This window comes from Stagnihabitans sp. (genome assembly GCF_964946895.1).
On sequence record NZ_CBBQHX010000018.1, the window covers coordinates 1 to 82,273 of the forward strand.

The 82,273-nt window shown below is 63.8% G+C and carries 78 protein-coding genes and 1 tRNA gene; 41 read left to right on the forward strand and 38 right to left on the reverse strand.

Annotation, left to right across the window (positions count from 1 at the left end; translation table 11 throughout):
- Nucleotides 1-3: 3 nt before the first annotated feature.
- Nucleotides 4-80: transfer RNA gene (locus AC1Y2B_RS12930), tRNA-Arg, on the reverse strand.
- 59 nt (nucleotides 81-139) lie between these two features.
- Between AC1Y2B_RS12930 and AC1Y2B_RS12935 the strand changes: the two genes are divergently transcribed.
- Nucleotides 140-865: a hypothetical protein gene (locus AC1Y2B_RS12935; RefSeq protein WP_482253511.1), complete on the forward strand. Its 726-nt coding sequence runs from the start codon at nucleotides 140-142 to the stop codon at nucleotides 863-865.
- On the opposite strand, the gene AC1Y2B_RS12940 is transcribed toward AC1Y2B_RS12935, so the two are convergent.
- The 10 genes from AC1Y2B_RS12940 to iscR all read right to left on the reverse strand — a co-directional run bounded on the left by AC1Y2B_RS12940 (nucleotide 862) and on the right by iscR (nucleotide 9,620).
- Nucleotides 862-2,079: a cysteine desulfurase gene (locus AC1Y2B_RS12940; RefSeq protein ID WP_482253512.1), complete on the reverse strand. Its 1,218-nt coding sequence runs from the start codon at nucleotides 2,077-2,079 to the stop codon at nucleotides 862-864. The two genes, AC1Y2B_RS12935 and AC1Y2B_RS12940, sit on opposite strands and share 4 nt — an antisense overlap.
- A complete protein-coding gene (locus tag AC1Y2B_RS12945; RefSeq protein ID WP_482253513.1) occupies nucleotides 2,072-2,659 on the reverse strand; it encodes a YIP1 family protein in 588 nt (195 codons plus the stop codon). The genes AC1Y2B_RS12940 and AC1Y2B_RS12945 overlap by 8 nt, the downstream gene beginning before the upstream one ends.
- Nucleotides 2,656-3,135 carry a YIP1 family protein gene (locus AC1Y2B_RS12950; protein WP_482253514.1) on the reverse strand — a complete coding sequence of 160 codons (480 nt, stop codon included), beginning with the start codon at nucleotides 3,133-3,135 and terminating at the stop codon, nucleotides 2,656-2,658. The genes AC1Y2B_RS12945 and AC1Y2B_RS12950 overlap by 4 nt, the downstream gene beginning before the upstream one ends.
- The gene (gene sufD, locus AC1Y2B_RS12955) at nucleotides 3,135-4,409 is read right to left on the reverse strand and encodes a Fe-S cluster assembly protein SufD (protein WP_482253515.1); all 1,275 of its coding nucleotides are present in this window, start codon (nucleotides 4,407-4,409) and stop codon (nucleotides 3,135-3,137) included. The genes AC1Y2B_RS12950 and sufD overlap by 1 nt, the downstream gene beginning before the upstream one ends.
- Nucleotides 4,406-5,179: a Fe-S cluster assembly ATPase SufC gene (gene sufC, locus AC1Y2B_RS12960; RefSeq protein WP_482253516.1), complete on the reverse strand. Its 774-nt coding sequence runs from the start codon at nucleotides 5,177-5,179 to the stop codon at nucleotides 4,406-4,408. Before sufC ends, sufD begins: the two co-directional genes overlap by 4 nt.
- Before the next feature lie 16 nt (nucleotides 5,180-5,195).
- Nucleotides 5,196-5,780, reverse strand: coding sequence for a hypothetical protein (locus tag AC1Y2B_RS12965; RefSeq protein WP_482253517.1), 585 nt, complete (start codon nucleotides 5,778-5,780; stop codon nucleotides 5,196-5,198).
- A gap of 9 nt (nucleotides 5,781-5,789) precedes the next feature.
- Nucleotides 5,790-6,326: a hypothetical protein gene (locus tag AC1Y2B_RS12970; RefSeq protein WP_482253518.1), complete on the reverse strand. Its 537-nt coding sequence runs from the start codon at nucleotides 6,324-6,326 to the stop codon at nucleotides 5,790-5,792.
- 91 nt (nucleotides 6,327-6,417) lie between these two features.
- Entirely contained in the window at nucleotides 6,418-7,953 is a 1,536-nt protein-coding gene (gene sufB, locus AC1Y2B_RS12975) for a Fe-S cluster assembly protein SufB (RefSeq protein WP_482253519.1), read from the reverse strand.
- Nucleotides 7,954-7,992: 39 nt separating this feature from the next.
- Nucleotides 7,993-9,036: a cysteine desulfurase family protein gene (locus AC1Y2B_RS12980; RefSeq protein ID WP_482253520.1), complete on the reverse strand. Its 1,044-nt coding sequence runs from the start codon at nucleotides 9,034-9,036 to the stop codon at nucleotides 7,993-7,995.
- Nucleotides 9,037-9,143: 107 nt separating this feature from the next.
- The gene (iscR, locus tag AC1Y2B_RS12985; protein WP_482253521.1) at nucleotides 9,144-9,620 is read right to left on the reverse strand and encodes a Fe-S cluster assembly transcriptional regulator IscR; all 477 of its coding nucleotides are present in this window, start codon (nucleotides 9,618-9,620) and stop codon (nucleotides 9,144-9,146) included.
- A gap of 155 nt (nucleotides 9,621-9,775) precedes the next feature.
- On the opposite strand from iscR, the gene AC1Y2B_RS12990 reads away from it, so the two are divergent.
- The 8 genes from AC1Y2B_RS12990 to typA all read left to right on the forward strand — a co-directional run bounded on the left by AC1Y2B_RS12990 (nucleotide 9,776) and on the right by typA (nucleotide 17,317).
- Nucleotides 9,776-10,435 carry an alpha/beta hydrolase gene (locus AC1Y2B_RS12990; protein WP_482253522.1) on the forward strand — a complete coding sequence of 220 codons (660 nt, stop codon included), beginning with the start codon at nucleotides 9,776-9,778 and terminating at the stop codon, nucleotides 10,433-10,435.
- The gene (locus tag AC1Y2B_RS12995; protein WP_482253523.1) at nucleotides 10,435-10,683 is read left to right on the forward strand and encodes a hypothetical protein; all 249 of its coding nucleotides are present in this window, start codon (nucleotides 10,435-10,437) and stop codon (nucleotides 10,681-10,683) included. The genes AC1Y2B_RS12990 and AC1Y2B_RS12995 overlap by 1 nt, the downstream gene beginning before the upstream one ends.
- Before the next feature lie 4 nt (nucleotides 10,684-10,687).
- Complete coding sequence (locus tag AC1Y2B_RS13000; RefSeq protein WP_482253524.1) at nucleotides 10,688-11,272, forward strand: HD domain-containing protein; 585 nt, start codon at nucleotides 10,688-10,690, stop codon at nucleotides 11,270-11,272.
- Between the two features lie 223 nt (nucleotides 11,273-11,495).
- Nucleotides 11,496-12,602 (forward strand): hypothetical protein, encoded by a 1,107-nt coding sequence (locus AC1Y2B_RS13005; RefSeq protein WP_482253525.1) that lies wholly within the window; start codon nucleotides 11,496-11,498, stop codon nucleotides 12,600-12,602.
- A gap of 126 nt (nucleotides 12,603-12,728) precedes the next feature.
- The gene (locus tag AC1Y2B_RS13010) at nucleotides 12,729-13,943 is read left to right on the forward strand and encodes an NADP-dependent isocitrate dehydrogenase (RefSeq protein WP_482253526.1); all 1,215 of its coding nucleotides are present in this window, start codon (nucleotides 12,729-12,731) and stop codon (nucleotides 13,941-13,943) included.
- A 46-nt stretch (nucleotides 13,944-13,989) separates the two neighbouring features.
- The gene (locus AC1Y2B_RS13015) at nucleotides 13,990-14,568 is read left to right on the forward strand and encodes a hypothetical protein (protein WP_482253527.1); all 579 of its coding nucleotides are present in this window, start codon (nucleotides 13,990-13,992) and stop codon (nucleotides 14,566-14,568) included.
- Nucleotides 14,569-14,582: 14 nt separating this feature from the next.
- Entirely contained in the window at nucleotides 14,583-15,401 is an 819-nt protein-coding gene (locus AC1Y2B_RS13020; RefSeq protein WP_482253528.1) for a glycosyltransferase, read from the forward strand.
- Nucleotides 15,402-15,496: 95 nt separating this feature from the next.
- Nucleotides 15,497-17,317, forward strand: a complete 1,821-nt coding sequence (typA, locus tag AC1Y2B_RS13025; RefSeq protein ID WP_482253584.1) for a translational GTPase TypA — start codon at nucleotides 15,497-15,499, stop codon at nucleotides 17,315-17,317.
- An 80-nt stretch (nucleotides 17,318-17,397) separates the two neighbouring features.
- On the opposite strand, the gene AC1Y2B_RS13030 is transcribed toward typA, so the two are convergent.
- The 6 genes from AC1Y2B_RS13030 to guaB form a co-directional block, all read right to left on the reverse strand.
- Nucleotides 17,398-17,688, reverse strand: a complete 291-nt coding sequence (locus AC1Y2B_RS13030) for a DUF1330 domain-containing protein (RefSeq protein ID WP_482253529.1) — start codon at nucleotides 17,686-17,688, stop codon at nucleotides 17,398-17,400.
- Nucleotides 17,689-20,343: an alanine--tRNA ligase gene (gene alaS, locus AC1Y2B_RS13035; RefSeq protein ID WP_482253530.1), complete on the reverse strand. Its 2,655-nt coding sequence runs from the start codon at nucleotides 20,341-20,343 to the stop codon at nucleotides 17,689-17,691.
- Nucleotides 20,344-20,487: 144 nt separating this feature from the next.
- The gene (gene recA / locus AC1Y2B_RS13040; protein WP_482253531.1) at nucleotides 20,488-21,585 is read right to left on the reverse strand and encodes a recombinase RecA; all 1,098 of its coding nucleotides are present in this window, start codon (nucleotides 21,583-21,585) and stop codon (nucleotides 20,488-20,490) included.
- A 242-nt stretch (nucleotides 21,586-21,827) separates the two neighbouring features.
- A complete protein-coding gene (locus AC1Y2B_RS13045) occupies nucleotides 21,828-24,122 on the reverse strand; it encodes a hybrid sensor histidine kinase/response regulator (protein ID WP_482253532.1) in 2,295 nt (764 codons plus the stop codon).
- 121 nt (nucleotides 24,123-24,243) lie between these two features.
- Complete coding sequence (locus tag AC1Y2B_RS13050; RefSeq protein WP_482253533.1) at nucleotides 24,244-25,389, reverse strand: RsmB/NOP family class I SAM-dependent RNA methyltransferase; 1,146 nt, start codon at nucleotides 25,387-25,389, stop codon at nucleotides 24,244-24,246.
- Nucleotides 25,390-25,438: 49 nt separating this feature from the next.
- A complete protein-coding gene (gene guaB / locus AC1Y2B_RS13055) occupies nucleotides 25,439-26,887 on the reverse strand; it encodes an IMP dehydrogenase (protein WP_482253534.1) in 1,449 nt (482 codons plus the stop codon).
- Nucleotides 26,888-27,036: 149 nt separating this feature from the next.
- On the opposite strand from guaB, the gene AC1Y2B_RS13060 reads away from it, so the two are divergent.
- Entirely contained in the window at nucleotides 27,037-27,738 is a 702-nt protein-coding gene (locus AC1Y2B_RS13060; protein ID WP_482253535.1) for a type 1 glutamine amidotransferase, read from the forward strand.
- 80 nt (nucleotides 27,739-27,818) lie between these two features.
- Here AC1Y2B_RS13060 and AC1Y2B_RS13065 read toward each other — a convergent pair whose 3' ends face one another.
- Together AC1Y2B_RS13065 and AC1Y2B_RS13070 are read right to left on the reverse strand one after the other, a co-directional pair.
- Nucleotides 27,819-28,808 (reverse strand): SLAC1 family transporter, encoded by a 990-nt coding sequence (locus AC1Y2B_RS13065; protein ID WP_482253536.1) that lies wholly within the window; start codon nucleotides 28,806-28,808, stop codon nucleotides 27,819-27,821.
- Nucleotides 28,809-28,982: 174 nt separating this feature from the next.
- Nucleotides 28,983-29,771, reverse strand: coding sequence for a phytanoyl-CoA dioxygenase family protein (locus AC1Y2B_RS13070; protein ID WP_482253537.1), 789 nt, complete (start codon nucleotides 29,769-29,771; stop codon nucleotides 28,983-28,985).
- A gap of 86 nt (nucleotides 29,772-29,857) precedes the next feature.
- Between AC1Y2B_RS13070 and AC1Y2B_RS13075 the strand changes: the two genes are divergently transcribed.
- The 4 genes from AC1Y2B_RS13075 (at nucleotide 29,858) to AC1Y2B_RS13090 (ending at nucleotide 34,318) form a co-directional block, all read left to right on the forward strand.
- Nucleotides 29,858-30,757 (forward strand): LysR family transcriptional regulator, encoded by a 900-nt coding sequence (locus AC1Y2B_RS13075; RefSeq protein WP_482253538.1) that lies wholly within the window; start codon nucleotides 29,858-29,860, stop codon nucleotides 30,755-30,757.
- Between the two features lie 176 nt (nucleotides 30,758-30,933).
- Nucleotides 30,934-31,962, forward strand: a complete 1,029-nt coding sequence (locus tag AC1Y2B_RS13080) for a LacI family DNA-binding transcriptional regulator (RefSeq protein WP_482253539.1) — start codon at nucleotides 30,934-30,936, stop codon at nucleotides 31,960-31,962.
- A 12-nt stretch (nucleotides 31,963-31,974) separates the two neighbouring features.
- Entirely contained in the window at nucleotides 31,975-33,321 is a 1,347-nt protein-coding gene (locus AC1Y2B_RS13085; RefSeq protein ID WP_482253540.1) for a GH1 family beta-glucosidase, read from the forward strand.
- Between the two features lie 34 nt (nucleotides 33,322-33,355).
- The gene (locus AC1Y2B_RS13090; RefSeq protein ID WP_482253541.1) at nucleotides 33,356-34,318 is read left to right on the forward strand and encodes a glucokinase; all 963 of its coding nucleotides are present in this window, start codon (nucleotides 33,356-33,358) and stop codon (nucleotides 34,316-34,318) included.
- Nucleotides 34,319-34,451: 133 nt separating this feature from the next.
- Here AC1Y2B_RS13090 and AC1Y2B_RS13095 read toward each other — a convergent pair whose 3' ends face one another.
- Both AC1Y2B_RS13095 and AC1Y2B_RS13100 read right to left on the reverse strand, forming a co-directional pair.
- A complete protein-coding gene (locus AC1Y2B_RS13095) occupies nucleotides 34,452-35,114 on the reverse strand; it encodes an alpha/beta hydrolase (protein WP_482253542.1) in 663 nt (220 codons plus the stop codon).
- Entirely contained in the window at nucleotides 35,111-35,752 is a 642-nt protein-coding gene (locus AC1Y2B_RS13100) for a DNA-3-methyladenine glycosylase family protein (protein ID WP_482253543.1), read from the reverse strand. The genes AC1Y2B_RS13095 and AC1Y2B_RS13100 overlap by 4 nt, the downstream gene beginning before the upstream one ends.
- A gap of 87 nt (nucleotides 35,753-35,839) precedes the next feature.
- Here AC1Y2B_RS13100 and AC1Y2B_RS13105 point away from each other — a divergent pair, with 87 nt between their 5' ends.
- The 3 genes from AC1Y2B_RS13105 to AC1Y2B_RS13115 all read left to right on the forward strand — a co-directional run bounded on the left by AC1Y2B_RS13105 (nucleotide 35,840) and on the right by AC1Y2B_RS13115 (nucleotide 39,001).
- Nucleotides 35,840-37,066: an MFS transporter gene (locus tag AC1Y2B_RS13105; RefSeq protein ID WP_482253544.1), complete on the forward strand. Its 1,227-nt coding sequence runs from the start codon at nucleotides 35,840-35,842 to the stop codon at nucleotides 37,064-37,066.
- A 95-nt stretch (nucleotides 37,067-37,161) separates the two neighbouring features.
- Nucleotides 37,162-37,812 (forward strand): DsbA family oxidoreductase, encoded by a 651-nt coding sequence (locus AC1Y2B_RS13110; RefSeq protein WP_482253585.1) that lies wholly within the window; start codon nucleotides 37,162-37,164, stop codon nucleotides 37,810-37,812.
- Nucleotides 37,805-39,001 carry a multidrug effflux MFS transporter gene (locus tag AC1Y2B_RS13115; protein ID WP_482253545.1) on the forward strand — a complete coding sequence of 399 codons (1,197 nt, stop codon included), beginning with the start codon at nucleotides 37,805-37,807 and terminating at the stop codon, nucleotides 38,999-39,001. Before AC1Y2B_RS13110 ends, AC1Y2B_RS13115 begins: the two co-directional genes overlap by 8 nt.
- An 84-nt stretch (nucleotides 39,002-39,085) precedes the next feature.
- Here the strand turns inward: AC1Y2B_RS13115 and mfd are convergent, their stop codons facing one another.
- Complete coding sequence (gene mfd / locus AC1Y2B_RS13120) at nucleotides 39,086-42,529, reverse strand: transcription-repair coupling factor (RefSeq protein WP_482253546.1); 3,444 nt, start codon at nucleotides 42,527-42,529, stop codon at nucleotides 39,086-39,088.
- A gap of 3 nt (nucleotides 42,530-42,532) precedes the next feature.
- Nucleotides 42,533-43,057 carry a component of SufBCD complex gene (locus AC1Y2B_RS13125; protein WP_482253547.1) on the reverse strand — a complete coding sequence of 175 codons (525 nt, stop codon included), beginning with the start codon at nucleotides 43,055-43,057 and terminating at the stop codon, nucleotides 42,533-42,535.
- Between the two features lie 84 nt (nucleotides 43,058-43,141).
- Between AC1Y2B_RS13125 and hemB the strand changes: the two genes are divergently transcribed.
- Complete coding sequence (gene hemB / locus AC1Y2B_RS13130) at nucleotides 43,142-44,149, forward strand: porphobilinogen synthase (RefSeq protein WP_482253548.1); 1,008 nt, start codon at nucleotides 43,142-43,144, stop codon at nucleotides 44,147-44,149.
- Nucleotides 44,150-44,324: 175 nt separating this feature from the next.
- On the forward strand, nucleotides 44,325-44,894 hold the full coding sequence (locus AC1Y2B_RS13135; RefSeq protein WP_482253549.1) for a lipid-binding SYLF domain-containing protein: 570 nt from the start codon (nucleotides 44,325-44,327) through the stop codon (nucleotides 44,892-44,894).
- 78 nt (nucleotides 44,895-44,972) lie between these two features.
- Here AC1Y2B_RS13135 and AC1Y2B_RS13140 read toward each other — a convergent pair whose 3' ends face one another.
- Complete coding sequence (locus AC1Y2B_RS13140; protein WP_482253550.1) at nucleotides 44,973-45,836, reverse strand: NAD(P)-dependent oxidoreductase; 864 nt, start codon at nucleotides 45,834-45,836, stop codon at nucleotides 44,973-44,975.
- Between the two features lie 82 nt (nucleotides 45,837-45,918).
- Here AC1Y2B_RS13140 and AC1Y2B_RS13145 point away from each other — a divergent pair, with 82 nt between their 5' ends.
- Complete coding sequence (locus AC1Y2B_RS13145) at nucleotides 45,919-48,384, forward strand: penicillin acylase family protein (RefSeq protein ID WP_482253551.1); 2,466 nt, start codon at nucleotides 45,919-45,921, stop codon at nucleotides 48,382-48,384.
- On the forward strand, nucleotides 48,381-48,902 hold the full coding sequence (locus tag AC1Y2B_RS13150) for a GNAT family N-acetyltransferase (protein ID WP_482253552.1): 522 nt from the start codon (nucleotides 48,381-48,383) through the stop codon (nucleotides 48,900-48,902). The genes AC1Y2B_RS13145 and AC1Y2B_RS13150 overlap by 4 nt, the downstream gene beginning before the upstream one ends.
- 3 nt (nucleotides 48,903-48,905) lie before the next feature.
- On the opposite strand, the gene hflX is transcribed toward AC1Y2B_RS13150, so the two are convergent.
- The 7 genes from hflX to dusB form a co-directional block, all read right to left on the reverse strand.
- Nucleotides 48,906-50,129: a GTPase HflX gene (hflX, locus tag AC1Y2B_RS13155; protein WP_482253586.1), complete on the reverse strand. Its 1,224-nt coding sequence runs from the start codon at nucleotides 50,127-50,129 to the stop codon at nucleotides 48,906-48,908.
- 110 nt (nucleotides 50,130-50,239) lie between these two features.
- Complete coding sequence (gene hfq, locus AC1Y2B_RS13160; RefSeq protein ID WP_478002439.1) at nucleotides 50,240-50,473, reverse strand: RNA chaperone Hfq; 234 nt, start codon at nucleotides 50,471-50,473, stop codon at nucleotides 50,240-50,242.
- A 119-nt stretch (nucleotides 50,474-50,592) separates the two neighbouring features.
- Entirely contained in the window at nucleotides 50,593-51,987 is a 1,395-nt protein-coding gene (gene ntrX / locus AC1Y2B_RS13165) for a nitrogen assimilation response regulator NtrX (RefSeq protein WP_482253553.1), read from the reverse strand.
- Nucleotides 51,984-54,179, reverse strand: a complete 2,196-nt coding sequence (locus AC1Y2B_RS13170; RefSeq protein WP_482253554.1) for a sensor histidine kinase NtrY-like — start codon at nucleotides 54,177-54,179, stop codon at nucleotides 51,984-51,986. Before AC1Y2B_RS13170 ends, ntrX begins: the two co-directional genes overlap by 4 nt.
- A gap of 160 nt (nucleotides 54,180-54,339) precedes the next feature.
- Complete coding sequence (locus AC1Y2B_RS13175) at nucleotides 54,340-55,710, reverse strand: response regulator (RefSeq protein WP_482253555.1); 1,371 nt, start codon at nucleotides 55,708-55,710, stop codon at nucleotides 54,340-54,342.
- Between the two features lies 1 nt (nucleotide 55,711).
- Nucleotides 55,712-56,797, reverse strand: coding sequence for a two-component system sensor histidine kinase NtrB (locus tag AC1Y2B_RS13180; RefSeq protein WP_482253556.1), 1,086 nt, complete (start codon nucleotides 56,795-56,797; stop codon nucleotides 55,712-55,714).
- A complete protein-coding gene (dusB, locus tag AC1Y2B_RS13185; RefSeq protein ID WP_482253557.1) occupies nucleotides 56,794-57,786 on the reverse strand; it encodes a tRNA dihydrouridine synthase DusB in 993 nt (330 codons plus the stop codon). Before dusB ends, AC1Y2B_RS13180 begins: the two co-directional genes overlap by 4 nt.
- A gap of 334 nt (nucleotides 57,787-58,120) precedes the next feature.
- On the opposite strand from dusB, the gene AC1Y2B_RS13190 reads away from it, so the two are divergent.
- Genes AC1Y2B_RS13190 through AC1Y2B_RS13200 form a run of 3 tightly spaced genes read left to right on the forward strand, consistent with a single transcriptional unit; the run spans nucleotide 58,121 to nucleotide 60,305 of the window.
- Nucleotides 58,121-59,269: a bifunctional 2-C-methyl-D-erythritol 4-phosphate cytidylyltransferase/2-C-methyl-D-erythritol 2,4-cyclodiphosphate synthase gene (locus tag AC1Y2B_RS13190; protein ID WP_482253558.1), complete on the forward strand. Its 1,149-nt coding sequence runs from the start codon at nucleotides 58,121-58,123 to the stop codon at nucleotides 59,267-59,269.
- Nucleotides 59,266-59,787, forward strand: coding sequence for a phosphatidylglycerophosphatase A family protein (locus AC1Y2B_RS13195; protein WP_482253559.1), 522 nt, complete (start codon nucleotides 59,266-59,268; stop codon nucleotides 59,785-59,787). The genes AC1Y2B_RS13190 and AC1Y2B_RS13195 overlap by 4 nt, the downstream gene beginning before the upstream one ends.
- Nucleotides 59,784-60,305, forward strand: a complete 522-nt coding sequence (locus tag AC1Y2B_RS13200; RefSeq protein ID WP_482253560.1) for a CinA family protein — start codon at nucleotides 59,784-59,786, stop codon at nucleotides 60,303-60,305. The genes AC1Y2B_RS13195 and AC1Y2B_RS13200 overlap by 4 nt, the downstream gene beginning before the upstream one ends.
- A 139-nt stretch (nucleotides 60,306-60,444) precedes the next feature.
- Here the strand turns inward: AC1Y2B_RS13200 and AC1Y2B_RS13205 are convergent, their stop codons facing one another.
- Nucleotides 60,445-60,918, reverse strand: a complete 474-nt coding sequence (locus tag AC1Y2B_RS13205) for a type II toxin-antitoxin system RatA family toxin (RefSeq protein WP_482253561.1) — start codon at nucleotides 60,916-60,918, stop codon at nucleotides 60,445-60,447.
- A gap of 149 nt (nucleotides 60,919-61,067) precedes the next feature.
- On the opposite strand from AC1Y2B_RS13205, the gene hpt reads away from it, so the two are divergent.
- The 8 genes from hpt (at nucleotide 61,068) to AC1Y2B_RS13245 (ending at nucleotide 66,767) form a co-directional block, all read left to right on the forward strand.
- Complete coding sequence (gene hpt, locus AC1Y2B_RS13210; RefSeq protein WP_482253562.1) at nucleotides 61,068-61,607, forward strand: hypoxanthine phosphoribosyltransferase; 540 nt, start codon at nucleotides 61,068-61,070, stop codon at nucleotides 61,605-61,607.
- Nucleotides 61,608-61,638: 31 nt separating this feature from the next.
- Nucleotides 61,639-61,797, forward strand: a complete 159-nt coding sequence (locus AC1Y2B_RS13215; RefSeq protein ID WP_482253563.1) for a hypothetical protein — start codon at nucleotides 61,639-61,641, stop codon at nucleotides 61,795-61,797.
- A gap of 147 nt (nucleotides 61,798-61,944) precedes the next feature.
- Entirely contained in the window at nucleotides 61,945-62,835 is an 891-nt protein-coding gene (locus tag AC1Y2B_RS13220) for a c-type cytochrome (protein ID WP_482253564.1), read from the forward strand.
- 67 nt (nucleotides 62,836-62,902) lie between these two features.
- Entirely contained in the window at nucleotides 62,903-63,523 is a 621-nt protein-coding gene (locus AC1Y2B_RS13225) for a glutathione S-transferase family protein (RefSeq protein WP_482253565.1), read from the forward strand.
- Between the two features lie 167 nt (nucleotides 63,524-63,690).
- Entirely contained in the window at nucleotides 63,691-64,161 is a 471-nt protein-coding gene (locus AC1Y2B_RS13230; RefSeq protein WP_482253566.1) for a c-type cytochrome, read from the forward strand.
- A 142-nt stretch (nucleotides 64,162-64,303) separates the two neighbouring features.
- Entirely contained in the window at nucleotides 64,304-65,317 is a 1,014-nt protein-coding gene (locus AC1Y2B_RS13235) for a hypothetical protein (RefSeq protein WP_482253567.1), read from the forward strand.
- A gap of 106 nt (nucleotides 65,318-65,423) precedes the next feature.
- Entirely contained in the window at nucleotides 65,424-65,612 is a 189-nt protein-coding gene (locus AC1Y2B_RS13240; protein WP_482253568.1) for a hypothetical protein, read from the forward strand.
- 240 nt (nucleotides 65,613-65,852) lie between these two features.
- Entirely contained in the window at nucleotides 65,853-66,767 is a 915-nt protein-coding gene (locus AC1Y2B_RS13245) for a hypothetical protein (RefSeq protein WP_482253569.1), read from the forward strand.
- An 87-nt stretch (nucleotides 66,768-66,854) separates the two neighbouring features.
- Here the strand turns inward: AC1Y2B_RS13245 and lipA are convergent, their stop codons facing one another.
- On the reverse strand, nucleotides 66,855-67,811 hold the full coding sequence (gene lipA, locus AC1Y2B_RS13250) for a lipoyl synthase (protein WP_482253570.1): 957 nt from the start codon (nucleotides 67,809-67,811) through the stop codon (nucleotides 66,855-66,857).
- A gap of 105 nt (nucleotides 67,812-67,916) precedes the next feature.
- On the opposite strand from lipA, the gene AC1Y2B_RS13255 reads away from it, so the two are divergent.
- Entirely contained in the window at nucleotides 67,917-68,858 is a 942-nt protein-coding gene (locus AC1Y2B_RS13255) for a hypothetical protein (protein ID WP_482253571.1), read from the forward strand.
- A gap of 68 nt (nucleotides 68,859-68,926) precedes the next feature.
- On the opposite strand, the gene AC1Y2B_RS13260 is transcribed toward AC1Y2B_RS13255, so the two are convergent.
- Nucleotides 68,927-70,054 carry a DUF6456 domain-containing protein gene (locus AC1Y2B_RS13260; protein ID WP_482253572.1) on the reverse strand — a complete coding sequence of 376 codons (1,128 nt, stop codon included), beginning with the start codon at nucleotides 70,052-70,054 and terminating at the stop codon, nucleotides 68,927-68,929.
- Nucleotides 70,055-70,282: 228 nt separating this feature from the next.
- On the opposite strand from AC1Y2B_RS13260, the gene AC1Y2B_RS13265 reads away from it, so the two are divergent.
- A complete protein-coding gene (locus tag AC1Y2B_RS13265; protein ID WP_482253573.1) occupies nucleotides 70,283-70,573 on the forward strand; it encodes a DUF6477 family protein in 291 nt (96 codons plus the stop codon).
- A gap of 94 nt (nucleotides 70,574-70,667) precedes the next feature.
- Here AC1Y2B_RS13265 and AC1Y2B_RS13270 read toward each other — a convergent pair whose 3' ends face one another.
- Entirely contained in the window at nucleotides 70,668-72,212 is a 1,545-nt protein-coding gene (locus tag AC1Y2B_RS13270; protein WP_482253574.1) for a trimethylamine methyltransferase family protein, read from the reverse strand.
- Between the two features lie 156 nt (nucleotides 72,213-72,368).
- Between AC1Y2B_RS13270 and AC1Y2B_RS13275 the strand changes: the two genes are divergently transcribed.
- The 3 genes from AC1Y2B_RS13275 (at nucleotide 72,369) to AC1Y2B_RS13285 (ending at nucleotide 75,137) form a co-directional block, all read left to right on the forward strand.
- On the forward strand, nucleotides 72,369-73,175 hold the full coding sequence (locus AC1Y2B_RS13275) for an arylamine N-acetyltransferase family protein (protein ID WP_482253575.1): 807 nt from the start codon (nucleotides 72,369-72,371) through the stop codon (nucleotides 73,173-73,175).
- Nucleotides 73,176-73,232: 57 nt separating this feature from the next.
- Entirely contained in the window at nucleotides 73,233-74,807 is a 1,575-nt protein-coding gene (gene guaA, locus AC1Y2B_RS13280) for a glutamine-hydrolyzing GMP synthase (protein ID WP_482253576.1), read from the forward strand.
- A gap of 108 nt (nucleotides 74,808-74,915) precedes the next feature.
- Complete coding sequence (locus AC1Y2B_RS13285) at nucleotides 74,916-75,137, forward strand: putative quinol monooxygenase (RefSeq protein WP_482253577.1); 222 nt, start codon at nucleotides 74,916-74,918, stop codon at nucleotides 75,135-75,137.
- 130 nt (nucleotides 75,138-75,267) lie between these two features.
- Here the strand turns inward: AC1Y2B_RS13285 and AC1Y2B_RS13290 are convergent, their stop codons facing one another.
- The gene (locus tag AC1Y2B_RS13290) at nucleotides 75,268-75,858 is read right to left on the reverse strand and encodes a nitroreductase family protein (protein ID WP_482253578.1); all 591 of its coding nucleotides are present in this window, start codon (nucleotides 75,856-75,858) and stop codon (nucleotides 75,268-75,270) included.
- Between the two features lie 141 nt (nucleotides 75,859-75,999).
- On the opposite strand from AC1Y2B_RS13290, the gene AC1Y2B_RS13295 reads away from it, so the two are divergent.
- A complete protein-coding gene (locus AC1Y2B_RS13295; RefSeq protein ID WP_482253579.1) occupies nucleotides 76,000-76,989 on the forward strand; it encodes a zinc-dependent alcohol dehydrogenase family protein in 990 nt (329 codons plus the stop codon).
- A gap of 174 nt (nucleotides 76,990-77,163) precedes the next feature.
- Nucleotides 77,164-79,017, forward strand: a complete 1,854-nt coding sequence (locus AC1Y2B_RS13300) for an ABC-F family ATP-binding cassette domain-containing protein (protein ID WP_482253580.1) — start codon at nucleotides 77,164-77,166, stop codon at nucleotides 79,015-79,017.
- Here AC1Y2B_RS13300 and AC1Y2B_RS13305 read toward each other — a convergent pair.
- Nucleotides 79,014-80,135, reverse strand: coding sequence for a lysozyme inhibitor LprI family protein (locus AC1Y2B_RS13305; RefSeq protein ID WP_482253581.1), 1,122 nt, complete (start codon nucleotides 80,133-80,135; stop codon nucleotides 79,014-79,016). The genes AC1Y2B_RS13300 and AC1Y2B_RS13305 overlap by 4 nt on opposite strands.
- Before the next feature lie 171 nt (nucleotides 80,136-80,306).
- Between AC1Y2B_RS13305 and AC1Y2B_RS13310 the strand changes: the two genes are divergently transcribed.
- A complete protein-coding gene (locus AC1Y2B_RS13310; RefSeq protein WP_482253582.1) occupies nucleotides 80,307-80,948 on the forward strand; it encodes a MarC family protein in 642 nt (213 codons plus the stop codon).
- A 4-nt stretch (nucleotides 80,949-80,952) separates the two neighbouring features.
- Nucleotides 80,953-81,507 (forward strand): retropepsin-like aspartic protease family protein, encoded by a 555-nt coding sequence (locus AC1Y2B_RS13315; RefSeq protein WP_482253583.1) that lies wholly within the window; start codon nucleotides 80,953-80,955, stop codon nucleotides 81,505-81,507.
- Here AC1Y2B_RS13315 and AC1Y2B_RS13320 read toward each other — a convergent pair.
- Complete coding sequence (locus AC1Y2B_RS13320) at nucleotides 81,504-82,238, reverse strand: hypothetical protein (protein ID WP_482253587.1); 735 nt, start codon at nucleotides 82,236-82,238, stop codon at nucleotides 81,504-81,506. The genes AC1Y2B_RS13315 and AC1Y2B_RS13320 overlap by 4 nt on opposite strands.
- Between the last annotated feature and the right edge of the window lie 35 nt (nucleotides 82,239-82,273).

Here is an 82,273-nt window from a genome sequence, read left to right on the forward strand (position 1 = left end):
TTTTGGTGCACCCAGCACGATTCGAACGTGCGACCTTTGCCTTCGGAGGGCAACACTCTATCCAGCTGAGCTATGGGTGCCTGCGCGTGCTATACCCTGCCCCGCGCGACCGTGCAACGCGAAACACGCGGGAAAAGCGATGGCAATGCAAGGCTCTGATCTGTTTGACATCGTGCCACGACGGGTGATCGGGCCAGTGGCGATCTCGACCGTGGTGTTCACCACGGCGATGGTGATGCTCACCGGGCAGGGCCAGGGGCTTTATCATATGCTGATGCTGGGGATCGCGGCGGCGGCGTGGCGCTGGCGCCTGCCTTTGGCGGCGGCGCTGCGACTCCTGCCCCTGCCGGGGCTGCTGCGGATGGTGGTGCTGGGCTATCTGGCGGTCATGGCGGAGGAGGCCTTGGTCGGCACGCTTTACGCCCTGTCCGACGGCGCTGCGGTGGGGGTGCGGGTGGCGCAGTTCATCCGTTTCAATCTGTTCGCCTTCTCCGGCCTGATCTGCAGCCTTGCCTTGGCGCGGGGCCGGTTGGCCATGGCGCGGACCGATCTGTTCCTGATCGCCGGCGGCTGGGGGCTTTATGCCGAAGGCGCCTACCGCTGGGTTCTGGTGCAGCCGGTGATGGGCGGAGTGCTGATCCTGCCAACGATGATGGTCTACAGCCTGATCCTGTGGCCGGCCCAGATCAGTGTCATGCCACCGCCCGAACCTCTGTGGCATTGGCCCCTGCCCCTGCGGCTGGCTTTCGTCTGGGCGCTGGCTTTCGCGCTGTCCCTGCCGCCGATGGCCATTCTGATCCCGTTGCGCATCGCAGGGCCAAACGCGTTTCCGCCCTGCGCCTATATCGCCTGCGACGTGCCCTAGCCGAACAGATCGCGGCAGAGTTCAAGGGCCGAGATCAGCGCATCGACCTCACCTTCCGTATTGTACAGCCCGAAGGAGGCGCGGCAGGTGGCCGAGACCCCCATATGCGCCATCAGGGGCATGGCGCAGTGGGTTCCGGCGCGCACCGCGATGCCACGCTTGTCCAGCACGGTCGAGATGTCATGCGCATGGGCCGCCCCCTCCAGCGTGAACGAGAAGATCGCCCCCTTGCTGGCCGAATTGCCCTGCACCTGCAACCAGTTCAGACCGTTGATCTTGCTTTGCGCACAGTCGCGCAATTGGCGTTCGTGGGCGGCGATGTTGTGCATGCCAAGCCCGGTCATGTAATCCAGCGCCACGCCCAATCCGATCTGCTGCACGATGCCGGGGGTGCCCGCTTCAAACTTCATCGGCGGGTCGTTCCAGGTGATCGCATCGCGGCTGACCTCGCGGATCATGTCGCCGCCCCCCAGGAAGGGGCGCATTTCGGCCTGTCGATCCGCCTTGATGAAGATCGCCCCGGAACCGCTTGGACCGTAAAGCTTATGTCCGGTGATGGCGTAGAAGTCACAGCCCAAGGCCTTGACGTCCACCGGCATATGCACGGCGGCTTGCGAGCCATCGACCAGCACCGGCACGCCCTTCTCTTGCGCACCCTTGCAGATCGCGGCCACATCGACGACGGTGCCAAGCACGTTCGACATGTGGGTCACGGCGACCAGTCTGGTGCGCGGACCTATGGCATCCAGCACCGCTTGCGGGTCAAGATCGCCGTTCTGGTCACAATCCACCCATTTCAGCACCACGCCCTGCCGTTCGCGCAGGAAATGCCAGGGCACGATATTGGCGTGATGTTCCATGATCGACAGCACGATCTCGTCCCCGGCCTGGAACCGAGGGGCAGCCCAGCCGTAAGAGACAAGGTTGATGCCCTCGGTGGCACCGGTGGTGAAGACAACCTCCTCCTCAGCGGCGTTCAGGAAGCGGGCGATCTTGCCACGCACCCCCTCGTAATGTTCCGTCGCAAGGTTGGACAGGTAGTGCAAACCGCGGTGAACATTGGCGTATTCGTGGGAATACGCCCGCGTCATCGCATCAATCACCACCTGCGGCTTTTGCGCCGAAGCCCCGTTGTCCAGATAGACCAAAGGCTTGCCGTTCACCTGACGGCTCAGGATCGGGAAGTCGGCACGGATCGCGTTGATGTCAAACATTGGGCACCGGAATGATGAACATGAGAACGAAGCTGCTGACCAGCAGCAGAAGGATCGAGGTGCCAAGGATGCCGAAGAAGGTCTTGGTCAGCGAGGTATAGCCGTTCAGCGCCGCCGTGAAATGCGTCAGCAGGTAGAAGAACGCGAACAGCGAGGCGGCGCGGACCGGCAGCGAGAACATCGGCAAGGCCAACAGAACCAGAACCTCGGCCATCTGCAGCAGGATCAACACCACCTCCAGCCAGGCCACAAGCGACAGGGCTTGGGCAAAGCTGCCGGTGCCGCCGAAGGCCTTGCCAACCCGCCACATCAGAAACGCACCCACCAGCATCAGGCTGAACTGGCTCGCGGCAACTACAAAGGGCCGGTCGAACAGCTGTTGCATGGCGGGGTCGCCCCCCGGGCCCAGAAAGCCCTGCATCACGGCCGTCAGCAGCGTGGCGACAGCGGCGGTCAAGGCCAGCGCCATCACCGCCTCTGACGAGGTCAGCCGCAAGACCATCACCTGCCGGGCGGCGGCAGCGGGATTGGCCAGCGTGTCGCGGGCCGCCAGAAGCAGGGCTTTCGGAGACAGGTTCATTGACCTTCCACCTCTCTCAACATCACGCTGTAAAGCACCATGAACCCAAAGAAAATCGCCATGCCAATGCCGGTGACGGCAGGCCCGTCCCCCAGGAGCGACCGCACCAACCCCAACAGCAGAACCGCCGGCGCTATGCAGACCAAGGCCCAGAACAGCGCCAGCCGACCGTCATAATAGCTGCCCGTGCCCCCCATCAGCCGCGCCACCAGATGGCCCAAGGCGGCCAGCAGATAGAACAGCGGGATCGTTGCCAAAAGCCCAAGCGCTGATCCGAACAGGCTTGGCAGCAAGACCACCTCGGGGTTCAGCGTCGCCTGACGCGAGACATAGGGCGCGTTGGCGACAAAGGCCAAAAGCAGAAAGACGAACAGGAAGGTGAAGACAAACGGCTCGGACTTGCCCGCGCCGCGCAGGCGGCGGATCACGCGGGCCGGGTGCCGCCAGCTTGCGACGATGTCAGCGGTCAGGGCCATCAGTCTTCATGCCTGTGCAGCCAGCCTTCCAGCCGTTCGCGGATATCCTCGGCAATCGCCGCGTCGTCGATTTCCGCAATCGTGTCGGCCAGGAAGGCCAGGATCAGCAGACTTTGCGCCTGCCGCTTGGGAACGCCACGCGACCGCAGGTAGAACAAGGCGGTTTCATCAATCGCCCCCGAGGTCGAGCCGTGCGAACATTTCACATCGTCGGCGTAGATCTCAAGTTCGGGCTTGGCAAGGAACTGGCTGTCGTCATCCAGCAGCAAGGCTTGGGAAATCTGATAGCCGTCCGTCTTTTGCGCGCCTTGCTTCACAAGGATCTTGCCTTGGAAGACGCCGACCGCGCCGTGCTTCAGCACCTTCTTGAAGACCTGACGGCTTTCACAACCCTCTGCCCCATGCGTGATGAACACGGTGTCATCGTGGTGGAAGGCCCCGTCGCCCATCGCGGCGCCGGCGACATGGGCCTTGGCCGCTTCGCCGGTGAAGTCGATCACCGCCTCGTTGCGGGTCAGGACACCATTGGCGGTCAGGGTGAAGGATTTGAACAGCGACTTTGCCCCCAGCCGCGCAAAGACATGACTGACGGCACGGCGTTCGGGATCGCGGCCTTGGGCGCGGATGTGGTGGAACTGCGCGCCATCGGCAACCTCAACCTCCAGCACCGCGTTGAGGCGGGAGGCGGCAGGGCCGTTTTCAAGCAGGGTCAGTTCAGCGCCCGGGGCAAGCTTCACAAAGTGATGCAGGATCGCGTCAGAAGTGTCTGATGTACGCAGATAAATCACAGAAATAGGCTTGGCGGCCCGGCCCGTCACATGGATCAGCAGTCCATCCCGGGCGTAAACGGAATTGAACGCCGCCAAGGGCCGGGCGACCGGGCTTTGGCCAGCGGCTTCCAGCGTGCCATAAGCGGTCTCGGCCCAATGACCGGCGGGGGCCTGGGCCAGTTGGGTGATTTCGACCCCGGCCAGCGTCAGGTCATCAGAAGCGGCCGTATCAAAGACGCCGTCCACGAAGACCAGCTTCAGGCGATCGACGCCGTGAAACAGCGGCAGTTCATCGGCGTTGTCAAACAGCGCCGCCGGCAGCGGTTGGGCGACGGTCAGCGGTGCCGGATCGGTGTAGCGCCAGTATTCGTCGCGCTTGGTGGGCAGGCCCATCGCAGCCAGCCGGGCCGCAGCCGAGGTCCGCGCCGCCGCCAGACCCTGCGGCACGCTCAGGTCCGCCAACCGCAGCGCCAAAGCGGCGCCCTTGGGGGAAACCGCGCTCATCCCTTGACCTCGGCCAGATTGTGGGCGGCGAGGATGTCGGCATAGCCGTTGTGTTCCACCTCCAACGCCAGTTCCGGGCCGCCGGTCTTGATGATGCGGCCAGCGGCCATGATGTGGACGACATCGGGTTTGATATGGTCCAGCAGGCGCTGGTAGTGGGTGATCACAAGGAACGACCGCCCCTCGGACCGCAGGGCGTTGACCCCTTCGGACACCAGCTTCATGGCATCGACGTCCAGGCCCGAATCCGTCTCGTCCAGGATGCACATCTTGGGTTCCAGGATGGCCATCTGCAGGATTTCATTGCGCTTCTTCTCACCGCCCGAGAAGCCCACGTTGACCGGGCGCTTCAGCATGTCAGCGTCGATCTTCAGGCTTTTGGCCTTTTCGCGCACCAGTTTCAGGAAATCACCAGCCGAAACCTCGGCCTCGCCGCGCGTCTTGCGTTGCGCGTTCAGCGCGGTGCGCAGGAAGGTCATGTTGCCCACGCCGGGGATTTCCACCGGGTATTGGAACGCCAGGAACAGGCCATGCGCGGCGCGCACCTCGGGTTCCATCGCCAGAAGGTCTTCACCTTCCAGCGCGGCGGTGCCCTCGGTCACCTGATAACCGTCCCGGCCCGACAGCACGTAAGACAGCGTCGATTTGCCAGAGCCGTTCGGCCCCATGATGGCATGCACCTCTCCCGCGCCGACGGACAGGGTGACACCCTTGAGGATCTGTTTGTCCTCGTCCTCAAGTTTCACGTGCAGGTTGTTGATTTCAAGCATCTTTTTGTCCTTGGTCTCAGGTCGGGTCGGCAAAGGCTGCGATGATCCAGCCCATCTGCGCCACCGGGAAACTGTGCGGGGTGAAGGTGAAGGCCGCCATCCGGCCGGTCATGACAGGCGGGCCGACCAGAGGTTCAATCCGGTGATAGTCCGCACGGTCCAGATAATCGTCGCACAGCACCCGCACCGGGCGAGTGATGCGCAACAGCGTGGTCAGCAGGCAGGCCAGCCGAAAGCGGCCATCGACCAGCACCACATCGGGATGCTGGAAATCCGAACGGTCCCAGACCGACAGCGCATAGCCAGACCAGCGCCCGGCCTTCTGGGTGTTGGCCGGAAAGCCCCATTTCTTGGTCGGGCCGATGTTGCCATGATGCAGGGTGACGGGCACCGGGGCCGGGTTGTCCTTGAACCAGTCGCGCATCCGCAACAACCAGGCCCGGTCGCTTTCCACGCAGATGACGGCCGCAGACGCCGCTTCTGCCGCCACCAGTGTCGAACCCCCGGCGCCATATTCCAGAATGACGCCCGCGCCCGCATAGGTCGCCCTCAGCAGCTCAGCCTCGGCGTCGGGCATGGTCAGGCGGGGGGCCTCAGCCATGACGGCCCCCTACAGCGGGAAGCTGATCCCCATCCACAACAGCGAATGCGCCTTGGTGGCCCCCAGTATGTGGCTGACCCACAGTTCTGACGTCAGTTTGGCGAAGATGGCTGGATAGAGATGCACGGCGTTGTGGAAGAACAAGACGCCCAAGGCCGCACCTGTCAGCTTCAGCGGCGTGTGCGTGCCCGAACGCAGTCCGATCAGATAGCCCACGATCATCGCGATGCCAAATCCGATGAACAGTTGCGCCAGCATGTCGATATCGGGCTTGTCCGACCAGCCTTTCAGCGCGTGCACATAAAAGCGCAGCAGCATGCCTACCGCATGGCCCAGAATGCCGATCGCCACCGCCAAGATCATCGAGACCGGATAGAAGGCATTGCCCAGAACGCCCAGCATCCCGCTGCGCTTGGCCTTCCAGTCGCGGCGCGGCAGCTGATAGACCTCGTCCTCGCCCACAAAGACGGTCTGGGTCGTGCCCCGTTTCGCAATGCGCTGCAGGCGCATCTGAAACTCGCGCTGTTGCTCCGAATCGGACGTCATGCCCCTCAGGTCCCACCAAGGCCTCTGCGACCCGCAGTGTCGCAGAAATCCGGCGGAATTGAGGATGATATGGCAACAATTTGCGCAAAACTTAACCCACGGAGCCTTCGAGAGAGATGGCGACCAGCGATTGCGCCTCCATCGCGAATTCCATCGGCAGGGCTTGCAGCACCTCGCGGCAGAAGCCGTTGACGACCAGCGCCACCGCTTCTTCTTCGTCCATCCCGCGCGAGCGGCAGTAGAACAGTTGATCCTCATCGACTTTCGAGGTGGTGGCCTCATGCTCGACGCGGGAAGAAGAGTTCTTCACCTCGATATAAGGCACAGTATGTGCACCGCACTTGTCGCCGATCAGCAGGCTGTCGCATTGCGTGTAGTTGCGGCTGTCAGTGGCCTTGGGGTGCATCGAGACCAGCCCGCGATAGGTGTTCTGCGCCCGGCCCGCGCTGATACCCTTGGATACGATGCGGGACTTGGTCCGCTTGCCCAGATGGATCATCTTGGTGCCGGTATCAGCCTGCTGGGCATTGTTGGCGATGGCGATGGAATAGAACTCACCTTGGGAGTCATCCCCGCGCAGGATGCAGGACGGATATTTCCACGTGATGGCGCTTCCGGTTTCCACCTGCGTCCACATCACCTTGGCCCGCGCCTCGCGGCAGTCCGCCCGCTTGGTGACGAAGTTGTAGATGCCGCCCTTGCCGTTCTCATCGCCCGGATACCAGTTTTGCACGGTCGAGTATTTGACCTCTGCATCCTCCAGAATGACCAGTTCGACGACAGCGGCATGGAGTTGGTGCGTGTCGCGCTTGGGTGCCGTGCAGCCTTCCAAGTAGGAGACATAGGCCCCCCGGTCGCAGATGATCAGCGTGCGTTCGAACTGCCCGGTGTTTTCCGCATTGATGCGGAAATAGGTCGACAGTTCCATCGGGCAGCGGGTGCCCGGAGGGATGTAGACGAAGGACCCATCCGAAAAGACCGCCGAATTCAGCGTCGCAAAGAAGTTGTCCGTGGGGGGAACAACCGAGCCCAGATACTTGCGCACCAGCTCCGGATGTTCCTTCACGGCTTCACTGATCGAGCAGAAGATCACCCCCGCCTTGGCCAGTTCCGCCTTGAAGGTCGTGCCCACCGAAACGCTGTCAAACACCGCATCCACCGCCACGCGCCGTTCGCCTTCCGGCGCCTCGACGCCGGCCAGCAAAGCCTGCTCTTTCAAGGGGATGCCCAGCTTCTTGTAGGTGGCCAACAGCTTGGGGTCGACCTCTTCCAGTGACTTGGGCTTGACGGCCATGCTCTTGGGCGTCGCGTAGTAGTACTGGTCCTGATAGTCGATCACCGGATAGTGCAGCATCGCCCAATGCGGCTCTTCCATGCCCAGCCAGCGCCGATAGGCGGCCAGACGCCACTCCAGCAGCCATTCCGGCTCACCGTTCTTCGAGGAAATCAGCCGGACGATCTCTTCCGACAGGCCCTTGGGCGCATAGTCGGTCTCGATCTCGGTCGCCCAGCCGTATTTGTAGGCGCCCATCGAGGCGACGGTTTCGATCGTTTCACGGTCCACGCCATCCCGAACTTCAAGAGCCGGGGCTTCCAGAACCGGAGCTTCCAATTCGATATCGCCCATGATCTTATCCTTCACCTTCAGGGCTTTGCCAGCCGTTCCTCAGAGACGCGACAGGATGCGCCGATATTCCCGGGCCCACACTTCGACAAAGCGCAGAACCTCGTCTTCCGTGTTGTCCGGCCCCAGCGAGATGCGTATCGCCTGCCCCGCCAAACCCTCGTCAAACCCCATCGCCTTCAACGTGCGGCTGGCCTTCACCTTGCCCGAGGAACAGGCCGACCCTGCCGAGACGGCAAAGCCAGCAAGATCCATCGCCATGACCTGCGTTTCCCCTTTCCAATGGGGCGCAATCAGGCACAAGGTGTTCGGCAGCGTTCGCGCGCTATTCCCGACAGAAATAGTATTAAATCCCAGCGAGGACAACGCCTGATTTAGAGTATTTCTAAGTTCACGGACCCGGTCCCAGACCCCATCGGCCAAATCCCGCGCCGCAGCCTCCGCCGCAGCCCCAAATCCCGCCATGCCGATCAGGTTCTCGGTGCCAGCCCGCCGCCCCATCTCCTGCCCGCCGCCTTTCAGCACCGGGTCAAAATCGAGGCCTCGCCGCAACACCAAGGCGCCTATCCCCTTCGGCCCGCCCAGCTTGTGTGCCGACACGAGGCCCATCTGGCAGCCCAGCCAGTTGAACGCCAAGGGCACCTTGCCAAAGGCCTGCGTTAGGTCAGACACTGCCAGCCCCTCCGGCAGGTCCTGCATCACCCCGGTCTCGGAATTGGCCAGTTGCACCGCAGCCCTTGCAGGCTCCGGCACCAGAACCCGCCCCGAACCCTCAACCGCCAAGTCCCCCACACACCAGGCCGCCACCGCATCATGCTCCACCCCCGCACAATGCAGCCCCCGCCCCGCGCAAGCCATCGCCGCCGCCTCAGTCGCACCCGAGGTGAACACGATATCCGCCCCATCGGCCCCCAAAGCCGCCGAAACCTGCGCCCTTGCCCGCTCCATCAAAGCCTTGGCCGCCCGCCCCTCGCCATGCACCGAGGAAGGATTGCCCACCACATCCATCGCCGCAATCATCGCCGCCCGCGCCTGAGCCCGCAGCGGCGTCGTGGCGTTCCAATCGAAGTAGATTCTCTTACCCATTCATCCAGGCCCAAATATCCTCGGGGGGGTCCAGGGGGGCTGAAAGCCCCCCGGCCTTGTCGCACCGGGAGCGCCACCCCCCGGATTTTTCGTCGAAAAATCGGGTTTCAGTCCTCGTCGACGACGGCAAAAAGTGCCGGAACCGCCGGACAGGGCTGCATCTCATTCCGGATCACGTCCGACAGCCGTGTCTGGTGCAGGAAGACATAGACATGCGCCGAAAGCCCCTCCCAGAGGCGATTGGTCAGGCTTTGTGCCTTGGTGCCCGACACCCCGCCGCTCGCCCCTGCCCCGGTGTGCAGCGCGTCGACATTCTCTTCCACCGCCGTCAGGATCTCGCTCACCCGGATTTCCGCCGGCACCTTGGCCAGCTTGTAGCCGCCGCCCGGCCCGCGCACCGCCTCCACCAGCCCGGCCCGGCGCAGCTTGACGAACAACTGTTCCAAATAGGGCAACGAGATGTCCTGTCGCTTGGCAATCTCGGCCAGTGACATCAATTCCTCGCCCTTCACCGGCTTTGCCTCGGCCAAAGCCAGATCGGCCAAAGCCACCATCGCATAACGGCCTTTGGTGGACAGCTTCATATGTTTGCATTCCCATTGACGTGAGCCGCCCCGGCCATTACCTGAAACCCGGACATAAGGCGGCACTGGGCCGTCTTTGGAATGGTTCTAAGTTATCTGACCGATTTTGTCAACAATCGGACAGGGACGCAGGCCCGAAGACTGGACGTTGGACAATGCCCGAAGTGATTTTCGCAGGCCCCGAGGGGCGTCTTGAAGGCCGCTACCACCCGCAAAAGGACCGCGACGCGCCGATCGCCATCGTTTTGCATCCGCACCCGAATTACGGGGGCACGATGAACAACAAGGTGGTCTACAACCTGCACTACGCCTTCTACAATCTGGGCTTCTCGGTGCTTCGCTTCAACTTCAGGGGCGTCGGGCGAAGCCAGGGCGAATATGATCTGGGCATTGGCGAGTTGTCGGATGCGGCCTCGGCCTTGGATTACCTGCAAAGCATGAACCAGAACGCCAAGCATTGCTGGGTGGCAGGCTTCTCGTTCGGCGCCTGGATCGGCATGCAGCTGCTGATGCGCCGGCCCGAGATTACCGGCTTCATCTCGGTCGCCCCGCCGGCCAACCTTTACGACTTCACCTTCCTCGCGCCCTGCCCGGCGTCGGGTCTGATCATCAACGGTTCGGCCGACAAGGTCGCCCCGCCGAAGGACACCGTGACGCTGGTCAACAAGCTGCACGAACAGAAGGGCATCACCATCACCCATGAGGTGATCGAAGGGGCAGATCACTTCTTCAAGGACGATGTCGCCCATATGAAGCCGATGATCCAGTCGGTCTCGACCTATGTCAAACGCCGCTTGGGAGAGGTGAGCCGCTGATGTCCGCCGTCGAGGAATTGGGCGACGCCCTCGCCCGTGACGTGATCGCCGCCGCCGAAGAGATCGGCGATGAGAAGTTCTTCGACAAGGTGGCCAAGGTGGTGGGTGATGCCTCTCCCACCCTGCTGGAGGCCTATACCACCGCCTACCGCGTCCGCATGGCCGATGCCCGCGCCCGCCGCTTTCTGGATGCCACGCTGAAGGCGCGGCGCAGTGGCGACATGACCCCCGTCTCGCCCCGCGGGTGATGGCGTGACCGACCGGCTGGACGCGCAATTCGCCTTCCTGAACGAGGCCGACCGCCTGAAGCAGGTCTTGCGCGCCACCACGCTGGTCGACGGTTCGCGCCGCGAGAATTCGGGCGAACATTCGTGGCATCTGGCGCTTTACGCCATGGTTCTGGCCGATCAGGCCGCACCGGGGGTCAACCTTGACCGCGTGATCCGCATGCTGATCCTGCACGACCTGGTGGAAATCGACGTGGGCGACGTGCCGATCCATTCGGCCAATGGTCAGGCCCATGGCTCCACCGCCACACAAGACGCCGAGGCGGCGGCAGCCAAGCGGATTTTCGGCTTGCTGCCGCCGGATTTGGGCGACAGCTTTCATGCGCTGTGGCAAGAGTTTGAAGCCGCGCAAAGCCCCGACGCGGTCTTTGCCAAATCGCTCGATCGGGTGCAGCCCGTGATGGCCAACCTGATGTCGGGCGGTGGGACCTGGGTGGACTACAACGTCACCTCGGATCAACTGGATCAAAGGGTCGGCTCCAAGATCGCCCGGGGCGCCCCGCGTCTGTGGGATTGGGTGCGCGCCAAGACACGCAGCTATTTCGGCTGAGGCTGCTGCCCGATCTTGCAGACCATGGGGCAAATCGGCATCGCACCGTGGTTTTCTTAGGGATCTGTTTACCTCAATTCCCTAGACAGGGATCGCGCGGATATGCCACCTGCAAGACCATCTGAAGAATGCAATTCGCCCGTCTGGCGGTGGGCGATATTGCTCTTCTCCAGAATTGCCCTGATATCTTCTTAACCTATTGTTACGACCTGACAGGACGCCCATGAAAGTTTCCTTCTTCATCGGTCACCACAAGACCGGTTCCACCTCGCTGCAGAATTACCTCGCCAACAATTATCTGGCGCTTTTGCGGCAAGGCATTCTTTATCCGGCGGTGGAATCAGAAGGCATTTCCCTCAACCTCGCCGCCGCGCTGAGCGGAGAGAACCCCAAGATCGACATCGGCCAATTCAACGTGCGCGAACCGCACAACGCCCTCGCCTTCCGGATGCTGCACGAAGCCACCGATGGCCCCGTGCCGGCCTGGCATCCCAATCTGCCGCATGGTTTTCAGATGCTGCACCTGATCGAGCAGCAGATCATGGCCCTGCAGCCCAAGGATGTGGTGATCTGCTCGGAGGTCATGTCCCGCTTTGCCGACCGGGGCGCCCGCAAGATCATGCCGCGCATGGCGTTCCGCTTTGCCCCCTATGACTGCACCATCATCCTCAACCTGCGGCGGATTGACGACTATCTGTCGTCCTGGCATCTGCAGCGGCTGAAGTTCGGTGCCACGGTCAAGCCGCTGCGCGAAGGCGCTTACGAGCTTTACTATCCCAACGTCCATTTCCGCTATGACCGCATCGTCGAACAGTGGCGCAGCACCTTCCCGGCGGCGCGGATCGTGGCGCGCACCTATGATGACGTATTGAAGGCCGGCGGTTCGGTGGTGGATTTCTTCGCCCAGGCCGGCATCGACCACGTCCCCGCCGCCGAAGAAGACCGCCTGAACACCTCGATCCCCTTCGCCTTGGCCGAGATTGTGCGGCTGGGCAATATCCGCCTGCCCCAGCACCGCAATGCCCTTCAGGCCTATGTGCAAGAGGCCGCCGGCCGCATTGCCCTGCCGCGCAATGCCGATGTCGAACTGTTCGGCAGCGCGCACCGCGCCGCCCTGCTGGCCGCCTTTGAACCGGTCCACGCCGCCTTGTCCGCCCAATTGGGGTTGGACAGTTTCTTCCCCGACCTCGACTGTGCCGCAAAATGCCGCGACATCCCCGAGATGGAGGCCGCGCACGCCGCCCTTGACGCCCTGCGCAAGGACGCCCCCGACCACGCCCGGACGGACGTGCTGCGTGACTTCATCGCCAATTTCGAGTTTGAAAGTTAGGGCGCGTCCCAACCGCGCCGCTGCGGCGTCGGGACGCGGTATACAATCGCATACCGTCTTTCCAAACGGCCCGTTTTGCACTAAAGCCAAGCCAAGCCGAATCCGCATTAGCCAAGGGGCACGCGCATGACCAAGATCAAGGTGGCCAACCCCGTCGTCGAACTCGACGGCGATGAGATGACCCGGATCATCTGGGATTTCATCAAGCAGAAGCTGATCCTTCCCTACCTCGACATTGATCTGAAGTATTACGACCTCGGCATCGAGGAGCGTGATCGCACCAATGACCAGATCACCATCGACTCCGCCGAAGCGATCAAGAAATACGGTGTCGGCGTCAAATGCGCGACGATCACCCCGGACGAGCAGCGGGTTGAAGAATTCGGCCTGAAGCAGATGTGGAAGTCGCCCAACGGCACGATCCGCAACATCCTGGGCGGCGTGATCTTCCGCGAGCCGATCATCTGCAAGAACGTGCCGCGTCTGGTGCCGGGCTGGACCAAGCCGATCGTCATCGGCCGCCATGCCTTTGGCGACCAATACCGCGCGACCGACTTCCACTTTCCGGGGGCCGGCAAGCTGACGATGAAGTTCGTGGGCGACGACGGCACCGTGATCGAAAAGGCGGTCTATTCCGCACCCTCCGCTGGCGTCTACATGGGCATGTACAACCTTGATGACAGCATCATCGACTTTGCACGCTCCTCGATGAACTATGGCCTGTTGAAGGGCTGGCCGGTGTACCTGTCGACCAAGAACACGATCCTGAAAGCCTATGACGGCCGCTTCAAGGACCTGTTCGCCAAGGTCTATGCCGAAGAATTCGAAGACAAGTTCAAGGCCGCGGGCATCCATTACGAACACCGCCTGATCGACGACATGGTGGCTTCAGCGATGAAATGGTCGGGCGGTTATGTCTGGGCCTGCAAGAACTACGACGGCGATGTGCAGTCGGATACCGTGGCGCAGGGCTTCGGCTCACTCGGCCTGATGACCTCGGTCCTGATGACGCCCGATGGCAAGATTGTGGAAGCGGAAGCGGCACACGGCACCGTGACCCGCCACTATCGCCAGCACCAGAAGGGTCAGCAGACCTCGACCAACTCGGTCGCATCCATCTTCGCCTGGACCGGCGGGTTGAAGCACCGCGCCAAGCTGGACGACAACGCGCAACTGATGCGCTTTGCCCAGACGCTGGAGAAGGTCACTGTCGATGCGGTCGAAGACGGCTGGATGACCAAGGACCTGGCCCTGCTGGTCGGTCCGGATCAGAAATGGCTGACCACGATCGGCTATCTGGAAAAGGTCGACGAATATCTGAACAAGGCCCTGGTGGGCTGACATCAGGGGCGCTCCTTCGGGGGCGCCCTTTGAGTTTGAGGGTGCCATGGATCGCTGGACGCTGCTGCAGACCTGTGCAGCGCAAGCCTGGAACCCGGTCTGGGGTGATCCTGACGGGCTTGGCATCCTGTTGACGCTGCTGTACGCCAGCGCCGCCCTGATCACCTGTCATGTCGCAGCACAGCTGTGGCGCCACCCAAGCCCGCGCGCCGGTCGCGGACTGTGGAGCCTTGCCGCCGTCGGTCTGGTTGCGCTGGCCATCAACAAGCAATTGGATTTGCAAACCTTTCTGATCCATGCCGGTCGCTGCATGGCGCGGGCCGACGGCTGGTATGACCAACGCCGCGGCCTGCAACGGCTGGCCAGCTATGCGATCTTCGCGGCCATGGCGCTTGGCATGGTGGCCCTCGTGCGGCTGGCCAACCGGGCCTGGCACGGCAACCGGCTGCTGATCGCGGGCCTTGGCCTGCTGACGATCTACGTCGCCCTGCGCATCCTGTCGTTGCACCACATGGCAGCGGGTCTCGGCTCGCCGCTTTTTGGCCTCGCGCTGGCCAGAATGATCGAGCTAGTCTCGCTTTTGATGATCAACTGCGCCGCTTTCGCCAAAACCCGGGCGGCGTGACGAAGGAGCGCTGCGTGTCGAACAACCCCGGAAACCTGCCCAACCTGATCATCACGCGGTTTTCCTTTCTGGGAAACTCTGGCTGGAAAATCCCTGAGGCGGACCGCGAGGCCATCTTGTTCGACTCCACCCGGCTGGAGATGCGGCTGTGGCTGTTTGAACGCATCACGCTGGCCTCTTTGCTGGCACAAACGGACCAAAGCTTTCACCACTATATCCTGACCAGTGACCGCCTGCCGGATTGGGCGCTGAAGCGGCTGCGCGCCATCCTGAAAGCCGCCTACCCCGAAGACCGCTACACCATTGCCCGCAAACCCATCGGCCCGGCCCGCAAATTCCTGCGCGAGTTCATGGAGCACCGGAAGTACCAAGGCCCGGTGGTGCAGATCGTGCTGGATGACGACGACGGGCTATCCTGCGATTTCATCGCCACGGTGGCGGAAAAGCTGGCCCTGGCCGCAGCAGAGGGCCGGCTGGCCGCCGGGCGCTATCCCTGTTTCCTGTCCTTCAGCCGGGGCTATGGTCTGGTCTTTCCCGAAGCCAGCCGCACCCCGCAGGTGTTCCAGCACCGCTATCCCTATATCAATCTGGGCCTGACCATGGTCGACAGCCCGGATCAGGCCAATATCCTTGCCATCGACCATCTGGCCGCACCCAAGAAAGCCGGCTGCCTGCCGATTGCCGAGGCCCTGATGTTTGTCCGCTCGGTCCACGGCTTCAACGATTCCCGCGTCGCCCAGACCGAGGCGTGGAAACCCGTGGCCGAGGGTCTGGACGATGCCGAGATGTCTGCGCGATTCGGTTACCTGCGTGCGCTTCAGGCAGAGGCCTGACAAGCGGCTGCAGACCTGTCGATTGCACTGGCAAATCGGGCATGTCTCCTGTATCGGCAGGGCAACTTATGACCAACCTGAAAGAGATGCCCACGATGGAGCTTCGCAACATCGCCATTATCGCACACGTCGACCATGGCAAGACCACGCTCGTTGATGAGCTTCTGAAACAGTCTGGCTCTTTCCGCGAGGGACAGCAAGTGTCCGAACGCGCGATGGACAGCAATGACATTGAACGTGAACGCGGCATTACGATTCTGGCCAAGTGTACGTCCGTTGAACACTCTGGCGTGCGGATCAACATCGTCGACACCCCCGGCCACGCCGACTTCGGTGGCGAAGTTGAACGCATCCTGTCGATGGTCGACGGCGTTTGCCTGTTGGTCGATGCTGCCGAAGGCCCGATGCCGCAGACCAAGTTCGTGCTGGCCAAGGCGCTGCGTCTGGGCCTGCGCCCGATCGTCGTGCTGAACAAGGTCGACAAGCCCGACGCCGAACCCGAACGCGCCTTGAACGAGGTGTTCGACCTGTTCGCCAACCTTGGCGCTTCGGACGAACAGCTTGATTTCCCGCATATCTACGCCTCGGGCCGCAATGGCTGGGCGGACGAAAGCCTGGACGGGCCGCGCAAGAACCTTGAAGCGCTGTTCGACATGATCATCCGCCACGTGCCTGCGCCCGCGCAAATCAGCCGTGTGGACGAGCCGTTCCAGATGCTGGCAACCACCCTGTCGGCTGACCCGTTCATCGGCCGCATCCTGACCGGCCGCATCGAAGCCGGTCGCCTGACCGTCGGCACCCAGCTGAAAGCTTTGACCCGCACGGGCGAGCGCATCGAAGCCTTCCGCGTCACCAAGGTTCTGGCCTTCCGTGGCCTGAACATGACGGCGGTGGACGAGGCTTTGGCCGGTGACATCGTTACCGTGGCCGGCATGACCAAGGCCACCGTGGCCGATACGCTGTGCGATCCGTCGATTGACGTGGCGCTGCCCTCCCAGCCGATTGACCCGCCGACCATCACCGTGACCTTCGGCATCAACGACTCGCCCCTTGCCGGCAAAGATGGCAACAAGGTGCAGTCCCGCGTGATCCGCGAACGCCTGATGAAGGAAGCCGAGATCAACGTGGCCATCAAGGTTGCCGACACCCCCGGCGGCGACGCCTTCGAGGTTTCGGGCCGTGGCGAATTGCAGATGGGCGTGCTGATCGAAAACATGCGCCGTGAAGGCTTCGAACTGTCGATCTCGCGTCCGCGCGTGATCTTCCAAGAGATCGACGGCGTGCGCAACGAACCGGTCGAGGAAGTCACAATCGACGTCGATGACGAATACACCGGCCCCGTGATCGAAAAGCTGACCGGTCCCCGCAAGGGCGATCTGGTGGAAATGAAACCGGCGGGCGTCGGCAAGACCCGGATCATCGCGCATGTCCCCTCGCGCGGTCTGATCGGCTATCACGGCCAGTTCATGACCGACACCCGCGGCACCGGCGTGCTGAATCGCGTGTTCCACGGCTGGACCCCGCACAAGGGGGCCATCGAAGGCCGTCGTCAGGGCGTGCTGATCTCGATGGAAACCGGGGTTTCGGTGGCTTACGCGATGTGGAAGCTGGAAGACCGCGGCCACTTCTTCATCGGCGTGCAGGAACAGATCTACGGCGGCATGATCATCGGCGAGCATAACCGCGATAACGATCTGGAAGTGAACGCGCTGCGCGGCAAGCAGTTGACCAACGTCCGGGCGTCCGGCACAGACGAGGCCGTGCGCCTGACCACCCCGGTCAAGCTGTCACTGGAACAGTCGATTGCCTATATCGACGACGATGAACTGGTCGAAGTGACACCGAAGAACATCCGGATGCGCAAGCGCTACCTGGACCCGAACGACCGCAAACGGAACAGCCGCAAAGAGGGTTGACATGACAAAGGCCGCCCGGTTGGGCGGCCTTTCTGTTTGCCTGTTGACGTTTGGGAGGATGGAGGCACCGCCCATCCGACCTATTCAGCTTCTTCGACCACCATCAACTCACGCTCTGCCGCGCCCTTTGCGTAGCTGAGCGCCTCTTGATACGCGGGCGAGTGATAGCACTCCACCGCGCGTTCAAGACTGGGGAACCGGGCCACGACATTGCGCGGCCGGTCCTTGCCCTCCAGCTGCACATAGCGACCGGCGCGGGCGAGGAAGACCCCGTCATGCGCCGCAATCGCCACCGTGGCCCGCTTGGCATATTCGCCGTAAGCCACCGGATCGGTGACTGTGACATGGGCGATCCACAGCGCCTTCGGCATTTACGCCTCCAGCGCGGCTTCCACCGCTTTCAGTGCCGCATCGGCCAACGCGATATCCGCGCCACCGCCTTGCGCCATGTCCGGACGGCCACCGCCGCCCTTGCCGCCCAAGGCTTCAACCGCCGCCTTGGCCAGCGTCACGGCGCTGATCCGCGAAGTGAGGTCCGCCGTGACACCCGCCGCCACGGCGGGCTTCGCCCCGGTGTCGGCAATCAGCACCACCGCGCCAGAGCCAAGCTTGACCTTCAACTCGTCAATCAGCGCCGGAAGATCCTTGCCCGAGACGCCCGAAAGCACCTGAGCAATCAGCTTCACGCCGTTGATTTCCTTGACCTCTGGCCCGCCAGACTTGCCGCCCATCGCCATTTCGCGACGCAGCGTCGCCACTTCGTTCTGCAAGGCGCGGCGTTCGTCGGCCAGTTGCTTGACCCGATCGGCCAGTTCCGCCGGAGAGGCCTTCAGGATCCCCGCCACGTCCATCAGCTTGGCGTCCTGCGCCCGCAGATGGTCCAGCGCCGCTTGCCCCGTCAAGGCCTCGAACCGCCGCACGCCCGCCGAGGAGGCGCTTTCCGACAGCACCACGAAGGCCCCGATGTCACCGGTGCGCGCCACATGGGTGCCGCCGCACAGTTCCAGCGAATAGGTCTTGCCATCCGCCCCCTTGCCAGAGCCATCCAGCGTGCCCATCGACACGACGCGGACCTCTTCGCCATATTTCTCGCCGAACAGGGCCTGCGCGCCAAGACCGCGCGCCGCGTCGGGTGTCATGATCCGGGTTTCAACCGGCGTGTTCTGCCGGATGAACGCGTTCACCTCCGCCTCGACCGTGGCGAGTTCCTGGGCCGACATGCCCTGGCCATGGCTGAAGTCGAAGCGCAGCCGATCCGGCGCGTTCAAGGACCCGCGTTGGGCCACATGGTCACCCAAGGCGCGCCGCAGGGCTTCGTGCAGCAGGTGAGTGGCCGAGTGGTTGGCGCGGATTTGCGAACGCCGCCCGTGACTTACGTCAAGTTTCGCAGGTTGCCCCTTCAGGATCGAGCCCTCAACAACCTTGGCCACATGGATGAACACCCCCGCCGCCTTCTTGGTATCGGTCACCTCCGCCAGACCGGTCTGCGTGCGGATGAAGCCTTGATCGCCGACCTGACCGCCGCTTTCGCCGTAGAACGGCGTCTGGTTGACCACGATCTGCACGGTGCTGCCGACCTCTGCCGCGCCAATTTGCGCGCCGTCGCGGACCAGCGCGTTGATCTGGCCTTCTGCACTTTCGGTGTCGTACCCGAGGAATTCCGACACACCATGCGCTTCGGCCAGTTCGTACCAGATGTTGGCATCCTTGGCATCGCCCGAACCGCTCCACGCGGCGCGGGCCTTCTTGCGCTGCTCGTCCATCGCGGATTCAAAACCCTGGACATCCACCTCGCGGCCTTTTTCGCGCAAGGCATCCTGCGTCAGGTCCAGCGGGAAGCCATAGGTGTCGTACAGCTTGAAGGCCGCAGCGCCGGGAAGCGCGGAATTGTCGGGCAAGCGCGACAGTTCGTCATCCAGCAAGCGCAGACCGCGATCCAGCGTGGTGCGGAACCGGGATTCCTCCAGCCGCAGGGTCTCCTCGATCAGGCTTTGGGCGCGGGTCAGTTCCGGATAGGCACCGCCCATCTGGCGGACCAGCGCGGGGACCAGACGGAACATCACCGGATCCTGTGCGCCCAGCATATGGGCGTGGCGCATGGCGCGGCGCATGATGCGGCGCAGAACATAGCCGCGGCCCTCGTTCGACGGCATCACGCCATCGGCAATCAGGAACGAGGTCGACCGCAGGTGGTCGGCGATCACGCGGTGATGCACCTTGCCCGCCCCATCGGGGTCAGAGTTGGTCGCATGGGCGCTGGCCTCGATCAGGCTGCGCATCAGGTCGGTGTCGTAGTTGTCATGCTTACCCTGCAACAGGGCGCCGATCCGCTCCAACCCCATGCCGGTGTCGATCGACTGCATCTCCAGCGGAACCAGACGTCCATCGGCGAACTGCTCGTTCTGCATGAAGACGTTGTTCCAGATTTCGATGAAACGGTCGCCATCCTGCTCGGCGCTGCCCGGAGGGCCGCCCCAGATATGCTCGCCATGGTCGTAGAAGATTTCCGTGCAAGGCCCGCAAGGCCCCGTCGGACCCATGCGCCAGAAGTTGTCGTCGGACGCGATGCGAATGATCTTGTGATCCGCAATCCCCGCCACCTTCTTCCAGATGCCCGCCGCCTCGTCATCGGTGTGGTAGACCGTGACGCACAGCTTGTCCTTGTTCAGGCCGAAGTCCTTGGTCAGCAACTCCCAGGCGAAGGTGATCGCCTGTTCCTTGAAGTAGTCGCCGAAACTGAAATTCCCCAGCATTTCGAAGAAGGTATGGTGGCGCGCCGTGTAGCCCACATTGTCGAGGTCATTGTGCTTGCCGCCGGCACGCACGCATTTCTGCGCCGTGGTGGCGCGCTTGTAGTCCCGCGTTTCCACCCCGGTGAAGCAGTTCTTGAACTGCACCATGCCAGAGTTGGTGAACATAAGCGTCGGGTCATTGCGCGGCACAAGGGGGGAGCTTTCGACAACCTTGTGGCCGTTGCGGGCGAAGAAGTCGAGGAAGGTCGAGCGGATGTCGTTCAGCGATTGCATGTGGCTCTGCGGTCCTTTGCGAAAGGCACTTGGGGTCGGCCCCCCGTTTAGCCCCAAGGGGCGCGGCTGTCCATTATGAATGCAAAGCGGGCCGCCCCTGAAAGGCGGCCCGCTTTGTTGGTTTTTGACTGTACGGTAAAGGACTTACTCGTCCACCACCGCTTCCCGTTCTGCCGCCGACATCGAGAAGTCGAGGCCTGAGGCCGAGCGGATCTTTTCCTCGATATCGGCCGCGATGGCGGGGTTGGCGCGCAGGAAGACCTTGGCGTTTTCCCGGCCCTGCCCGATGCGTTCATCCTTGTAGGAATACCAGCTGCCCGACTTTTCCACGACGCCACATTTCACGCCCAAGTCGACGATTTCACCGACCTTCGAGATGCCCTCACCGAACATGATGTCGAACTCGACTTCCTTGAACGGCGGCGAGACCTTGTTCTTGACGACCTTCACCCGGGTTGAGTTGCCGATCACGGTGTCACGATCCTTGATCGATCCGGTGCGGCGGATGTCCAGCCGGACCGAAGCATAGAACTTCAGCGCATTGCCGCCGGTGGTGGTTTCGGGGCTGCCGAACATGACGCCGATCTTCATGATGATCTTGTTGATGAAGATCACCATGCAGTTGGAACGCCCGATCGAGGCGGTCAGCTTGCGCATCGCCTGGCTCATCAGGCGCGCTTGAGAGCCCATCTGCATGTCGCCCATGTCGCCTTCGATTTCCGATTTCGGCACCAGGGCCGCGACCGAGTCGACCACGATGGTGGTGACAGCGCCCGAGCGGACCAAGGTATCGACAATCTCCAGCGCCTGTTCGCCGGTGTCGGGCTGGCTGATCAGCAGTTCATCCAGATTGACGCCCAGTTTCTTGGCATATTGCGGGTCGAGCGCGTGTTCGGCATCGACGAAGGCGCAGACGCCGCCGCCCTTTTGCGCCTCGGCCACGACATGCAGGGTCAGCGTGGTCTTGCCGGAGCTTTCCGGCCCGTAAATTTCAATGATGCGGCCCTTGGGCAGGCCGCCGATGCCCAAAGCGATGTCCAGCCCGAGCGAGCCGGTCGAAATCGCCTCGACATCCATCACGGCGTTGTTGGAGCCGAGCTTCATGATCGAGCCCTTGCCGAACTGCCGCTCGATCTGCGCGAGCGCCGATTCCAGCGCCTTCGATTTTTCAGCCGCCTTTTCAGCGTCTTTCTTGTCCATTCCGCGCTTTCCGTCCAGTTCGAAGAGGTTTGCCACAGTCATCGTCTTCCCCTTATTTCACAGCCGCGTCCCTGCGGCAATCGCTGGAGTTGTTCCCGCTTTGTTTCCGCTTTATGCGATCAAAACAAGAACATTTCAATCGAATTCGTCTGACCTCATCTTGGCGCGGAATGATTAATGAAAGGTTGAGGCGGATCGGGAATGCGGCGGGACAGCCAGATTTCCTTGCAAAATGGCCAAGGGGGGGCGCGGATAAATCCGACGCCCCCCTTGGCCCGACCCGCTTACTGCAGCTGGCCCTGCACCATCGCCGTCAGATCGCCCAGCGAGAAGGGTTTGGGCAGGAACACCGAATTGGGGATCCGCGCCTGGGTTTCCGACAGCGAATCCTCGGCATAGCCAGAGACGAAGATCACCTTGACGTTGGGCCGATCCTCCAGGGCCAGCTTGACCCAGGACGGGCCGTCCATGCCGGGCATCACCACATCGGTCACGAAGATATCGACCGACAGCGAGGGGTCCTCCAGCGCCTTGAGCGCCTCTTCGGCGTTTTCAGCCTCCAGCACCGTGTAGCCGCGCATCCGCAGGGCGCGGCTGGCGAAGGCGCGCACCGGAGCCTCGTCCTCGACCAACAGAACCACGCCTTCGCCCTGTTTGAGGACCACTTTCTTCACCACCTCTTCGGCAATCTCGGCGGGGCCGATGTGGATCGGGAAGTAGAGCTGAAACACCGTGCCCTGGCCAAAGGTCGAATCCACAAAGATGAAGCCGCCCGATTGCTTGACGATGCCGTAGGCGGTGGACAGGCCAAGGCCGGTGCCCTCACCCACCTTCTTGGTGGTGAAGAACGGCTCGAAAATCTTCTGCAACCGGTCTGTCGGGATGCCGACGCCCGTGTCCGAGACCCGGATCACGGCATAATCGCCGGCGGGTACCGTGGCGCGGTCGCGGGTCATCGGTTCGGGCAAGGTCAGGGCTTCGGTCTCGATCCTGATGGTGCCGCCGCTGGGCATGGCGTCGCGGGCGTTGACCACCAGGTTCATCAGTACCTGTTCCAGCTGTCGCTTGTCGGCGCGGATCGGGCCAAGGCCTTGCGCGTGGTTCAGCTGCATCCGGACCTTTTCGCCGACCAGCCGGTTCAAAAGATGGGCCAGATCAGACAGCACATCCTCAAGGTCAAGCCGTTCCGGCTTCAACGTCTGCTTGCGCGAGAAGGCCAGAAGTTGGCTGACCAGCGCCGCGGCCCGGTTGGCGTTCTGGTGGATCTGCACAAGATCGGCATAGTCCGGGTCCTCGCGCTCATGACGCAGCAGCAGAAGATCACAGTGGCCGGCAATGGCCGTCAGCAGGTTGTTGAAATCGTGCGCCACGCCGCCCGCCAGCTGGCCGATCGCCTGCATCTTCTGGCTTTGGACAAACTGCGCTTCCAGCGTCTTCAGCGCGGTGGCATCCTGCAGAACGGCCAGAACCCCGGGCCTGCCCTGTTCGACGATGCGGCGCAGGGTGACTTGCAGAAACACCTCGCCCTCCACCAGCCTGGCGCGCAACATTTCGGCACGCGAGGGGCTGCGTTCGCTGACGATATCGTCCAACCAATCCGAGACCGGACGACCGAGGCCTTCGAACAGGTCGTGGAACATCGGCCCCACCTCTGTGCCCAGATGCAGGATCGTGCGGGCGGCGGCATTGGCGATGACCAACTGGCCCTCTGGGGTGAATTTGGCCAAGGGGACCGGAACATTCTCGAAATCGGCCATGGCCGAGGGCACCGGGGCGCCCTGGGGCACCGGCAGCAAGTAGATCTCGCGCCGTTCGCCGGGGCCTTCCACCTCGGCCAGGATGGCGCGCACCGGGCCGTCGACGCCCGACACCTCGACCTCTTCGCCGGAATGGAGGAGCGGGTTGGCAAAGACACGGTCCAGCCGCTTGGGACGCCCGCCCAGCAGCCGCCGCATCGCCTCGTTGGTGTAAAGCACGACACCGGCCTTGTTGGCGGTCAGCATCGGCAGGGAGAGGGCATCGGCACCGCGCGCATTGCTGCCCCGGTCCTGAAACTCTTCAAGCCGCCACAGAAAATTCTCGTCGCTGATCTTGTGAACCGACAGGCGGGTGTGTCCGCGTCGGGTCACCACATCTTCGCGCCCTGCCCCGGCATGGCCAGCCCGGTTCTGCAGCCGGTACAGCACCGAGGAGGGTGAGGCGAAATGCTGCGCCAGGGCCGAGACCAGTGTGGCCCCGGTCTGCGCCTGAAAGCGGGTTTCGGCGCTGGTGTTCTGATACTGGATCTGACCCAGACGGTCGGTCATGAAGCAGGGCGTGGCGTCCTGGCCCACCAGTGTCGTCAGGTGAAGACGGCGCTGCGCCTCTGCCCGGCGGCCGATGCGTTGGCGCAGTCTCAGGCCGAAGATCATGAACACAAAGGTCAGCGCCGCAATCGTGGCCCCGGCGCGCGCCAAGGCCTGCGGGGCCAGCACCGCGGCCACAGCCGAGGCCACCGCCGCGGCCAACAACAACAGCACCGACGACAGCTTTTGCCGCCGGTCGAACACGCTGTTTACGCCAGCCCTGGAAACGCTCACCACAACCCTCCGGATTCGTCGTCCGCTCCATAGCGACGCAGAAGTGTTAAGCTCACCTTAACCCGCGCCGGATCGTGGCCGAGATTCTGCCTAAAAACAACTTTCAGTTGCGGATGCGCGATTAACCGCGCGTCAGGGTGGCCAGAAAGAAGCCGTCGCCCCCGTTCAGCGGCGAGAATCGGCGCTGCGTCTTCAGGGTCCAGCCGGGGTGGCGGGTCTGGAAGGCGGCGATCTGCGCCTCGTTCTCGTCCATGAGCAGCGAGCAGGTGGCATAGGCCAGTGTGCCGCCGTGGCGGACCATGGTCACCACGTCGTCCAGAATTTGTGCCTGAATCTGGGTCAGTTCAGTCAGCCGCGCCGGGGTCAGCGCCCATTTCCCCGCCGGATCCCGCCGCCAAGAGCCCGAGCCCGAGCAAGGCACATCCGTAAGGATCACGTCGTAAGGCTTTGTTTCCTCAGGCGTTTGGGTAATCATGATCCGCAGGCCAGCGCGGGTCGCACGGTCGGGCAGATCCGCCATGCGGGCGGGATAGGCGTCATGCGCCCAGACCTTGGCGCCGCGTGCCGCCAAGGCGAGCGTCTTGCCACCCCCGCCGGCGCAATAGTCCAGCACCTTGGCGTTGGGGGTCAGATACAGGCTGGCGACCACCGCTTGGGAAGAGGCGTCCTGCAGTTCCACCAACCCGGTCAGATAAGCCTGCGATGTCTGGATTTTACGCGCGTTTTCCGTGACTTCCAGCGCGGTGTTCACCCAAGGTACCGGAACCGTGGTAATGGTTTCGGCCAAAAGCGCCGCCTGTGCCGCCTCGCGCTTGGCCTTGGCGGTGTTGACGCGCAGATAGACCGGCGCGCGGGCTTGCAGCGCCTGCATGACCGGGGCGAAATCAGCCCCCAGGGACGCCTCCAGCCTCGGCCCCAGCCACGCCGGGCAATCGAGCGCCGCATAGCCTTGCGGGGGGCTGCCGGGTTCATTGTGGACCGGCGGCGGAGCGTGGCCCTGACCTGAGAAGATCGCCGCAACCTCTTGATCTGATGCACGAATGGCGCCCAGCATCAGACCCCGGCCCGTCAGGCCTCCGCCAAGCGCGCCAAAGGACGCGCGGCACCGCAGCGCCGCAAAGACATGGTCGCGGATCGCACCGCGGTCGCCCGATCCGGCGTAGCGGTTGGCGCGGCCCCAGTTGGTCAGGGCGACTTCGGCATTGCTGCCGGACAGGATCAGGTCAAGGACCTCGATGGCGGCGGCCACGCGGGCGGCAGGGGTCATGGATGAGGTCCTTGAGTGAAATACACGGCGCCAGCCTTCGCCATTTCGGTCAGCCGACGCGGTAGTTCGGGCTTTCGCGCGTGATCTGCACGTCGTGGACGTGGCTTTCCTTCAGACCCGCGCCGGTGATCTTGACGAACTGGCAGTTCTTCTGCATCGCCGCAATCGTGCCGTTGCCGGTATAGCCCATGGCGGCGCGCAAACCGCCCACCATCTGGTGGATCACGGCGGCGGCAGAGCCCTTGTAGGGCACCTGCCCCTCGATGCCTTCGGGAACCAGCTTGTCAGAGGCTGCGTCCTTCTGGAAATAGCGGTCGGCAGACCCGCGTGCCATCGCGCCAAGCGAGCCCATGCCGCGATAGGCCTTGAAGCTGCGACCCTGCCACAGGATCACCTCGCCGGGGCTTTCATCGGTGCCGGCAATGGCAGACCCCACCATGGCGCAAGAGGCACCCGCCGCAATCGCCTTGGCGAAATCGCCGGAGTACTTGATGCCGCCATCCGCAATCACGGGAATGTCGCCAGCAGCCCCGGCGGAATCCATGATGGCGGTCAGTTGCGGAACACCCACACCCGCCACGATCCGCGTGGTGCAGATCGAGCCGGGACCGATGCCGACCTTGACCGCATCGGCACCGGCGCCGATCAGGGCGCGGGTCGCCTCGGCCGTGGCGACGTTGCCAGCCACCACTTGCACGGTGTTGGACAGGCGCTTGATCCGCTCAACCGCGCGGGCCACGCCTTCGGAGTGGCCATGCGCGGTGTCGATCACCACCATATCCACGCCCGCCTCGATCAGGGCCTGGCTGCGTTCAAACCCGGCATCGCCCACGGTAGAGGCGGCAGCGACGCGCAGACGGCCCATGGCGTCTTTGCAGGCATGGGGGTTCAGGACCGATTGCTCGGTATCTTTCAGCGTCAGAAGCCCGGTCAGATGGCCTGCGCCGTCGGTCACCAGCAGCTTTTCGATCCGGCGTTGCTTCATCAGGCCGATGGCTGCGGCGCGGTCGATCGGCTCGCGCAGCATGGCAAGGTTGTCGCGGGTCATCATGACCGAGACCGGTGTCTTGTCATCGGTGGCAAAGCGCATGTCACGGTTGGTGACGATGCCCACCACGCGGTTGTCGCCATCCACCACCGGAAAGCCGGTGATGTTGTAGCGGTCCATCAGGGCCTTGGCATCGGCCAGCGTCTGATCGGCCCGCAGGGTGATCGGCGCATAGACCACGCCGGATTCAAACCGCTTGACCCGGCTGACTTCGCGCGCCTGCGCCACAAGGTCCAGATTGCGGTGGATCACCCCGATCCCGCCCGACTGCGCCATGGCGATGGCCATGCGCGCCTCGGTCACCGTGTCCATCGCCGAGGACAACAGCGGGATGTTCATGCGGATGGATTTGGTGACAAATGTCGACGTATCCGCATCAGACGGCAGGACAGAGCTTGCCGCCGGAACCAGTAGCACGTCATCGAAGGTCAATGCCTCGCGAATCTCCATAAGAGCCTCCATTGGGTTGGGCGGGAGTGTTCGTTTGACGGCTTGCCTTTTCACTTCGCGGTGGGATTGGCAAGGGCTATCGGGCGGAAAAAGGCTTGCGCAGGGCGCGGCCTTGGGCAAGGTGCGCAAAACGGGCAAAGGGGCGGCAGATGCGGGTGGCGATTGTTGAAAATACCAAGATCACCCACCACGGTCAGGTCGGCGTTGCGCTGCATGAAGTGGGAGCACTGATCGACCTCTACCGCCCGTGGAAGGACGGCGTCCTGCCCGAGGCCGGCAGTTTTGACGCGCTGGTGTCCTTTGGCGGCGAGCAGTCGGCGCTGGATGACCACACCCACCCCTATCTGCCCCGACTGGGTGCGCTGATGGCCGAAGCGTCCGCAGCGGGCACGGCGGTTCTGGGCATTTGCCTTGGCGCGCAGGTGATGGCGCGCGGCCTTGGGGCCACCAACCACATCGGCACGGCCCGGGAATTTGGCTGGTGCGAGGTCACGCGGCTGGAGGCGGAAGACCCGGTGCTGGCCGCCCTGCCCGAGCGGTTCCCGATCTTCGAGTGGCATTCTGACACCTTCACCCTGCCGCCCGGCGCGGTGCATCTGGCAGGCTCGGCGGTGGCGGCGGTGCAATGCTATCGCCATGGCCGGGCGGGCTATGGCATGCAGTTCCACTTTGAGGCCTCGCGCGCGGTGGCCCGGGATTTTGCCCGGACCTTTCCCGACCTGATCGAGCGGATCGCACCCGGCTGGCGCTCGTCCCTGCCCGAGTGGGAGCAAAGCCATGGCGCTGCGGCCGACATCCACGGGCTCGCCCTCGCACGGGCCTGGACCCGGCAAATCCAGCGGCGCGGCTGACGCCGCAAGACCTTGAGGTCGCCTGCGCAGGCCAAGGCCTGCTTGTCTCCGTTTTTTTGGATATTTGAACCTGGATGAAATCAGGCTTCCGCCGCGTTGGTCCTGGCGGCAAGACGGCCCCCGGGCCAGAGCTTGAGAACCTGCCAGGCGATGGCGGGAATGATGGCAAGGCCCGTCAAGGTCAGAAACAGGCCAAGCGTCAGCACAGGACCACCCAGCGTCAGGAAGGCCATGGCAGCGCCGGCGAGCGGGAACGTCAGGGCGCCCCAGATCGGCGTGAAACCTGCGGCCAGCAACCAGCGGGCACTGAGCAGGAGGGCGGCAAGGATCAGGCCGGTCAGCAAGGCCAGACCCAGCGCCAGTTGATCCTGACCGATCAGCGCGGCTGTGGTCGACAAAAGCCCTGCCGCAGACAGGTGAATGGCCAGCATCGGGCGCAAGGGGGCAGGCGGACTGCGCCGGGACAGCTGCACCAGCGACATCCCCCAGATCGCCACCGCCGCCAAAAAGGTCAGCGCAAAGATCACCCTTGCCAGACCGGGCCAACCCAGTGGCACCAGGACCGGCGCCGCCACGATGAAGCCCACGTAGCTGAGGTGCCAGGTCGGGTTGACCGATCTGCCCTCAGGCTCTCGCGACAGGACGTTGATCAGGACCGCGGCCATCACGGCATGGGCGAAAAGCGAGGCCAGCGTCAGACCCAACGCCAGCCCCGGTGCATAGGGCAGCAGAACCCCGCCCGCGGCCATCCCGCTCATCGAGGCGGCGGCAAGGCCCGCACGGCCCGGCAGGGGGCGCATATCCTCGACCAGCACGCCGAAGCGGCGGATCACCTTGACCTTCAGCGCCACGACGGCAAACACCCACAGGCCCAGCACAGCGCCCAGACAGGCCTCGACCGGCGCCCCCGGCAGGCCCGTCACACTTGCCGCCTGGCGCAACGCCAGTCCCAACCCAAACAGCCCCAGCAGCACCGGAAACAACGCCGGCGGCGTGGTGGCGAACAGCTTGGCCTTGCGCTGTGGGAACTGCGGCGGCGGAAAACGGGGCGGGCGCTTGTCTTTTGGCATCAGAGGCTCCTTTGCCCCTTCATGCCCCCAGAACGCTGCAAGGTCCACCGCTCCGCGCGCCGCAGCCCCTGCCCGCCTTTCATACTTGCGCAAATATCCCACGGGGGTGCGGGGGTGTGAAACCCCCGCTTCTATGGCTTGGGTGCGGGGGTGTGCCCCCCGCTGCGCCGGATGTCACGCGCGCAGCAGTGGAAACCAATCCTCGCGCAGACGCTGGCCCGCCACCATCTCATGCCCCGGATAGGGCGGCGAGGTGCGGCCCGGGCGCTCGACATAGCGGGCATCCTCGCCCACAAGCCGCAGGCTGAAAGCGCGCCGCCGCGTGCCGGCCGCGTTGCCGCGCGCGCCGTGCAGGGTCAGGTAGTCGAAGGCCACCGCATCGCCCGGCTCCATCTGCCATTCCAGCACCGTCATGCCTTCGGCATCCGGGTCGGGCACCGGCATGTATCTGGTCGGGTCCGGATAGAACGAGGTATCGGCCAGCCAGCGCTTGGGCAGCACTTCCTTCGGCCACCGATGCGACCCTGCGACGCAGCGCAACGATGCCTCTTTGACCGGATCCACCGGAGACCAGAAGCTGACGGTCTGGCGGCCGGCCACGAAGTAATAGGGTCCGTCCTGATGCCATGGGGTGGGCTTGGAGGTGCCGGGCTCCTTGACCAGCACATGGTCGTGGAACATCTGCACACGGGGGCTGCGCATCAGCTTGGAGGCGACCTCGCCCACCTCGGACTTGAAGATCACCTCGCGGAATTCGGGAATCCGCTCCCAGTTGCAATAGTCGTCAAAGAAGCGGCCGGGTTCGCCGGGTTTCAGGTTTTCCGAGGCATAGGGGCCGGGCGCGGCCATGTTGCGTTCGATGCCTGCGGTGATCTGGGGCACCCAGTCCTTCCACAGGCCCTTGATCAGCACGACGCCATCGCGCTGGAAATCCGCAACCATCTGTTCGGTGACTTCGACCATATTCGCCTCCTGTTCCGCTGGACCGGGGTTCTGCCATGGCTTAATCATCCATTCCAATAATACCTTTCAAAGGTGGTCATAACCCCGTGCTATCCCTGACCCTGCGCCAACTGGAATATGCCGTGGCCATCGGCCGCCAGGGCGGCCTGACCGCCGCCGCCGAGGCGCTGCATGTCAGCCAGCCCGCGTTGTCGGTGGCGCTGGCGGGACTGGAGCAGCTCTTGGGCCAGCCGCTGTTTCTGCGCCGCCCCGGCGGCCCCATGATCCCCACCGGCTTTGGCGCCGACTGGTTGGCCGAGGCCGAGGCGCAGCTTGCGGGCCTGTCGGCCCTGATGACCGGGCCGCGCCGCGCCCCCCTGCGGCTGGCGGTGTTCGAGGATCTGGCCCCGGCCCTGCTGGCGCCGCTTCTGGCCCATGCGGCACAGACCGCGATCAACCTGCAAGCCCGCCCGCTGGGTTTTGTCGCCTTGGCCGAGGCGCTGAGGACCGGAACGGTCGATGCGGCGGTCAGCTGGGGGCTTGGGCTTCCGGCCGGTCTTTCGCTGCATGACCTGGCCCGCATCGGCCCGCATGCGGTCTTGGCTGCGGGTCATCCGCTGGCTGGCAAGCCCGACCTGAGCCTGGCCGATCTGGACGGTCAGCCATTGGTTCTGACCGATCAGGACCTGTCCATCGCCCACCTTCAGGTGCTGTTCCAGAGGGCCGGTGTCGCCTGCCACATCGCCCACCGCTGCGCCACGCTGGACCTGATGCGCTCGTTTGCCGCCAATGGTCTGGGTATCGGCCTGTCCTATACCCAGCCCGCCCCGCGCATCAGCCATGATGGCAAGCGCCTGATCCTGCGCCGGGTGATCGACGCCGGAACCGAGCCGGTCGTGCTGGCACGCCCCGGTGCCGCCCCTGCGCCCGAGGGTGTAGCCGAAATCACCCGATTCCTGACCCAGCTTATGACACCGATGGCTTTCCCCGAACCCAAAGCGCTTTGACAGGCCATGCGCCTGCCCTCAAAGCGCTTTAGAACCGGCTTCTGCCTAAAGAAAATGCTACCAAAGCCAATCTAAATCGTTTACGGAAAGCACACTCTGCTTTGAACCGCCCGGTTTTCGGGCTAACCTGTGACAACCCGGTGTGAAAACCGTTTTGGCAAGATGAGCCACGCGCGATGAACCTCAAGGAACTTGCTGCCAAGCTGGGGCTCTCTCCCACGACCGTCAGCCGCGCGCTGAACGGCTACCCCGAGGTGAACGAGGCCACGCGGGAACGGGTCGTTTCGGCCGCGCGGCGCCACAACTATCGCCCCAATGCCCGCGCCATCCGTCTGGCCACGGGCCGCGCGCTGGCGGTGGGCCATGTGATCCCGGTCGTCACCCATAACGAAATCATGAACCCGATCTTCGGGGATTTCATGGCAGGCTCGGGTGAGGTCTATTCGCGCAACGGCTATGAGATGATCCTGTCGGTCGTGCCCGATGAGCTTGAGGAAACCACCTACCGCGATCTGGTGTCGCGCGGCACGGTCGATGGCGTGATCGTGCACGCGCCCAAGACCAACGACCCGCGCATCCGTGCCCTGAAGGACATGGAACTGCCCTTCGTGGTGCATGGCCGCTCGACCGGGTCGGATCTGGATTACAACTGGGTCGATGTGAACAACCGCCGCGCCTTTCAGCGGGCGACCGAATTCCTTCTGGACCTTGGCCACCGCCGCATCGCGTTGGTGAACGGGCTTGAGACGATGGACTTCGCCGTGCGCCGCCGGATTGGCCACACCGACGCCATGCACGCCCGCGGGCTGGAGCCTTTGACGCGGATGATGACCTCGACCGAGATGACCGAGGTCAATGGCTGGCGCGCCGCCGAAGCCGCCCTGTCGCAGCCAGAGCCGGCCACCGCGTTCCTGTGTGCGTCAATGCTGCAGGGCATGGGCGTGCGCCGCTCGATCGAGGGGCGCGGGCTGAAAATGGGGCGCGATGTCTCTGTCATCATCTTCGACGACGATCTGAGCTATCTGCGCAATGGCGACGATGTGCCGATCTTCACCGCCACGCGGTCGTCGGTGAAAGAGGCTGGCAAACTGGCGGCCGAAATGCTGCTGGCGGTGATCAATCAGCCCGACAGCGTGGCGCAGCACCGCCTGCTGGAGGCGGAACTGATCCTTGGCCAGTCCACCGGCCCCGCGCCCGCCGTTTAAGGAAAGCCGCAGATGTCCCCGATTTCGCATGACAAACTGAGCCGCTTCGATTTTCCGGAAGGCTTCCTGTTCGGTGCCGCCACCGCCGCCTATCAGATCGAAGGCGCAAGCTTTGGCGGTGCCGGCCCTTGCCACTGGGACACCTTCGCCGCCACCCCCGGCAACGTGGTGCGGGCCGAGGATGGCGCTATCGCCTGCGACCATTACCACCGCTGGCCCGCCGACCTTGACCTGCTGCAAGCGGCCCATATGGACGCCTATCGTTTTTCCACCTCTTGGGCGCGGGTGATGCCGGATGGTGTGAACGTCAATCCGCAAGGCCTTGATTTCTATGACAAGCTGGTCGATGGCATGTTGGCGCGGGGGTTGAAGCCGTATCAGACCCTGTACCACTGGGAACTGCCCTCGGCGCTGGCTGACATCGGCGGCTGGACCAACCGCGACGTGGCATCGCGCTTCGCCGACTTCGCAGAAATCATCACCCGCCGAATCGGCGACCGCGTGGCAGCCATCGCCACGATCAACGAGCCGTGGTGCGTGGCCTGGCTTTCCCACTTCATGGGCATCCACGCCCCCGGCCACCGCGACATCCGCGCCGCCGCGCGCGCCATGCATCACGTCCTGCTGGCGCACGGCGCCGCGGTGGAGCGGTTGCGTGGCATGGGGCAGAAGAACCTTGGCATCGTCTTGAACTTCGATCACACCGATCCGGCCTCGACCGCCCCCGAGGATGTCGCGGCAGCGGACCGCTGGGATGGCATCTTCAACCGCTGGTTCATCCAAGCCATCACGCAGAAAACCTATCCGGACGCGGTACTTGCAGGCCTGTCCTCACACCTGCCGCAGGGCTGGGAGAAGGACATGGACCTGATCGGCCAGCGCCTTGATTGGCTGGGGGTGAATTACTACACCCGCAATTCGGTGGCCCATGCGCCGGGCACGCCCTGGCCCTCGGTGCGCAATGTGCCGGGCAAGTTGCCCAAGACCCAGATGGGCTGGGAGATCTATCCGGCGGGTCTGGAAAGCTTCCTCGTCCGCATGAGCCGCGATTATGTCGGGAACCTGCCGATCTATGTCACGGAAAACGGCATGGCCAATGCGGATCTGGTGGAAGATGGCGTCGTAAACGACCGGATTCGCGAGGATTATCTTTTCTCCCACCTCGCCGCGACCAAAAGCGCCATCGCCAAGGGGGCCAATGTGAAGGGCTTCTTCTATTGGTCCCTTCTGGACAATTACGAATGGGCCGAGGGCTATGACAAGCGCTTCGGCCTCGTGCATGTGGACTTCAAAAGCCAGGCCCGCACGCCGAAATCGTCTTACCACGCGTTGGCCCGCGCATTGGCGCGCAACGATTGACCGCGCGACAGCGCACAAAGACCGAGGTGACACCATGACCGCCATTCTCGCCGACATCGGCGGCACCAACACCCGCGTGGCTCTGGCCGACGGCAAGGTGGTGCGCCCGAACTCGATCGCCAAGTTCTCGAATGCCGAGTACGACAGCCTGGAACCCATTCTGGTGCGCTATCTGAAAGAGGCGGGAATTGCCTCGGTCGAGGGCGCCTGTGTCGCCGCCGCCGGCCCAGTCAAGAATGGCGTGGCCGAGATGACCAACCTGTCCTGGATCATCGACCACGCCCAGCTGACGCGGGCCACGGGTGCGACCAAGGTCGCCATCCTGAACGATTTGCAGGCGCAGGGTCAGGCCCTTGGCCATATCGCACCGGAATACCTGCGCCCGGTGGTGCAAGGGTCTGCCGTGCCCAACTCCTCCATGCTGGTCGTGGGTCTAGGCACCGGGGTCAATGCCGCCCCGGTCCACAACACACCCTGGGGCCGCGTGGTGCCGCCGTCGGAATGCGGCCACACCTCGATGCCGATCCGCGATGCCCGCGATCTGGCGCTGGCGCAGTTCATCGAAGGCTACGGCGACCATGCCCATGGCTTTGCCGGGGTCGAGGATGCGCTGGCCGGTCGCGGCATTGAACATATCGACGCCTTCGTGGCCTTAGAAGCCGGCGCGCCGGGCCATCGCAGCTCGGCCGAGATCATCGCCGCCCTGACCGCCGGCGAAGTGCGGGCGATCGAGACGGCCCGGCTTTACATCCATATCCTTGGCTCGACCCTCGGCAATCTGGCGCTGACCCACCTGCCCTATGGCGGCATCTTCCTGATCGGCGGCATGGCGCGTGCCCTGACGCCCTACATGGCGGATCTGGGTCTGGCCGCCTCGCTCACCGACAAGGGCCGCTTCCACGACTTCCTGACCAGCTTCCCGGTCTGGGTGGTGGAAGATGACTACGCTGCCCTGACCGGCTGTGCGGCCTATCTGGCCAACGGCGGGCAAGGCTGACTGGCAGGGCCTCCGGCGGGGATATTTGGACCAGGATGAAGGGCCAGGGCGCTCTTGCCCCTTCATCCAGGAGAAATATCCCACGGGGAGGTCCGGAGGGGTGTGAAACCCCTCCGGCCGTTGATGAAGCAGACTAACGCGGCAAGGTCTTCTTCAGGAAGGCCAAGGTCTTGACCAGCCCATCCTGCGCAATGCCGTGGCCCGAGCCTTCCATGACATGGCCATAGGTTTCAAACCCGGCACCGACCAAGGCATTGCAGGCCGCGGTCATTTCGCTGAAATCGACCACCTGATCCTCGTCGCCGTGGATCACCAGCACCGGCGGTTTCGCCACCGCTTCCGCCTGCAGCCGGTCGGCGTGCAAAAGCTGGCCAGAGATGGCGATGACCGAGGCGATCTTGTCGGCGCGGCGCGGCGCGACCTGCAGGGCCATCATGGCACCTTGCGAAAAGCCGATCAACGTCAGCGCCGCAGGGTCCAGCTTTTCATATTTCAGGCGCTGGTCGATGAAATCGTTCAGATCCTCGGTCGAACGCTGCAAGCCGGCCTCGGACTCGGCCGGCGATGCGCCGTCAAAGCGCGGAATGGCGAACCATTGCAGCCCGAAGGGCGCGCCGGGGATGCGTTCGGCGGCGTCGGGGGCGACGAAGGCGGCGTCGGGCAGATGCGGGCCCAGCACATCGGCCAGACCCAGCAGGTCCGCACCATCCGCGCCATAGCCGTGCAGGAAGATCACCAGGCTTTTGGCCTGACCGTTCAGGGCCGGTTTGCGGCCGAATCGAAGAAGTCTGCTCACCTGATACCCTCGCGCGATTTTGCCACGCGGTGGTAAGACCAAAGGGCGCGGGCTGCAACGGCGCGCCACGGGCTCCAGCGTTCGGCCATCTGCGCCAGCGCCTTGGCCGAGGGGCGTTCGGGCAGGTCATACGCCAGCCGCGCCGCCTCTTGCAGGGCAAGATCGCCGCTGGCGAAGACATCGGCCCGGCCAAGGGCGAACATGGCGTAGATTTCCGCTGTCCAGCGGCCAATGCCGGTCACCGCCGTCAGGGTGGCCAGCACATGCGGGTCAGGCGCCAGCCGCAGGGCGGCATAGTCGATCCGCGCCTCGGCCAGCGCCCTTGCATAGCGCGCCTTCTGGCGCGACAGGCCCAAGGCACGCAGCGCCTCTTCGGACGTTGCCGCCACGAGGTCGGGATCGGTCAACCCAGCCGCCTCCAGCCGCGCCCAGATGGCGCGGGCCGAGGCGGTCGAGACTTGCTGGCCGACGATGGCATCCAGCAGCGCTGCATAGCCGTCAGCAGAACGGCGCAGCGGCAGGGGGCCGGTTTGCGACAGGATTTGCTGCATGACCGGGTCATGGACAGCAAGCCATTCTGCGCCTTCGGCCACGCAGTCGGGGCCAAGGATGATCCGGCCATGGCTGGGCTCGGTCATGGCAGGCAGGATTTTCGCTGAAAATCTGTCCTGGCCCCGGGGTTTCGCCCTTGCCCTGTGCGGGGGGCTTCCTTACGCATGTCTCCCATGGAAAACTCCCTTGACGGCAAAAGCAACGACGGTCTGGCCCGTCGCAACGTGATGGTTCTGGTGGCGGCCCAAGCCATTCTTGGCGCCCAGATGCCGATGATCTTTACCGTGGCGGGGCTGGCTGGCAAGCAGTTGGCGCCGAACGCCTGTCTTGCGACGCTGCCGATCAGCCTGATGGTGATCGGCTCGATGCTGTCGGCCAACCCGATGTCGGCCCTGATGGCGCGCTATGGCCGGCGGGCGGGGTTCGTGGTGGGCACCGTGGGCGGGGCCTTGGGGGGCGGGGTGGCGGCTTACGGGCTGTCGATCACCTCTTTCCCGCTGTTTCTGGTGGGCGCCTTCCTGTCGGGCATCTACCAATCCAGCCAAGGCTTCTTCCGCTTTGCCGCGGCCGACACGGCCTCGCCCGCCTTCCGGCCCAAGGCGATTTCCTGGGTCATGGCGGGGGGCCTGTTGTCTGCCGTGGTGGGGCCGCAACTGGTCAAGCTGACCTCGCAAAGCATGGCGGTGCCGTTTCTGGGCACCTATCTGACGGTGATTGGCTTGAACGCGGTTGGGGTCTTCCTGTTTGCCGCCCTCAACATTCCCAGACCCGCCGCACAGCGGGGCGTGGCCGGTGGGCGCAGCCGGATGGAGCTGTTGCGCTCTCCCCGCATTCTGGTCGCGGTGATCGTGGCCACGGTGTCTTACGCGCTGATGAACCTTGTGATGACCTCCAGCCCGCTGGCGGTGGTGGGCTGCGGCTTTCACACCTCGGACGCGGCCAATGTGGTGACGGGCCATGTGCTGGCGATGTTCATTCCCAGTTTTTTCACTGGCCATGTCATCGCCCGCATTGGGGTCGAGAAGGTGATGGCGATTGGTCTTGTGATCCTGGCCTTGGCGGGCATCGTGGCCATCCAAGGCGTCCAACTGGAGAATTTCTTCGGCGCGCTGATCCTGCTGGGCATCGGCTGGAACTTTGGTTTCATCGGTGCCACCACGATGCTGTCCGCCTCGCACACGGTCGAAGAACGCGGGCGGATGCAGGGGATGAACGATTTCCTGGTGTTTGGTGGCGTGACGCTGGCCAGCTTCTCTTCGGGCGGCTTGATGAACTGCTCGGGCGGGTCGGCGCAGGCTGGCTGGCAATCGGTCAACATGGCGATGCTGCCCTTCCTTGTGCTGGCCGGTGGCGCCCTGATCTGGCTGGCCTTGCGCCCCAAAGACGCAGCCGCAGCCTAAGCGTGCCGGGTTGCACAGACGCCCGCGCACTTAACCCTTGACCCGCCCTGCCCGCTTTAGGACAGAGGGCGGGTCACATGCTGAAAGGTCTTGTCATGGTCAAGCTGGATATCTTCTCGGACCCCGTCTGCCCGTGGTGCTACCTCGGCAAGGCCAATCTGGAGCGCGCGCTGGAGGCGCATCCCGAGCACCTGTTCGAGATCGAGTGGCACCCCTTCCAGTTGAACCCCGAGATGACGCCCGAAGGCGTGCCCAAGCGCGAATACCTTGCCGCGCGGTTTGGCGGCGGCGACAAGCTCAACCAGATCCACCAGCGCTTCAAGGACATGGCGGCCAAGGCCGGGGTGACGATGGACCCCGACGTGCCGCAGCGCATCCCGAACACCCTGAACGCCCACCGGATGATCCACTGGGCGGGGCTTGAGGGGCGGCAGGCGGCGATGGTCTCGGCCCTGATGCGGGCCTATTGGGTTGAAGGGCGCGATATCGGCGATGTCGCGGTGCTGGCCGATCTGGGCAAAGAGGCGGGGATGGAGCGCGCCGTGGCAGAGCGCCTGCTGGCCACGGACGCCGACATGGACCTGATCCAAAGCCGCGAGGCGCATTCGCGTCAAAGGGGCGTCAACGCGGTGCCCACCTTCCTGATTGCCAATCAATATGTGCTGTCTGGCGCGCAACCGCCGGAAATGTGGGGTCAGGTGATTGACGAACTGGCGCGGCTGGCCGCACAGGCGCCCGATGCCTAAGGCCCTGTCGCAGCGCGAGTTTGTTGGCCTGATGGCGTTGCTGTTCGCCACGGTCGCGCTGTCGATTGACGCGATGCTGCCGGGATTGCCGATGATTGCCGCGCAACTGTCGCCCGGCGACCCCAACCTTGCGCAACTGGTGGTGACCAGCTTTGTGCTGGGCATGGGGGTGGGCACGCTGATCTCTGGCCCGCTGTCGGATGCCTTGGGGCGCAAACCCGTGCTGATCGGCTGTGCGGCGATTTATGCGCTGGCAGCGGGCCTGTGCTTTGTTGCCCCCTCGCTGGAGACGCTGCTGCTGGCCCGCGTCCTGCAGGGTATTGGCGGCGCCGGACCGCGCGCCGCGGGCACCGCCTTGGTGCGCGACCTGTTCAAGGGGCGCGACATGGCGCGGATCATCTCTTTCGTGATGATGATCTTCACGCTGGTTCCGGCGGTGGCCCCCCTGATCGGGCAAGGCGTGCTGCGGATCGGCGGCTGGCGCGACCTGTTTTTGGTGTTTCTGGCCTTTTCGGCCGCGGTCAACCTGTTGTTCTTCCTGCGCCAGCCCGAGACTTTGCCCCCGGCGTCGCGTCGCCCCCTGCATCTGTCGCTGCTGTGGTCAGCGACCAAGGAACTGGCGCATCACCGCGTCGCCCTGATCTCGACCCTGTGCCAGACCCTGACCCAAGCCTGCCTTTTTGCCACGCTGTCCTCGATCCAAGGCATCTTCGACCAATATTTTCACATCGGGGCGTGGTTCCCGATCTGTTTCACCGGGATCGCCCTTTGTGCGATGAGCGGGTCTTTCGTGAACGCGCGCATCGTGATGCAGGTCGGGATGCGGCGGGTTCTGGTGGCGACCTATGCCCTGCAGGTTGGCCTGACGGCGTTGGTGCTGCTGGGGCTGGCCTCTGGCCTTTTGGGGCCGCTGGCCTTTCCGGCCTTTCTGGTCTGGGCGATTGGCATCTTTGCCATGATGGGCCTGACCATTGGCAACCTGAACGCGATGGCGATGGAGGATCTGGGCCATATCGCGGGTTTCGCCTCCTCGGTGATTGCCGCGATTGCCACGATGGGCTCGGTCGTGCTGGCCATTCCGGTCGGTCAGGCCTTCGATGGCACACCGCTGCCCCTGCTCAGCGGCGTGCTGGTGTTTTCCGGTGTGGCGCTGGGGTTGATCGGGATGGTTCGAAAGCGCCCGGGCTAAGCGCTCGGCGGACCCGGCTGGGAGGGTTTCACACCCTCCCAGACCCTCCCGTGGGATATTTGGAGAAGGCGACGGGAAAGAGGGTCAGGTCTTGCCGGGTTTGACGATCTTCTCGGCCAGTTCGCGGGCGATGGCGAAGGCCGCTTTGATGCGGTCGCTCTCGGCCTTCATTTCACCCATCAGGACGATCTTGTTGCCCTGGATGCGGGCGGCGGGGCCTTGGGCTTTCATAAACTCGACCAGACCCACGGGGTTGGCGAATTTGTCGTTGTGGAACTGCACGTTGGCGCCTTTCGGGCCGACGTCCAGCCGCGAAATCCCGGCCTTTTTGCAGAGCGCCTTGATGCGGACGATGACCATGAGGGTGTTGACCTCTTTCGGCACCGGGCCGAAGCGGTCGATCAGTTCGGCCGCGAAGCCTTCCAGTTCGACTTTGGTGGCGAGGCTGGAGAGGCGGCGGTAGAGGCCGAGGCGGATGTCGAGGTCGGGGATGTATTCCTCGGGGATCATCACCGGCACGCCGAGGTTGATCTGGGGCGACCACGAATCGTCGAGTTTGGACAGGCCCTGCAGCTCGCCGGATTTGATCTTGGCGATCGTTTCTTCCAGCATCTGCTGGTAAAGCTCGTAGCCCACTTCCTTGACGTGGCCGGACTGTTCCTCGCCCAGAAGGTTGCCAGCACCACGCAGGTCCAGGTCATGGGAGGCGAGGTTGAAGCCAGCGCCGAGGTTATCCAAGCTGCCCAGAAGGCGCAGGCGTTTGGTGGCTTGCGGGGTCAGAGGCGCGCGGGGTTTGGTGGTCAGGTAAGCGTAGGCGCGGGTCTTGGAGCGGCCGACGCGGCCCCGGATCTGGTAAAGCTGGCTGAGGCCGAACATGTCGGCGCGGTGGACGATCATCGTGTTGGCGGTGGGAATGTCCAGACCGCTTTCCACGATCGTGGTCGCCAGCAGCACATCATATTTGCCGTCGTAGAACTGGTTCATCCGGTCATCAAGCTCGCCTGCGGCCAACTGGCCATGCGCGATGCAGAAGGTGACTTCGGGAACGTGGCTCTTCAGGAAGTCCTCGATCTCGTGCAGGTCCGAGATGCGGGGGACAACGTAGAAGCTTTGACCGCCGCGGTAGTGTTCGCGCAGCAGCGCCTCGCGGATGGTGATGCTGTCGAACTCGCTGACATAGGTGCGGATCGACAGGCGGTCGACCGGGGGGGTGGCGATGATGGAGAGGTCGCGCACGCCGGTGAGGCTGAGTTGCAGGGTGCGCGGGATCGGCGTGGCGGTCAGGGTCAGGACGTGAACCTCGGACCGCATTTCCTTGAGCCGTTCCTTGTGGGAGACGCCGAAGTGCTGCTCTTCGTCGATCACCATCAGGCCGAGGTGTTTGAAGCTGACGCCCTTGGCCAGAAGCGCATGGGTGCCCACCACGATATCGACCGAGCCATCGGCCATGCCGGCGCGGGTGGCGTTGGCGTCCTTGGTCGAGACGAAGCGGCTCAGCGGTTTGACGGTGATGTTGAAGCCGCGGAACCGTTCGGCAAAGCTGCGGTAGTGCTGGCGCGCCAGAAGCGTGGTCGGGCAGATCACCGCGACCTGTTGGCCGGACAGGGCCGCGACAAAGGCCGCGCGCATGGCAACTTCGGTCTTGCCAAAGCCCACGTCGCCCACGATCAGGCGGTCCATCGGCGAGCCTTTTTCCAGATCGGCCACCACATCGGCAATCGCGGCCAGCTGGTCGTCGGTTTCCTGATAGGGGAAACGGGCGGCAAAGGCTTCCCAGATCGAATGCGGCGCTTCCAGAATGGGGGCGTGACGCAGGGCGCGTTCGGCGGCCACCCGCATCAGACGGTCGGCGATCTCGCGGATGCGTTCCTTCAGCTTGGCCTTCTTGGCCTGCCAGGCGCCACCGCCGAGCTTGTCGAGCAGGCCCTCTTCGTGACCATAGCGGGACAGGAGTTCGATGTTCTCGACCGGCAGATAGAGTTTGGCGTTTTCAGCGTATTCCAAGGCGACGCAGGCATGCGGCGCGCCCAGGGCCGTGATGGTTTCCAGCCCCAGATAGCGGCCAACGCCATGTTCGACATGGACCACCAGATCGCCGGGGGTCAGGGTATCGACCTCGCGCAGGAAATTGTCGGCCTTGCGCTTCTTGCGCACCTTGCCGACCATGCGTTCGCCGAGCACATCCTGTTCCGAAATGACCGTCAGGCCGGGTGCAACAAACCCCGCCTCCAGTCCCCAGATCATCAGGAACAGTTGACCCCTGCCCTCAGGAACCTCGCGGAAGTCCTTGATGTCGTGGATTGATTTGATCTTCTCATCCTGCAACAGGCCCTTCAGCCTTTCACGCGCCCCATCAGAGTAGGAGGCAATCACCACCTGTGTCTCTTGCAGTGACTTGCGAATATGATCGGCCAAGGCCCCGAAAAGGCTGACGTTTTCCTGTTGGCGCTCCGGGGCGAAGCTGCGCCCGATGCGGCCTTGCGCATCCAGCACACCCGGCCCCGGCGCTTGGCTCAAGGGTGACAGTTGCACCACACGGTGCGCGGCCAGGGCCGCGTCCCAGGCGGCATCATCAAGATACAGCAAACCGGGGGCGACGGGCTTGTAGACCGTGTCGAGCCGGCCCTTGGCCGTCATCGCCTCGTGCCGGGAATCGTATTGGTCTTCGATGCCCTCCCACCGCGACAGCCGCGCTGCGGTCACCTGATCATCCAGCAGGACCGAAGCTTTCGGCAAATAGTCGAAGATCGTCTCCAGCCGGTCATGGAAGAAGGGCAGCCAGTGTTCCATGCCCTGATGCTTGCGGCCTGCCGTGACCGCCTCGTACAGCGGATCTTCCGAGCCGCCGGCGCCAAATTCGACCCGGTAGTTCTGGCGGAAGCGGGCGATGGCGGACTCGTCCAGCAGAACCTCGGACATCGGGGCGAATTCGACGGAGGACAGCTTTTGGGTCGTGCGTTGGGTGGCGGGGTCAAAGCGGCGGATGCCGTCCAGTTGGTCGCCGAAGAAGTCCAGCCGGACCGGGCCGCCACGACCGGGCGGGAAAATGTCGACGATGCCGCCACGCAAGGCGTAGTCGCCGGGTTCGGCCACGGTGGAAACCGGGGTGAAGCCCATGTTGGCCAGAAAACGCTTCAGCCGCGCCTCGTCCACCCGATCGCCGACCTTGGCGGCAAAGCTTGCCGTCTCCAGCACGGCCCGCGCCGGGATGCGCTGGGTGGCGGCGTTCAGCGTGGTCAGCAGGACGAAAGGTGCCGACAGGCCGGACGCCAAAGCCGCCAAAGTCGACATCCGCCGCGCCCCGATTTCGGGGTTGGGCGAGACGCGGTCATAGGGCAGGCAGTCCCAGGCTGGAAACTCCAGCACCACGGCCCCCGGCGACATGACAGCAAGCGCCACCTTCATCGCCTCCATCCGGCGATCATCGCGGGCGATGTGGATCACGGTCTGGCCGCGCGCCAGTTCCTTGGCCAGCAGGCGGGCATCATAGCCCTCGGGCGCGCCGCCCAGCAGGATGCGATCTGCCATGGGTTATTGCCCGGTCACGAATTGGACATTGACATACATTCCGTAAAGCGAGGTGACGAAGATCGACACCATGCCCAGCAGCTGCACCGTGGTGCGGTGCCAGAACAGGCGGTGATACAGCCTGTCGCCCTGCGCCTCGCCCGCCTCGATCTTGATGGCGGCATGCAGCGACAGATAGCCCAACCCGCAGAGCGGCACGAACAGGAACAGCACGGCCTGAGCAAACTCCGAGTGATAGACAAAACCCATCAGCGCCAATGAGGTCACCAGAAACGCCACGACGCCCACCAGCCATGGCCCCTTGTTGCGCGAGAAATACAGCATCCGGCTTGTGTTGATCCGCACCATGGTCTCCAGATCCTGCGCGGCCTGCCCGCCTTCGCGCCGCGCCCGCTGGACCATGTCATAGGGCACGCCCAGCACCCAATGACTGGCGCTGGACCAGATCACGCCAAGCGCGATCCAGTACCACAGGTTCGAAAAGGATCTGAGGTCGATCAGGGCAACGAATGTCTTGTACAAGGTCAACGCGGCGTCCCCTCACAGGCCTTGAGACTCGGGCTATTCCATGTCAGGCAAGACGCAAAGCTGCAAGCCGTTTCAGAGGCCAATATGCGTCCGATTTCTGCCCCCCACCCCGCTGCCCGCTTCCGCCGCCTGCGGTCCTCCGCCCCGTTGCGGGCACTGGCGCAAGAAAACACCCTGTCGGTGAACGACCTGATCTGGCCGGTGTTCCTGTGTGACGGGGAAGGTGTGACGCAACCCATCGCCTCGATGCCGGGCGTGGTGCGCCGCTCGATCGATCTGGTGGTGAAGGCGGCGGAAGAGGCGGCAGGCCTTGGCATCCCCGCGATCTGCCTTTTCCCCTATACGCGCCCCGAGGTGAAGACGACCGGCTGCGAAGAGGCCTGGAACCCTGACAACCTGACCAACCGCGCCATCCGCGCCCTCAAGGCCGCCGTGCCCGAGATTGCCGTGATGACGGATGTGGCGCTGGATCCCTACAACGCCAACGGCCATGACGGGCTGGTGCGCGACGGGATCATCCTGAATGATGAGACGGTCGAATGCCTGGTGAAGATGGCGCTGGCGCAAGCCGACAGCGGCGCCGACATCCTCGGCCCGTCTGACATGATGGACGGCCGCATCGGTGCCATGCGTCAGGCGCTGGAGGCGGCAGGCCATCAGAACGTGGCGATCCTGTCCTATGCCGCCAAATACGCCTCGGCCTTCTACGGCCCCTTCCGCGATGCCGTGGGCGCTTCGGGTGCCCTGAAGGGCGACAAGAAGACCTACCAGATGAACCCCGCCAACTCGGACGAGGCGCTGCGCCTTGTCGAACGCGACCTGATGCAGGGTGCGGATATGGTGATGGTCAAACCGGGCATGCCTTACCTCGACATCTGCCGCCGGGTGAAGGACACGTTCGGTGCGCCCACCTATGCCTACCAGGTGTCAGGCGAATACGCGATGATCAAGGGCGCCGCGCTGAACGGCTGGATCGACGGCGAGAAGGCGATGCTGGAAAGCCTGATGGCCTTCCGCCGCGCCGGATGTGACGGCGTGCTGACCTATTTCGCCATCGAGGCGGCGCAGGCGATCCGCGCGGGCAAGGCCTGACCCTTCACCCCTTTCAGACTTGTCCAAATATCCCCGCCAGAGGCGCAGGCTGGCCAAGGACGGCATCGGCGGGGGATTGCTTCTGCCGCCGCTTATGCTTGGCGCAACGTCATCCACCTGTTATATTGACACAAAAGGGCCACAGAGCCCGGCAACGAGCAGCGAGGCGAAGAGAATGGCGATCTCCCGGCGGAATTTCGTGGTGTTTGGCGCGTCGGCTTTGGGGCTGGCGGCCTGTGAAGGCGGCGGCATCATGGGCAATGGTGTCGGATCCAATGCCGCGCAGAAGATTGACGCGCGGGTCGATGCGACGCGGAACTACCTGTTCTCGCGCTACCCGGGGACCGAGCATCTGGCGCAGACCGCCAAGGGCGTGCTTTACATGCCTTTGGTGACCGAAGTGGGCTTTGGCGTCGGCGGGTCGTACGGGCGGGGCGCGCTGCGGATCAACGATGTGACGGTGGATTACTATTCGGCCACCTCCGCCTCGTTCGGTTTCCAGATCGGCGCGCAGCAATATGCCCATGCGATCTTCTTTCTGACCGAGGACTCGTTGCAGAACTTCCGCAGCAGCAATGGCTGGGCGGCGGGCGCGGGTGTGGAATATGCCACCCCCGAACAGGGTGCCTCGATCGGCAAGGATACGACAGAGCTGGATCCCGTGGTGGCGCTGATCTTCGGTCAGCAGGGCCTGATCGCCGGGGCCACGCTGCAAGGCGTGAAATACAGCCGGATCATTCCCTAAGCCCGCAAGTGTGGCAAAAGGCCAAGATGGGTCGATGGCCCATCTTGGCCGCAGCCTTGGGCCAATGGCCCGTCCTGCCTACCTGAGCCGCCGGATCAGGCTGGAGGTGTCGTTGCGGTTGCCGCCCATCCGCTGTACATCCTTGTAGAACTGATCGACCAGCGCCGTGACCGGCAGGCTGGCGCCGATCTGGTTGGCAGTGGCAAGGCAGATTCCAAGGTCCTTGCGCATCCAGTCCACCGCAAAGCCGAAATCGAACGTGTCGGCCAGCATGGTCTTGTGGCGGTTGACCATCTGCCAACTGCCCGCAGCGCCTTGGCTGATCACCTCGACCACCGCGGCCCCATCAAGCCCGGCTTTCTCGCCAAAGGCCAAGGCCTCGGCCAGACCCTGCACCAGACCCGCGATGCAGATTTGGTTCATCATCTTGGCCAGTTGCCCCGAGCCCGGCCCGCCCAGACGGCGGCAGATGCGGGCATAGACCTGCATCACCGGCTCGGCCCGGGCGTAGTGGTCTTCCGTGCCGCCGCACATGATCGACAAGACGCCATTCTCGGCCCCCGCCTGCCCGCCAGACAGGGGCGCATCGACAAAGCCCTTGCCCTGCCCTGCGGCCACGGCGCCCAGTTCCCGCGTCACTTCCGCCGAAACCGTGGTGTGGTCGACAAACACCGTCCCAGCGGCCATCCCCGCGAAAGCGCCGTCCGGCCCAAGGCAGACCGCGCGCAGATCGTCATCATTGCCGACACAGGCCATGACGAACTCGGCCCCCTGTGCGGCCAGCGCCGGAGTTGCGGCGCTTTGGTGCCCGTATTTGGCAACCCAAGCCGCAGCCTTGGCCGGAGAGCGGTTGTAGACCGTCACCGCGTGCCCCTTGGCCGCCAAATGGCCGGCCATCGGAAAGCCCATCACGCCCAAGCCCAGAAATGCCAGTTTCGCCATCGTTACAGCCTCGCCAATTGTGCCTCATGTCCAGATAGACTAGAGGAGCATCTCGTTTCCGCCGTCAAGGATGCCCCGCAAGATGCTGACCGCCTTCCGCTGGACGCTGCGCGCGTTCGTGGCCCTGATTGTCCTTGCCGTGCTGGCCTTGTCGGTCTGCTATTACTTCCTGTCGCGGTCGCTGCCAGATTACAACGCCACCTGGAACGTCGCCGGAATCTCGGCCCCGGTCGAGATCGTGCGCAACAATTCCGATGTGCCCCATATCTTCGCCGCCACCGACAACGACGCCTATTACGCGCTGGGCTTTGCCCATGCGCAGGACCGGCTTTGGCAGATGACGCTGCTGCGCCGCACCGTGCAGGGCCGCCTGTCCGAGATTTTCGGCCCCAAGACGCTGAAGACCGACGAACTGATGCGGCGGCTGGATCTATACACCCTCGCCCTGTCCTCGGTGCCCGCGCAGGACGATTACACCAAGGCGGCGCTGCAGGCCTATGCCGATGGGGTCAACGCCTGGATCGATCAGGTCAACAAGGGCGCCTTGGGCCGCGGCGCACCAGAGTTCTTCCTGTTCTCCAGTTCCATTGACGCCTGGGCCCCGGCGGATTCGATTGCCATCATCAAGCTGATGGCCTTGCAACTGTCCTCGCATCTGGATTCCGAGGTGCTGCGGGCGGAAATGTCGATGACCGTCTCTCCGGCCCGGCTGAAGGATATCCTGCCCGATGACGACGGGGCGGCGGTTGCGGCCCTGCCGCAGTATTCCGAACTGATGCCGGGCGTGGTGCCGGGCATTCCGCACCGGATGGCAGAGCTGGATCAGCCCCTGTCGCCCTTCCCTTCGGCCGCGCTGGCCGGGGCCTCGAACGCCTGGGCTGCGGCGCCCAGCCGGTCGGCGGCGGGCGGATCGCTGCTGGCCAACGACCCCCATCTGGATTTCACCGCCCCCTCGATCTGGTATCTGGCGCGGCTGCATCTGCAATCGGGCGACGTGATCGGAGCCACCATTCCGGGCATGCCTTTGGTCCTGTTGGGGCGGTCGGAAAAGCTGGGCTGGGGTCTGACCTCCAGCTACCTCGACGATCAGGACGTGGTAATGGAGAAGGTCAACCCGGCCAATCCGGAACAATATCTGACCCCGTCAGGCCCTAAGGATTTCACCACGCGCCGGACGATCATCACGGTCAAGGACGCGGCCCCGGTGACAATCACCCAGCGCTGGTCCGAATCCGGGCCGATCCTGCCCGGCACCCATTACGACCTGAACACCGTGACCCCGGCGGGTGCGGTGCCAGCGCTGGAATGGACCGCACTGGATGGGGCCGATACCTCGATGACCGCCGCCATGGCCCTGATGCGGGCGCATTCGGTGTCCGAGGCGATCACGGCGGCGGCGGGGTTCCAAGCGCCCTCGCAGAACCTGATGGTCGTCGATGACAAGAACATCGCCCTGCAGATGATCGGACGCATGCCCAAGCGCGACGTGGCCAACAGCACGCAGGGCAGGATGCCCGTCCCGGGCTGGGAGGGTCAGAACCGCTGGGAAGGCTACTTCCCCTATTCCGAAAACCCCAGCGTGCTGAACCCGCCCTCGGGCCTGGTGGGCAACACCAACAACAAGATCACTGACAAGCCCTACCCCGAGAATGTCTCGTTCGACTGGGGGGATACCCAGCGCATCCAACGCTGGCTGACCTTGATGAAAACCCGCGAAGTCCACACCCGCGACAGCTTCATCGAGGCGCAGCTGGACACCGTCTCGCCCACCCTGCGCAACCTACTGCCACTGATCGGCAAGGACCTGTGGTTCACTGGCGAGGCCGCACCGGCCGGGACGCCGGACCGCATGCGGCAGGACGCGCTGGCGTTGCTGGCCAAGTGGAACGGCGAAGAGAACGAACACCTGCCCGAACCATTGATCGCAGAAGCTTGGCTGCGGTCTTTGCAAGACCATCTGACGCGGGATGAAATCGGGCCTTTGGCCGATGCGATCACCCATGTGAACCCCGATTTCATCGACCGGGTCTATCGCAACGTCGATGGCGCCTCGGTCTGGTGCGACATCGTGCAGTCGGCGGCGGTGGAAAGCTGCGCCGACATTGCCAAGATCGCGCTGGACGATGCCTTGCTGAAACTGTCAGAGAAATATGGCCCGAAGATCGAAAGCTGGCGCTGGGGCGATGCGCATGAAGCGACGCATGACCATCCGGTGCTGGGCGATGTGCCGATCCTGCATTATTTCGTCAACATCCGGCAAAGCACCAGCGGTGGCGACAACACCCTGATGCGGGGCGAGACCAGTGGCAGGGGGCCGAACCCTTACCAGAACGTTCATGGCGGCGGCTATCGCGGGGTCTATGATTTTGCCGATCCCGAAAGCTCGGTCTTCATCATCGCCACCGGGGAAAGCGGCCATCCGCTGTCGCGCCATTATGACGACCTGTCGGAACTGTGGCGGCGCGGCGAGTATATTCCGATGACGCTGGACCCGGAACTGGCCCGGGCGGGCGCGGTGGGGATCACCCATCTTGTGCCGGCAAAATGACCGGGCGGATCGTGACCCCGCGCCTGATCCTGCGCCGCGCACGGTCGCAGGATCTGGCCGACCTGCACGCCATCTTCACAAGGCCCGAGGCGATGCGGTACTGGACCCACCCCGCCCATGCGACGCTGAATGAGACGCAGGATTGGCTGGCGGACATGATCGCGGCCGCACCGGAAACCTCAGACGACTATGTGATCGAATATCAGGGCAAGGTAATCGGCAAGGCCGGGGCCTGGCGGCTGCCCGAGGTGGGCTTCATCCTGCACCCAGACCACTGGGGTCAGGGCCTGATGCAAGAGGCGCTGACGGCTGTGATCGGGCACCTGTTTCAGACCCACCCGATGCCGGACCTGACCGCCGAGGCCGATCCCCGCAATGCCGCCAGCCTTGGCATCCTCGGCCGACTGGGCTTTCGCGAAACCCACCGGGCCGAGCGCACCATGCAATGGGGGCAAGAGTGGTGCGACAGCGTCTATCTGGCGCTGCCGCGTGCGGTTTGGCGGGCTGCGGATCGCTAAAGGTCAGATCGCCTTGAAGCGGGCTTCCTGACGCGGTGTCCAGCGGATGTGCAGCTGCCACCCTTCGTCCGTCTGGCCTTCGCTGACCACCACATCCTCGGCGTGCAGCCAGGCGTGCTGGCGTCCTTGTGCGAAGGACAACGTCAGGTCCACTTCGGTCTTTGCCTCATCGAACGCGGCAGAGATGGCGTCGAACAGGGCAGGCAAGCCTTCGCCCGTCAGCGCCGAGATGGCGAAGACATTGGCACGGCTGGTCTGACTGAGGTCGAGCGAGGCGCGGGCTTCGACCGGGACGAGGTCCAGCTTGTTCCACACCTCGATCTGTGGCGTGTCGGCCTTGACGCCCAACGAGGTCAGGATATCGGCCACATCGGCCGCCTGTTCCGCACTTTCCGGATGCGAGATATCGCGGACATGGCAGATCAGGTCCGCCTCCAGCACCTCTTCCAACGTGGCACGAAAGGCCGCGACCAGTTGCGTCGGCAGGTCCGAGATGAAGCCCACGGTGTCCGACACGATGCACTTGCGGCCCGAGGGCAGCGTGACACCGCGCATGGTCGGATCCAGCGTGGCAAACAGCATGTCCTTGGCCAGGACATCCGCCCCGGTCATCCGGTTGAACAGGGTGGATTTTCCGGCGTTGGTATAGCCCACAAGTGCCACGATCGGGAACGGCACCTTGCGGCGCGCGGCCCGGTGCAGCTCTCGGGTTTTCACCACTTGGTCCAACTGGCGCTTCAGCTTGATGACTTCGTCATCAATGGCGCGGCGGTCGGTTTCGATCTGGGTTTCGCCGGGGCCGCCAACAAAGCCAAAGCCGCCGCGCTGGCGTTCAAGGTGGGTCCAGGCACGGACCAGACGGCTGCGCTGATAGGACAGTGCCGCCAGTTCGACCTGCAGCACGCCTTCACGGGTGCGGGCGCGGTCGGCAAAAATCTCAAGGATCAGGCCGGTGCGATCCAGCACCTTGACGCCCCATTCCTTTTCCAGATTGCGCTGCTGGACCGGACCCACGGTGCCATCGATCAGCACCAAGGCCACGTCAAGCTCCTTGAAGCGGGACTTCAGCTCTTCGACCTTGCCCACGCCGAACAGCAGCCCGGGGGCGATCTTGGACAGGCGCACGATGTCAGACCCGACAACCTCCAGCCCCGGCAGTGCGGCGGCCAGCGACACCGCCTCGGCCAGCCCGTGTTCGGGCAGGCGGCGCTTGCGGCTGGTCTTCATGTCCGGATGCAGCACGTAGGACCGCGTCGCCGCCGTGGCGGTGCTGTGCGGCGTGCGCGGCGCGCGGGGCTCTGGCAGAGCCTCGTCCGGGGCGCCCTCTGTCTCGGGGGTCACTCTTCGCCTTCGTAAAGGTTGATCGGGCCACCCGGCATGATGGTCGAAATCGCGTGCTTGTAGACCAGTTGGCTTTGGCCATCGCGGCGCAGAAGCACGCAGAAGTTGTCAAACCACGTGATCACGCCTTGCAGCTTGACCCCATTGATCAGAAATATCGTGACGGGAACCTTGGCCTTGCGGACATGGTTCAGAAACGCGTCTTGTAAATTCTGCTTGTCGGCAGCCATTTTTCTAGCCTTTTTTCTTGTCTTTCGAGGGCGTCGTTCTTCTGGTTATGTCCCAAGGCCGTCGCGCCAGCCTCAAAGTTGAGTATGGCGGCAGGTTTCGGCAGTTTCCAGTGGTTAATTCACTCCTCGTCGTCGCCTTCGCCGCTGTTGCCCTTGCCCGAGGATACAACCCCGAGTGACTTCAGCTTACGATGTAGGGCAGAGCGTTCCATGCCCACGAAACCGGCAGTTCTGGAGATGTTTCCGCCAAAGCGATTGATCTGGGTGAGCAGATATTCACGCTCGAACACTTCGCGCGCCTCGCGCAGCGGCAGGGTCGCCATCGCCCCGCCCAAGACCATGCGCTGGCCCGAATCGCCCACAGGCTCCGGTCCCGGCAGTTCACGCGGCTCCACCGGGCCGCCGCTGTCGCCCAGGATCAGCACGCGTTCGATCACGTTGCGCAATTGGCGGACGTTGCCGGGCCACGCCATGGTTTGCAGCATGGCCTCGGCCTCGGGCGACAACACGCGCTGCGGCAGGCCTTGGCTGCGGTGGAACATCTCGATGAAATGCTTGGTCAGTTCGGGGATGTCCTCGCGGCGTTCTTCAAGGCTGGGCACCTGAATTGGCACGACATTGAGACGGTCATAAAGTTCCTGCCGGAAGCGCCCCTGGGCGATTTCGGTGCGCAGATCGCGCGAGGTCGAAGAGATGACCCGTAGATCCACGCGCACCTTGTCGGCCCCGCCACTGCGGGTGAACTGCTGTTCGGTCAAGACGCGCAGGATTTTCGACTGGGTTCCCAAGGGCATGTCGGCCACTTCGTCGAAATAGACGATGCCGCCATGCGCCTGTTCCAAAAGGCCCTTTTCCACGCCGCGTTCCGCCGTTTCACGCCCGAACAGGACTTCTTCCATCCGTTCGGGTTCGATCGTGGCAGAAGAGACCGAGACGAAGGGCGCAGAAGCGCGGTTGGAATTGGTATGGATGAACCGGGCGGCAAGTTCCTTGCCCGAGCCTGCGGGGCCCGACAGCATCACGCGGCCGTTGGACTTGGTGACCTTTTCCAGCTGTGATTTCAAGCCCTTGAAGGCCGGGCTTGATCCAAGCATGTCGGATGACGTCATGTCGCGCCGCCGCAGTTCGGCATTTTCCCGACGCAGGCGCGAGGTTTCCATCGCGCGCGAGACGACGACCATCAATTGGTCGATGTTGAAGGGCTTTTCGATGAAGTCGTAGGCGCCTTGCTTGATGGCCGCGACGGCGATTTCAATGTTGCCGTGGCCCGAGATGATCACCACCGGCACATCGGGGTTGTCGCGCTTGACGGTTTTCAGGATGTCGATGCCATCCATCCGGCTGTCCTTCAGCCAGATATCCAGGATCATCAGGCTGGGTAATTCGGCGTTGATCGCCTCCATGCAGTCGTCGGAATTTCCTGCAAGACGAATGGCATAGCCTTCGTCCTTCAGAATATCGCCGATCAGTTCGCGGATGTCCTTCTCGTCGTCGACGATGAGAATGTTGGTCATGTTCCCCCCTGGGCTTGGCTGCGACCGGCGACGGATTTGGCACGGGTGGCGCGGGGCAGACGGATCTCTGCCAAGGCTCCGGCGTGGTCGTTTCCGGCAAAGACGGGCGCGTCGGTCAGGATCAGCGTTCCGCCATGTTCTTCAATGATCTTCTTGACGATGGGCAGGCCAAGGCCGGTGCCCTTTTCGCGCGTTGTCACGTAGGGTTCGAACAGCCTGGAACGGTCCGGCGGCAGGCCGGTGCCGTTGTCGGCGATGCGAATGATGGAATGCGTGTCATAGGCCTGCAGCGAGACGCGGATTTCGGGCACCATTCCGGGCGTCTTTTCCCGTTTTTCTTCAATGGCTTCCCCGGCGTTCTTGATCAGGTTTGTCAAGGCTTGCCCGATCATCGTGCCATCCAGTTCGATCATGTCGGCGGCTTCGGGCAATGTGGAGTGGAAGGTCACCCCGGGCTGGCCGTTTTCTTGCAGCATCACGGCGGCCTTGACCAAGGCCTTGAGGTCCGTCTCGCGCCGATCCGGTTCGGGCATGCGGGCGAATTTCGAGAATTCATCAACAATGCGCCGCAAGTCATTGGTTTGCCGAATGATAACGTCGGCAAGCTGCTCCAGCTCTTCGGGGTCTTGCACCTGCGTGCGGTATTTTCGGCGGATGCGTTCGGCAGACAGCTGGATGGGCGTCAGCGGGTTCTTGATCTCATGCGCGATCCGCCGCGCCACATCGCCCCAGGCGGCCATCCGTTGGGCGGACACAAGTTCGGTCACATCGTCGAAGGCCACCACAAAGCCCTCGACCCCGCCATCCTCGCCGCGCCGCTCGCTCATCCGGACGAGCAGGCTTTCCAGCTTGCCACGGCGCGAGATGCGCACCTCGTCTTGCAGCGCAGCCCCAGCATCGGTCTGCAAGCGTTCGAAAAGGTTAGAGAATTCTGGAACCACCTGCGAAAGTGTCAGGGTCGCTGACGGTTCGGCAGCCAGATCCAGCATGCGCATGCCGGCGCGGTTGACGAAATCCATATGGCCTGCGGCGTCCAACCCGATCACCCCGGCCGTGACATTGGACAGAACGCTGTCAAACAGGCGGCGGCGTCCCTCGGTCTGGTCATGACTTTCCAGCAACGCCTCGCGCTGGCCCTTCAACTGCCGGGTCATCTGGTTGAACAGCCGCCCGAGCATGGCGATTTCGTCATCGCTTTCTTCCTCGGCCACCTGCACATCCAGATCGCCTGCGCCAACCCGTTGCGCAGCCCCGGCAAGGCGCCCCACCGGACGGGCCAATCGTTCGGCAAACCACAGACCTCCCCAGATCGCGGCGATGATCAGGATCACGGCAAACACCAGATACAGGACGCCGAAATTGAACAGAACCGTGCCCCGCTCGCGTTCCAGTTGCTGGTACAGGGCGGCGGTCTGCTGGGTTTGATCCAGAAGACCCAGGATCTTGCCATCGACCCTGCGCGAGACATACAGCAGGCGGTCAGGAAAGGCCGGCAGGTTGACCAAGGCCCGCAGTTCGGAATTGGGCCAATCCTCGATCAGCACCACCTGCCCACTTTCGGCCTGCACGATCTGGGCGGCGCTGGGTCTTTCATAACCGAACAGATAGCTTTTCTCGCCCCGGGTCTTCAGCTCGCCGGTGGCAGAGATCATGTAGACTTCTTTCAGGCCGCGCTGGATGCCGGCCTGCCCTTCGGCCAGGATCGGGCGGATGGCGCCGTCGTCGATCAAGAGGTTGCCGGCCTTGGCTTGGGTCAGGAAATTGGCCAGCGCCTGCACGTCCTGGGTCAGGGTCGTGCTTTGCTCGGCGTCATAGGCTTGGGCGGCTTCCAGCGAGGCGCCGATCACGGACCGGACACGGTCGGAAAACCAGCCCTCCAGCCCGATGTTGACGGTCAGCACGCCAAACACCGCGACCAGAATGGTCGGGATCAGCGCCACGATGGCAAAAACGCCGGTCAACCGCAGGTGCAGGCGCGACCCGGCCGATTGGCTGCGGCGGTCGGCCACCATCTGCATGATGCGGCGCAGGACCAAAGCCACCAGCGCCAGAACATAGACCAGATCGGCCAGAAGGATCAGCCGCAGCCCCTGCGAGGTGGCGTTCAGGTTCAGCGGCCCCAAGGCCAGAAAAGTCGCCACGGCCAGCACAGGCCCCAGAAACACCAGCCCCAAGGTCAGGGCGGTTTGCATCTGCCGCTGCCGCCGCAACCGCGACAGACGGGACGCCCAATAGGAAATGCCGGTCCCTCGTCTCAAAATCCGTCCCTGTCTGGGCCGGACCTGCGTCCTGCCCGCCACATGTGGTGTCTTTCGGGTGACGCGGCACCCATGACACTCTGCTGTTGCTTTATTACATCAGCTTGCGGCGGCGTGTCACGCGGATATCGAGGTCTGTGATCTTCTTACGCAAGGTATTGCGGTTGATCCCCAAAAGATCGGCACATTTGGCTTGATTGCCTGCTGTCGCATCAAGGGCAATCTCGATCAGGGGCAATTCCACTTCGCGCAGGATGCGGTCGTAGACACCATTGGGTGGCAGCTGACCGTTGTGCAGGTCGAAATAGCGCTTGAGGTGGCGGGCGACCGAGGCGGAGAGTTTTTCATTCTCCACTGCACCCGCGCGGGCGGGTTCGGCCGCTTGCGGGCCACCAAGCGCGCCTTCCAGCTCGCGGGCCGAGATGTCCGGCTCGGACGAGGTTACCAACAGGCGTTTCAGCACATTTTCCAGCTGGCGGACATTGCCGGGCCACGGGAAGGCGCGCAGAATGGCGCGCGCTTCCGGGGTCAGACGACGCAGGGTGCCCAATTCCCGCTCGCCCCGTGACATGAAATGGTCGGCCAAAAGGTTGATATCCTCGACCCGCTCGCGCAGGGGCGGCACGTTGAACGACACGCCGCCAAGGCGGTAGAACAGATCCTTGCGCAGGCGGCCTTCCTCGACCTTCTGGGCGAGGTCGGCTTGGCTGGTGGCCAGAACGCGGGGGGCGTGGTCGTCGGCCACATCCAGCATGCGGACCAGACGGGCCTGACCGTCTTCGTCGAAATCAGCCACTTCGTCGATCAGCAGCGTGCCGCCCTTGGCTTTGGCAACAAGGCTGGCGATGCCATCGACACCGCCCAGATCCGCCGCCTGCGCCACCACGAAGGGCTGGCTGCGTCGATCGGAAAAGTCATGGATGGCGCGGGCGATCAGGCTTTTTCCGGTGCCCGATTCGCCGGTGATCAGCACGGGCAGGTCGGTGTTCATCACCTTGGCGACAAGGCGGTAAAGCGACTGCATGGCAGCGGTGCGACCGACAAGCGGCAGATCGTCGCCGGGTTCTCTTGGCGGGTTCACGACCGCCGCCGCAGCGCGCCGCTTCTGGTCCAGCGCGCGGGCCGAGCGTTTCATCAGGTCGGGCAGGTCGAAGGGTTTGGGCAGGTAGTCAAACGCCTCGGCCTCGGCCGCCTGAATGGCGGTCATGATGGTGTTTTGCGCGGAAATCACGATCACCGGCAGGCCGGGGCGGATGCGAGAGATGCGGGGCAAAGCCTCAAGCCCATTGCCGTCTGGCATGATGACATCCGAGATCACAAGGTCGCCCTTGCCCTCTTCCACCCAACGCATCAGCGTCATCAGGCTGGAGGTCGCGTGGACCTTGCAGCCTGCCCGGGTCAATGCCTGCGTCAGCACCGTGCGGATCGTGCGGTCGTCGTCTGCGACCAGTACAGTGCCATCCATCTCAGCTCTCCTTCACTTTGTCTTTCGGGGCCACGGGCAGCGAAATGCGGAAGACGGTGCGCCCCGGCACCGATTCCACGCCAATCAGACCGCCGTGGTCGGTGATGATTTTTGACACCAGCGCCAGCCCAAGGCCCGTGCCGTTTTCGCGGCCCGACACAAAGGGCTCGAAGATGTCCGAGGCGATGTCGGGCGGAATGCCCGGGCCATCGTCGATGATTTCGATCTGCAGCGGCAGCCGGGCCTGGCTGCCATCCTTGCGGCGCAGGCGCAGCGACAGATCGTAGAAGGTGCGCAGGCGGATGGTGCCCCGGTTGTCGCGGGCCGCCTCTGTCGCGTTCTTGATCAGGTTGAGGAAGACCTGCATCAACTGGTCTGAATCGGCCCAGGTCGCGGGCAACGAGGGGTCGTAATCCTCGACGATCATCATGTGGCTGGCATAGCCCATCTGGGCCGAGCGGCGGGCGCGGTCCAGCGCGTCATGGATGTTGACGGCGCGCGCCTCGGGCGGGCGCAGGTTGCCGAACTGTTCGACCTGTTCCAAGAGCTTCACGATCCGACGGGTTTCTTCGACGATCAGGTCGGTCATCTCACGGTCTTCTTCCGAGAGGTTCATCGACAAAAGCTGGGCGGCCCCGGAAATGCCGGCGAGCGGGTTCTTGATCTCATGCGCCAGCATTTCCGCCATGCCGATGGCAGACTTGGCGGCAGAGGTGGCGTTGCGGGCGCGACCGATGCGTTCGGCCATGACGCGGGGGCTGATCAGCAACAACAACTGGTCGGCATCGTCCTGCACCGGGGCAATCTGGAACAGGCAGTGCTGCGAGACGCGGTCATAGGTCGATACCGTGACATCGTTGATATTCACATCGGCCTGATTGGCGCGGGCGCGGACCAGCGAATCCAACAGCGGCACATCGACGCGCATCTTGTCGAGAAGATTTTGGTGGAACAAGGACTTGGACGAGGCGTTCAGAAAGGTCTCGGCCGCTGGGTTGACGGCCACGATGCGGTCGCGTCCGTCGATCAGCAGCGCGGGCATCGGCAGCGAGGCCCAGATGGCGTCAAACGGCGGTGACGTGCTCATGCGGCCCGCCTTTCACTTTGGGTGAAGATGCGGTCGATCAGATGCAGGACCTGCGCCGGGCTTTCGGTGACCAGCAAACTCTCGCGGTGGTCGGACAGGCCGGCCTGTTCCAGGTACCAGCCCAGATGCTTGCGGGCACAGCGGGCACCGAGGGATATGCCGTAGAAGGACAGCATCGCCTCGTAATGGCTGGCGATCAGGGCCGCCAATGCCGCGCCCTGCGGCACCAGCGGCGCGGGGGTGCCATGCAAGGCATGGGCGATTTCGGCCAGCCTCCACGGCGCGCCTTGCGCCCCACGTCCGATCATCACGCCATCGGCGCCCGAGGCGGCAAGCGCTGCGCGCGCCGTGCCGGGGTCGATGATGTCGCCATTGGCAATGACCGGGATCTTCACCGCGTCCTTGACGGCGCGGATGGCCGCCCAGTTGGCGCGGCCCTTGTACAGCTGGCACCGGGTGCGGCCGTGGATGGTGATCATCCGGATGCCTGCCGCTTCGGCGCGGATCGCCAGTTCGGGCGCGTTCAGCGCGGCGTCATCCCAGCCGAGCCGGGTTTTCAGGGTGACGGGCACCTTGACCGCACCCAAAACCGCCTCGATCAAGCGCAGGGCGTGGTCGAGATCGCGCAGAAGGGCCGAGCCGCAGGCACCGGTGGTGACGCGCTTGGTTGGGCAGCCCATGTTGATGTCGATGACCCGTGCCCCCTGCCCTTCGACAAAGCGCGCGGCCTCGGCCATCCAGTGCGCCTCACGCCCCACAAGCTGGACGGCGGTGTGGGCCTCGGTGAAACCCAATTCGGCGCGGGCCCGCATTTCGGGATGGGCGCGCATCACCTCTTCGCAGGCCACCATCTCCGACACCACCAACCCGGCCCCGAATCCCGCGACAATGCGGCGCCATGGCAGGTCTGTGATACCCGCCATCGGGGCGAGGATCACGGGCGGGGTCAAGGCGAGCGGGTTGGTGTGCACGGCGGCTCCATGAGGCATGGGTTGTAGCTAGGGCGAGAGGGATGGAATCACAAAGGTTTGCGGGCATAACTTTGCCTGAAATTAGGGCATTGCCTATATTTTGGGCGAATAATAGCCGCAGTCGGCGGTTTAGCGGCAGGCAGGGCGCTTGGCGGACCCCGCCGAGCGGACTTGGCGTCCCCGCAGCCCATCCGCAGGACAGTCGTTCGCCGCAGAATGCCTGCACGGGCGGGTTTCGCGTCGCGCGTCGCCCCGCTGCGGGTTATTTGGGGCGGGCGCAGGGAAAGAAGCGGCGCTAAGGATTCCATCTTGCGGCCAGATCCTTTACAGATTTGTGCAAAGGGCAGGTGACATGACGACAGCCGCAATTATCGTGGCCGCAGGGCGCGGCACCCGAGCCGGGGGGGATATCCCCAAGCAATGGCAGCCGCTCGCCGGGAAGCCGGTGGTGGCGCATGCTTTGGCGGCCTTTGCCGGGCTGCGGCGGGTGCTGGTCATCCATCCCGACGACGCGGCGCGGGCGGCGGAGGTGGCAGGCGATGCGCTGGTGGTGCATGGCGGGGCAAGCCGGGCAGCCTCGGTCCGGGCGGCGCTGGAGGCGCTGGCGGGACAGGGTGTGGCCCGCGTGCTGATCCATGACGGAGCGCGGCCACTGATTTCGTCCACAGTGATCGGGCGTGTGATCGCGGCACTGGCAACGGCGGCGGGGGCGGCCCCGGCGCTGGCGGTGACCGATGCCTTGTGGACCGGCGCTGGCGGTCTGGTGACCGGCACCCGCGACCGAACCGGCCTTTTTCGGGCGCAGACGCCGCAGGGATTTCAGTTCGAGGCCATTCTGGCCGCGCACCGGGCCTATGGCGGCGAGGCGGCCGATGATGTCGAGGTGGCGCGGGCCGCAGGACTTGACGTGGTGATGGTCGAGGGCGAGGAAGCCAATCTGAAGGTCACCTTTCCGGGCGACTTTGCCCGGGCAGAGAAGAGTCTGGCAGAAACGGCCTTGCAGGCGGAAAAGGGGAAGCGGATGGATGTGCGGATGGGGAATGGCTTTGACGTGCATGCCTTTTGCGCGGGCGATGGCGTCTGGCTGTGCGGGGTCAAGGTGCCGCATGGCAAGGCGCTTTTGGGCCATTCGGACGCCGATGTGGGGATGCACGCCCTGACCGACGCCATCTATGGCGCGTTGGCCGAGGGCGATATCGGCCAGCATTTCCCGCCCTCGGACCCGCAATGGAAGGGGGCGGCGAGCCGGATCTTCCTGCAGCACGCTGCCGATCTGGCCCGCCTGCGCGGCTTCACCATCACCAGCGCGGATGTCACGCTGATCTGCGAGCGGCCCAAGGTTGGGCCGCATGCGCTGTCCATGCGGCAGGCTTTGGCCGAGATCATGGGCATTGCGGTGGGCCGGGTCAGTGTGAAGGCCACAACCTCGGAGAAGCTGGGCTTCACCGGGCGCGAGGAAGGCATTGCCGCCATGGCAACGGCTGTGCTGGTGGCGCAATGACGCGGCTTCTGGTGATCTTCTTTGGCGCAGGACGGCTTCGGCCGGCTCCGGGGACATGGGGCTCTTTGGTGGCGCTGATACTGGGCATGCTGATCCTGCACTATGCAGGGTTTCCCGGTCTGGTGATAGCGACGGCCGGGATCACGGCTTTGGGCTTTTGGGCCTGCGCTGCGGAACTTATGCCCGGCGAGGATCCTTCGGAGGTGGTGATTGACGAGGTGGCCGGGCAATGGCTGACGCTGCTGTTTCCCGCCGCCGGCTTCGCCTTCGCCCCCGCCGCTCAGGCCGCTTTCGCGGCGAATGGCGGATGGTTGCCGTGGCCGGCCTGGGTGTTTCCCTTTGTGCTGTTCCGGCTCTTCGACATCTGGAAACCTTGGGTGATCGGCCGCGCCGATGCCCGGGGCGATGCGGCGGGGGTCATGCTGGATGACCTTTGGGCCGGGCTGTTCGCAGGGATCGCCACGGTGGTCCTGGCCGCCGCCTATCACATTCCCCTGATCCTGATGAGGCATGGATGAGCCCACAGACGCCCCTGCCCTCTGCCGCACCATCCTTGGACCGGACCACGCCTGCCGAGATCCTGAAGGCGGCGCGCTACTGGGGTCTGAAGATCGCCACCGCCGAAAGCTGCACGGGCGGCATGGTCGCTGTAGCGCTGACCGATGTCGCGGGATCGTCGGACGTCTTCGATCGCGGTTTTGTCACCTATTCCAACGCGGCCAAGGTCGAGATGCTGGGGGTCAGCCGCAAGACGCTGGAGCATTACGGTGCTGTGTCGGAAGAGGTGGCCAGCGAGATGGCCGAGGGCGCGTTGGCGCATTCGGCGGCCACGCTGGCCGTGTCGATCACCGGCATTGCCGGTCCGGGCGGGTCGGATTTCAAGCCCGAGGGCCGGGTCTGCTTCGGTCTGGCGCGCAAGAACCAGTTGACCCGCGTCGAAACGGTGGAGTTCGGTGCCCTGGGCCGGGCACAGGTGCGGGCTGCGGCGCGCGACCACGCGCTGGACCTTCTGGCCCTGTCCGTGGTGCTTGGCTGATGGCAAAGACGCCGCCATTGGTCTGAAGGGCATGTAGCCTTTCGGGGCTTGCCAAGGTTGTGCGTTGGGGACAAGGCCGGACCGGCAATTCGCCCAGAACACCGCCCCAAATCACCCGCCCCAAATCACCCGCCCCAAATCACCCGCCGTACAGCACCCGTGCCCGCGTCTCGAAGGCCCGCACCACGCGGGTCATCGCCTCGTTGAAGACCAGACCGATCACGCCGGACAGGATGGCGTTGCGAAACTCGAAATCGACGTCGAAGACCACCTTGCAAGCCGGATGACCCTGAGCCTGAGGCGCTTCGGCAAAGCTCCAGACCGATTTCAGATGGCGAAACGGGCCGTCGATATATTCGGTCAGGATGCGGCCCTCGGCCGGCAGCAGCGTCACGCGCGAGCCGAACCTTTCGCGGAACAGCTTGAACGAGATCACCAGATCGGCCTCCATCACTTCCGCCCCGGCCGCGCCGCCTTCGATCGGGTTGCGTGAGCGGATGCGGGCCGCGGCGGTCCAGGGCAGGAATTCGGGATATCGCGCCACGTCTGCCACCAGATCATACATCTGCGCCGCACTGTGGGGCAGGACTTTTTCCTCGTGGTGCCGTGTCATCCGGTTCTTTCCGCTGCATCGCCGCTGCTTTGGGCCTTGCAAGCGGCTTGGCCCTGCTTTTGAAGTAGCGTGAGTGTGTTACGCGGAAAAGGGGAATCCGGTCTTCCGTCCGCCGACGCGACCAAGTGCAGCAGGAGGCACGTGTGGCCATGCCGGAACGTCCATATGTCATAGACCAGATGATCAGCGCCAAGGCAATTGCCGCGCGGGTCGAAGAGCTGGCCACCGAGATCACCCAGCATTTCAAGGGCACCGACAAGCTGGTGGTCGTGGGCCTGTTGCGCGGCTCATTCGTCTTCATCGCCGATCTGGTGCGGGAAATCGGCCTGCCGGTCGAGGTCGACTTTCTGGAAGCCTCTTCCTATGGCGACAGCATGCATTCCAGCCGCGAGGTGCGCATCCTCAAGGACCTGCGCGGCGAGATTGCCGGCAAGGATGTGCTGATCGTCGAAGACATCGTCGACACCGGCTTTACCCTGCACCATGTCCGCAAACTGCTGGAAGCGCGCGAGCCGCGCAAGCTGACGGTCTGCGCCCTGCTGGACAAACCCTCGCGCCGCGAGGTCGACATCAAGGCGACCTGGACCGGCTTCGAGATCCCCGATGAATTCGTCGTGGGTTACGGCATCGACTTCGCGCAGCGCAACCGCAACCTGCCCTATATCGGCAAGGTGCGCTTCACCGAATAGGCGTGGCATGGACCTGACCTGGCTTTTGCGAATGGCTCGCTGGGTCCGCCATCCTCCCGGCAAACGGCAGGTCCTTGTGATGCTTGTCGTACTGGCGGTCAGCCTGATCCTGGTCGGGATCGAGCATCTTTGGGGCTGGCCCGCATGGCTTCGCGTGAACAGCGGCCAACTGCGCCTGCCCAAACCCTGACAGGTCGGCCTTCCTTCGGCTTCAAGAGCTATACCTTGGGTCAGTCCGCTGGCGAGAAGCGGCAAGTTTAGGGTCGCCACGCTTAAGATTGCTTGCGGGACTGGGTCGATTGTGCAGAGTGCGGCGAAATTGCTGCAGGAGCATCGCATGGGCCGCATACTTCGTTCTCTGGTCGGGCTGGCCGTCATCGCCGCAGCGGTGGGGTGGTATTTGACCGCCCCGGTGCTGCGCCCGACCGACGATCTGGCAAAACTGACGGGCGACAAGGCGCATGGCGAGGCGGTATTCTGGGCCTCGGGCTGTGAATCCTGCCATATGGCACCGGGGGCCAAGGGTGCGGACGAACTGGTGCTGACGGGGGGCCAGGCCTTTGCGACCGCCTTTGGCACATTCTACGCGCCCAACATTTCATCCGATCCCAAGGAGGGCATTGGCGGCTGGTCGATTGCCACCTTCGCCCATGCCATTCAGGATGGCGTGCGTCCCGATGGCTCGCATGAATATCCGGCGATGCCCTATGTCGCCTATGCCAAGATGGAGCCGCAGGATCTGGTTGACCTGAAGGCCTTCGTGGACAGCCTGCCGGCTTCAGCCACACCCAGCAAGCCGCATGACGTTGGCTTTCCGTTCAACATCCGCCGCTCTTTGGGGGTCTGGAAGCTGCTGTTCGGCGGCACCGGTTATGTGCTGACCGGCGACATGACGGACGAGGTCAAGCGGGGCCGCTACATCGCCGAGGCGCTGGCGCATTGTGGCGAGTGCCATACGCCACGCAACGCGATGGGGGGGCTGAACAAGGCGGCGTGGCTGGGCGGATCGGTGATCGACGGCGGCAAATCCAAAGTGCCCAACATCACCTCGGGCAAGCTGGATTGGTCCGAAAAGGACATCTTCACCTACCTGACCACCGGCGCCACGCCGGATTTCGACTTCGCTGGTGGCGAGATGACGCATGTGGTGGAAAACATGGGACACCTGCCCGAAAGCGACGTGAACGCCGTGGTGGCCTATCTCAAAGCGGTGCCTGCGGTTAAATAAGGCGGATGACAAGGGCGGCGGCACTCTGGCAGAACTTCCGGATCGCCGCGTTCTGATGGAGCCTTCGATGATCCTGATCGGCCAGTATGACAGCCCCTTCGTGCGCCGCACCGGCATTGCCTTGCGCCTTTATGACATCCCGTTCGAGCATCGTCCCTGGTCGGTGTTCGGCGATGGCGAGGCAATCCGGGCGCTGAACCCCTTGATGCGGGTGCCGACCCTTGTGCTGGACGACGGCTTCGTGCTGACCGACAGCCACATGATCCTGGACCATCTTGACGGCCTGGTGGACGCGCCGATGTTCCCGCGCAGCGAACCGGCCCGGCATCGGGCGCTGAAGGTGGCCACCTTGGCCACGGGATTGGCGGAAAAGGCGGTCAGCCTGTTTTACGAACGGGTGCTGCACCGCGAAACCTCGGCCACCTGGGAGGCGCGCTGCGCCCATCAGATCGGCTCGGTGCTTGCCGCATTGGAGGCGGACCGCGCCGCCCGTCCCGGTCCGTGGTGGTTTGGCGACCGGATCGGTCATGCTGACATCGCGGTGGCCTGCGCCCTGCGCTTCGTGGCTGATTCGCATGGCGAGACGGTGGATCTTGCCCCCTGCCCGGCCCTGCGCCAGCACGCCGCGCGGTGCGAGGCGATGCCGGTCTTTCAAGAAATTTCGCAATCTTTCGTGCCACCGGCCTAACAGGCGATCCTTCGCGCAGCCTGGGTTTTCTTTCGGGCGAATCGCCGCCTGCAACTGGGTAAACCGGGGAACTAGATCGGGTCCTTGTGCCACGATAGCCATAGAATATTCAGGTCAGGCCGTTCCATATGCAGGCGCAGAAATGCACATGCTGAATGGAGAAGACAATGAAAATACTAAAGATTTTGGGGTTGAGCAGCGCCTTGGTTCTGGCCGGTGTGACCGTCTGGGCCGAAACCGCCGATCCCTTCGCCGACATCGTGGAAACCCGTCACGGGCTGATGATGCAGATGGCCGCGGATGTCGGCAAGATGGGCGCCATGGTCAAGGGCGATGCCCCCTATGACGCAGCAGCCGCGGCCAAGGCGGCGGCCAATGTGGCGGCTGTGGCATCGGTGATCAGCCTGGATCAGTTCCCGGCAGGCTCGGAAGCGGGCAAGTCGGCCGACAGTTCTGCCAAGCCGGAACTGTGGGCGACGCCGGACGATTTTCTGGCCAAACTGGGCGATCTGAACAAGGCCGCCGACGCGCTGAAGACCGCAGCCGCAACCAATCCCGACAGCCTGAAATCCGGCATCGCGGCTTTGGGCAAGGCCTGTGGCGCCTGCCATTCGGCCTATCGCCAATCGCAGGGCTGATACGTAAGGCAAGGCCGAGCATGGTCTTTGACGGCAATGGGAGGACAATTTGGCCTCCCATTCAAATCGGTATTTGCATGACACATCTGCATTGCAACTATGGGCGGCACTTTCGAAATAAAAACGGTCTAAAGGTCAAACGATGGTCCGCAAGAGTTCCGTTCGACGGAAGCGACTTAAGATATTGATCTTCCTTGAAGCGTCCGCGCGACCAGCCTTGGAAGGAACGACCATGAAGTCCCTTTTACCGGCAATGATATCTTTGTGCATGAACCCTTTGGTGGCGATGGCGCAGCCGGTATCACCGATAAGCTACTCGGGTCTTGTCAAGATTGAGAATCTTTCAGCCCAGAATCATCCGATGACCTTCACCTTCACGCAATTTGATCTGGGGTATCGCTTCCCTGTTGCGAAGGGCGTAAAGTTTGGTGCGGATCTGGGCGTCGATGCTGTCAAACAAGGCGGCGGTCGCGCCGATGCTGTCTTTGCCGCCGCCGTGCTGGACAGTCCCTATGGCAAGCTGTCGATCGGCATGCCGCGTCTGGTGATCCCGCAAACGTTTGACACGCCCGCACTCGGTGGGTCAGAGGTGGCGCAGTTGTTTGCGGACATCTTTACGGGCGGCTTGCAGGCCGAAGCATACCTGTTCAAGAACGCGCCGTGGCGGCGCGGTGTGCGCTATGACGGCACCTTCGGCAAGGTGACGGTTGCCGCCACCTTGCATGAATACGACCACTTCAGGAACCCTCTCCGCCAGATTGCTGTCACCTATGATGCAGGCGATTGGAGTGCTGCCATCGGTGGTCAGGGCATTGACGTGCGCCTGTTCAAGGAACACCAGATCAAATTGGCTGTGCACGCGAAACATGACAAGTTCAGCGGCGGTCTTGTGGCGACCCGCCAATTCGTGGTCCACGGTCGTGAAAACACGCTTGAGGTGTTCGGCGGTTATGATGTGACGGACCGCGTACGGGTCGAGGCGCAAGTGTTTGACGTGGTGGTCAATAGGGATGCGACCCTTGGTCTGGGACTGGACGCCAGCTTCACCATGCCGTCGGGTGTTTTCGTGCAAGCTGGTCTCGCGCACACTGACGCACAAAGTCTTGCGCTGCTGCATCACACCCTGATCAACGTTGGACTGGGCTACAAGTTCTGACCTTTGGCACTTCGCATGCAAAGGTTCGCCCGGAGACAGGTGAACTTTTTGATTTGCAACCAGATATCAGCCTTGATCAGTTTCCCGCCGGTTCGCAGCATTGCAGGTGAGCCGACAATTCCGCAAAGCCCAACCTTTGGATGACGTTCCCACCAATCAGAGCGATCCTGGCCCCGCCGCCCGGGCGCTGAAGACCGCAGCCGCCACCAATCCCCACAGCTTGAAATCCGGCATCGCAGCTTTGGGCATGGCCTGCGGCGCCTGCCATTCGGCCTATCGCCAATCGCAGGGCTGACGGACCCCGCGCAAGCCAAGACCAGCGCAAGGGCAAAGCACCCTTCCGCGCTTCCCCGTTGGCCCAAACCCATCGTTCACGGCCCTTAGATCATGCTTTACCCCTCGGATTCCCACCGCCATGCCCAAAGGTATCCGTCTGACACCCGCTTCGATCTTTAGCGCGCGTTGTTATTCACAGCCGTTCCGACGATTTGGATGAAAATCGTTGGATCTTCAAAAAAGCTGAAAAGGAATGGCAATGCGTTACCTCGCAACTTGTCTCGTGGCCCTGTCTTTGCACCCGATGACCGCTTGGGCGGATGGTGCGATCAATGGGCTCACCTACTCCGGTGTCACCAAGGTGGAAAATCTATCCATCGACAACCGGTCCAAGACTTTCGCCTATTCCCGACTTGACGCCGGCTATCGCGTGCCGCTGGGCGAGGGCTACGCGTTCGGAGTCGATCTTGGGTTTGACGGGGTCCAGCACAAGGGTCAGCGCGGCGATGCCGACTATCTGGCCGCCGTGGTGGCCAGCCCCTATGGCAAACTTTCGGTCGGCATGCCGCGTCTGGTCATGCCGCAGGTCTTCGACACCCCGGCCATCGGCGGGTCAGAGGTGACGCAATTGGCCGCCGGTATCGCCTCGGGCGAGATCATCAGCGACCTGAACCTGATGGCCAATGCGCCGGTGCTGCGCGGGCTGCGTTATGACGGCAGCTTCGGCAAGGTGACGATGGCCGCCGCGATCCACGAATTCGCCAATTCGACTGTCCCGCTGCGCCAGCTGGCCGTGACCTACAACGGCGGCGACTGGAGCGCCTCGGTCGGGACGCAGGGCATTCATCTGGGGGGGCCCTACAATGAACACCAGATCAAACTGGTGCTGCGCGGCGAACAGGGCAAGATCAGCGGCGGCATGGTCGCCACCCACCAATACATCGGCAAGCTGCGCGAAAACGCCTTGGAGCTGTTCGGGGCCTATGAAGTGACCGACGCCGTGAAGGTTGAAGGACAGCTGATCGACGTGGTTCTGGAAGGTCGCGCTCACATGGCTTGGGGTGGCGACGTGATCTACACGCTGCCGTCCGGCGCCTTCCTGCAAGCAGGTCTGACCCGGATTGATACGAACGCCCAAAGCTTGGTCGACGTGGGGGTCGGCTTCAAGTTTTGACCTTTTGGGGACTGAAAAGGGCCAGCCGGTCGGGCGCGTTTTGGCCCAAACGTCCAAGAGGTTGACCGGGCCAAGGGGGCTGGCCCGTCACACCCGACCCAGCTTCTCCATCCGGTTGGCGCGCAGACGGGCGAAGTCGTCGCCCGCATGATAGCTGGACCGGGTGAGCGGCGTGGCCGAGACCATCGAGAAGCCCTTGCCCCAGGCGGCGGTTTCATAGGACTTGAACTCGTCGGGGGTGACGAACCGGTCAACGCGGTGGTGTTTCGGGGTCGGTTGCAGATACTGGCCGATGGTCAGGAAATCGACATCGGCCGCCCGCATGTCATCCATGACCTGCAGGACGGCCTGACGATCCTCGCCCAAGCCGACCATGATGCCGGATTTGGTGAAGAGCGTCGCATCCAGCTCTTTCACGCGCTGAAGCAGGCGGAGAGAGGCGAAGTAGCGCGCGCCGGGGCGGACTTCGGGGTAAAGGCCGGGGACGGTTTCAAGGTTGTGGTTGAAGACATCGGGGCGGGCCGCGACCACGGTTTCCAGCGCCGAGGGCGGACATTTCAGGAAATCCGGCGTCAGCACCTCGATGGTGGTGTCGGGTGCGCGGTGGCGGATGGCGCGGATCGTCATGGCGAAGTGTTCCGCCCCGCCATCGTCGAGGTCATCGCGGTCAACCGAGGTGACGACGACGTGTTTCAGGCCCAGTTCGGCCACGGCATGGGCGACGCGGCCCGGCTCGAACGTGTCCAGCGCCTTGGGTTTGCCGGTGGCGATGTTGCAGAACGAACAGCCGCGGGTGCAGATCTCGCCCATGATCATCATGGTGGCGTGGCCCTGGCTCCAGCATTCGCCGACATTGGGGCAGCCGGCCTCTTCGCAGACGGTCACCAGCTTTTTCTCGCGCAGGATGTCGCGGGTTTGCTTGTAGCCCTCGGAGGTCGGGGCTTTCACCCGAATCCACGCAGGCTTCTTCGGCTGCGGATTGTCGGCGCGATGCGCCTTTTCGGGGTGGCGCTCTTCGGGCAATTTCAGGTCGCGGTCGGTCATCGCAATCTCCTGCCGCAGTCTGGCACGGCGTTTGGGCAGACATAGCCTTTGACGCAGGTGATGAAAAGTTGTTCTCGTGGGCTTGGGTGAACATGCAAGGCGGCCATGCGCCGCAAGCGGGGGATCATGGCCGAGGATTGGGCGAAGCTTGGCGCAGAGGCCAAGAAGCTTGAGGCCCGCATCAAGGATCTGACGCTGGAGGACGGCAAGGCCCTGTGGAAGGCCCTTCAGGCCCGCGACAAGGCGATGGAAGCTCATGAGAAGTCCCTGCAGAAGGCCGCGATTGCGGCCTATGAGGCGGGGGTCGGCTCCAGGAAGCTGGCGGAATTCGTCAAGGACAAGGGCTTTGCGGCGGCACTGAAGCTGCTGGAGGCGGACCGCAAGCTGCTGGGGACCGAGTTGAAGCAACTGGAGGTCCATTGCGACAAGTGCAAGGCGGCGGCCCATCTGGTCGAGGACGAGATCAAGGCGATGGACAAGGCGATGGTTGCCTCCAAGGGCCACGACAAAAGCCCCGAACGCACGGCGGCCAAGAAAATGCGCGACGGACTTTACGCGCGGTTCAACGACCTGAACGCCGCTAGCAACCTGCGCTATCTGCCCGACAAATACATGACCAGCTTTGACGGCCAGTTCGACAAGCTCATCGAACATCTGATCGCCGAGGCCTTCAAGAAGGGCAAGGACCCCGAGGCGCAGGCCGAGGTACCGCAGCCCTTGTCCGAAAAAAAGCTGCAGGCGGCGGTCAAAGAGGCGCAGCAATGGCACAAGGTGATCTTCACCTGTCTGGACAAGAAGAAGGCCCTGACCCCGCCGGATGCGCGGATGGACCTGCTGACCGACAAGGCCTGGGCCGCGCTGGACGACTTTCGCAAGGTCGTTAGTGAATTCGAGACGCTGGCGCGGAAGTTAAAGAAAGAACTGGCGGCGGCGGACCCCAAGGGCGATGTCACCGCCAAGATCACAGAGATCGTCCGGTTGTTCGACGCGGCGGAAAAGGCGCTGAAAGACGACAGCGCCAAGGCCGGAAAAGGCGTGAAAGCCTGAACCGGCAGGGGCCTGCGGCCCATCCCGCCTGCGCCCAAGGACGCGGCAGGATGGGCAGACTGCCGAAGCTACCCGATCAGCGGGCCAGAGCGGCCATAGGTTTCGTCATAGTGCCGGCGCAGGCGTTGCAGGGCGATGCGCAGCACGATCTTGCCCGACCGCGCGGCCCAGCCCATCCGGCGTTCAGCGGCCTCGATGCCCTCTAGAAAGCAGCAGACCCGCAGCGCCACATCCCCCAGACCCGGCCCCAGATCGCGCAGCGCGGCGGACACCCGTTCGCGGGCGGCCCGCGGCCCCTCGGCCTGCCCCGCGTCGGCACGGAAGTTGCCGCGGTCGCCCATGGTCAGGAACCGCTCCCAGTTCTGCGCCACGCGGGCCCCCATCTGCGCCAGTTCGAAATCCTCGCGCAGGCGTTCGGCGGCGTCGATCAGATCGGGGGTCAGGAAGACCTTGCCGTCCTTGTCACGCCGCCGCCCCAGCACCGCCACCGGGCTTTCGGCAAGGTTGTAGCGCATCCGGCGCGGGCCATCCTCGGTCGCGATGTCCTTTTCCGCCCAGTCGCGGTGCTGACCCGCGAAGACCTGTGGCGCCTCGGCCAGACCCATGCGGCCGGCCTCCTCGTCCTCGACCATGCGCTTGAGCGCCAGCCGCCCGGTGGCCGACAGGTCATAGCTGGTCACCCGGCCCGCCTTGCGAATGGAAATCCAGTCCTTCAGCGCGAAAGCCTGGGCAAAGGCGCGCTCGACCACCCCGGTCCGCGCGGTGCGGCCATCGGGGAATTCCCGCATCACCACCGCCTTTTCCATATCGGGCGCCACCGCCAGAACCGAGCCGGGTTCGGCCAACCGGCGCAGGATGCGGCGGCCTTCGCGCTGGATCGTGGCCTCGTCAAGCAGGGCATTCGCGGCGGGGGTCTGGTAGCGGATCGGGGCGGACATGGGCGCATCCTTTGTGTCAGGGTCAAGCGGTTCAGTCCCCTGCCGCCGCACCAGGCTCTGCAGCGCTTCGTCCAGCAAGGGATCGTCGCGGCGGCCTTCATAGCGGCGCACCTGGCGCAGGATGGTCGAGGCATGGCGTCCGTCGCGCCGGGCAATGGCGCGCAGCGACAAGCCGATCTCGGTGTGGTCCAGATAAAGCCGCACCGCGTCCGGTATCCAGGCAGGCAGGGTCAATTGGGCGCTCAGATTGGATTGCATATCGTTGTCCGGCTGCGGCCCCGGGGACCGCATGTTCGAATTGTACACGTCTGCAACCCTGAGTGGCATTGGTTACTCAAACCTTAATATCCGAGGCATTTCCTATAATTGTTTCGAATTCTTAAACTTCCCGGTAACCATCGCACGGTGGAAACAGTCATTGTGCAACGCCCGGTTGAGTTGGTGCATGTTGCACCGATCGAAACAATACGCATCGGAGTTGCTGCCATGACCGATTTCCGCGCCCTTCTGGCTGACCTGCGCCGCCCGCAGATGATGATCCGCGCCGCACGTCTGGGCCTGTCGGAATACCGCCGCGAGCGGGATCTGAAACGGCTTCTGGACGGCCAGCAGCCCTCGCCCGACCGTTCGGTGCCGCGCTTGCTGAACGAAGAGGAACGGCTGGAGGAAATCCGCAAGTCCGGCGATGCGGCCTATTCCATCGCCCGCCACATCGAGGTGCTGATTGCCCTTATGGCGGAAGTGCGGCTGCTGCCGCGGGTGGTGGTGAAGCTGTAAGGCAAAAGGAAAGGCCCGCGCCGGGGAGGAACCGCGCGGGCCTTAGGCTGCAAGACCAAGGGGGGCCTTGCAGGAGGAGAGGGGTTGGACGTCGTTACATGAAGGCGTCAGGCATCGAGGCTTTCTTGGTGGCAACATAGGCCTCCAGCGCCTCTTGCTTGCCTTCATCAAGGCTGGGCTGCACGTAATCGCCCAGCATCTTCTTCACCCGCTCGGACGCCAGCGTCTGCGTATCGCGCGAGCCTTCCTCGGCCCAGGTCTCAAACGGTTTGAAGTCGAACAGATCAGACCGCCAGAAGGCCGTCTTGAAGTTGGCTTGCGTGTGTTCGCAGCCCAGATAGTGGCCGCCCGGACCCACTTCGCGGATGGCGTCCATCGCCTGACCGTTGACATCCATGTGGATGCCCTGCGCCATGTGGTGCAGCGTGCCCAACTGGTCGGCGTCCATCACGAACTTCTCGTAGGACGACACCAGCCCGCCTTCCAACCAGCCGCAGGCGTGCAGCATGAAGTTCACGCCCGACAACAGCCCCATGTTCAGGCTGTTGGCCGATTCGTACGCCGCCTGCGCATCGGGCAGCTTCGATCCGCAGAAGGCCCCCGCCGACCGGTAGGGCAGCCCAAGCCGACGCACCAGCTGGCCCACGCCGTAGGTGATGTGGCTGGCTTCCGGCGTGCCGAAGGTCGGCGCACCCGAGTTCATGTCGATCGATGTCACGAAGGCCCCGGCAATCACCGGCGCCCCGGCCCGCACCAGCTGGCTGTAAGACACGCCGGCCAGAACCTCGGCCAGAACCTGCGTCAGCGTGCCCGCCACCGTCACCGGAGCCATAGCGCCACCGACGATGAAGGGCGAGACGATCGCCGCCTGATTGGCCTTGGCGTAAACCTCCAGCGCGCCCATCATGATGCCGTCGAAGGTCATCGGCGAGTTGATGTTGATCAGGCTGGTCATCACGGTGTTCTGGTCGACGAAATCATCGCCGAACAGGATCTTGGCCATTTCCACCGAATCCGCCGCACGTTCCGGCGCCGTGACCGAGCCCATGAACGGCTTGTCCGACAGGGTCATGTGGGCCAAGAGCATATCAAGGTGGCGCTTGTTCACGGCAATATCCGTCGGCTCGCAGACCGTGCCGCCCGAGTGGTGCAGCCACTTGGACATGTAGCCCAGCTTCACGAAGTTGCGGAAATCCTCGATGGTCGCATAGCGGCGGCCGCCTTCGGCATCGCGCACGAAGGGCGGACCATAGACCGGGGCCAGCACCAGATTACGCCCGCCGATTTCGACATTGCGCAGGGGATTGCGGGCGTGCTGGGTGAAGGTTTTCGGCGCGGTGGCGCACAGCTTGCGCGCCAACCCACGCGGAATATGCACCCTTTCGCCCTTCACATCGGCGCCGGCATCGCGCCAGCGTTGCAGGGCGGCCGGATTTTCCACGAAGTTCACGCCGATTTCTTCCAGAACGGTTTCGGCGTTCCATTCGATGATCTGCAGCGCTTCCTCGTTCAGGATCTCGAAATTCGGGATGTTGCGCTGGATGAACTTGGCGGTCTCGAAGCTGACAGCCGTCCGCTCTGCCCGGCGCGTGGCCCCGCCACCACCCCGTACCCTGCGCCCTGCACCCGTATCGCTCATGATCCATCTCCGGAAAGTTTCGCACCTTATGGCGGGAAAGCCGCGGCGAAGGCTCCCTGTTTGCGCCGCTTGCGCTCCAAAACCGACATGAGAGGGTGACGGAAACGACCCGTCCGGCGCGCAAGGGCCGGGTAGGCTAAGCGAAAGGAGCATGACATGGATCTGGACGCCTATTTGCAGCGCATCGGGCTGAAAGGCCCGCTGGCCCCGACGGTTGAGACCTTGCACAGCGTGCATCGGGCGCAGGCCTTTGCCGTGCCCTATGAGGGGCTGGACATTCAACTGGGCATCCCGCTGGACCTGTGCACGGCGCGGCTTTTCGACAAGCTGGTCACCCGGCGTCGTGGCGGCTGGTGCTATGAGACCAACGGGCTTCTGGAATGGGCCCTGCGCGCCTTGGGATTTACGGTGCAGCGCTGCACCGCTGGCGTCTACCGGCGCGAGAAGGGGGACGCGGCCCTTGGCAACCATCTGGCGCTGATCGTGGCGCTGGACCAGCGCTGGCTGTGTGATCTGGGTCTGGGCGATGGCTTGCGCTCGCCTGTTCCTTTGGTGGAAGGCACGCACCGTGACGGGCCCTTCGAATTCCGGCTGGAACGCCTGCCCGACGGGTTCTGGCGCTTTCACAACCATGCCTACGGCTCGCCCACCACCTTCGATTTTCGCGATGAACCGGCGGACGAGACGATCTTTCACAGGCAGAACATCCTTTTGCAAACCCACCCGGACTCGCATTTCGTGCTCAACGCCGAAGCCGTGCGGATGGGTCAGGACCATGCGCTGACCCTGCTGGGGCGCGTGCTGCGTCACGGCAGCGCGCAGGGAGTGGAAAAGACCGTCCTGGCCTCGGCGGCCGAGCTTTCGCAGGTGCTGTCGACCCGATTTGGCATCGAAGGTGTGGATACGGCCGCGATGTGGCCGCGCATCGCCGCCCGTCATGCTGCACTTTTCCCCGAGGGCTAGGGCCCCGGCCCTGATTCCCCCCCTTGCTTATCCATCCGTCAAAAGCTACGCGGGCGCATGACACAAGCGCCCCACACCGCCCCGCACCATGATCGCCTTTTGATCATCGACTTCGGCTCTCAGGTCACGCAGTTGATTGCGCGCCGCCTGCGGGAGTTGAACGTTTATTGCGAAATCCACCCCTACAACAAGATCGACGAGGCCTTCCTTGCGGCCTTCGCCCCGAAAGCCGTGATCTTCTCCGGCGGGCCGGCCTCGGTCTACTGGGAGGGCGCGCCGATGCCGCCCAAGGGGGTCTTCGATCTGGGCGTGCCGATCCTGGGCATCTGCTATGGCCAGCAGGTGATGATGCATGTGCTGGGCGGTCATGTCGAAGGTGGCCACGGCACGGCGGAATTTGGCAAGGCTTATGTGACCCGGGTCGGCGACCTGCCCCTGCTCCATGGCTGGTTTGAGACCGGTGACGAACAGGTCTGGATGAGCCACGGCGACCACGTGTCGAAGATCGCGCCGGGGTTTGAGGTTTACGGGACCTCCCCCAACGCGCCTTTCGCCATCACCGCAGATGTGTCCCGGCACTTTTACGCCGTGCAGTTCCACCCAGAGGTCCACCACACCCCGAAAGGTGCCCGGCTTTACGAGAATTTCGTCAAGCTGGCCGGGTTCAAGGGCGACTGGACGATGGGCGCCTACCGTGAAGAAGCCATCCGCAAGATTCGCGATCAGGTGGGCGACGCCAAGGTGATTTGCGGCCTGTCGGGCGGGGTGGATTCGTCGGTGGCCGCCGTGCTGATCCACGAAGCGATCGGCGAGCAACTGACCTGCGTCTTTGTCGACCACGGCCTGTTGCGGCTGGGCGAGGCGGAACAGGTCCTCAAGATGTTCCGCGACACCTACAACATTCCCCTGATCCATGCCGACGAAAGCGCCCTGTTCCTTGGCGCGCTGGAAGGCGTTTCAGATCCCGAAGTGAAGCGCAAGACCATCGGACGGCTGTTCATCGACGTGTTCCAGAAGCATGCGCATGCGGTGGGCGGGGCGAAATTTCTGGCGCAGGGCACGCTGTACCCTGACGTCATCGAATCGGTTTCCTTCGGCGGCGGACCTTCTGTCACCATCAAAAGCCACCACAATGTCGGCGGCCTGCCGGAAAAGATGGGCCTCAAGCTGGTCGAACCGCTGCGCGAGCTGTTCAAGGACGAGGTCCGCGCCTTGGGCCGCGAACTGGGTCTTCCGGCCAGCTTCATCGGCCGCCACCCCTTCCCCGGCCCCGGTCTGGCCATCCGCTGCCCGGGAGAGATCACCACCGAAAAGCTGGATATCCTGCGCAAAGCCGATGCGGTCTATATCGACCAGATCCGCAAGCACGGTCTTTATGACGAGATCTGGCAGGCCTTCGCCGCCATCCTGCCGATGAAAACCGTGGGTGTGATGGGCGACGGGCGGACCTACGACTTCGCGCTGGCCTTGCGCGCGGTGACCTCGGTCGATGGGATGACGGCGGATTATTATCCCTTCACGCACGATTTCCTGGGCGAAACCGCGACGCGGATCATCAACGAGGTCAAGGGCATCAACCGGGTGTTCTATGATTGCACCAGCAAACCGCCGGGGACGATTGAACTGGAATGAGGCCTGATCTTTCTGCGAAACATCCACCAACGATCTTTCTGCGAAGGATCAGGATGTTCGCGGAAGATCCTTGCTTCCAGAATTTTCGCCGAAAATTCGAGGTTTAGAATGGTAAGATTGCGCGGCCAACTGATCTGCATGACGCAAGACGAGGTGGCGGCGGTCCGCCAGCATCTGTCGGACCACATCGCCCTGACCCGCGCCGAACCGGGCTGCCTGACCTTTGAGGTCACTCCGACCGATGACCCGATGGTCTATGAGGTGATGGAAGCCTTCCGCGACCGCCCGAGCTTTGACGCCCATCAGGCCCGCACCCGCGACAGCGCCTAGTTTGCCGCGACACGCGGCATCCTGCGCGACTTCCGCATGGAAGAAATCGGCGACTGAGGGCCCCTGCCGCAATGGCCGGCGCGGCCCCCTTTGACCGTTCTCCGGGGATCTTTGGACCTGGATGACCGGGTCAGAAAGAGCCGTGCTTGGCCAGATCGGCCAGCGGCAAGCGCAGGCTTGGCACTTCACGCGGGCGCAGCTGTTCGGGCAGCGCCTCGACCGGGCCCTGCGTGCCAAGTGCCACCACGGCATGGACGGCGTGGTCTTGCGGCAGACCCAGCAATTCCACAACCTTGTCCTTTTCAAAGCCCCCCATGGCATGGGCGAACAGGCCCTTCAGATGCGCCTGCAATGCGATGCTCATCCAGGCGGCGCCGGCGTCAAAGGCGTGCCAGACGTTGGGGCTGGGGACGCCCCCTTTCTCGACCGTGGTCTTGGAGGCCACAACCACCAGCGCCGCAGCCTTTTCGGCCCAAAGCCGGTTGAAAGGCACCAGCGTCTCGACAATCCGGGCGAACCCGGCATCGCCCCGCAGCCCATAGGCAAAACGCCACGGCTGGTTGTTGGCGGCAGAGGGTGCCCAGCGGGCGGCTTCCAGCACGGCCAGCACCTCTGCCTCGGTCAGCGTGGTGTCGCTGAACGACCGGGGCGAAAAGCGGTCGAGGAAGATCTGGTCCACAGAATGATCGGCAAGGCGGGGCGAGGGGGCGTGCGCGTTCATGGCAATATCCTGACTTGGCTTGACCGGACTTAGGCCGCAAGCGGGCGCAAGAAAAGGCCCATCCGCGCGGAGAAACTCTGCACCGGTGAACAATCTTGACGGGGTGCCCGGATCTTGTGCTGATGGCCGCAGGAGGACCCCATGCAAGCAGCCCGTCTTTTCGGCATTGGCGATCTCAGGCTGGTCGAGATCGATGCCCCCACGCCCGGTCCCGGCGAGATTGTCATCAAGGTTGAGGCGGCGGGCATCTGCGGCACGGACCGCCATCTGTTCAAGGGAGAGTTTCCCTCGGCCCCGCCGGTGACGCTGGGCCACGAGTTCAGCGGGGTGATCACCGCCATTGGCGCGGGTGTCAGTCTGCCCCTGGGCCTGCGCGTCACCTGTGATCCGAACTGTCCCTGCGGCATTTGCCCCGAGTGCCGAATGGGTCGTGTCAACCTGTGCCGCAACAACCGCGCCATCGGCATCCATGACGACGGCGGCTTTGCCGCTTTCGCGCGCCTGCCAGCCCACCGCGCGCATGCCTTGCCCGCCAATCTGAACCCGCTGTTCGGCGCGTTTTGCGAGCCCTTGGCCTGCACCCTGCATGGCTTGGATATCGGCGCGCCGAAACCCGGTGAACGGGTTATCGTGCTGGGCGGCGGTGTGATAGGCCTGTTGGCCCTGCAGCTGGCGCGGCAGGCCGGGGCAGAGGTGATGCTGGTCACCCGCCAAGGCGCCAAGCGCGACCTTGCGCTGGACCTTGGCGCCACCATTACCGCCGCCTCGGCCACGGAGGCCCGCCGCCTTTGGCCCGAAGGGGCCAGCCTGGTGCTGGAATGCGCCGGGGTGGCCGAAACGGTCGAAGCCGCCCCCGGCCTTTGCGCGCGCGGGGGGCGCGTTGTCATCCTTGGCGTTCTGCCGCAGGCCGAGAAGGTGGCCATCGAGCCCTTTGACCTGCTGTTTCGCGAAATCGCCCTGCTGCATGCCTTCATCAACCCCTTCACCCAAAGTCGCGCCGCGGCCTTGATCGCGGCAGGCACCGTCAACGTGGCCAAGCTCATCTCTCGTACCATCCCGCTGTCCGAAGCCGCCGACGCCATCGCCAACCCGCCGCGCCTCGGCGAGGTCAAAGTCCTGATCCTGCCCTGACCGCTTCCGCCCGAAGCTGAACCGCCGCAGAGGGATCGGAACATTCGCCTGCAGGTGTCCATGCAGCGCCGATGGCCCGATTGGGGGCGGCGCGACGCCCCGGGCACAGCCAGCGCGCGCTTTCCTGCCCTTCCCCGCTTGACCCCGGCCTCAAGGTCGGGCAAGGCCGTGCGCATGCTGAAAATCGAGAACATCACCTATTCCGTCGAAGGCCGCCCCCTGTTCGAGGGCGCTTCCGCCACGATTCCGACCGGCCACAAGGTGGGCATTGTCGGCCGCAACGGCGCGGGCAAAACCACGCTGTTTCGCATCATCAAGGGCGAACTGGCGTTGGAGGGTGGCACGATTTCCATGCCGAACCGGGCACGGATTGGCGGCGTGGCGCAGGAAGTGCCCGGCTCGGACGTGTCGCTGATCGACACGGTGCTGGCGGCAGACACCGAACGCGCCGCTTTGATGGCCGAGGCGGAAACCGCGCATGACGCCCACCGCATTGCCGACATCCAAGCCCGCCTGAACGACATTGACGCATGGAGTGCCGAGGCGCGCGCCGCTTCCATCCTGCGCGGGCTGGGGTTCGAGCCCGAAGCGCAGCGTCGCCCCTGTTCGGATTTCTCGGGCGGCTGGCGGATGCGCGTGGCCTTGGCGGGGGTGCTGTTCTCGCAGCCCGACTATCTGCTGCTGGACGAGCCGACCAACTACCTTGACCTTGAAGGCGCGCTCTGGCTGGAAAGCTACCTGCAGAAATACCCCCACACCGTCATCATCATCAGCCATGACCGTGGCCTGCTGAACCGGGCCGTGGGCGCGATCCTGCATCTGGATCAGAAGAAGCTGACGCTGTGGAACGGCCCCTATGACCAGTTCGCGCGTCAGTTGGCCGAACGCCGGGCCAATCAGGCCGCCGAGGCCAAGAAGCAGGACGCCCGCCGCGCCCATCTTCAGTCCTTCGTGGACCGCTTCAAGGCCAAGGCCTCCAAGGCCGTCCAGGCCCAGTCCCGCGTCAAGATGCTGGAAAAGATGACCCTGATCACCCCGCCCGAAGAGGCGCGGCAAGTGGTTTTCACCTTCCCCGAGCCGGAAGAACTGGCACCGCCGATCATCAACATGGACGCCTGCGCCGTGGGCTATGGTGGCCCGCCGATCCTGAAGAAGCTGAACCTGCGGATTGACCAGGACGACCGGATCGCCCTTCTGGGCCGCAACGGGCAGGGCAAATCGACGCTGTCGAAGCTTTTGGCCGGAAAACTTACGGCACAAGAAGGCAAGATCACCCGCTCGTCCAAGCTGCGGATTGGCTATTTCGCCCAGCATCAGGTTGATGAACTGCATATCGACGAGACCCCGCTGCAGCACATCCAGCGGGTCAAGCCGCTGGAGCAACAAGCGCGGCTGCGGGCGCGTCTGGCCGGCTTCGGCCTTGGCCCCGATCAGGCGGAAACCGCCGTGGGGCGGCTGTCGGGCGGGCAGAAGGCGCGACTGTCGCTGCTGCTGGCCACGATCGAGGCGCCGCATCTTCTGATCCTCGACGAACCGACCAACCACCTCGACATCGAAAGCCGCGAGGCTTTGGTGGAAGCGCTGACCCAATACAAGGGCGCCGTGGTTCTGGTCAGCCACGACATGCACCTGTTGGGACTGGTGGCCGACCGCCTTTGGCTGGTCAAGAATGGTGCTGTGACACCCTACACCGAGGACCTTGAAGCCTATCGCAAGCAATTGCTGGCCGGGGACGAGGTGGAAAAGCCTGCCGCCAAGCCGGTGGAAAAGCCCAAGAAACTGTCGCGCGACGAGGTGCTTGTGCTCCGCGCCGAGGTGCGCAAGTCCGAAGAGCGTCTGGCCAAACTGAACGACATGCGCGACAAGCTGGCCAAGAAACTCGCCGACCCCGAGCTTTACGAGGCCGCCCGCATCGGCGAGTTGGAGACCTGGAACAAGAAATACGCCGAGGTGATGGACGCGCTGGACCGCGCCGAAGCCATGTGGCTGCAAGCGACCGAAAAGCTGGAGACGGCGCAGGCGGCCTAGTTCTTCACCGGCGTATAGGTCACGACTCCATTGTCCCGCGTCTCCACCCGGAAGTCTTGCGTGACGCAATCCCCGTTCGCGTCGGTGGAATCCACCTGATAGCGGGTCAGGGCGAACGGCGTCGCCGCGTCGGCCTGGTGGGTCTCCACCGAAGAGGCGCAGGCGCCGCCGGAATTCTCCACCTCGATCACCCGTTCGTCGAGGTTGAAGCTGGTCAGGGAATCGATGCGGGCGAAGACCGGATAGCCCCAGATGCCCTGCCCCAGGTTGTCCGCGCCAAGGGTGACGCCGTCGCCCTCGTTGATCGTATAGACCGAATAGGCCGTGCTGCCGCGCTGGCCCATGCCCTTGTGCGCGATCACCACATCCGGCTTGCCATCGAAGTCAAGGTCCTGAAGGTCAACCGGAATTTCTCCCAAGAACAGGCAGGTATCGCCGGACTCGGGACATGACGCCTGCGTGGCACGGTCTGCCGCGCCGTAAGAAAGATGCAAGACACCCTTGGTCCGAGTGAAATCGATCTGCCCGGAGGCTGTCGTCAGGGCATCCGTTGCCGCCTGATCCAAGAGCGCCACGGCGTTTTCGGAAATCTGGACCACCTGCCCCGTTTGCGCGTCGGTCAGCCGGATGATCGCAGGCCCCATCGGCGCAGGGTCATCGGGAAGCACAACCGGGAACCACAGCCCCGAAATCCGGGAACCGCCGATGGGCTGATCGAACTGGAAGCTGATGCCCTCCGGCCCGGCTGGTGGCTTGGCCTGCGCAGAGGTCCCCTTGGGGGCAAGGGCCACCATCCGCGCCTGATAGGCCGCAAGGATGCAATCAGCATCGCTCCCGCAGGCATCGCGTGTCTTCAGGAACTGTTTCTGCTGCATCTTGACGCGGTCGCGGCTGGGCTGGTCGGCGCTTGTGGCAAGGGTCTGACGGTAAAGGTCGTTCAACTGAACATCGGCCTTGGCCAGCGCGTCCTGGGTGCAGATCGTCTCCTCGGTCTGCGACACATCGCTCGAACAATCGAAAGCCGGTTGCGCCGTCTGGGCATGGGCAGGCAGCATTTGCGCGAGGGCGAGCAGAGCGAAAACCGACAGCCCCAGTTGCAGCCTTGGATCGTGTGCCATGTAAACTCCCCTTTCGCTTCGCCCGCACCATGCTTGTCCTTCCGCGGTGGTCTGGTTCCGACGCTAGCCTGAGGCGATCTTTCCCGCAACGGGCGGCGCAAGCGGCACATAGGCCAGGTCCGGACCCGGTCCGGGATTGACCCGAGACCGCAAACCCGGAAGGGTGGCGCCATGAGCCCCTTCCTGATCACCGCCTTTGCAACCCTTTTCGTCGTCATCGACCCGCCCGGGCTGGTGCCGCTGTTCATCGCCTTGACCCAAGGCATGGCCCCCGCCCGCCGCACGGCGATGGCGCAGCGGGCCTGCATCATCGCCTTGATCCTGTTGACCCTGTTCGGTCTGTTCGGAGAGGCTTTGCTGGGCTTCATCGGCATCTCGATGCCAGCCTTCCGCATCGCGGGGGGGATGCTTTTGTTCCTGACCGCCATCGACATGCTGTTCGAACGGCGCACCCAACAGCGCGAGGGTGCCCATGCCGATCCCGACCATGATCCTTCCGTCTTCCCGCTGGCGACGCCGCTGATTGCCGGACCCGGGGCAATTGCGTCGATGATCCTGCTGATGGGTCAGGCCGGGCCGCGGTGGGAGGCCAAGCTGGAGGTTCTGGGTCTTTTGGCGGCGATGATCGTGGCTACCTTTGTTTTCCTTCTGGCCGCACCGCCGATTGAAAAGCTGCTCGGGCGGACCGGAACCGTGGTGATCACGCGGCTTTTGGGGATGTTGCTGGCCGCGCTGGCGGTGCAGTTCGTCATTGACGGCATCAAGGGCGCGGGCCTGTTGCACTTCGGGTTGGTGGCCAATGCCGGGCGATAGCACGATGCGGCTGATCTACATCGGCCTTCTGGTGGTGGCGCTGGCGGTCTGGGGCGGCTTGGAACTGCGCCGGAATTTCGGGCGGACCCTGAAGGTGGTGCTGTCTTGGGTGATGATCTTTGTCGGTCTGATGGCGGTTTATGGCCTGTGGGGTGATATCCAGCGCGGCATGCGCCCGACCCAAGCTGTCGGCGCGGCCAACGTCACCCTGCCCCGTGCGCAGGATGGCCATTACTATGCGCAGGTTTCGGTCGGTGGCCGGCCGCTGACCTTCATGGTCGACACCGGAGCCTCTGACGTGGTCCTGACGCCCGATGACGCGCGGCGGGTCGGGATTGATCCCGGCGCCTTGGTCTACACAGGTCAGGCCTCCACCGCGAACGGGATCGTGCGCACGGCGCGGGTGACGCTGCCCAATGTCACGTTCGGCCCCTTCCACGAGGACGGCCTTGGCGTTTCGGTGAACGAGGCGCCGATGGACATCTCGTTGCTGGGCATGTCCTATCTGGGGCAGTTCCAGATCACCATCGCCGGGGATCAGATGGTGCTGCGGCGTTAGGGCTGCAGCAGCCAGTCCTGCACGGATGCCAGCAGCGGCCGGAAATAGGCGATGATGCGGCCCTCGGGCGGGGCCTGCGCCGCTTCGGCCCAAGGTGCCACGCCATGCAGGGTGAGCCGGTGCAACAGGGTCGCCTCGCCGGGGCGGGCGGGCAGTTCCACCCGTTTACAGGTCTCGAACACGCGGCGACGGGCCTGGGTGTAAGCCTGGGTTACGTCAACCTCGTCCCACATGGCCGGCGGATGCGGTGACAGGACGTCGCGCAACGCCTCGCGCAGGATGGCATGGCTGCCCTCCCACACCACAAGCGGTGAGCCTGTGCTGTCATTCAAAGGAAGCCCCAAGATCCAGCCATGCGGTTCCATGATCCGGCGCTGGCGGTCGGGGCCCACCGGCAACAGCCCATCCAGATGCGCCGCATCGCGATTGCGGCGGAAGGCAAAGGCCTGCGCGGTTTCTTCGGCCGAGGGCTGCGGATAGCCGGGAAAGACGGTGGAAAGTTGCGCCCTGTGCAAGGGTTCTGGCGCCAGACCAAGATCGGCCCAAGGCAGATCCACGCCCCCAACCCGGCCCGAGGCGTCATTTGGCAGCACGTCCAGTCCGACCGCCCAAGTGCCACCGCAGCGCAAAGGCTCGGTCGAGGTTGCCAGCGCGGCTTTGGCCAACGGCAGGGCCGCTGCCGCCCAAGCCATCAAGCCCGGCGTGGGGCCAATGCGCCGCCAGCCTGTCACCAGCCAACCGCCTTGCGCAGCATATTGGCACCCAC

Excerpts from the sequence above, each read along its gene's own strand:
- AC1Y2B_RS12935 (WP_482253511.1), top strand. The coding sequence starts at position 140 with ATGGCAATGCAAGGCTCTGATCTGTTTGACATCGTGCCACGACGGGTG.
- AC1Y2B_RS12940 (WP_482253512.1), bottom strand. The coding sequence starts at position 2,079 with ATGTTTGACATCAACGCGATCCGTGCCGACTTCCCGATCCTGAGCCGT.
- AC1Y2B_RS12945 (WP_482253513.1), bottom strand. The coding sequence starts at position 2,659 with ATGAACCTGTCTCCGAAAGCCCTGCTTCTGGCGGCCCGCGACACGCTG.
- AC1Y2B_RS12950 (WP_482253514.1), bottom strand. The coding sequence starts at position 3,135 with ATGGCCCTGACCGCTGACATCGTCGCAAGCTGGCGGCACCCGGCCCGC.
- sufD (WP_482253515.1), bottom strand. The coding sequence starts at position 4,409 with ATGAGCGCGGTTTCCCCCAAGGGCGCCGCTTTGGCGCTGCGGTTGGCG.
- sufC (WP_482253516.1), bottom strand. The coding sequence starts at position 5,179 with ATGCTTGAAATCAACAACCTGCACGTGAAACTTGAGGACGAGGACAAA.
- AC1Y2B_RS12965 (WP_482253517.1), bottom strand. The coding sequence starts at position 5,780 with ATGGCTGAGGCCCCCCGCCTGACCATGCCCGACGCCGAGGCTGAGCTG.
- AC1Y2B_RS12970 (WP_482253518.1), bottom strand. The coding sequence starts at position 6,326 with ATGACGTCCGATTCGGAGCAACAGCGCGAGTTTCAGATGCGCCTGCAG.
- sufB (WP_482253519.1), bottom strand. The coding sequence starts at position 7,953 with ATGGGCGATATCGAATTGGAAGCTCCGGTTCTGGAAGCCCCGGCTCTT.
- AC1Y2B_RS12980 (WP_482253520.1), bottom strand. The coding sequence starts at position 9,036 with ATGGGTAAGAGAATCTACTTCGATTGGAACGCCACGACGCCGCTGCGG.
- iscR (WP_482253521.1), bottom strand. The coding sequence starts at position 9,620 with ATGAAGCTGTCCACCAAAGGCCGTTATGCGATGGTGGCTTTGGCCGAT.
- AC1Y2B_RS12990 (WP_482253522.1), top strand. The coding sequence starts at position 9,776 with ATGCCCGAAGTGATTTTCGCAGGCCCCGAGGGGCGTCTTGAAGGCCGC.
- AC1Y2B_RS12995 (WP_482253523.1), top strand. The coding sequence starts at position 10,435 with ATGTCCGCCGTCGAGGAATTGGGCGACGCCCTCGCCCGTGACGTGATC.
- AC1Y2B_RS13005 (WP_482253525.1), top strand. The coding sequence starts at position 11,496 with ATGAAAGTTTCCTTCTTCATCGGTCACCACAAGACCGGTTCCACCTCG.
- AC1Y2B_RS13010 (WP_482253526.1), top strand. The coding sequence starts at position 12,729 with ATGACCAAGATCAAGGTGGCCAACCCCGTCGTCGAACTCGACGGCGAT.
- AC1Y2B_RS13015 (WP_482253527.1), top strand. The coding sequence starts at position 13,990 with ATGGATCGCTGGACGCTGCTGCAGACCTGTGCAGCGCAAGCCTGGAAC.
- typA (WP_482253584.1), top strand. The coding sequence starts at position 15,497 with ATGGAGCTTCGCAACATCGCCATTATCGCACACGTCGACCATGGCAAG.
- AC1Y2B_RS13030 (WP_482253529.1), bottom strand. The coding sequence starts at position 17,688 with ATGCCGAAGGCGCTGTGGATCGCCCATGTCACAGTCACCGATCCGGTG.
- alaS (WP_482253530.1), bottom strand. The coding sequence starts at position 20,343 with ATGCAATCGCTGAACGACATCCGCTCGACCTTCCTCGACTTCTTCGCC.
- recA (WP_482253531.1), bottom strand. The coding sequence starts at position 21,585 with ATGACTGTGGCAAACCTCTTCGAACTGGACGGAAAGCGCGGAATGGAC.
- AC1Y2B_RS13050 (WP_482253533.1), bottom strand. The coding sequence starts at position 25,389 with ATGACCCCTGCCGCCCGCGTGGCCGCCGCCATCGAGGTCCTTGACCTG.
- guaB (WP_482253534.1), bottom strand. The coding sequence starts at position 26,887 with ATGGAGATTCGCGAGGCATTGACCTTCGATGACGTGCTACTGGTTCCG.
- AC1Y2B_RS13060 (WP_482253535.1), top strand. The coding sequence starts at position 27,037 with ATGCGGGTGGCGATTGTTGAAAATACCAAGATCACCCACCACGGTCAG.
- AC1Y2B_RS13065 (WP_482253536.1), bottom strand. The coding sequence starts at position 28,808 with ATGCCAAAAGACAAGCGCCCGCCCCGTTTTCCGCCGCCGCAGTTCCCA.
- AC1Y2B_RS13070 (WP_482253537.1), bottom strand. The coding sequence starts at position 29,771 with ATGGTCGAAGTCACCGAACAGATGGTTGCGGATTTCCAGCGCGATGGC.
- AC1Y2B_RS13080 (WP_482253539.1), top strand. The coding sequence starts at position 30,934 with ATGAACCTCAAGGAACTTGCTGCCAAGCTGGGGCTCTCTCCCACGACC.
- AC1Y2B_RS13085 (WP_482253540.1), top strand. The coding sequence starts at position 31,975 with ATGTCCCCGATTTCGCATGACAAACTGAGCCGCTTCGATTTTCCGGAA.
- AC1Y2B_RS13090 (WP_482253541.1), top strand. The coding sequence starts at position 33,356 with ATGACCGCCATTCTCGCCGACATCGGCGGCACCAACACCCGCGTGGCT.
- AC1Y2B_RS13100 (WP_482253543.1), bottom strand. The coding sequence starts at position 35,752 with ATGACCGAGCCCAGCCATGGCCGGATCATCCTTGGCCCCGACTGCGTG.
- AC1Y2B_RS13105 (WP_482253544.1), top strand. The coding sequence starts at position 35,840 with ATGGAAAACTCCCTTGACGGCAAAAGCAACGACGGTCTGGCCCGTCGC.
- AC1Y2B_RS13110 (WP_482253585.1), top strand. The coding sequence starts at position 37,162 with ATGGTCAAGCTGGATATCTTCTCGGACCCCGTCTGCCCGTGGTGCTAC.
- AC1Y2B_RS13115 (WP_482253545.1), top strand. The coding sequence starts at position 37,805 with ATGCCTAAGGCCCTGTCGCAGCGCGAGTTTGTTGGCCTGATGGCGTTG.
- mfd (WP_482253546.1), bottom strand. The coding sequence starts at position 42,529 with ATGGCAGATCGCATCCTGCTGGGCGGCGCGCCCGAGGGCTATGATGCC.
- hemB (WP_482253548.1), top strand. The coding sequence starts at position 43,142 with ATGCGTCCGATTTCTGCCCCCCACCCCGCTGCCCGCTTCCGCCGCCTG.
- AC1Y2B_RS13135 (WP_482253549.1), top strand. The coding sequence starts at position 44,325 with ATGGCGATCTCCCGGCGGAATTTCGTGGTGTTTGGCGCGTCGGCTTTG.
- AC1Y2B_RS13140 (WP_482253550.1), bottom strand. The coding sequence starts at position 45,836 with ATGGCGAAACTGGCATTTCTGGGCTTGGGCGTGATGGGCTTTCCGATG.
- AC1Y2B_RS13145 (WP_482253551.1), top strand. The coding sequence starts at position 45,919 with ATGCTGACCGCCTTCCGCTGGACGCTGCGCGCGTTCGTGGCCCTGATT.
- AC1Y2B_RS13150 (WP_482253552.1), top strand. The coding sequence starts at position 48,381 with ATGACCGGGCGGATCGTGACCCCGCGCCTGATCCTGCGCCGCGCACGG.
- hflX (WP_482253586.1), bottom strand. The coding sequence starts at position 50,129 with ATGAAGACCAGCCGCAAGCGCCGCCTGCCCGAACACGGGCTGGCCGAG.
- hfq (WP_478002439.1), bottom strand. The coding sequence starts at position 50,473 with ATGGCTGCCGACAAGCAGAATTTACAAGACGCGTTTCTGAACCATGTC.
- ntrX (WP_482253553.1), bottom strand. The coding sequence starts at position 51,987 with ATGACCAACATTCTCATCGTCGACGACGAGAAGGACATCCGCGAACTG.
- AC1Y2B_RS13170 (WP_482253554.1), bottom strand. The coding sequence starts at position 54,179 with ATGCAAACCGCCCTGACCTTGGGGCTGGTGTTTCTGGGGCCTGTGCTG.
- AC1Y2B_RS13175 (WP_482253555.1), bottom strand. The coding sequence starts at position 55,710 with ATGGATGGCACTGTACTGGTCGCAGACGACGACCGCACGATCCGCACG.
- AC1Y2B_RS13180 (WP_482253556.1), bottom strand. The coding sequence starts at position 56,797 with ATGAGCACGTCACCGCCGTTTGACGCCATCTGGGCCTCGCTGCCGATG.
- dusB (WP_482253557.1), bottom strand. The coding sequence starts at position 57,786 with ATGCCTCATGGAGCCGCCGTGCACACCAACCCGCTCGCCTTGACCCCG.
- AC1Y2B_RS13190 (WP_482253558.1), top strand. The coding sequence starts at position 58,121 with ATGACGACAGCCGCAATTATCGTGGCCGCAGGGCGCGGCACCCGAGCC.
- AC1Y2B_RS13195 (WP_482253559.1), top strand. The coding sequence starts at position 59,266 with ATGACGCGGCTTCTGGTGATCTTCTTTGGCGCAGGACGGCTTCGGCCG.
- AC1Y2B_RS13200 (WP_482253560.1), top strand. The coding sequence starts at position 59,784 with ATGAGCCCACAGACGCCCCTGCCCTCTGCCGCACCATCCTTGGACCGG.
- AC1Y2B_RS13205 (WP_482253561.1), bottom strand. The coding sequence starts at position 60,918 with ATGACACGGCACCACGAGGAAAAAGTCCTGCCCCACAGTGCGGCGCAG.
- hpt (WP_482253562.1), top strand. The coding sequence starts at position 61,068 with ATGCCGGAACGTCCATATGTCATAGACCAGATGATCAGCGCCAAGGCA.
- AC1Y2B_RS13215 (WP_482253563.1), top strand. The coding sequence starts at position 61,639 with ATGGCTCGCTGGGTCCGCCATCCTCCCGGCAAACGGCAGGTCCTTGTG.
- AC1Y2B_RS13220 (WP_482253564.1), top strand. The coding sequence starts at position 61,945 with ATGGGCCGCATACTTCGTTCTCTGGTCGGGCTGGCCGTCATCGCCGCA.
- AC1Y2B_RS13225 (WP_482253565.1), top strand. The coding sequence starts at position 62,903 with ATGATCCTGATCGGCCAGTATGACAGCCCCTTCGTGCGCCGCACCGGC.
- AC1Y2B_RS13230 (WP_482253566.1), top strand. The coding sequence starts at position 63,691 with ATGAAAATACTAAAGATTTTGGGGTTGAGCAGCGCCTTGGTTCTGGCC.
- AC1Y2B_RS13235 (WP_482253567.1), top strand. The coding sequence starts at position 64,304 with ATGGTCCGCAAGAGTTCCGTTCGACGGAAGCGACTTAAGATATTGATC.
- AC1Y2B_RS13245 (WP_482253569.1), top strand. The coding sequence starts at position 65,853 with ATGCGTTACCTCGCAACTTGTCTCGTGGCCCTGTCTTTGCACCCGATG.
- lipA (WP_482253570.1), bottom strand. The coding sequence starts at position 67,811 with ATGACCGACCGCGACCTGAAATTGCCCGAAGAGCGCCACCCCGAAAAG.
- AC1Y2B_RS13255 (WP_482253571.1), top strand. The coding sequence starts at position 67,917 with ATGCGCCGCAAGCGGGGGATCATGGCCGAGGATTGGGCGAAGCTTGGC.
- AC1Y2B_RS13260 (WP_482253572.1), bottom strand. The coding sequence starts at position 70,054 with ATGCAATCCAATCTGAGCGCCCAATTGACCCTGCCTGCCTGGATACCG.
- AC1Y2B_RS13265 (WP_482253573.1), top strand. The coding sequence starts at position 70,283 with ATGACCGATTTCCGCGCCCTTCTGGCTGACCTGCGCCGCCCGCAGATG.
- AC1Y2B_RS13270 (WP_482253574.1), bottom strand. The coding sequence starts at position 72,212 with ATGAGCGATACGGGTGCAGGGCGCAGGGTACGGGGTGGTGGCGGGGCC.
- AC1Y2B_RS13275 (WP_482253575.1), top strand. The coding sequence starts at position 72,369 with ATGGATCTGGACGCCTATTTGCAGCGCATCGGGCTGAAAGGCCCGCTG.
- guaA (WP_482253576.1), top strand. The coding sequence starts at position 73,233 with ATGACACAAGCGCCCCACACCGCCCCGCACCATGATCGCCTTTTGATC.
- AC1Y2B_RS13285 (WP_482253577.1), top strand. The coding sequence starts at position 74,916 with ATGGTAAGATTGCGCGGCCAACTGATCTGCATGACGCAAGACGAGGTG.
- AC1Y2B_RS13290 (WP_482253578.1), bottom strand. The coding sequence starts at position 75,858 with ATGAACGCGCACGCCCCCTCGCCCCGCCTTGCCGATCATTCTGTGGAC.
- AC1Y2B_RS13295 (WP_482253579.1), top strand. The coding sequence starts at position 76,000 with ATGCAAGCAGCCCGTCTTTTCGGCATTGGCGATCTCAGGCTGGTCGAG.
- AC1Y2B_RS13300 (WP_482253580.1), top strand. The coding sequence starts at position 77,164 with ATGCTGAAAATCGAGAACATCACCTATTCCGTCGAAGGCCGCCCCCTG.
- AC1Y2B_RS13305 (WP_482253581.1), bottom strand. The coding sequence starts at position 80,135 with ATGGCACACGATCCAAGGCTGCAACTGGGGCTGTCGGTTTTCGCTCTG.
- AC1Y2B_RS13310 (WP_482253582.1), top strand. The coding sequence starts at position 80,307 with ATGAGCCCCTTCCTGATCACCGCCTTTGCAACCCTTTTCGTCGTCATC.
- AC1Y2B_RS13315 (WP_482253583.1), top strand. The coding sequence starts at position 80,953 with ATGCGGCTGATCTACATCGGCCTTCTGGTGGTGGCGCTGGCGGTCTGG.